The sequence below is a fragment of the Solibacillus sp. iso_87 genome, from assembly GCF_056173085.1.
The window spans coordinates 1590927-1706269 of record NZ_CM149656.1; the positions used below are offsets into that span (position 1 = coordinate 1590927).

The window sequence follows — 115343 nt, forward strand, 5'->3', positions numbered from 1 at the left end:
TGCCAGCTGTTCCACAATAAAACCGGCAAGTGCTACACCATAGTTTGAATAGGCAACGACACTTCCAGGTTCGTGCACCTGATAAGGCTCAGTAATGTGAAGCATTTCTTCCAAAGGTTTTATTTCATTTGCTGACATATAAAATAAATCTGTAAATTTTTCTTCCCACCCAGCGTTATGGTGCATCAGATTCAACATTGTGATAGGGGCATCATACCGTATTTTCGTCAGAAATCCTTCCGGTAAATACAAGCGAATATCTTCATCTAATTTTAATTTCCCTTGTTCTACCAGCTGCATCACACTAGTCCAAACGAGAAGCTTTGTAACGGAACCCCATTCAAATACAGTATCCGTTGTGATATTCACCTGATTTTCAACATCAGCAAAGCCATACGCCGTATTGAAGAAAATTTCTCCGTCCTTCACAATTAGTACATTGGCTCCTGCAGTTGTCGTCCCAATGTATTTAGAAGCATATTCATCTACTCTTTCCTTGAGCTCGGCATAAGCAATCCCTGCCGGTGTAGACATGCTTTCTTTTGCAGAAGCAACTGGTACACAACATAGCACCATTACTGCTAACAATAAAATTATTTTTTTTATTACTTTTCGCCTCCTCTATAACATCAATACATATGAAACAATTAAAATATTCCATTATTAAAGTATTTATATATTTATTTAAGCGAAGCTATCTCTATACAAAATGTAATTTTTCTAATATTCTTAATATAAATAGATGATGGGGTGAAGTTATTGAAAGCAATACGAATCAATCAATTTGGAACGTCTGAAAATTTAGTAGTGGAGCAAGCAGAGGTACAAACTCCAGCTGAAAATGAAGTACTGATAAACCTTCATGCAGCGGGTGTGAATCCTAGCGATGTTTATACTTCTACTGGTACATATGCGATTAAACCGAACCTGCCATATACGCCTGGCTTGGACGGGGCGGGAATTGTCGAACAAGTTGGAGAACAAGTGACAAACGTAAAAGCAGGGGACCGAGTATTTATCGCGAGCTTGCCGAATGGTAAGTCGACTGGTACATTAGCACAACAGATTGTTTGTGAAAGCCGCTTTGTTCATCCGATTCCGGAGCATATTTCGTTTGAGCAGGGAGCCGCATTAGGGATTCCAGCATTGACAGCGTACAGAGCATTGGTAGGAAGAGCAAAAGTGAAATCAGGTCAGACGGTTTTCGTTCACGGAGCTAGTGGCGCAGTAGGTTTACAAGCTGTTCAAATTGCAAAAGCTTTAGGAGCAAAAGTAATAGGAACGGCAAGCCGTAATTCTGGGAAACAACTTGTAAAAGAAGCAGGCGCAGATGTCGTGCTTGATCATATTAAAGAAGAAACAATTGAAACTGTACTTGATGCCAATGAGGGCAGAGGTCCGGATGTCATTATCGAATTTTTGGCAAACGAAAATCTGCAGACCGATTTGCAGATGCTTGCCAAGCACGGTGTCATCGTTATCGTCGGAAACCGTGGTGAAATTGAAATTAATCCTCGGCTTGTAATGCAAAAAGAATGTGATGTACGTGGGATGGTACTGTTTAATGTATCGGAAGAAGTTCACCAGGAACTGATATATGGTGTGGCAAAGCTGCTGGAAACAGAACAGCTAAAACCTGTTGTAGGTTACAGTTATCCATTAGAACAGGCTGGCATGGCATTTGATGCAGTGATTAATGGGGAGCATAACGGGAAAGTAGTTATAAAAACTCAATAATACATTTTTGGGACTAGTATATTTGCTAGTCCTTTTTATCTGACAATTCCGTAAATAAAGTGGATACTTGTGATATTATTTTGTTGGTTTGCAATTATTTAACAAATAGTTAACAAAAATTGTTATAATAGTTGTATAGAAACGAAAGGAATAGGTAGCAAGTAAATGGGATTTAAAGAGGAATTTAAGCGGGAAATGCGCAATGCCAAAAATGAGGTGGCAAAAGAAGTAGAAAAACAATGGGTCCTGGATTTTGAGGGTCATCAAATAGAGGTAATGAATGGCATGATGGAGGAAGTATTGAAGGTCGATGGACAAATTATTGCACAAAATGTCAGAAAATCGATATGGTCGCATGTTATTCCCTTTTCAACACTGAAAGGAACATTCCAGTCAAACAGTGGTAAGACACATAAAGTGTACGTGAAACTAGGCGGCTTTGTTAAACTGAATGTAACGGTGAAAGTGGATGGAAAACAGCTGATGTATGAGACGTTGCACCTGCATTTTTTACCTTGGACAAATAAAGACTACATTGTTCCTTTTCTTGAAGAACAATTTAAGCAGCATCAGCAGCTTATAACAAAAAATTTACCGGATGATGAGTTTTTATACGATGAAAATCATCCGAAATTTGCACCAGGATTTGCTGATCGGCTATATCAGGAACCGGTAACGCCATTTTATACGAAAAAGCTCATAAAGTTATTTTTAGAGCAGGTTGCAAATCCTAACGATCATACACGGAAAGCAACATACGAAAAAATAAAAGATGAAAACGTCATCAGCTATTTTCACGAATTTGTAGAGCTGTTTGCAGAAGCTGAAAAAGATGAAGGTCGATTGAAAAATGAGGCAATTTGGTTGCTGGAACATGCGGCTCATCGCGAAGTTGTGAAATTCGCGCTTCTCGTGTTAGGTACGATGGAATGTGAAGAGTATAAAGAACGGTTGAAAGTGATTGCATTGCATGAAGAATTCACCGGAGCGGCTCTGTTTGCGTTAACAAATGGCACAACAAACAGTAATGAGTTGGCATGGCATATTGCGCAAAATGTTTCGGATTGGGGTAAACTCGAAGCACTCAATTTCCTGGATGCCTCAAATGAAGAGATCCGGCAGTGGATCTTGCTGGAAGGACTAAAAAATACGGTTCCGGGAAATGCATCCGCGTTAATGTGTGCTGAAAAAGGGAAGCTCGATATTGAACTGCATGAAAAATTTATTTCCGGGAAAATATTTGACGGTGCAGGAGCAATAATATTAGCTCTTTTATATGAAGGTGCCAATCAAACAATGGATGATTATGAATATGCGGGTCAAGTGGTCATGCGTTATACACACCATGCGAAAACACATTGTCAGACATTCAATCAGTTTTACATTTTGACGCAAATTCATGAGTATTTGCAGGAGGATGAAGAAATATGGGAAGAGCGTTTTTCTTCCAACTGGAAACCGCATGAAAAGCGCACGACGGAAGAGAATATTGAAGAAATTGTCCAAAATCCAAGCTGGCTGCAGCAAGCATTGGAAAAACTGCAAAATGACCAGGAGAATGAGGCCGAGGCATTAGCAGTGGCACAATTTTATAATGCAGATATTACGGACATCGTATTCGAGAAGTTAAAGAACAATCCCGACAACGTACAATATTATTATGCATTATTTGCAGCGAAAGACCCGCAAATTATCGAACGGCTTATAGGGATTACGGATTCGTTTGGAGATTTCAATGAATTGACGAATGATCAAGTGATTGTTGTTGTCTCTCTTATTGAAGAATTGGATCAGTATAATGGTCTTGGTATCGATTTCCTAGGAAAAGCACTAAAAACTTCTGACGAGCATCTGCAGTACATTGCGATATTAATATTACATTCGTACGATAAATCGCATTGGCAAGGTACGGAAATCGAACAGCTTGTTGTACGTTTTGCGAAACAAGCTAAAGATGCAGATGTGATGGATATAGCTAAGCAATTGCTAGAAAATAATAAATAGGCAACGCTGTTTAAATTCGAAGTGCTAGTAAAGGCTTCGGATTTTTTGTATTTTAGAAGGTAAAATTCAAATGTTTATAGGCAGACACAAAGGGAATATTTTTAATAAGTCGATTTATAAAGGAGTTTGATTATGCTAAATCATACAAAACAATACATCAATGGAGAATGGGTTGATTCTACTGGAACAGATACAATTGAAGTAATTAACCCTGCGACAGAGGAAGTAGTAGGTAAGATTAGCAGTGGAACTAAAGAAGATGTGAATCGAGCAGTCAAGGCGGCAAAGGAGGCATTCCCTTCCTTTTCAAAAATGTCAGTGGACGAGCGAATAAAGCTTTTGGAAGCTATAGCTGAAGAATATGAAAATCGTAAAGACGATTTAGTGAAAATAATGACCGCTGAATTAGGGGCGCCTATTACGAAATCAGAGGAAATCCATTATAAGATGGGGCTAACGCACTTTAAAGAGGCGGCAGAACAATTGAAAACATTCAAGTTTACTGAAGAAAGGGAGAATTCATATATTCAAAAAGAACCGATTGGTGTAGCAGGACTCATTACACCATGGAATTTCCCGACAAATCAGATTTCCACAAAGCTTGCCAGTGCATTGGCAGCCGGTTGTACAATGGTAGTAAAACCAGCATCCCAAACACCATTTGCAGCAGTCATTCTGGCGGAAATTTTGGATAAAGCGGGTGTTCCAAAAGGTGTATTTAATCTTGTCAACGGTTCGGGTTCAACAGTAGGTGAAGCAATCAGTACTCATCCGGATGTAGACATTATTTCCTTTACCGGTTCTGGGGAAGTTGGCAGCGGGTTAATGAAAAATGCTGCTGAAGATATTAAAAATATTTCATTGGAACTTGGCGGAAAATCGCCTTTCGTTATTTTAAAAGATGCGGACGTAAAAGAAGCAGCTAAAGCGGCATTAGGACAAATTGCTATGAATACAGGGCAAGTATGTTCAGCTGCAACACGCATGATTGTACCGGAAGAAATACATGATGAATTTATAGAAGCAATGAAAGAATTCGTCGCGGAATTTCCGGTAGGTGATCCACAGGATGAAAATACATTTATGGGTCCGCAAGTTTCCAAAGACCAATGGGAGACTGTTCAATCCTACATTAAAAAAGGTGAGGAAGAAGGTGCAACCATTGTGATCGGTGGCGCTGGCAGACCAGATGGAATCGATAAAGGTTTCTTCTCCCAAATTACGGTATTCACAAATGTGAAAAACGATATGACAATTGCACAGGAGGAAATCTTTGGTCCGGTTATGTCGGTCATCACTTATAAAGATTTAGACGAAGCAATTGATATTGCCAACGATACGATTTATGGACTTGCTGGTTATGTATTCGGAAATGATAAAGAAGAGCTGAAGAAAGTCGCTTTATCAATCCGAGCTGGCCAAATCCGTATTAACAATAGTGAAACGGATCGTTCGGCACCATTTGGCGGCTTTAAACATTCTGGTATTGGCCGCGAATGGGGCGATTATGGTATCGAGGAATTTCTTGAGCCAAAAGCGATTATGGGAATGCCACTTTAATTGGAAAGCAGTCCAAGTAGCAGTTACTTGGACTGCTTTTTTATGGAAACGAAAACCCCCTGCTATGCGGGGGGTTCTAAAAAGCTTTTAGCTATGGACAAAAAAAATACTCCAGTCGTACAATAAAATCAGGTCTGGTCAACCGATTACGTACGAAAGGAGCTCCAATATTGGATAATAAAAGTTTAGCACATACAACATGGAATTGTAAGTATCACATTGTGTTTGCGCCAAAATACAGAAGAAGAATAATCTACGGAAAAATAAAAGCGGACATCGGTAAAATATTACGTCAACTGTGTGAAAGAAAAGGCGTAGAAATCATTGAAGCTACAGCTTGTCCTGATCATATACATATGTTAGTGAGTATTCCACCGAAGCTTAGTGTATCTGCGTTTGTAGGGTATCTCAAAGGGAAAAGCAGTTTAATGATATTCGATCGACATGCAAATTTGAAATATAAATATGGAAACCGAAAATTTTGGTGTCGAGGATATTATGTGGATACAGTAGGGCGAAACCGAAAAGTCATTCAGGAATATATAAAAAATCAATTGCAGGAAGATATCCTAGAGGATCAAATGACGATGAAAGAATTCATTGACCCATTCACAGGGGAAGAATTAAATCGAAGAAAAAAATAAGTACACCGCTTTAGCGGTAGTCGGAAAAGTAGTGCGGTTGGCAGACCTTTCAGAGCGTCTTTAGACGTGGGCCAGTACCCCAGCGTTTCACGCGCAGAGAAAACCACCAGTTCAACTGGTGGTTTTTATTTTGAGTTTGGGGGTTGTGGAGGAATTTCATTAGAACAGTTAAGGTGTATATTAGAAGAAGTGCGCTAGTTATTTGAAGATCTGAGTGGGATATTAGAAGAGTTGACCCTCTTATTAGAATAAACAAGAAATATTTTATTAGAACAAATAAAAATATATTAGCAAATTTCCGGATTTATTAGAAAACCGGGAACCGAGGTCCTCGCCAAAACGCAAAATATTGCAAGTTATCCACAAGTAATTAAAAATTTTAAGAATTATTGCGCGGGAAATTTTTGAATTATCTGATATTAATTGAAAGGTTAACGGTATGTTGCAACGCTGCTTCCTTCTATATAAAAAAGCATCGAGATTATTTCTCAATGCCTTAGCTAAATAATATACTCTTCTTTTGCGGCTAATCGGTTCTTCATTTTATAAGCCTTATCTAATTCACCTAACATACCTGCTGTTGAACTTTCCGTAAGATTCCAGTCATTTAGGTTTTCATAATCTTGTAAAGCATTGTTTGCCAATTCCATCGTGCCGCTTCCCGGTTCAATGCCATTGATTGTGTAATTTGATTTTTCTTCAATTGTAGCACTACTATCTTCCTGATTATTACAACCTGCTAAAAAAATACGTTAAATATTACATAATTTTAATAAAAATTACGGAAAAAACTTCATCATTACAAAATTGCCAACTGAATGTCTGCATTGTTACGTTTTTGAAAAACAGGGTATATAAATAAAGTATTTTATCAAAATAAAGAAATACGATAATTCATGGGAAAAGGAATGAGTTCTATGCTACATATCGAAAACTTACGCAAGGTATACCGTGGCGGGAAAGTTGCCGTTGATAACTTAACTCTTGATATTAAAAAAGGGGAGTTTATCGCATTTATTGGTACGAGTGGCAGTGGTAAAACGACAGCCCTTCGTATGCTGAATCGCATGGTAGAGCCTACTAGCGGAACGATTTCAATAGACGAGAAAGAGATTACGAAGATGAATCCGGTCACTCTTAGGAGAAGTATCGGCTATGTCATTCAGCAAATTGGTTTAATGCCGCATATGACAATCCGTGAAAATATAACGCTTGTACCACGGCTGCTTCAGTGGTCGAAAGAAAAGCGTGACGAAATGGCAAAGTACCTTATATCGTTGGTCAACTTACCTGAAACCTATCTGGATTATTATCCATCCCAGCTTTCGGGCGGGCAGCAACAGCGAATCGGTGTAATTCGTGCTCTTGCAGCTGAGCAGGACATAATTTTGATGGACGAGCCGTTCGGTGCACTTGACCCGATTACACGCGATACGTTACAGGACTTAATTAAAGAGCTCCAAAAAACATTGGATAAAACAATAATCTTTGTTACACATGATATGGATGAAGCGATTAAGCTTGCCGATCGCATCGCTATCATGCATGAAGGAAAGCTGGTGCAATTTGATACTCCTGACAATATACTAGCAAATCCGGCCAATGACTTTGTAAAAGAATTTATCGGTTCCCATCGTTTAGTCCAGCAAAAACCAAATGTGAAAACGGTAAATGAAGTGATGATTAAACCTGTTTCAATTACCGTTGAACGCAGCTTGGATGAGGCGATTCGCTTAATGGTTAAATCACGCGTAGATACGTTGTTTGTTACAGATGGCCAAAATCGATTACTCGGTTTTTTAACAGTCGAAAGTTTAACAGGGAATGCGCGCACGAAAAAAAGTGTATCAGAAGTTTATAATCGGGATGTTATTTTCATGAAGACGGGTTCCAAACTTCAGGATACAGTGCGTCGGATATTAAATCTGAATCTGAATAATATTCCGGTTGTTGATGATCAGCAACATCTCATTGGTCTCATTACTCGCGCGAACATCGTAGATATTGTATACGATACGATTTGGGGAGAAGAGGAACAGGAGCTGATGGATGCATGATAAGCTTTTTTACGGAAAATAGTGCCGATATTTTACTTAAAACATGGGAGCACTTCTACATATCTTTTAGCGCTCTATTATTAGGAGTGGCCATTGCCGTTCCTCTAGGCATAATGTTATCGAAAACGAAGAAAATTGCAAAAATCGTACTAACGGTTACAAGTGTCCTGCAAACGGTACCGTCACTTGCTCTATTAGCAATTATGATTCCTTTTTTAGGTGTAGGTAAAGTGCCGGCAATTGTTGCTTTATGTATCTATTCTTTATTGCCAATATTGAATAATACGTTTATTGGGATGCATTCAGTTAATCAAAATATTAAAGCGGCGGGTACAGCAATGGGCATGACACCGATGCAATCGATGCGAATGGTTGAATTACCGCTTGCGATGCCGATTATTATGTCGGGCATCCGCTTATCTGCAGTATATGTTATTTCCTGGGCGACACTAGCATCATATATTGGTGCTGGCGGACTGGGGGATTTTATTTTTAATGGACTAAATTTATATAAAACAGAGCTCATAGTAGGAGGGGCATTATTAGTAACTGCTTTAGCCCTGCTTGTGGACTTCCTGTTAAGTCGTTTTGAACGCTTCATGATTCCGAAAGGGCTTCGTATGCAAGGAGGTCGAACATCTTGAAAAAGTTTTTACTGCTTTTACTGTCTGTTATTGTTTTAAGCGCTTGTGGCAAGGAAGATGATAAATTACGCGTAGGATCGGTAGTTTCCACAGAAGGTCAAATTACTGCTTACATTGTGAAAGGGATGCTGGAACATTACACTGATGAAGAAGTAGAGTTGATCAAAAATCTAGGCTCTGCTGTTGTGCTTCATCAGGCAATGCTAAACGGTGATGCGAACATTTCGGCAGTGCGTTATACCGGAACAGATTTAACGGGGGCACTCGGACAAGAACCTGTCAGTGATCCGGAACAAGCATTGAAGATGGTACAGAAAATATTTCAAAAAGAATATCAAATGACGTTTTTCGATTCATATGGATTCAATAATACGTATGCTTTTATGGTAACGAAGGAAACAGCTGAGAAATACGGGCTGACTAAAATCAGCGACTTAAAAAAAGTAGCTCGGGACTTGCAGTTGGGTGTTGATACGTCATGGATGAACCGAGATGGCGATGGGTATAAAGCATTTAGTGAAGCGTATGGCTTTAAATTTGGACGCGTCTTCCCGATGCAAATTGGGCTAGTATATGATGCGGTTGCTCAAAACGAAGTAGATGTCGTGCTTGGCTATACGACTGATGGACGTATCGCTTCCTATGATTTAACAGTTTTAGAGGATGATCTGCATTTTTTCCCAGCGTATGATGCATCACCATTTGCAGATACGAAATTATTGGAGAAAAAGCCTGAAGTAAGAAAGGCTCTGCAACGACTAGTTGGCAAAATTTCCACAGAAGAAATGCAGCGCCTAAATTTCCTGGCTGACAATAACTTAATTGAACCGGCAGTTGTTGCTGAGGAATTTCTTAAGGAACACGATTATTTTTCAGGAGATGATAAACCATGACAGATATGACACAGCTATCGATAGTGGAACAATTTTTCTTTTATATGAGAGAAAATGGTTCTTATGTATTTTCACTATTTCTCGCACATTTTCAGTTGTCTGTGTATGGTGTATTGCTTGCATCAATAATAGGTATTCCAATAGGGATTTGGATTTCGAAATTTCCGAAGGCTTCAGGACCGGTCATTACACTCGCTAATATTATTCAAACGATTCCGGCGCTTGCATTAATGGCAATCATTATGCTTGTGCTAGGTCTTGGAAAAACGACGGTTATTGTGACTGTGTTCTTTTATTCCCTTTTGCCTATTGTTAAAAATACGTTTGTCGGTATAAGGAATATTGATCGAAGCTTAACTGATGCAGGGCGCGGTATGGGGATGACAAAAATTCAAATCTTATATATGGTGGAGCTGCCACTGAGCCTCTCCGTTATTATAACAGGTATTCGTATTGCCCTTGTCGTGGCAATCGGCATTGTCGCAATCGGTGCGTTTATCGGGGCAGGCGGACTTGGTGATATTATCATTCGAGGAACAAATGCTACGAGCGGAACAGCTATTATTATAGCGGGCGCACTTCCAACCGCTATAATGGCAATTTTGGCAGATGTTTTACTGTTATGGCTCGAGAAACGACTTGATCCAACGAAACGAAAAAAAATAAGAGTTGCTGCTTAAAAATAATAGAAAGTTTAAAAACACCTATTTTTCAAAATAGGTGTTTTTATTCTTTTAGGAATAATTTGAAATAACCGCCTCAATAACTGGTAATGTTTTTAAAAAGAGTAAAAAGGGAGGAAATATTTTTTTATGTTATTGATAAAACGTTTAGATATATGGTTGATAGGAATTGGAGATTTGTAATTGCTAGTTAAAATTTAACATTTATGAAACTTATTGTAAGTGTAATTCGTAATATGTAAGTGTAAACAGATGTTTTACGAAAAAGAGATAGGGGGATGAAGAGTGGTAACTATTAAAAAGGCGGGTGCCATGTTAACTGCAACAGCGCTATCTGTTGGGTTATTGGCACCAATTGCTAGTGCTTCAACAATTGGAAATGAACGTATGGAGACATTGCCGATTCAAGTCGCACAAACGAATACAACGGTAACAAAAGCTGATTTAATGAAGCGTTTCCGAGAATTATTTCCAAATGAGTTCCTAAATGTATCTGAAAAAGATTTTCGTACGGGGGCAGGTTTCTCACATCCTACAGATACTACGGTACGGTATGAACTTTATTTCTCAAAGAATATCGACGACCAATATGAACATGGAAACTTTATTTTTGTTGGAGATACGTTAGAGTTAGAACAATTCCACTATCAACCAGTAAATACAAAGGATGTATTGTTCCCGGCAAAGTATTCAAAAGAAGAAGCGCAAAAAGCAGCGGATAAATTTATGGAAAAGTTCAGTAAAGGTGAGGGGTATGAGCTTGTGCCAAACGCACACGATTATTACTCTCCATCTATTTTAACGCAGCCAGTTGAATACTCATTTATTTATGAGAAGAAAAATTCAGGTATTCCAATTTCAGATCAAACTATTAATATCCGAGTGTTAGGAGATGGTACAGTATCATCATTTTATAGAACAACCTCTCCAAAAAATAATTTTACGTATGATGATCCGTCCAAAAAACAAGATGAATCTTCCATTGCTAAACGCTTGCAAGATGCTTTAAAAGCACAGTTGTCATACACAATTGTACCGGATTATTCAACAGGGGATCATAAAGCTAAGCTTGTTTATGAACCAAATAGCCAGGTTATTTCGGGAATCCATGCGCAAACAGGGGAATGGTTAACTTTGGATGGGCTCTCTTCAACATTAGCCGCTAAATCAATTACACCGATTGTTTCTGAGCCATTAGCGGCAAAACAGCCGAACATGACGGCAGATCAGGCGCGAGCATTGGCTGAGAAATTGCTTGCCACAGATATAAAAGGTGTTCAATTGGAGATTGGGGCAGTTGAAGAAACAACAACGGAGACTGGTAAAGAAGTCTTCAACATTCAATATATGTATAACTATCGTACTGGTGGAACTGGAACTGTGCTAACAATTGATAAAGCAACAGGGGAATTCATTCATTACAGCGATATTAAAAGTAATCTCGAAGTAGACAATGATGACAGTAAAGAAGAAGCGAAATTAACACAAAAACAGGCATTGGATAAAGCAATCGCTCTTGTGAAAGAATGGATACCTTCATCTGCACACAAGTATGCATTGCCTGTAAATGAGGGCTACCACGAAACTTACAATAATAGTTATAACTTTACGTTCCCACGCATCGTGAACGGCTTATCGGTAGTAGGTGACAATATCTCAGTAAGTGTAGATGCCAAAACAGGTGCTTTAGTGAACTTATTTATGAGCGATTATGGTGAGTTGGAGTGGCCGGCAGCAACTGATATTTTATCTGAACAGGAAGCAACAAAAATGTTGAAAGATGAGATGAAACTGAAGCTGCAATATGTGAATCATCCAAAAGTGGGGAATGAGCAGCATTATAGTCTAGCATACCAGCCAGTCTTCAAAGATGGGGCGTCCGCGGGCATTGATGCCAAAACAGGTGAATGGTTAGATACTTATGGAATGGCCAAATCGGACAAGCCGAAAATCGAGCATCCAAAAGCTGCCGAAGAACTAAATTATTTAATTCATGCGGGTATTTTAGAAGTAAATGAAAAATTTAACCCAGATGCTCCTATTACTAAAGAGGAAGCTTTAAAAGTATTGCTAAAATCAGTAACGTACATGTATTACAGCTCTAGTTACAATGAGCTTGAAACGGCGGACGAATCATTTACTGATATTACGCCAGACGATGCGTCATACGCATTTGTCACACGTGCATTACAAATGGGAATGCTTGATGCATCTACTAAAACATTTAATCCTAAGACAGCTCTTACAAATCAGGAGCTGGCAAAATGGGTCATTGGTACATTGAAACTAAATAAACCTGCTCAACTGAGTGATATATATGAATTGAAATACAGTGATGCCGCACTAGTAGATAAGGAATTACGTGGTCACGTGGCATTAGCATATGCAATGGGATTACTTGAAGCTGAAAATAATCAGCTGAAGCCAACTAGTGAAGTTACGTATGCACAATTAGCTCAAGTAACAATTCGTTTAGCTCATAAAATGAACGAATATCAGATTAATAACTATTAATAGCAGGTTTGTTTTTTTTACATTGATTTAATGAAATATCCCTTGCCTTTAAACGGCAAGGGTTTTCATATTTTAATATAGTTGCACGATTCTTCCGTTGCGAAAATGGGATTACTTATACATAAAAGCATTATATACAAATTAGAAGTCATAAAATATCGAACAGTAAGAAATTTTATTTTGAAAAAAGTTGAAGCTGAACAAGAGATCTATTCTTTTGAAAAATAGATTAATCACAATTGTTTTACGAAAGGGGAAGTACTATGTTTCCAAATTTAGAAACCGAACGACTCATTTTAAGAGAAATTCTACCTTCTGATGTAGAAGCGATCTATTCAATTTTTTCAAACAAAGAGGTAACAAAATATTATGGATTGAACACATTTAAAAGAATGGAGCAGGCAGAAAAATTAATACAGGCATTTACTAGTAATTTTCAAGCTGAAAAAGGAATACGCTGGGGAATTGAAAGGAAGGATGTTCCGGGGGTAATCGGAACAATTGGCTTTAACTCATGGTCAAAAGCGCATCGACGTGCAGAAGTGGGGTATGAAATTCATTCGGAATTTTGGCGTAATGGCTATGCATCGGAAGCAGTAGCTAAAATCGTTGAATATGGATTTCAAGAGGTGGAGTTAACAAGAATCGGTGCCATCGTTTTTGTTGAAAATGAGGGTTCCAGTCAATTATTGATGAATCAAGGATTTGAAAAGGAAGGCATTTTAAGGAAGTATATGTACCAAAATAACGAGGCTTTCGATGTAATTATGTTAGCAAAGTTCAATCGGCAAAATGGTGGAGATGAATAATGGATATTAATCGAAATGAAATTTACTTTAGAAAGTTGAAATTAGAAGACTTCAATGCTGTAGTTGATTGGAGTAGGGATGAGCAATTTTGTGAAGCAAATGGATGGCAGAAAAATAGAGATCATATGGAATTATTTAAATGGTGGGAACGTTGTGTAGCAAATCAACAAAAAGAAATGATTCGACTTGGAATCGAATATAAAAATAGACTTATCGGTTATGCCGATTTAGGCGAAATAAAAAATAATAGTGCTGAAATTGGTATTGCTATTGGAAACAGTGTTCTTTGGAATGTTGGTATTGGTACACAAATGATAAAAAAATTAATGAACTATGCAAATGAACAATTCGGGATCACTACATTTTACGGAGAGACACACGAAACAAATCATCGTTCCAGAAAAATGCTGAAGAAGGTTGGATTCACAGAAGAAAGCCGTATAGGTACTGAATTATACATAGGCAAAGAAGTTAAGTTAGTACAATATAAGTTATTTTTGAAAGAATAGATGGGTTCTTTTTTATAAAATGAAATCATGTACCGGAAGAACGTTGTATATACAGAAAATAAAATAGAATGATAAATTAATCTCTACATACATATAAACGAAACAAAAAGAGGTACGAATCAAAATGCATTCGTACCTCTTTTTATAAAATATCTATTTATTGTTTTCCTTCTTATTCGCTTTTGAACCCCAATATGTAGCAAGAATCGGTCCGGAAATATTGTGCCAGAAACTGAATATCGCACTCGGAACGGCTGATACTGGGTCGAAGTGGGCCATCGCTAATTGCGCTCCTAAACCTGAATTCTGCATTCCGACTTCAATCGATACTGCTTTTTGATCATCGTATTTCAGTTTAAATAGTTTTGCTACTAAAAATCCTAGTAAGTATCCTAAACCATTATGTAAAATAACAATGGCAAAAATGATTAATCCTGTTTCTAAAATTTTATCGCGGCTTCCGCTTACTACAGCAGCAACGATCATCACGATTGCTACAACTGATACTGTAGGAAGAATATCAACACTTTTTTCTACAAGTGGTCTAAATAAGAACTGTGCAAGAATCCCTAAAATAATCGGAATTAACACAACTTTAATTACTGACATAAACATGGCCATAAATGAAACCGGTAACCATTCACTTGCTAATAAATAGATTAGAGCAGGTGTTACAAACGGTGCCAATAATGTTGTACAAGATGTAATCGTAACCGATAATGCAGTATTTCCTTTTGCGAGGAATGTCATCACGTTTGATGACGTACCCCCTGGACAACAACCTACTAATATAACCCCAACCGCAATTTCAGGTGGTAAATTGAAAACTTTGGCTAACACAAATGCCAGTAACGGCATAATAACAAATTGGGAAACGATCCCGATAATAACACCTTTCGGATGTTGAAGAATTAATTTAAAATCATCTAATTTTAATGTCATCCCCATACCAAACATGACAATTCCTAATAATATGGTAATGTAACTGCCAATCCATGTAAAATATTCAGGTATCCAAATCGCTAAACCAGCTGCAACGAGTACCCAAATCGCAAATGTATTTCCTGCAAACTTACCAATCTTCTGTAAAACTCCCATGATGATGTAACCTCAGCTTTCTATTGAATTCATGTTATTGTAATTTATTAAATTTCTAATTGCAATAATTTTCAGAATTTTAAGCAATTTCTTTATTATTCTAGTTAATATAGTTGAAAAGATTTGGGTAAATGGGGAAAAGCAAACGTTACAAAAAATGGGCTGTGCAGTAAAATACTGCACAACCCATTAACTAACATTCTTATCTATTGTTTAATTTTGCTACTTCCTCACGTACAATTGGAGCAACTTTCGTACCTAATAGTTCGATGGCATGCAGCACTTGGTCATGCGGCATGGAACCGACTGGCATGTGTAAGAAAAATCTTGAAATGCCGACATGTTCGTAAAGATAGATAATTTTCTTTGCTACCGTATCAACATCGCCTACATAGAGTGCACCTTCCAAGCTGCGGGCATCATCGAATGCTTCACGTGTATACGGAGCCCATCCACGTTCGCGGCCAAGTTTTGTCATCGCCGCTGCTGTTGACGGGAAAAACTGCTCTACTGCAAGATCTGTCGTATCCGCAATAAATCCGTGTGAATGGGAAGCAACACGCAGCTTCGAGATATCATGGCCCGCTTTTTTCGCCACATCGTAATATAGTTGTACGATGCGCGCAAAATACAGGGGACTTCCACCGATAATCGCCAAAGTTAACGGCAAGCCCAATGTAGCAGCACGGATTGCAGATTGTGGTGTACCGCCGCTTGCCACCCAAATCGGTAATTTCTCCTGCACTGGGCGCGGGTAGATACCGCGTCCCGGAATGGATGGACGGAAATGACCAGCTGATGTCACAATCTCATTTTCCTGAAGATTCAATAATAAATCGAGTTTTTCTTCAAAAAGCGCATCATAATCGTTCAAGTTGTTGCCGAACAGCGGAAACGATTCGATAAATGAACCCCGGCCAGCCATAATTTCGGCACGGCCGTTCGATAGTCCGTCAAGTGTCGCGAATTGTTGAAAGACACGTACCGGATCGTCTGATGAGAGCACCGTTACAGCGCTCGTCAGACGAATTTGTTTTGTTTGCATAGCAGCTGCAGCGAGTACGACAGAAGGAACTGATGCTGCATAATCTTCGCGGTGATGTTCTCCGACACCATACACATCGAGTCCTACCGAATCCGCCAGCTTAATTTCTTCGACGATTTGTCGCAGTCGTTCGGCATGACATACTGTTTCACCTGTTAAAGCATCCGGTGTAGTTTCTGCAAATGTTGAAATACCTATTTCCATGTGATGACCTCCAAATATTTAATGGCTCGTTTCCTTTTCTTACTACCATTACCATATGAATTATTTTAGTGCACATCGGTTGGGAATGAAAGAATTGTATCTTTATTAAAGAACTGTGAAATCACACTTCAATTAATGCTTTATCTTTTATTTCTATAATTCTTGTAGCCACTTGCTTTACAAAATAATCATCATGAGAAACAAATAGAATAGTGCCATCATATGCTCGGATAAACTTTACCAATGCCTCTTTTGTAGCGATATCAAGGAAGTTGGTCGGCTCATCAAGCAGGAGAATATTATATTGACCTAAAAACAGCTGACTTAAAAGCAATCGAATCCGTTCGCCACCGCTTAAAACAGTGATCCGCTTTTGTAGATCATTCTGTTCAAACTGCATTTGATGCAAAACAGTGCGAATAAATGCATCGCTGTATTCGCTTCGTGTTTTTATAAAATTCCAAACGGTATCATCCGGTAAGTTTTGATAAGCGAGCTGTGAAAAATGGCCAATTTTAACTTTCGGTGAAAGATCCATATTAGGATGGCTTTCGATAATTGCCTGCAGCAAAGTTGATTTTCCGCTGCCGTTCGGACCTGTTATAGCTATTTTATCCTGGAGGCGAACTTGTAGTTGACATTGATCCAACAGTATCTTTTCTCCAATTGCTAAAGTAAGATCTTGCATCATAATCGGCACTTTATTATGAAGTTCCAGTGCTTTCGATTGTTTAAAATGAAGTGGCACATCTTCTTTTACTTTCTCGACAACAGGTAGCTGTTCAATCCGTTTTTCCATTGCTTTAGCCGAGCGATAAACCGATTTTTGGCTCGTTCCTTTCGATTTTGTTTCAAACATACGATTCGCTTTGGCCTTCGTTTCTTTTTTCGACATCTTTTTCGCCTCGGTAATTTTTTCGGCCTTTTTCATTTTTTCAGCAACAGCCTTCTCCAGGTGTGCCTTTTCGCGAACATATTTTTCATGGGCAGCAGCTTGCTCCTGTTTTTCCCGTTCTTTTTGCGCTGCATAATCGGAATAATTCCCGCTATAGACCGTAACATGCCCATCATTGACTTCCCAGATTGACGTAACAATGCTATCCAGCAAGTTTCGATCATGACTGACTATGACGACTGCTCCGTAATAATTGCGGAGTTGCTCCTGCAAAAATCGGATGCCGTCCTGATCTAAATGCGTTGTCGGTTCATCGAAAAGCAACGCCTCATAATAATGGCTGAATGCCTGTGATAACTTCAACCGTGTTTGTTCACCACCGCTATGTGGATTGACTGCCTTCAATTTATGGGCAAGCGCGATATCAATATTGTCTTGTATAACGGCAGGGGATGTTTGCTCAAAATAAAAATAATCGACATGTGCATTTACATTCCCTTGTTGTGGAATGAGCTGACCGGTTAATAATTTTAATAAAGTACTTTTACCGGCACCATTTTTGCCGACAATCCCAATGCGGTCAAATTGATAAATGGCCAGCTGCGGGATTGTAAGTACATTCTTATCTAAAAATTGTACGTGTATATTTTTCAGTTCAAAGCTTAAGTTTTCCATTACTGCTACCTCCGAAATATAAAATTTCGTACCGATAGCTTATCGATACGAGCGGTATGTGTAATCCGCTCATATTAAAAGAATAGTAGCATCTGCATAGTTTTAGCCCTCCATATTGTAAATGAGTCTAAAACGCAATAAAAAAGCAGACATATGTATGCCTGCTGCGAAAAAATATAGAAATCTCCCGTTTAAAGAGGAATCCCTATGATTTCATCGTTTACAAGCATGACAAAAAAGCCCATCACTAACGGGTTTGCTTTTTTATTGCCAGCTTAGCGTAAACGAATTGAAAACATAGAAAAATCCCTCCTTCTCATAAATTAATGCCATCATATTAGATTTCCGGAAATAAATCAATACTGGAATTCACTAGGAAAAGTATAAATGTGATTGAATATTTATAAATATTCAAATATAATTATATTTATAAAACGGACGTAAGAAGGAATTTTTCTTGGAAGACGTGGTCGAATGAGTTTATATTTTGCGTATGTCATGATTGGCCTTGCCATTGCAATGCCGGTTGGTGCCATTACAGTCGAAATGGCGAAACAGGGTTTAAAAAATGGGTTTCTGCACGGTTGGGCGGTAGGTCTTGGCGGAATGACAATTGATCTAGCTTTAATCATTGCGTTGTATTTTGGGGTGGCTAAATTTTTATCGCTGGCGTATATTCAGCTACCGCTTTGGTTAATAGGAGCCGCTTTTTTATTTGTTTTGGCTTTCGATTCAATTAAAAATGCTGATAAAGATATAGCGTTAGCTGGAGAGAAGGCGAATAAATCCTTTTTATCAACATATCGGAATGGTTTATTAGTTGCTGTTTCACCGGGGAATCTCGTTTTCTGGATTTCTGTATTTGGAGCAGTTTTGGCCGACTCTTATGCAGGGAAAGGGGCCAATCAATTTTTGATTGTTGCACTAGGCATTTTATCGGGTATTTTACTGCATGATATTGGTCTTTTAACGATTGTTTCACTTACAAGGAAAGTCATGAACCGAGCGATGATTAAATGGACTTCCATTATTGCAGGCTTATTATTATTCGGATTTGGCTGTTACTTTATCTATGAATTTATTCATGATTTAAAAGCATTGATTTAACTATTAGAACAGGTGATTCCAGAGTACATATGGTTTCGCCTGTTTGTTTTATATTTGACGTATTAGGAAGAGGCCATGCTGACTGACATATCGCTTTTTGCATAGACATACACTGCTATAAAATTAAAAGTTTTGCGGATGAGGCAACATTTGTGAGGAGAGGACGTTCTATTCTAAAGAAGAACATACATATTAACGACATGTTTTCACAATTCTATTGTGAATCGGTTAAAGTTTTTGTATGCTAAGTGAATGTAGAAGTGGACTTTGGAGTTAAAATCGTGTTTTGTCGATTTTAACTTTGGATATTGCAAATGATTGGAGTTGTTTTTGTTGTTAGATACAATCATTCTATCAATGATTGAGTTTTTTAAAGGGTTTGGCTATTTCGGTGTGTTACTTGCACTTTGCTTTGAGTTTATTCCAGCAGAAGTCATATTACCGATGGCCGGGTTTTGGATTGCTCAAGGGGAATACAGCTATTGGTTAATGGTGCTTGCCGGAACAGTAGGCGGAACAATCGGACCGTTGACTTTATATGCGGTAGGGCGTTATGGTGGTCGTCCAATCGTCCTGAAATACGGAAAATTCTTCTTGATTACTGAAAAGCAAGTGAATGCATCGGACAAGTTTTTCGCAAAATATGGTGCGGGTGTCGCATTCTTCGGACGCTTCATGCCAATCGTCCGTACCGCAATTTCGGTACCATGCGGGATGACTAAAATGAATGTATGGAAATTTACAATCTATACATTTTTAGCAATGTTTCCAATTACCGCACTTTATGTTTATTTAGGCATTAAGCTAGGGGAAAACTGGGAGCAGGCAGGGGATCTGTTTAAACAGTACTTGCAGCCGTTTGTCATCATCATCATTATTCTGGCAGTAATTTATGCGATTTATAAATACCGTATTAAGTTATTAGAGCGTAAAATGAATTTCCCTAATAAAAAATAAATTCAAAGGGCAGCCGTGTTTAACAGGCTGCCCTTTTTAATTTGCTCTATATTATTTAATAATTATATTATTTTTTATTTCTTTTTCCAGCATTTTCACTAGTTCTGCTTGTTCTAAATGTTGAAGTAGCGTTAACCCCTTCTCAATAAAACCTTCATTCGATCCGTTTAAATTATTTAGACAGACGCCTTTTCTCACATAACAAATCGACAGGTTGATAAAAAGCTGCTCTGATTTACATTTACCGATTGCATCATTCAACAGATGGAGTGCGGTTTCAAAGTCTTTTCCTTTTATATTAATAAGCGACAGATTGATCAGAAAGTTTATTTTCATCTTATTAATATTTTGAAATCCATTGTACTTGTCGATATGGCGAAAAGCAAATTCTTTTATTTCGGTTGCAGTAGAAATCGGAAAAACAAATAAAATTGCATTAAGCAAATAAATATCAGCTAAGTACAATGTATTACGTTGCGAGAGATCCTTCCATAAGGGAGATAACGTTTCAGAAGCCAGTATAAAATCACTGGATCTTGCCAAAACGAGCATGCCCTCCATTACAGTTCGAATATTCATGATTAAATTGTCATTCGGATTTTGCTGTAAATAAGCAGTACATTCTTCAATCATTTGGAGCAAGGCATTTTCGGAATTATATGTTTGATTGTAAAACTTCTTCATAATCCTTTGCCGGTCATGCATTTTATAATTGTTGCTTATGTATTCAAATTCCTCATAGGACATTTCAAGCCGCCCCAAAAATTCCTTCAAAATCGAGAATTTAATTTCTCTGTTTTCTCCTTTTTCAAACTTAGAGTAGTTGCCCTGTGAGCATATTTTTTCACTGACATATTGTTGCGAATAGCCTTTACCAACCCTGATTTCTTTTATAACTTGTCCGTAATTATTCATTTCATCACCTAAATTATTCTTTTAGGCATATTATACACTTTTAGTAGGATTGTTTGTAAAATTAATACAAAGGAGGGGACGAAATGGTAGGTTTATTAATCACAACTTTAGAACTGTGGATTATTGGAACTGGTGGAGGATAAGTTAAGGAATTAGAAGATTCATATATAGCAATCAGGTTTTTTATTCTCGCTGACCAGTTTACCGGTTTTAATCAGCTATATGATTTCCTTGAAAAACGGCTTTCAAATGTATAACCCGATCCACTTGATTGTTTCATATGAACAGCTATTACTGAATTCGAATCGTTTTGTCCCTTATTTAATTATTATGTTACTCCTAGTAGTGATAGGTACCGGCATTACTTATGCTGTCATTAATATGAAAAGTGTCAGTTTTGGAGTTCCTGAATATACAGCAACCAAAAAAGAGTATCGACCAAACAGGAGATTTAAATTATTACAAATAGAGCATGTGAAAAAGATGCGGAAAGGCCATATTCTTTTTACCGTTCTTCTGCTATTCGGTATAATTGGCGGTACGGTCATTGTAGTGAATGAGCAGTTCCGAACATTTCCTGACAAAGCACTGAAAATAATTGAGAGTTCCCAAAATACGATTATCCAAGATCAAACACACTGGAAGCTGGTCGCAGAGGAATTTGAAATGGAGCAGGAATTGCAACGACGGATGGCTGAGGAAACAGGTGAAGAGCTGGAAATGCTTGATCAAAATCCTTATCACTAAGTGATTAAACAATTAGAAATGCGATTTGAGGCGTTGGAACATCTGTAGGCTGATATTAACTCTCCAACATTTGCCGAGACATTTCGGGGTGTGATGAACTCATTTGAGCCAGGTTCTTATAGAGAAAGCGATAATACACTTTGGACATTGACCGACATGGCATCGGAAGAGCAGGAAATTATTCTGGATGACAAAAGGATAGACCCGTGGCCGCTTGGACATAAGTGGGTTTCTGATTTTGATGATCCGAGTCAGGCTTTAGATCAAGAGCATTATGAACGTTTAAAGCTGTTCCAGAAACAAAATATCAAATACGGAGACAGCAGTTCGTTTGCAATGTACAGGTTCTTGGAATGGAACATGATGTTGTTCGTCCTGTTTTTATTTGTATTTTTGTTATGGACAACGATGGCCGACGAATATAGGCCGAATCCATCGATGATCTTTTTAGCAACAAAACCGATTCGATTTTCCTCTATTTAATTACCTGTAGTTTGTTGCTCATTACGGGTACTATTGTTTTTCTGATTGCTACATTTATTGGTGGTGTAGGTGACAGGGATTATCCGATATTGATTTATGCAACAGAACGGCTGGAGGAACACTTTTTCTTTTCAACGGCGAACAATGCCTATTTTTATTTTGAAAGTTTGACAACGCTGCTTATCAAAAGTGGAGTGCTGGTATTCATGCAGCTATTCTTTTTAAATAGCTTGTTCAGCTTTGTCGGGAAATTGATGAAAAATCATTATGCAGCGATTATCGTTACAACCATACTCGTCATGGCCGGGTACTTTGCAGGGAACCATTATATTGAACTAACAAGTAGTATGTATAATCCGTTTGTATATTTTGATACATGGAATATTGTAGATGGCTGGAAATCGATTGAGGCAAACAACGGAAAAGTGAATTCCCTGACGGGTATGGCCATTTTACTAATCAGTGGTAGTCTATTGTTCTGTATGGGACTTTTATTTAAAAGGAGGGTGACATCATAATGGTATTGCAGGTGAACGAACTTGAAATGAAATACAAAAGTCAACGGGTACTGGATAATATTACATTTTCAATCGGTACCGGTGAAATAATCGGAATCGTTGGACCAAATGGGGCAGGTAAAGCGTCATTAATGCGCTCGGTATTAGGATTGGAAGAGATTAATAAGGGCACTGTTCACATAAACAATATTTCCAACACCAACCCTAAATTTTTTAAATATATTTCCTTTTTGCCAAGTGATAATTACTTGTATATGCATTTAACCGGATATGATCATCTATTGTTTGTGGCGAACGTTTACCATATACCGCAACAAGAAATAGAAGACGTCATAGAGTTGATCGGCATCCGCTCGTATGTGCATCAGCCCGTCAAATCTTATTCTTACGGGATGCGTCAGCATTTGCTGATTGCGTTAAGTATATTGACGAAGCCGCTCATTATTTTAATGGATGAACCTTTTAATGGACTGGATCCGACAAGCATTATTGAATTAAAACAATTGATTCAAGTACTGCATGCAAAAGGAATAAGCATCGTCATTTCAACGCACAACCTGGATTTACTGAAGGATTTAACGGATACGATCTGGTTTATTAAAGAGGGAAAGCTTTATACAGATCCGTTGCATTCAAATAAGGAAGTACAATACGAAATTAAGTATTCGCATCATAGTGATTTTCCTCAAGTAATGAAAAAGAGTCATCTTCCTTATGAAATTAAAGATATTCTGCTCATTTCAGATGCTGCATTTGCAATTGAAATCTATCTTCAATGGTTAATAAAAAACGGTGTGCGAATCCACTCAGTGAATCCGATTAACCGGAACTTGGAAGGACTGTATCGTGATTTTTATGATCTATAATAGACATAAGGGTAGCAAATAACTAAAAAATGACATTTTATCTTAGGAATATAGCATTTTTTTGCTACGCGTAAAAATTGATTTCCATTCCGGGACGCTTTCCGCGGGCATGGACTGAGCCTGTAGTCTCAGGCGTCGTGCTGTTCCCGCTGGAGTCGCCCTTCATTCCAATCAATTTTATAAAATATGCGTTTATTAAAAAGGGTTTTCTTCTTATCCATTGATACTTCTATTTCTGTTACAAGCTCTTTTATAGTAGAAATAACTAAACTAAACAGTAAGAGATCCTCTAAATCCTCGCGCACCGTAGTACGAGTCAGCACCGTTATGGTACATGAAAATTGTCTCGTAACGACGGTCACAGAAAATCGCTCCGCCAAGTTTACGTATATCTGGAGGTGTCAAAACCCAGCTTGATGTTTTTAAATCGAATTTTCCAAGTTGCTGCAAAGAGCGGTATTCGACTTCCGTTAAAATTTCAATTCCCATTGACGCGGCCATATTCATAGCACTGTCTTCCGGTTTATTTTTCTTACGCGCATCCAATGCTTCCTGGTCATAACAAATACTTCTGCGTCCTTTAGGGCTTTCTAATGAGCAGTCCATAAATGTGTATGTGTCTGTTTCATGGTTATATGCAACGACATCAGGTTCACCTTCTGTACGTTCCATTTCATTAAGTGACCACAGTTTTACCGGATTTGCTTCAAGCTTTGTCTGCACATTTTCCCAATCGATATTCGGATGACGTTCCATATGCTGAAAAAAGCGTGCTTTCAGTGTTGAAAGAAGTTGTTCTTGCTGTACGTTTGTTAATACTTTTTTAGCTGCCATAATAGTGAACACCTCGTTAAGTAGTTGATGCCTTTAATGATACTGTAGTTTTGAGAATAATGTCTAGTAATGGTTAATGTTCATACTAAATAAATCTACTTCCGAGGATAGATAATATAATATTTATTTTTGCAAGGTAGTGAATTGTTTCATATGCATAGACAAATGAATTAATATGGTATATACTAATGTTAATAAGAAATGTTACAAGACAACAATAAATTCACCTATTACAAAATGTATTCGTGTTTTATTTAGTACTTTTTGTAATATGTGAATTTTTTTCTTTATGAGGAATTGTGATCTTATTAAATTTAATTAAATGGAGGTCATTTAAATGACACAAGGTACAGTAAAATGGTTTAACGCAGAAAAAGGTTTTGGATTTATCGAAGTTGAAGGCGGAAACGACGTATTCGCTCACTTCTCAGCAATCCAAGGCGAAGGTTTCAAATCTTTAGACGAAGGTCAAAAAGTTGAATTTGAAATCGAAGACGGCCAACGTGGCCCACAAGCTACAAACATCGTAAAACTTTAATTTTAAAGCTGTAACGATAAACTGCATCCCAAAAATATGGGGTGCAGTTTTTTTGTGGCTAAAATTAAAAAGTAAAAGGGTCCTGATAGTCATTATGTATAAAGAGCTGTATACGGAAAGTGAATAATGAGTCCGGGGAATAATCAATTGAAAAAGATGCTTAGCCCAATTAGGCAAAGCATCTTTTTGATTGAAACAATATTTATAAAATTAAACCAAACTTAGTTTAAAAGGGCATCACGTACCTTATCACGATAATCAGCATCATTCATAAGCTTTATTTCGAATGAATTCCGATTGTTCCTTAACAGGAAATGTTCATGAAATTTTAAATCATTAAGTAAGAGGACAATTTCGTATTGATCTCCCTTAAGGTTTTCAACATACATCGCATTGTTTAAGACGAACAGCGTAGAGCCGCCCTTTGAGCCAATATGTGAATATTTCTTATAATTTTCTTCATTTAATTGCATTGGCCACTCCATAAAATCCCGGATTGTTTCAGCAGCATTTGGTGGCAGCTCGTCATTGGAAATAAGGGCGAGCAGTTTCCCGTAATCATTTGCAGAAGCTCCAATTAACCGATCTGACCAAACTCTTTGTATGGCAGGGGATGAGTCAAATGTTGCCTCGCTTGCATTAATTTCGCCTGTTTTCATTTGAACGCTTATCGATTGAGCTAACTTACGATAGTCTTCCATTGATAACTTTTGGAGTGCCTTGATTAATTCTTTTTCGGACATCCCATCTTTTTGTATAGAATCAGGGATGAAGAGCGCACTGACAATTGGATAAACGTCTGCATGCTGTGTTAGTCCTAACGCTGTTTTACGCTTATTTATCGCATTAACACCGAGCAGATTAATTAAATAGTCTGTATTGGCATTTGAGCTATACGTAATCATCCCTTTAGCAACATCATGCAAAGTGACTTCATTATTTTGGATGCCCCCATCTTGTTTCATAGCTTCTAACCATGCTTCATGAGCGCCCCCATCAGTATTTTTCAAATTAAACGGTTCAAGTCGTCCAATGGTATTGTTTGATCTTTTTGGATTTTATTTCCTTCAACCTGCATGGCATATTCAAGTGCAATAAGGATATTAACAGTACTTGCTAATGGCCGTATAACAGTTGTCTGATAAGTAATGACAGGTTCGAAGTTTTCAGCAAGATATAAAGAGGAGGATTCCGGATTTTCTTTCAAATGTTGAATAATATAATTTGGATTGTCTCTGAGTAGAGCATATGCTGCAATACCTGTAAAGTAATGACCCCATAAATAGTTAATCTCTTTTTTGTATATGTTTTACGGTCAAATAAAATCATAGCCAGAAAACCGAACAGTAAAGCAATGAGAAAATTTATATTGAAACCTAAAACTGCAATAATAATTCCGGATATAATTCCAACCGTCATAATGGCTTTCTGAACTTCTTCACGTGAAAAATCAATATTGGAATTTCGTATGTATGTAATCATCTTGAAAAGCCACAATGAAAAGAAAACGCTACAAAATTGTAGCGCTTCCTTTTCGTTAATTATTGTTGATTGTTTGAATTTCCGCGTAATTGTTGCTCTGCCATTTGAACTAGGCGTTTCGTAATTTCGCCACCTACAGAGCCGTTAGCACGTGCTGAAGCGTCTGGTCCTAATTGAACACCAAACTCTTGTGCAATTTCGTACTTCATTTGGTCAACTGCTTGTTGTGCACCAGGTACACGTAATTTGTTTGAGCTGTTGTTGTTTGCCATTGTTATCGCCTCCTTATGACATTAGAATGCACAGGGAAGAAGGTTTCATACTATAACAGGAATAGGTAATTTACAGTTCAATTGGTAACGTTTTTATAAAATGGTGAAGTTTTAATAATAACTGACTATCACCGATTAACACAAAATCACACAGGACAGAACAGCACAGCAACTAAAACAAATTAAAATTGTCGGATTGTAACATATGGGATAAAGTGGTTTAATTGGTATATCTAGTATAGATTTATCATCGTACATAATTGTTGCGGAAAGGAATGACATTATTGAATTCAATCATCGAAAACAATAAAAAAAGCTGGGATATTGTAGCGAAGCATTTTGCTGGAGGAGATGCGTTGCCAAGCTATGGACCTTTAGCGCAAACAGAAGAGGAACTGAATTTGATCGGAGAAGTTACCGGGAAAACGGTGCTGGAAGTTGGATTTGGAAGCGGTCATTCTCTTTTATATATGAATAACAATGGTGCAAAGGAGCTTTGGGGTGTTGATTTTTCGAGTGCCCAAAAGGACCTGGCGCAGAAAACGTTAAACGATATCGTGGCAAACTTATTTACGGCTCCAATGGAGGTAGAAATCGGTTTGCCGAAAAATTATTTTGATTTAGTGTATTCCATTTATGCGATTGGCTGGTCCAGTGATCTTCCGGCAACTTTTAAGTTAATTCACAGCTACTTAAAAGAAGGCGGCGAGTTCATTTTCAGCTGGGAACACCCTTTCTATAATCAAATTAAATGTCGCGACCACCAGTTTATTTTAACGGATTCCTACCAGCGTGAAGGTTATATTGAAACAACTTCATTTAAAGGGGAAGATGCGCCAATGCAGATACCGAAATATAAAATGGCGACATTTATAAACGCACTTTTAAAAGCAGACTTTGAACTTGTAGAAATTATTGAGAGTGAAATTCCGATACATGCAAAAGGTGAAGAAATTCCGTATTCCGAAAAATATTATTCTCTTCATAAAGCAAGTCACTTTCCAACGACCTTTATCGTGAAGGCTCGAAAAAGTACTTTATAGGAGGCAAGAAAAATGATCCTAAAGTTAACAAACGAGGAACTTGAAATTACAATGGCACTTGTACATAAAAAGCCGGCGGAAAATTTATTTATCATCGGTGATATTGAAGCATATGGGATGGAATCTGATATCCAGGATTTATGGGGGCAATTTGAAGGTGATCAGTTAAAAGCAATATTACTGCGCTATGATCAGAACTATATCCCGTATAGTGAAGGGAACTATGATGTCGATGGGTTTGCCAAAATAATTAACGAAAACCGAGGTCGGATAGAAATATCGGGATTACAGCATTTAGTCGCTCCATTAAAAGAACGGATTAATCGCGGCATTCGACGGGACAGTGAAACGTATTATGCAAAATGTACAAAATTGACGGTTCCAACGGCTGAATTGGATTTTTCAAATGTGACGTATTTACAGCCAAGTGAGTACGGAGAAAATATTGAAATGCTCCAATCGATTCCGGAATTTTCAACGGGTACATTTAGTATTGAAGGAAGAGAGCGCGCGGAAAAATTTAAAACAGGGCGTACATATATTATTCGTGACGAACAAGGTGCGATGGTCTCTTCAGCATCAACAACAGCGGAAAATTCTCAGTCAGCGATGATTGTAGGTGTCGGAACGAGACCGGGTCATGGGAAAAAGGGATATGCGACACATTGCATGTTAAAGCTTTGCCAAGACCTGCTCGATGAAGGGAAATCAATTTGCCTGTTCTATGATAATCCGGCTGCCGGCCGCATTTATAAGCGGATTGGGTTTGAAGATATCGGTTTTTGGACAATGGTTCGTTATGAAGAAGAAAAATAGGGGGGGAACATTGTGAGAAGATTATTAGCAGAACAACCGATTCAAATAAACGCCTATGATATAGATGCGATGGGCATTGTTAGTAATATTGTGTATGTACGGTGGTTTGAGGATTTACGTATGACATTTTTAAATGAACATTATTCATTAGCGGAAATGATGGCAGTGCAAATCTCCCCAATCTTGATGAAAACAGAGATTGAATACAAAGCTCCTTTAACAATTTTCGATAAACCGATCGGACGGTGCTGGATGGTGAAAATCGGGCAATCAAGTTGGGAAATGGAGTTGGAAATTACAACGGAGAGGCATACACATTGTACTGGAAAACAATCAGGATGCTTTTTCGATTTAAAAAAGAAAAAAGTTGCAAAAATTCCTGAGCCATTAAAAAAACTTTTTGAAATGGGTCAATAAAAAAGGAGCAATTCAATTGATGATGAAAGAACATTTAGAAGGGTTAGTAAATAAATCGATTAACCTAAATTTAATTGATCTCAACGAATTAATCGAATTTATGCTAAAAAATATCGGAAATACGGATGCCTATTTACGTGATAACCTAATTTATCGGGGATTTTGCGAATTAATTCTGAATGAACAATTTACTGACAAACAATTAATTGCCATATTAAAAACATGCTTGGATGACGAGCATCTTTATTTAAATATTACACACAATGATCCTTCAGATGATGTATTTACACGATCGTTTTCGGCACTTGTTATCACCCTTATTTTAGGTAAAGATCGTGAAAAAAGAAGTTTGCCTGAAGAACTCATCGTTGAGGCTATTCACCGAAGTATTCAATATTTATTTCTTGAGAAGGATTACCGGGGATTCAACAATACGAAAGGCTGGGCACATGCGGTTGCACATGGAAGTGACTTATTGGCAGAAGCAATTAGACATCCGTTAATAATGGACTCCCAATTATTATATAGTGCATTACAAAGTTTAAAAAGCTGCCTTCATACTGAATACGCTTTAATTGATGAGGAAGAAGAACGCATACTACCGGTCATTGATGCATTACTCGATAAGGGAATGACGGATGAGCAATTGTTAGCATGGATAAAAGAATTGCATTACATAGAAGTAGTAGATTGGTATAAGAAATACCGTTATGAGTGGAATGTGAAGCAATTTGAGAAATCATTATTAAGACATTTATTAAAATCAACCAAATGTACACAAACAGCCAATTGGATTGTTTTTGAAAGTCCAATTGTAGTTTAACATGGAGCTGAAAAATTGAAACGTATTTTTTTAATGATACTGCCATTCGTTTTATACATAGCAGGCTTACTCGCGTATTATTTCGGTAAGATTAACGGTTATCAATTTATTATTTTTATTATAGTCGGCTTAGGTATTTCAATTTTCGGGTTTTTTCTTTACCGAAACGACAAGAAGTTGAAAGCTGCTTTTTTAGTGATATTTTATATACTAGCTCTATTAACTATATTTGAAAGCCGATTGATCGATTATGAAAAGTATACTTATTTTCTTATGTCATATAACGAGCCTTTTGAAATAGTGGAAGATTCAGGTGTCAATGTACTGGCAGTGGAAGTTGTTGAGGTCCCATATATAACAGATTTGGGCTATTTAATTCATACTGTCGAATTTTCAACAAATAAAGAAGTTTTGGATACGGAAGTTGTCACGAATAAAACCCGGTACCGTTCGAAAAATGAAGAATTACTAAGTTATGTACGCCCTGCGGAGAAACATTTTGAGACGATGAAGGAAAATGTCATTGCCCACTTGCCTGAGAAATCAACAGCTATCGATCAATTTTTAAAGAGAGACGATATAGAAGGTGACAGTGCAGGACTTGCCACTGTGTTAAGCGGTCTTATCGAAAACGGTGAATTCCACAATAACATACCGATTGCCGTAACAGGAACGATTGATAGCAAAGGAAATGTGAAGGAAATTGGTTCGATAAAAGCGAAAACCTTAATTGCTGAACAAAGCGGCCTTTCACATATTCTTATACCTATGGAAAATGAAGAAGAGGCGAAGGAAGTAAAAATAAATGAGCAACTTAATATCAACATTATTGCTGTCACATCTATAAAAGATGCCGTAGCCTATGTAAAAAAGCTAAATGAACCCGTGACAGGAAAATAATAAAGTGAACAATTGAAATTAAACAACCTTTGATTAGTTGGATAGTAAATTTATGTACAAAACACCTAATACACGATTAATAAACGTTTCATTTATGCTCAAAAGCTTATGAAGATAATAATTACCCTATCATTTTTTAGTAGACTATGTTATTTTTATAATAATTAAATAATTTGCAATTTAGATAAGTGCTTACAGAATTTTGTAAGGTAAAAGGGAAATTAGTGAAAGACTAATGCAGCCCCCGCTACTGTAATAGCTGATGAAATCACAATGAATCACTGTCGTAAAGATGGGAAGATGTGAAAGTAAAAGGAAGCTTAAGCCAGGAAACCTGCTTATTTAAACGATACTTACTTTTCGGAGGGAGAAGTATAGGCGAAACAAGTAATTGTTTTTGTGTTTTTCTATACTTTTTTAGTATTAATTTCACATGCCCGTACCTCTTTCTAACGAGAGGTGCGGGCTTTTTTTATTTCTTAGTGGATAAGCAATGCTAGTTTTTAATGAAATCCACTTAAGAAAAATTATCATCACGTCCTATTTGGTGCGAGATGTATTTTTCTAATAGGGAGGGTATTTACATGCAAAAAGGAAAGATCTTTGTTGTAGGGTTCGGACCTGGAGATCGGGAACATATAACAAAACGTGCAGTCGATGCACTGCAGCAAAGTGATCACATTATGGGCTACAAAACGTATGTTGAACTGATTGAGCACTTAGTGACGGCGAAAACCATTGTCAGTACTGGCATGACTGAAGAAGTTTCACGCGCACAGGAAGCTGTAAAACAGGCTGAAGCCGGCCATGTAGTTGCTGTTATTTCCAGTGGTGATGCAGGTGTTTACGGAATGGCGGGCCTCGTATATGAAGTATTAATCGAAAAGGGCTGGACTGCAAAAGAGGGGATTGAAATAGAAGTCGTTCCGGGTATATCAGCGATTAACTCCTGTGCAAGTTTACTTGGCGCCCCGGTTATGCATGATTCGTGCACAATTAGTTTAAGTGACCATTTAACACCATGGACGGTCATCGAAAAACGGATTGAGGCAGCTGCAATGGCAGACTTTGTGGTTGCGTTCTACAACCCGAAATCTGGCAGACGCACGAGACAAATTGTTGAAGCACAGCGTATTTTGCTTAAGTATCGTTCTCCGGATACACCTGTTGGACTAGTAAAAGCTGCCTACCGGGATACGCAGGATATTGTGTTAACTACACTAGAAGAGATGCTGGAACACGATATCGGAATGTTGACTACGGTAGTCGTAGGGAATTCCTCAACATTTTACTATGACAATAAAATCATTACACCTCGTGGTTATCAGCGAAAATATACGCTAGGAGAAGAAAAACAACTATTAAAACCGCACCAACGTTTGAAAAAAGAAGCGGAACCTTGGGCGTTGGATCAGGAAACTGGTGAAGCAAAGACCGGGTATGAAAAAATTGAAGCGATCGAGAAAAAAATAGTTGAACCAGCAGCCATTAAAACAACCGCATTACAGCTTGCAAATGAAGCATTAGCGCTCGTACATAAAGAAACGTTGGCTGTAAAAGTTGAAGAAAATCCTTTTTTAGTGCAGCAAGAAGTGGAATCCATATTTGAGTTTGCTGTATCACCAGGTGTTGCCAATAAAATGATTACACCTGTACAAATGATTACATTGGCGGAGGTTGTAGGAGAACGGGGTACGATGGAGTATACGCCTGATCACCGTCTCGTGTTGAAGGTACCAACTGATTCACCTCAAAGAATCGTAGAAACGGTAGAAAAAACGGGTTTACTTGTTCAACCTGTCGGCGACGTAGTAATCGTCAAGGCGTGTGATTTCTGTTACGGCGAAAAAGCGGAATCCATTCCTTATGCTGAACAGATCATGGAAACGCTCGGAGGCATTAAAATGCCGAAAGAGCTGCACGTCGGTTTTAATGGATGCGGTATGGCATGTTATCGAGCGGTTTTTGATGATATCGGCATTGTTTACCGCAAGAAAAAGTTCGATTTGTTTATCGGCTCTAAACCAGTTGGACGAACAGCTCATGCTGCACAACCTGTCCTGGAGGGAATCGATCCGGAAAAATTGATTCCTTTACTAACGGATATCATTGCGGACTATAAAGAAAATGCACATCCTAATGAGCGTTTCTTTAAGTATTTTAAACGTGTGAAGAAAATACTGAATTTCAATTATGTTGATATGTCATGCAAAATTAAAGTGGAAGAAGCCCCGTGTGGAGACTAGGTGAAACGATGATTTTATTTTTAGCAGGAACAAGTGATGCAAGAGAGCTGGCGGTTCGATTAATACAAGCTGGCTATGACCTGGTGGCGACTGTTGTTACGGATTCTGCTGCTGCGAGTCTAAAAGATGCGAATGTTCCTAATCATGTCGGCCGCTTAACAGAACAGCAAATGAAGGAACTGATCGAAGAACGAAACGTAACAATGGTGGTAGATGCAAGTCATCCGTATGCAGAAGAGGCTTCTAAAACAGCGATGGCTGCTGCAAATATAACGGGTATACCCTATATTCGATATGAACGTCCCCAACAAAGCTATGTACATCCGCTCGTTACGGAAGTGGAAACATATAAAGAAGCGGCAATTGTTGCATCCGCACATTCAGGAACAATTATGTTGACGACAGGCAGTAAAACGCTCGCCGTTTTTACGGAGCAATTATTAAATAACGAAAATATTCGTCTTGTCTGCCGGATGCTGCCGAATAAAGAGAATATGGATAAATGCGATGCACTTGGTGTTAAGCAGCGCGATATTATCGCAATTCAAGGACCGTTTTCTAAAGAATTGAATAAAGCGCTTTACGAACAGTTCAGCACAACTCTTATTATTACAAAGGAAAGCGGGAAAGTCGGTTCGGTAGACGAAAAGATGGATGCGGCTCTGGAAATTGGTATTCCCGTCATCTTAATTAAAAGACCAAAAATACAATATGAAAACTTATGCACTTCATTTGAGGAAGTGTTTGAAAAATTAGGAGGAAAATAACAATGGCAAATATGAATTTTAATACAGACTTCGTACCACTAACAGTAGACCCGGACAAAATTTATGACTATAGTTTTGCGATGATTAAAGAAGAAATGGGCGAACATCCATTTACAGATGAACAATGGCTTGTTGTTCGCCGCGTTATCCATGCTTCGGCAGACTTCGAACTGGGCCGCAGCATGATTTTTACGGATGATGCGATTGAAGCGGGCATTCAGTCAATTTTAGCCGGGCGTCATGTTGTTGCGGATGTTCAGATGATTGAAAGTGGATCAGGCCGAAAACGATTCCAAAAACATGGTGGGGATTTACATTGTTATATCGCAGATGAAGATGTATCAATCGAAGCGAAAAAACTGGGAACAACTCGTGCCATTATTTCGATGCAGAAGGCGACGCAACTACAAGAAGGCGGGATTTATGCGATCGGGAATGCACCGACAGCATTACTTGAATTAATTCGCCTGATTAAAGAAGGTCTTGCAAAGCCGGATTTAATCATCGGAATGCCTGTTGGGTTCGTTTCGGCAGCAGAATCTAAAGCGGAATTAGCGATTTTAGAAGGAATTCCGTTTATTACGAATGCAGGAAGAAAAGGTGGCAGTACTGTAACCGTCGCAGCGTTAAATGCCATCTCAATCATGGCAGATGAACGAGCAAAAGAAGCGAAATAAAAAAGATCCGTCGGAAATGCGTCACGGTTATACAACTGGAGCTTGTGCAACTGCGATGACAAAGGCTGCCTTGTACGCACTTGTGACCGGAGAAGTTCCTGAACATGTAACGATCCATTTACCTGTAGGAAAGGATGCCACATTTACGGTGGCATCTTTTACAGTAAAGGACAATGAAGTGATGTGTGAAACGATTAAAGATGCCGGGGATGATCCGGATGCAACACATAAAGCACGCATTCAAAGCACTGTTCGTTTTGTAGAAAAAAGCGGTGTCCATCTAGATGGCGGGATTGGTGTTGGTCGTGTGACAAAAGCAGGATTACCCGTGCCTGTCGGAGAAGCGGCCATTAACCCTGTTCCGAGAAAAATGCTTCATGGTGTAGTCGAAGAAGCGATCCAACTTTTTCAAATTGACAAAGGAATCGAAGTGATCATTTCCGTTCCGGACGGTGAGGAAATAGCGAAGAAGACATTAAATGCAAGGCTTGGAATATTGGGCGGAATTTCCATATTAGGTACGCGCGGAACGGTCGTGCCCTTTTCAAGTTCGGCATATATGGCGAGTATCGTTCAGGCGATCAGTGTCGCCAAAGAAGCAGGCTGTGACCATCTTGTCATCACAACCGGCGGACGCAGTGAAAAATACGCGATGAAACAATATCCGCATTTACCGGAAGAGGCGTTTATTGAGATGGGCGATTTCGTCGGTTTTACGTTAAAGCATATTGCCCGTAAAGAGATTCCTCAAGTATCGCTTGTCGGAATGATGGGGAAATTTTCGAAAGTCGCACAAGGTGTCATGATGGTGCATTCAAAAAGTGCGCCAATCAGTTTCCCGTTTTTGGCAGATATCGCAAAAAAAGCAGGAGCTGATATAGAAATAATCGAGCAAATTTTGCAGGCGAACACGGCATCGCAAGTAGGGGAAATCATGCAGGGGAATGACCAGTTTTTTGAAGCGCTATGCAAAAACTGCTGCTACTTTGCCCTGGATCATACGAAAGCGAAATTACGTGTCTCCACAACGCTGTACGCAATGAACGGAGACATGTTAGGAAAGGCTGAGAATATTGAACAATTGGATGAAAATGATTGGTATCGGGGATAATGGACCAGCAAGTTTACTCCCCCAATATATCGCTTGGATCCATTCAAGTGAAGTACTTGTTGGCGGGGAACGTCATCTTGACTTTTTCCCGGATTACACTGGCGAAAAAATCATGATAAAAGGCGGACTCTCACGACTCGTGGAAAAGCTGCAGGCAGAAAATAGAAATGTCGTCTTTTTAGTATCGGGTGACCCGCTGTTTTACGGATTAGGGGGAGTTTTGGCTAAAAAGCTCCCATTAGAAATCTACCCATATGCAAGCTCTGTTCAATTAGCATTCACAAAAATGCAGGAAAGCTGGCAGGATGCTTATTTAACGAGTGTTCATGGTCGGTCAATGAAAGGGCTAGCCCAAAGAATCGATGGCCGAAAAAAAATAGCAATATTGACCGATGAAGAAAATTCACCGAATGCACTTGCCCGCTATTTAAAAGCGTATGGCATGACCGAATACGATGCATTTGTAGCAGAAAACTTGGAAGGTCCAACTGAACGATGTCGTCATCTTTCTTTGGATGAAATGGAGAATGCCGAATTTTCACCATTGAATGTTGTTATTTTAAAGCAGCGTGAAAATGTTGAGCGCGCGTCAATCGGTATTGAAGATGACAAATTTATTCAGCGGAAACCGGATAAGGGTCTTATCACAAAAAAGGAAATTCGAGTGCTTTGTTTACAAGCACTGCAATTAAAAGAAACAAGCAATGCATGGGACATTGGGACATGCACGGGATCAGTTGCTATTGAAATGTCGAAAATAGCCCGGGAAGGTCAAGTATTTGCGATTGAAAAAAATGAAGCAGATTTGGAAAACTGTCTTCAAAATCAGCATATTCATCGTACGGATTTTACAGCGATACTAGGAAAAGCACCAGAAAGGTTGGAGGAATTTCCTGACCCTGATGCCATTTTTATCGGCGGAAACGGCGGCAATATGGAGCAGTTATTGCAACTATGTGTCGAAAGATTAAAGCCAAATGGCCGCATTGTTATGAACATCGCGACGATTGAAAACTTGGCAGAAGCTATGGGGCATTTTAAAAAGTTCAACTGTGATGTTACTGTACTGCAGGCACAAATCTCAAAAAGTAAGCCAATTTTAAATTTAACGCGTTTTGAACCGTTAAATCCCATTTTTATCGTAACAGCACAGAAAGGGTTGGAAATATGACAATCGGTACATTAATCGGATTAGGTGTTGGACCAGGAGATCCTGAACTTATCACAGTAAAAGCTTTTCGAATGTTAAAAGAATGCCCGGTAATTGCCTATCCTCAAAAATTACGCGGTAGTAAATCGTATGCTCAACGAATAATCGATGTGTACGTTAATCCGGCAGAAAAGGAAATGCTGGGACTTGTATTTCCGATGACGAAGGACGAGCAAACGTTGCAGGAAGCATGGTCTAAATCCGCAGAGAAAATCTATGCACATTTGAAAGAAGGCCGAGATGTCGCTTTTGTAACGGAAGGCGACCCGATGCTTTTTAGTACATATATACACTTGATGAAATTAATGAAGGATATGCATCCCGAAGTTGAAATGAAATCTATTGCAGGGATATCTTCATTTAATGGAACTGCCAATCGTTTAGGAATCCCATTGGCAGACGGCGATGACCATGTAGCAATGATTCCGGCGACTTCGGATATGGCAGAGATGCGTCGTGTTATTGAGACCCATGACGGGATAGTGTTCATTAAAGTAGCGAAAGTATTAGATGACATGCTGGATTTACTTGAAGAAATGAACTTACTAGAAAAAACGTATGTTGTGACAAAAGTAACTTCGGATGAAGAAATTATTTGGAAAACGAATGAATTGCGTGGAGCTGAGCTCAATTATTTATCATGTATGGTGGTGCGAAAATAATGAAGAAAATTTGGATTATTGGTGCAGGTCCAGGCGACCCCGATTTAATTACAGTGAAAGGCCTTAAACTGCTTCAACAGGCTGATGTTGTCATGTATACAGACTCTTTAGTTAGTGAAACTCTAGTTGCCAAAGCCCGTGCGGATGCAGAAGTGATCCGTACAGCAGGCATGCATTTACAAGAGATGGTTGATTGCATCGTCGAACGCGTCAATGAAGGGAAAATGGTTGTGCGTTTACATACGGGTGACCCGGCAATGTACGGGGCAACAATGGAACAAGTTGCATTATTAAAGAATCATAATATTGGCTATGACGTTGTTCCAGGTGTAAGTTCCGTATTTGCTGCCGCTGCAGCCGTAGGAGCAGAATTAACGGTTCCGGACTTAACGCAAACTTTGATCTTAACACGAGCAGAAGGACGTACACCGGTACCTGAGCGTGAAAAACTGCAAGCCTTGGCAAGCCATCATTGCACAATTGCAATGTTTTTAAGTGCCACATTAACGAAAAAGATTACAAAAGAACTACAGGCTGCGGGCTGGTCTGACGATACACCGGTTGCAGTTATTCAACGAGCATCATGGCCAGATCAAAAAATCGTTCGCACGACAATTGCTGAGCTGGATGAAGCGATGCGGACAAATGGCATTCGCAAACATGCGATGATTTTAGCCGGCTGGGCACTTGATCCGAACATTCATGAAAAAGATTACCGTTCAAAATTGTATGATGCTACGTTTACACATGGTTTCCGTAAAGGTGTGAAAGTCGATGATTAATTTACGCGAAGGGGAAATACCGGAAGTTCGTGTGACAAAACCTTATGCACTTGTAGCCATTACAAAGCACGGTGTGGCGAATGCGCGAAAGTATGCGGAGAAGTTTCCATATGTCGATGTATATTATATGAAGAAATTTGAGCAGGGCGATGAGGCTGAAAAAAATATTCAATTATTTGAAGGGACGGTGCGCCTGCTGCTGCCTGCATTATTTAAAGCATATAAGTCGATGATATTGATTATTTCCCTTGGTGCAGTCGTTCGGATGATTGCCCCGATTTTAGTAGATAAAAAGAAAGATCCGGGTGTTCTCGTTGTTGACGATAAAGGACAATATGTCGTGAGTGTTCTATCCGGACATATTGGTGGTGCGAATGCCCTGACAAACGAATTTGCACAAGCGATCAATGCGACTCCGATTGTAACTACAGCATCCGATGTTCAAAAAACAATCGCGGTTGATTTATTTGGTGCACGGTACGGCTGGGTTTGGGACAGTGAAGAAAAATTAACGCCTGTCAGTGCTTCAGTAGTGAATGAGGAACAGGTTGCAATTGTTCAGGAAACCGGTGAAAAAAATTGGTGGCTGCATGAAACACCGATGCCTGAAACTTTGAAAATTTACCGGACAACAGAGGAAGCAATCGCTGCAAAACCACATGCCACATTGCTCATTACCGATCGTATTATCGATAAAGAGGAAGAAGTATTACTTGAAAACGGTGTAATTTACCGACCAAAGTCAATTGTTTTGGGAATGGGCTGTAATCGCGGAACATCTGCAGAAGAAATTGAACAACTAATTGATGAAACGCTTGCAGAACTAAAGCTGAGCAAAAAAAGCGTCAAAGCAATCGCCACAATCGATTTGAAAAAAGATGAGCAAGGTTTCCTGGAAGTAACGGCTAGAAACAACTGGCAGTTTATAACATATACACCGGCAGAGCTAAATGAAATGCCGCTGCAAAATCCATCTGAAACGGTCTTTAAATTTACAGGGGCTTACGGTGTCAGTGAACCCGCAGCATTACGGTGCGCCAATGCGACAGATTGGCTTTTGGAAAAAAAGAAAAGCGGCAATGCAACCATTTCCGTTTCCCGGATTACATTTGGTGAGGAGGTAACCGGATGAATCGATTCGTATTAGCCGGAACAGGAAGTGGCGTTGGAAAAACGACATTTACGATTGGTATTATGCGCGCACTGATGAAGCGCGGCTTAACTGTTCAAGGATTTAAATGTGGTCCGGATTATATCGACCCGACGTATCATACAGCCGTTACAAAACGGTCTTCACGCAATATTGACAGTTTCATGATGTCAGAAGATGTGGTCCGCACAATTGTCGCAAGAAACAGCATTGATTCAGATGTTTCGATTATTGAAGGAGTAATGGGTTTCTATGATGGAAAGTCCCCATTATCGAATGAAGGATCGGCAGCACATATAAGTGCTATTACGAGTAGTCCGGTAATTTTAATTGTTAACGCAGCTAGTATGGCTCGAAGTGTAGCTGCCATTGTAAAAGGATTTCAGCAGTTGGATGTCAATGCCCATATTGTGGGGATTATTGCCAATCAGTTGGGCAGTAAAAGTCACTTTGAAATTATTAAAACAGCGATTGAATATGAATGCAAAGTTCCTGTTCTAGGCTACTTGCAAAAAGGTGCGGTACCAGCATTGCCGAGCCGTCATTTAGGTTTAGTACCGGCAATTGAACGAGGAGAGCTCGATTCATATTTCGATGAGCTTGCAGATGCTATCGAAGCAACTGTTGATCTGGATTTATTATTACAAGTCACAAAAACGGCAGAATTGGAGCAGACTTCAAGGATTTTTGAATCACAAGATAACACGGAAGAGATTCATTTAGCTGTTGCGAAAGATGCAGCATTTAACTTCTATTATGAAGAAAATTTTGAATTACTTAAAGCGAACGGTGCAAAACTGCATTTCTTCTCACCACTTGAAAATGAACCGGTTCCTGAACAAGCACAAGGTTTATATATTGGCGGAGGGTTCCCAGAAGAATTTGCAGAGAAGCTTGTACAGAATGAACTGGCAAAAAATTCGATAAAACAAGCAATTGATAAGGGAATTCCAACCCTTGCAGAATGTGGCGGCTTCATGTATTTAACTGAAGAAATTTTCAACCGTGAAGGAAATGGCTACAAAATGCTAGGTGTCATTCCGGGAATCGTTCGTATGCAAGATAAGCTGGCGGCGTTAGGCTACAGAGAAATTACCGGTGTGGAGGGCAACTTTTTAATTGGTGAACAGGAACTTGCTAAAGGTCATGAATTCCATTATTCCATATACGAAGGAAATCATGAAACACCTGCTTATTTTACAAAAGGTCGCTTTGGAGCGAAACAGGAAGGTTATTCACAAGGAAATCTAGTCGCTGGATATACACATTTTCATTTCGCATCCAATCCACAACTCGTGAAAAATTGGCTTGCAGCTTGTTTGGAGGTAAGAATATGAATTATTTACCGTTAATGGTCAATATAGATTTTAAAAAAGTGGTGATCGTTGGTGGAGGCCATGTAGCCTGTCAAAAAGTGGAAGCATTATTACCTACGAATGCCCAGATTACCGTTGTCAGTCCGACAGTAACGGATAAGATAAAAACATATTTAGATGAAGGCAGAGCAGTCTGGATACAAAAACTTTTTGAACCTGCTGATTTAGACGGTGCAGCCCTCATTTTTGCTGCAACCAATGACGAAGCGGTAAATGATGCTGTGGAAGAAGCGACACAGCATTGGCAGTTATTAAATCGGGCGGATGCATTGGGACGTATGGATTTTATGAACCCTGCTGTTGTACGTCGTGGAGATTTTGTCGTAACGGTGTCGACAACCGGTGCAAGTCCGTCGCTTACTAGAAAAATAAAGGCTGACTTAGAGGAACAATACGATGAAAGTTATGCAGAGTACGTTGCATTTTTAAAGGAAGCTCGTATCCTTATTCTTGGAAATTATGAAGGAGCTGCTAAAAAAGCAGCGCTTGCTCAATTATTGGAACCTGAAATACTCGTTTGGATTCAGCAAAAGAATGAGGAAAAATGTGCACAGTTTTTACGTCAGATTGTATCAGGAGAATTCAATTGAGTGGATTTGTTTATATAGTCGGTGCTGGACCGGGTGATCCGAAATTACTGACAATTCGTGCTTTAGAGTGCATTCAGATAGCTGATGTCATTTTATATGACAGATTAGTAAACCCCGAAATTTTAAAACACGCAACACCTCATTGCGAACTGATCTATTGTGGCAAAGAACCGGGAAAACATGGCCTGATACAAGATGAAATTCATCGTGTGCTCGTTGAAAAAGCACAGCAGAACAAGCAGGTTGTCCGTCTAAAAGGCGGAGACCCATTCGTCTTTGGACGAGGCGCAGAAGAAGCGGCTATTCTTCGTTACGAAAAAATAGAATTCGAAATCGTCCCGGGCATTACAGCGGGAATAGCGGCACCAGCATATGCAGGCATACCCGTTACACATCGCGATTATGCAACAAGCTTTGCCATTGTAACAGGGCATGGACGCGAAGAAAAGGGGCAGGATTTTTTAAGCTGGGCAAGTCTCGCGCAAATCGATACGATTGCGTTTTATATGAGTATTGGCAATATTGATCATATTACGAAAAGCTTAATCAAACACGGAAAGAAACCGACAACCCCGGTTGCAGTAATTGAATGGGGGACAACAAGCAATCAGCGTACGATTACAGGTCAATTAGAGACGATTTCCGAACAGATTCAGCAGCAAAAGATGGTCAACCCTTCGATGATTTTAGTCGGGGATGTCGTAGGAATTCGAGAAGAAATTGCATGGTTTAGTGAAAGGATTGAGACAACATGTTAGAAGCATTAAAAAATCGACGAGCGGTTCGTCAATTTTTACCAAAGGAAGTAGAGCGGGAGAAAATTGAACAATTATTGCAGGCGGCAACTTATGCACCGAATGACCGCATGCGCGAGCCTTGGCAATTTTATATTTTGCAGGGGGCTAGTTTAAAGCGTTTTGAACAAGTAGCATTCGATTATTTACAGCAGCGCTTCCCGACAAAACCAAACTTAGTGGAAAGCTCCATGCAGGCAGTAACAAAAACACCGCTCATCATTGTCGTAACATCTGCCGTAGTGGAAGGAGATGAAGGGGCGACACTGGACAATAAATTCGCTGTTAGCAGCGCGATCATGTCGATGTGGCTAATGGCTGAAGATCTCGGTTTAGGTATGGTGTGGCGGACACGTGGAGTCGGTCTTGTACATGACACAGCTTTGCATGAATTTATCGGGGCGACGGATTTTGAACATCTCGTTGGTACGTTATGTATTGGCTATCCGGAGGAACCGGTTACAACTGAGAAAAAACGTACACCGTTTTCAGAAAAAACAACTTGGCTTTAGGGGGCAATATTATGGCGAGAAAAGGAATGCTGCTCGTATATACAGGTGATGGAAAAGGCAAAACAACCGCTTCATTAGGTGTAACCTTACGTGCAATTGGCCGTGGGATGACTGTGAAATATTTTCAGTTTATTAAATCACCGGAACGTACATATGGAGAACAAATTGCACTTCGTAAATTAGGTGTTGAAACCGTTCAGCTTGGCATTGGTTTTACGTGGACAAAAACACCGGAAGAACATAGAGAAGCGTTAAAAAAGGCTTGGCAAATTGTAAAAAAGGAATTGCAGGATGAAACGACGGATTTACTTGTTTTGGATGAATTAAATAATGCACTGGCGATTTCAAAATTTCCAATAGATGATGTTTTGCCTTTAGAGGATGTACTTGAAGCAATTCGTAATCGACCGGCCACAATGCATTTAATCGTTACCGGTCGTTCTGCACATCCTGAGCTTATGGAAATGGCTGATCTTGTATCAACCGTTGATGCGACAAAACATTATTACAGCGAGCAGGACGTCACAGCGATGAAGGGGCTGGAGTTTTAGTGCAGGCAATCATGATTCAGGGCACCGCATCCGATGTAGGGAAAAGTGTACTATGTACTGCACTTTGCCGTATTTTAGTCAATGACGGCTATAAGGTTGCTCCTTTTAAATCACAGAATATGGCGCTCAATTCGTACATTACAAAAGATGGCGGAGAGATCGGACGTGCACAAGGGGTTCAGGCGGAAGCGGCAAAAATTGATGCAACAACGGATATGAACCCGATTTTACTGAAGCCTAAAGGGGAAATGGTATCGGAAGTCATTTTGCACGGCAAACATTTCGCCAATATGGATGCGGTAAGCTATCGGGAGAATTTTGTAGAGTCGGTAATGCCTGAAGTTCGTACATCACTTGAGCGTTTATCGGAGAACTATGATGTTCTTGTTTTGGAAGGTGCGGGAAGTCCGGCTGAAATTAACTTGAAAAGCCGTGATATTGCCAATATGCGAATGGCCCATGAAACAGATGCGTCCGTTATTTTAGTGGCGGATATTGAGCGCGGTGGTGTTTTTGCTTCACTTGTCGGAACACTGATGTTATTGGATGATGCGGAGAAAGACCGTGTCAAAGGAATCATTATTAACAAATTTCGCGGCATGAAAGAACTGCTGACAAATGGAATCGAGTGGCTGGAAGAGTATACAGGGATTCCTGTACTGGGCGTTATTCCGTATTTCGATGTTCAAATTGAAGCAGAAGATTCAATGGCTCTATCCAGTCTGCGCTTAAAGAAGCCACAGCAACACGAATTTGCAATTGATGTTGCCGTCATCCGGTTACCGCATATATCAAATTTTACTGACATAGATCCATTGTTTGAAGAACCTGGTGTAGGCGTGCGCTTTGTTACCAACCTAAGTGATTTAAAAAATCCGGATGTCGTAATTTTACCAGGGACTAAAAACACGGTGGAAGATTTTTTATGGCTTCAGCAAACCGGGTTGATGCAAGGTATTTTACAATTAGCGAATCTAAATGTCCGAATTATCGGTATTTGTGGAGGTTACCAGATGCTTGGTGAAACTATCCGTGATGAGCAGGCGGTGGAAAGCACTGGTGGAACGTATTTAACTTTAGGTCTGCTGCCGGTTGAGACAACGTTTATTAATAGTAAGCAAACGGTTCAAGTTTCTGGAAGGAGCTGTACAGGTCATGAGATTGAAGGCTATGAAATTCATTTAGGGCGCAGTGTAGCGACTAAACCGTTGAAACCTTTCATCCAATTTTATGATGGCCGGACAGATGGTGTGTATACGGATCAAGTATTTGGCACATATGTACACGGGATTTTCCAAAATCGTCTGTTCACACGTGATTATTTTAATACAGTCCGTATACAAAAAGGGATGGAACCAATCTCAGGAGAGGTCTTATCCGATTTTGAACGTCGCGAACTAGCCTATGAAATGCTGGATCGCCATGTACGTGAGCATTTGGATATGGAGAAGATTTATTCGTTTATTTCGGAAACTACTGTTGATAAGAGGTGAAATTGATGGCTGTTTTACATGGGCCACTGGCAATTGATTTTGAGCAGCTCTGGAAGGAAGGGATGCTGGACTGGCATGGGAATATGCCTGAACGGATGAAAAATGATGCGTTGGAAGAAGCTTTTTGGGCACAGTCGATGCAAAAAAAATCCTATAAACAGACGGATGCACATGCCGTTCCTATCTATGAAAAGATTCGTCAATACATACCACAGGGTGCAAGCTGTCTGGAAATGGGACCCGGTTGGGGGAATTATACATTTCCTTTAAGAGAAGATGTCGGAAAACTGACATTGGTTGATGGCTCAAAAAGTGTTTTAAATTACTTGCAGCAGTATTTCATAGAAGACGATGCAGTAAACTTTGTCCATGCGAAATGGGAAGAAGCAGATGTTGAACAGCATGATATTGTAATCGGAGTCAATTGTTATTACCGAATATATGAGATGAATCATGCATTGCTGAAAATGAATGATCGTGCAAAGAAAAGAGCAATCATCGGTTTAACGACAGGACCGATTCAACCTCATTATGATGTTTTAGCGAAAGAATATCTTTATAAAATTAAATATCCTAGACGTGATTATATTGAAATTTTAAATATGCTGTATCAGCTCGGTATTTACGCTGATTGTGAGATGCTGCCATTAGAGCGCGTTTATTACTATGACAATTATGATGCACTCTATGAAGCACAAAGTAAAAAGATATTATCGGATCCTTTTGATTTTGAGGAAGTAAAAGAGGTACTTGACCGATTCGTTACAGAAGAGGAAGGCAAGATTGTTTACCGTCATAAATTTTATGCAGCGATCATTAGTTGGGAGCCGGTAAACTTTTATGAATAAAAAGAAATTTTGGCTATGGATGCCTATTTTAATTATTGTGCTAGCAATATCGATTATTGGCGCAATCATGGTAGGTTCTGTAGGAATTACACCCCAGTTAATTATTGAGGTTTTACTTTATAAAACCGGAATTTTAAATGAAACAAATGCTACAAATGCGCAGCAAGTAATCATTTGGGAAATTCGGGTACCGCGCGTATTATTGGCATTTTTAGTTGGGGCTTCATTAGCAATATCGGGTGCCGCAATACAGGCTCTCGTAAAGAATTCCATTGCAGATCCATACATACTTGGGGTATCCTCCGGTGCATCTGTCGGGGCAACTTCGGTAATTTTATTCGGTGCATTTAGCTTTTTCGGAGTGTTAGCTTTATCGCTTGCCGCTTTTTTGGGTGCGATATTTGCCGTAGTGATTGTCTTTATGCTTGCACGGGTGAACGGGAAAACTTCGATGATTCGATTGTTGCTTTCTGGAATTGCGGTTTCCATGGTGTTGGGAGCAATGACCAACTTTATGCTAATGATTTCCAAAGAACAAGGCGGTGTTCAGGCCGTCATGTTTTGGATGCTTGGCAGTTTAGGCGGTGCAAAGTGGTCAAATCTCGGAATCCCTTATGTTACTTTTTGTATCGTTTTCACATTATTACTACTAAGCTATCGTCAACTGAACGCACTGCTGCTAGGTGAAGAAACAGCATCGACATTAGGGATTAATATTGAACGATTCAGGTTGTTCATTATTATCATTGTATCGTTATTAACGGGCGTCGTAGTAGCAGTAAGCGGGAGTATCGGATTTGTCGGTCTCATTGTCCCGCATATTGTGCGTATGATTGTCGGGTCCAATTATAAAGTAGTTTTACCGCTAAGTGCGCTGCTTGGAGCCATTATTATTATATGGGCTGATATAGGTGCACGTATTGCCATTGCACCGGAAGAAATGCCGATTGGAATTATTACCGCATTATTCGGCAGTCCGTTCTTTATTTGGATGCTTCGTCGCGAGCGTTATGCATTTGGGGAAGGAGAATGAGATGATCCAGCTAAAGCATGTTGAATATTCGGTGGATGATAAGGAGATTTTGAAAAATATTTCTTTAAAAATCATAGAGGGAAATTTTATAGGGATTATTGGTCCAAATGGTAGCGGGAAATCAACGATGCTTAAAATTTTATACCGTCATCTTAAACAATCATCGGGAAAAGTAACTTTACATGAACAGGAAGTCTGGGATATTTCCCCGAAAAAACTGGCTAGACAAATGGCTGTCGTTAGTCAGGAGTCCACTGTGTTATTTGATTTTACGGTAAGAGATTTAGTGATGATGGGGCGCACTCCTTATAAAGGCTGGCTCAGTTCTGATAACTCAGAAGATATGTCGATCGCGGACAGAAGCATGAAATTAGCCAATGTCACCCATTTAGCCAATCGTACATTAAGCAATTTATCTGGTGGCGAAAAAAAACGGGTAATGCTCGCACGTGCTTTGGCACAGCAGGCAAGTATTCTAATATTGGATGAACCGACAAACCATTTGGATATTGAACACCAGCTCCATTTGATGGATTTAGTCAAAGATTTACCGATTACGATTGTTGCGGCGTTACATGATTTAAATTTAGCAGCAGCCTATTGTGATGAGCTAATCGTTATGAAAGACGGAACATTACATATTCAGGGTTCACCTGAAAGTGTCTTAACAACAGAGATGTTAAAAGAAGTATTTAACATACGTGCAGGAGTTTCAACAAATCCATTCACAGAAAAAATGCATTTATTTTTTTATACTAATACAGCTATGTATACAAGAGGGGAACAATAATGAAATTACGAAATAATCTTTGGGCACCAATTGCCCTGGCATCAGCACTAATGTTAGGGGCATGTTCGGATGATGAGCAAAATATCAAACAGGCAACAGCAGATTCGGGTGAGATGTCACAGGCAATAACAATCGAAAACGATGGGGTATCCATTACATATGATGAAGCGCCCAAGAAAGCGATTTCTATTAATCAGCATGTAACAGAAGTGATGCTTGCACTTGGATTGGAGGATTCGATGGTAGGTACAGCTTACTTAGATGACCAGATTTATGCTCCATTACAAGAAGCATATGACCAAGTTCCAGTACTGGCTGAACAATATCCTTCGAAAGAACAGGTTATCTCGACAGAAGCCGACTTTATTTACGGCGGTTGGGCAAGTGCATTTAATGAAAAAAACTTAATGTCACGCGAAGAATTAGAGCAATTGGGAATCGGCAGTTACTTGCAGTCTTCCTCTGTAAAAGTTGCTCCGGAGTTAGAAGATATTTACACGGATATTCGTAATATCGCAAAGATCTTCCGCGTTGAAGAGCGCGGTGAAACGCTGATAGAAGAAATGAATGCAGATATTGAAAAGATTAAAGAAAAAGTTCCTGCGGTAGACAAACCAATTGATGTTCTAGTATTTGATAGTGGGGATAAAGATGTATTTACAGCAACACAGAACTTTATGAACACTTTAATTAAAATGGCGGGAGCAAATAATATTTTCGGGGATATCGAAAAAAACTGGGCAACGGTTTCAAAAGAAGATGCCGTTGAGCGTAATCCGGAGGCCATTATTGTTATCGATTACGGATCTACAACAGCAGAGGAAAAAATTAATTTCCTGAAACATGATCCGGCCTTGAGCCAGACACCGGCAGTACAAAATGAGCGTTTTGTTGTCCTGCCATTATCGGCTGCATCAGAAGGTGTTCGAGTGGCAGAAGCGCTTGAAATTATCGTAAAAGGACTTTACCCTGATTCATTCTAACTTTTCAAAATCAAAGGGATTCAATCAGTCGCAACAAAAGCGCAATTGATGAATGGGAGTGGTGTATATATGCAAGAATATGCGAAGAAAAATTTCGAGAAGGCGTTACAGCTGCCGATGCCGAACAAAACTTATGCAAAATTAAAAGCAATGGATGACTATATAGCATTAATTGTACGACCAGGGTTAATTAACAAACATTTAACAAGTGATCAGCTGATAGTGTTAGCGAATCTTGAAAAACTTGGCGCTGTAAAATATTCTGCCGGCCATAGTTTTATCGTTACTGTCCATCGTTCAAATGTTGTGCAGGCAATGGAAAAATTAACTGAAGTGAGTTTGTATGTGGCATCCCAAACACCAAGTGCTTTATTTAAATGTTGTGACTTTTGTGATGGGGATTTGTTAGACGGTTTACCACTTGCAAAGGACTTACTAGAACAAGTTGAACAAATGCCATTAAAAAATAGGGTACGCATCGGCTTTAATGCATGTACTAAAGCATGTTATAACGCTGTCCAGGATGACTTGGCGCTCATTTTTCATAATGGCAAAGTTGATGTATACGGAGGCGCGTTTCCTATGGGAAGGCGTGCCAGTTCCGGGCATCTATTGTTAAAAAAAGTACCGGAGGACCAAGTAATCGATCTTGTGAAAAATATATTAGGGAAGTACAATGCGTCATCAATCGATAAGTTTGCCGCGTTCATACACAAAAATAAAACTTACTTTGATCAACTACAAGAAGGAGGATTTTATGACGACTTGGAATTTAGGTCAAATGCAGCGTCATCTGTTAATTTGTAACGGGGCTACTTGTATGGGTGCCGGTGCAGAAGAAGTAACACAGCAAATCCGGGATGAAATTCGTAAAAATCGTTTAGATGAAATGATTCATACATCACGAACTCGATGTAATGGGCGATGTAAAGATAAATGTGTTGTCATTGATTATCCGAAAGGGACATGGTATTCCGTTCAAAACGAGGAAACCTCGCGTGCCATTGTCCAGGATACCGCTGAAGAATCATCCATTATTTATTCGGTGGAACACGGGGAAAGAATTCGTCATGAAAATCGAATTAAAGGGATTGATAAATATAAAAAAGGACGAGGACCAATGAAAAAAGCAGTATTATTTGTTGGACATGGCAGCAGATTAGAGGCGGGAAATGAGGAAGTACGCCAGTTTGTTGAGCAGATGAAAACGTACATTGATCCAGCACTTCTGGTTGAGACTTGTTTTTTAGAGTTTGCTGTCCCGAATATTGAAGATGGAATTCAGCTATGTATTGAAAAGGGTGCGGATGAAGTTCACGTTATTCCGATTATTTTACTGCATGCAGGACATTCAAAATTGCATATTCCAGCCGAAATAGAACATGCTAGGGAGCATTTTCCGGATGTTCGATTTACATATGGTCAAACAATTGGGATTCACGAAGAAATTTTTGAAATTCTTAAGTCTCGATTATCTGAAGTTGGTTTCAATTCTGATGAAAAACATGAAGATACAGCTATCTTACTCATTGCACGTGGGGGGAGTGATCCATATGCGAACGGCGATTTCTATAAAATTACCCGTTTATTGTGGGAAAAATTAGATGTTCCTATTATAGAAAGTGCGTTTATGGGTGTGACAACTCCATCTGTAGAACAAGGGATTGAACGTTGTATAAGACTTGGAGCAAAAAAAATAGTGATGCTTCCATACTTTTTGTTTACAGGAGTGTTGATGGAAAGAATGGCTAAAATGGTCGAGCAGTTTACAGAACAGTATGAAGACGTCGATTTTCTACTTGCAAATTATTTTGGCTATCATCCGAATTTGAAGAAAGTATTGTTGGAGCGCATGGAACAGGCCCTGGACGGTACTTCAACAGGTATGATCGATTTGGAGAATTTCCGCAAATATGCAGAAGAACATGGATATGAACACCACCACCATCATCATTAATGTTAAAATTTATCCAGAGCATCGAATATGCTCTGGAATTTTCATTTCATATCAAACGAAAATAAAGGAGCGAGGGGCACGATGTATCTTATTATTTGTGTAATCGCAGTGCTCATCGATTGCATTGTTGGGGATCCGAAAAAATGGACACATCCCGTCATTTATATTGGTAACATGATTTCGTTTTTTGAGAGGAAATGGAATAACGGCATTGACAGTAGAAGACGGTTCAATGGCTTTCTAACAGTTTTTCTCACGGTAAGTATTACAACGGGCTCGGTTTTTTTTATTGTCTTTCTTGCAGTGAAAGTACATCTACTTCTTTGGTTTGTAGTCGAAATCTTTTTGATTAGTTTAGCCCTAGCCCAGAAATCATTAAAAGACGCGGCGATGCTCGTTTACGATTCCTTGGAAGCGAACGATTTACCCGAAGCCAGGAAATATTTAAGCTGGATCGTAGGCCGTGATACGAATCATTTGGATGAACCTGAAATTGTAAGAGGTGTCATTGAAACAGTCTCGGAAAATACGAGTGACGGCGTGACGGCTCCGCTTATGTATGCGTTATGTTTCGGGGCAACCGGTGCATGGTGCTATAAAGCGATTAATACACTTGACTCGATGATCGGCTATAAAAATGAACGCTATACAGATTTCGGATATGCTGCAGCAAAATTGGATGATGTTGCGAATTATGTGCCTAGCAGAATTACCGGGTGGTTCCTTATAATATTTACAAAAAGTGATACGGTACAACTATTTAAACACCGCTATAAAAACTGGCTAAAAGATGCTAAAAAACATCCGAGCCCGAATAGCGGGTATTTGGAGGCTGCTACAGCCGTTCAGTTAGGAATCCGTTTAGGCGGGTTTAATCGTTATGGTGGGGTGGAATCATTTCGTGCTTATATGGGTGAACCGGAAAATACTATGCAGAAAATACATATAAAAAAATCGATACAGCACATGTATGTTTGTACATGGTGTGTTGTGATAACAGGAGGAATGTTGTATGGAATTGCCCGCACATGGAGCTAATGCAGCCTCGTTATATAAAGCGATGAACTTACATATGCCGGACAAAGTCATCGATGTTAGCGAAAATGTCAATCATCTCGGGTATCCGAAGCTAGTAGAGCAACAGTGGGTGAATTTGATGGATAAAATAGTGGGGTATCCGCATGAACAAGCGGAACCGTTTCGCTCGCAAGCTGCCGATGTACACGAAGTGGCAGCACAACACGTTGTCGTTACGAACGGTGCAGCAGAAGGGTTAATGGCTTTGGCGCAGCTTTTTAAAGGATATGAAGTAGCTCTGTTACAGCCTTCCTTTTCGGAGTATGCCCGAACATTAAAACAGCAGAATTGTATCATTCATTCGATCTTAGCTGAAGATATTGAAACTTATCGATTTAATGAAGAAATATTGGAGAAACAGCTGAAAGATGTCCATGCCTGCTATATTTGTAATCCGAATAATCCTACAGGCGTATTATTGAAAAAACATTGGATTGAACAGTTAATTAAAAAATACTCTCACTGTAATTTTGTTGTCGATGAAGCGTTTATGGATTGGACCGATGAATCGGAGAGCGTTGTTTCATTGGTAAACACCCATTCCAATTTATTTGTAGTACGATCCATGACAAAAATGTATGCACTGGCAGGTGTTCGTCTCGGTTATGTTATCGGGCATCAGGCAGAAAAACTCCGTCATTACTTGCCGCATTGGAATGTGAGTGCGATCGCAAATGAAATCGGCAGTCTCTGTCTACAGGACAAGCATTTTGTAATGAAATCTCGTGATAAGAGCAGTAAATTACGGACTCAGATGATGGTGGACTTAAAATCAATCGGTTGTAAAGTATCAAACAGTGCAGCAAATTTTTTGCTGTTCCAATTACCAAAACAATATACTCCCGATGATTTTTTTACATATTTATTAGAGCAAGGTATCGTATTACGCCATACAAAAAACTATGCCGGTCTGGACGGCGCCTGGTTTCGAATCGCTGTCAAAAGTGAAGAAATCTGGGCAATTTGCAAGGATGAAATAACGAAATATGTTAAAAATCATTAACTACTACCGTCATGGAGAAACTGTCTGGAATAAAGAAGGGCGGCTGCAAGGATGGCTTGATTCGGAATTAACGTCAAAAGGAATTGAACAGGCAATGTCCGTTAACTGGAATCCCGAAATCGTATTCTCCAGTGACCTGAAGCGTGCAGTGCAAACAGCCCGCCTCATGTTTCCTGACCATACCATTCATAAAGACGATAGATTGCGTGAAATCAACTTAGGGCATTGGCAAGGCAGCTACATTAAGGACCTTCAACTGGATGAACAGTATTGTTGCTATTTGAATACACCGCATCTATTTATGAATACGACACAGGAATCCTTTGAAGTCGTAACGAACCGAATGATCGCATTTCACGAGTATATTTTACAGTTACCGTATGAGAGAATCACTGTCGTTTCTCATGGTGTTGCCATTGCCTGTTTGATTTCTGCGCTCCATAAACAGCCTTACCAAAAGCTATGGAGTTATATGTTGAATGGTGCTGCTTGTTTTTCGATAGAAGGGAATAATGAACAATTACATAAAGATATTTTTGTAAAGTAAAAATGGGGGAAATCAATGATTTACGATGTTTGTGTAATGGGTGGTGGTCCTGCCGGGATGTTCAGTGCATTTTATAGTGCATCTAGAAAGATGAACACTATATTAATTGAAGGTAATCATGAACCTTGAGGGCGACTTAATCTATATTTAAACTATGAAATATACGATATTCCTGGTCAATTTGGTGTTTTAGCGCGTGAATATAAACAAGCGCTGATCGAACAGTTAAAAGTAAGTAAAGCTAATGTGTTACTTAAAGAAATTGTTGAGGAAATTGAAAATATTGTCGAGTTGTTTTATGTAACGACAACAAAGCAAACTATACTAGCTAAAACTATCATTGCGGCAACCGGCAATGGATTTAGTGAGGTAAAAAGAATCGAACAACACATCTCGGAAAAAATACAGTATGACCCGCCAGCTTTCCAACAATATGATGGTCCAATTGCAGTAATCGGACATACACCGATGGCAGCAGATTGGGCAATTCAGTTAATAGGTTATGGAAATGCGGTTACATTATATACCAGCCAAGAGCTGAATTTACAGCCTATTTTAATGGACGGGCTTGCCAACAATAACATTCCGATTTATGAATTCTCGGATTTTAATGATCAGGCATATGAGGCTGTTTTTTGCCATATTGGTTCAAAAAAACATACCATTGAATTCAAAGGACGTATAGCGCAAAGAGATAATGGGTTAACGAATTGTCGCGGATATTTTGTAGCAGGGGATGCCCGCTATGAGCAAGGGAAATTGAAGCTTATACACGGGGCAACACATGACGCAATGCAAGCAGTGAATGCAGCTTTTCAATATTTACATGAAGGGGCGACTTACCAGCCGATAGTTTCAACACATGACCCGATATTTAAAGAATGGCTAAAATGAACATATTAAATAGGAAGAAACGCTATACCAGAATTTGGTATAGCGTTTCTTTTAGAATTTAAACGTATCATCAGTAATAGGGGCCCGCATATTAATTAATAGAATTTTCAATCATATTAATTTACAATTTAGGTGAGAATCTCTTGATATAAAAAATATGAATAAAGGTTGGTGAATGATTTTTGAGAACAGTTACTGAGGAGAAATCTATTGCTAAGTTATTTCCAGCACTCCTTGTTGTATGGGATTTTTCTAAAAATGCAACCATTATCTCTCCTACTGAAGTTTCTAAAGGCAGTAATTTAAAGGTATGGTGGATTTGTCCAGAAAATCACTCTTACGAAAAATCCATTAAAAATAAAAGTGTATCGAAGGGGTGTCCATATTGTTCTGATAAAAAAGCAAATAGAGAAAAGATCTTAACTTTCTTAGGTTCCAAAGTCAAAGGTTGTTAAACCAATGTAAGTAATCTCCCAATTTCAAGAGAAAGAAAAAAGCGAGGGAAAGAAAATGAAAAAAGGAATATATGCTTTGGTGATTAATGGGAAATATTATATTGGAAAAGACCATTTAATTGAAAAAGAGAAAAGAATTAAAGATCATATTAATTTATTATTAAAAGGAGAGCATTATAATCGTTATCTACAAAAGGCATTCGATAAGTATGGGGATATTCAGACATATATCATCGCTACATATGAGAATATTTCAAAGGAAGGTCTCTCAGTAGAAGAACGCAGCTTTATTCAAAAATATGATTCTTATAAAAATGGTTATAATCTAACCTTAGGTGGAGAAGGTGGACATGGTTTAATTATTACCGAAGAACGAAAGAGAGAAATGTCTCAACGAATTACAGGGGAGAAAAATCCAATGGCAAAACTAACTAATGAACAATTTTTTGAATTAGTAGATTTGTTTGTCATTGGAAAGAGCAATAAATTTATCGGAGAATTATATGATTTGCATGATAGATATGTTTCACTTATTCGTCATAAACATAGATTTAAAACTTTATGGGCTCTAGTGGAAAATTACATCCCTACCAAATCAAATGATGTTGCTGAGTTGTTAGGTAATGTCACAGAAGAAGAGTTTTTAATGATAGTAGAAGAAATGTTAGAGGGCAAAACTAATGCTGAAATTGAAGAAATCCATACACTGCCTTCTGGCACAGCAAGTCGAATACGTAATCGGAAGTTATATAATAATTGGTGGGAGAAACACTTTTCTGAACGTGAGTGTATAGATGATAAGATAAAAGTGGCTCATCAGCGAGAAGTAAAAAAGAAATTAGTTGAAAATGGAAAGAGAATGAAGGGAAAAGGAATTTCAGAATCGACTCGTAATACAATGAGGAAGAACAATGGAAAAAGCAAAGGTATAATTATAGATGATGTGTTTTATCATTCAATAATGGAAGCTGAACGGCAGCTACGTATAAATCGTAAAGTTATTGCTAAAAGGCTAAAAGATAAGGCATACCCTAATTATACAGAGGTTCAGATAAAGAAAACTCCTAAAAGGGAGTTTTCACATAATTCGAGGAAGAGTAAACGAATTTGCGTTGATGGGATTGAATACACTTCAATAATGGAAGCGAGTCGTCAGCTAGGTATCTCGAATAGAACTATATCAGAAAGAGTTAAGAGTGAGTCCTTTTCGAATTATAAGTTCATTGAAGTTGGAGAAAATCCATTATCTAAAAAGGCAAGAAAGGTAATTATTGACGGTATTGAATATCAGAGTGTTAATTTTGCTTCAACAATATTAAGTATAGATAAAAATATACTAGTGAGAAGATTAGTTAGCGAAGCGTATCCTACTTATAAATATATCGGAAATGTCTGAATTAGATTTCTGATTTTAAAAGAGATTATGGAATTACAAATTGCTTAGGGCGCATTTATAAGCAAAATGGATTGATGGGCGCCCCTTTGCTTTTTCTTGCAGGCCCTCTATCCCTTCTTTCAGAAATTTTTGGTTCCATTTAGCGATTATACGTGGATTGTTCATCTTAAATTGAATCGCTGTCTCTTGATAGGAAGCACCTGTTTGTTTCATAAAGTGTAATACATCTACTTTAAATTGAACAGAATAGACTTCCTTACTTCTTTTACGTTTAATACCATTATCCCCATATGCTTTGTAGGCAACTACCCATGTTCTAATCGCTGTATTAGATGGAATGGAATATTTTTTAGCTAATCGTTTAAGACCTATTTTTCCTGTTAAATACTCTTTCACAACCTTTAACTTAAATTCATCGCTATATTTTGCCATAGGAAAACACCCCGAAAGTTAGTTTTTTACTCTAACTTTTGGGGTGCAGCACCACATCTAACAATTGGAGGTGCAGTTTTTCTATGGCAAAATTTACTGCGGGAGAAAATTACAAGCGGCGTTACGTTACTTAGATGGTAAAGAAAGTTCTTATCAAATTGTCATGTCAATGGGAACGAATTATCAAGCCATTTTAAAATGGGTCAAACAATATGAAACAAAGGAAATTGTCATGATAACGCAGTGATGGAGAATTTCTTTGGGATACTAAAATCTGAATTCCTTTACTTAAAGGAATTCGAGAGTATCGAGCATTTTAAAATAGAACTAGAAAAATACATAGAATATTACAATACGAAACGAATCAAGGCAAAATTAAAACTGAGTCCGGTGCAATACCGAACTCAGTTCACCCAAGCTGCCTAGGTTAAATTACCGTGTCTAACTTTTAGGGGTCACTTCAAAACCATAGCGTTTAAATTTTAAAATTTAAATGTATCATCAGTAATCGGGGCCACTTTAGCAACCGCATAAGTTGCTCCTTTTTGACTGAAGAAATCATAAGTGGATCCTGTATTGGAAATTCCGTTCATGACAATCGGGTTGACTTCCTCGTCAGGGAACATCGTATCGAGCCCCAAATTCATGAGCGCTTTATTTGCATTATAGCGCACATATTTTTTCACTTCAGGGGAAAGTCCCGTTTCTGCGTATAAATCATCGGTATACTTCATTTCATTTTGATATAAATCGAGTAAATATTCATAGCCCCACAAAGTTAGCTCCTGCTGTTTTTCTGCTGGGAACGTTTTGAAAATGTTCTGGGCGAAAAAGCCGACTGCTACTCCGTGGATTGATTCGTCCATTTTGTTTCAAGTAAGTTCGTCATTCTTACTTCTGCTATATGCAGCTTATAATTTCTTATAAGATCAGATCATATCATATATAGCTTTTGCTATATCTCTCCGCTTCGGATACCATTATTGACTTGTACCCTACTCTACTCGCTTCCATGTAAAACCATGTGCTTTCGATGATCGTTGCACCTTATTGATATATTTTTACCTTTTAACTATCAATCTTGGCTCAGGATTGTCCTCGACTTAACGTTAGGATGTTCCCTGAATTCAAAGAGTTTTACTTGCGCCACGATTTAACGCAAAATTAAACTAATCACTTCCGCACTATTTCTTAAAACACCTTGTCCTCCTAAATAAAGCGGGTAGAAGAAGCCGGAATAGAATAAAAAGCTTTCCAGCATAACTGAAGCGAACATTGCTTTCCATAAGCTTTCCGGGTCATCTTCTTTTATAGCGGTGTATACTTCGCCAATGCGGTTTGCTTTATATTGTAGAAACTCATTTTTTTGGACCCATTCGAAAACTTCGTCGATTTCAGTGTTTGTACATAGTGTTGTAAAAATATATGAATAAGACTTTGCATGGATTGCTTCAAACGATCCGAATACGGTTAACACCGCTTTCTCCTGGAAATCGGGTGTATACTTGGCAATTTCATTCATGCCGATGTTCGTTTGTACCGTATCAAGCAATGTCAGGCCGCCGAACACTTTTTTGTATGTGTCCTGATGTTCGAATTCCTTCCATTGTTTGATGTCTTTACTGACTGCAATTTCTTCGGGGAACCATATTTGTTTCCATTGCTGGTCCCAAAAAATACGAGCCAGCTCACTCGTCGGGGTATTCCAGTTGACCGCTTTATACGTTAAATCTGACATGCGACACACTCCTCAATTGTTAGTAATCGTTGGCGTACGTAATAAACGGTTTTAATGCCTTTCGTCCACGCATATATATAAGCTTTTGCCAATTGTTCTGTGTTCCACTGATCGGTTACGTATAGTGTCATGGAAATCCCCTGGTCGACATGCTTTTGCGCGGCTGCGTAAAGGTCGATCAGCTCATACGGGTTTACTTCATAGGCTTCGGTATAAAGTTCCTGGTTATCATTTGTTAAAAACGGCATCGGATAAATTGTACGGCTGTCCGCATAGTCACGAACTTCCACGCGTTCTGTTACAGGGGCGATGGAAGCGGTACAGCTGCGGATGTAGGAAATACTGCCAGTAGGAGCGATTGCAAGTCTATATGAGTGGAATAGTCCATGCTCCAATACGTCAGCCTTCAACTGCTGCCACATATTTCGAGTAATAATCGGTGTACCCCCAAGTGCTTTAATCACTTCAGGTGTAAGTTCTTTTTCTTCTTTATTTATATAAGCTTCAAAGTAAACACCACTCGCATAATCACTTTCCTCAAACCGATAAAACGTTTCGTTCTTTTGCTTAGCAATTTCCATTGATGCTTTTAATGAGTAATAGTTCAGTGCTTCCATAAATGCATCAATAAATTCAATCGAATCTTTGGAACCATAACGTATTCCACTTTGTACAAGGTGACCATGCAAGTTCATAACGCCCAAACCGACAGAGTGCATCACTTTGTTGGCTTTGGACACAGAAGGGACGTTGACGATATCGGTCATCGTAGAAACATTCGTCAATAGACGTATTGCTGTATCGACAAGCTGTCCGAAATCCTGAACTTTCGTCGCTTCGTGAATGTCAATCGATCCTAAATTGCAAGAAACATCAAGGCCATATACATTAGGCTCGTTTTGGTCGGTAACAACACTTGTTTGCTGGTATTGGAGAATTTCAGTGCATAGATTCGACATCTTCACACGCCCGATTTCTTTTAATGGATGCTCGTTATTAACATTATCATCGAATATTTCAAACGGGTAGCCTGATTCAAACTGCGCTTTTTTAATTTCCGTATACAATTTACGGGCATTTAATCGTTTCAGTTTACGGATGTTCGGATTATCCAATAACTCGTAGTACATTTCTGTAATCGAAATTTCTGACATGCGTTTCCCGTATTCTTTATAAATATCATAAGAACTGAACAGGACGATATCTTTATCTCGGCGCATTAATTCAAAGAAAATATCTGGAAGAATAATCCCTGTAGATAGTGTAGCTAAACGGATTTTGTCGTCGGCATTTGGTTTCTTGGAAGAGATGAACGCCTCAATATCACCGTGGAAAACATTCAGGTAGACGACTCCTGAACCATTTCGTTGACCAAGCTGATTCGAATACGAGAATGAATTTTCCAGCAGTTTCGCAACGGGCATAACCCCGCTCGCACGGTTTAATATCCCTTTAATCGGATCACCTAAAGGACGAAGATCGGTCAAGTTTACCCCGACACCGCCGCCTAAACGGGAAAGTTCCAGACAATAACCGATGTTTTCCGCGATCGAATTCATCGTATCGTCCATCGTCAATTTAAAGCATGAGACAAGCTCACCACGCGCTTTTTTCCCGCTGTTTAAAGCAGTAGGTGTTGCCGGCTGGTAGGCAGTCATGACCGCTTCAATGGCCTTTTCCGCCAACGTTTCATCACCTTGTGCTAAATAAAGGGCGATGATGACAATTCGATCCTCGTACTTTTCAAGAATCTCTTTTCCATCTCGGCTTTTCATCGCATAGCTTTCGTAAAACTTCGAAGCACTCATGAATGAAGGGAACCGGAACTTGTAGGAATAGGCTTTTTTGTACATACGTTTAATAAAGTCCATTGTGTACAAATTAAAAAACTCTTTTTCGTAATAGCCTTCATCAACTAAATAGCGCACTTTTTCCTCTATATCAATAAAGTAGCGTAAACGGACATTGACGTCTTCCAGAAAATAGCGGCGTGTTGCTTCTTTGTCTTTCGCCAAATCCAGTTCACCGGTTGCACGGTAACGGTTTAAAATATCGTTATTTAATTTTAAATACTGTTTCATATCGATGCCTCTTTCCAAATGGAGTAGTAGTAATCTGTAATCGACTCGTAATTAGCCGGAGTTCCTCGCATTTCCACTTTTTCAATTAACGGAATTCCGTATTGTGCAGCTAAAAGGTCACCAGCACGGCCGAAAAAACCATGACCGAAATTCCGGTTTCCGCTTACGATGATTCCTTTGCATAAATCAAAGTGCGCAGTCATGAACTGGTCGACGATAGGGGGGACAGAGCCTAATCCATCCGTATACGTAAATAAAAGATACGGTTCATCGATTTTCATCACTTCGGCCAGTTCCTTTGCGGGTAAGCCGAGTTTTTGCACGATGTATCGTACATTACCAGTTCGTGAAGCATAAATGATCATGCAGTCATTTCAGAAATGCGATCGATAATAGATGTCGGCTCTGCAATAAACTCACCGTTTATTTCAAATAACGGCACAGATAGAAAACCTGCATCGATTACTTTTTGTTTAGCTGTTTCGTCCTGGTCAATATTAATGACCTCTACTTCCAAGTTGGCCGCATCAAGTTCTGATTTTACCCATAGGCATTTTGGGCAAATTGTTTTCGTATAAAGTTTCATAATAGAATCCCTCGCTATATAAATATTACTAGTAATCGTGTCGTACATGTATGCGGGCGAGATTTGTGACAAATAAAAAAGCTATCCCGGAAAACAGGATAGCTTGAAATGGAAACGAGTTAAAGAGCGCCTCCATTTCCTATTCCCCGAAGAAATGTACGTAGTTTTAACGCGGCAGGTCTCCTGGCTTTGCCTCATCCGTCAGACATACCTTCCCATGCATTGCACAGTGGTCTATTCGTCTTCAGTCAGCATTTACAGTTACGGGGACAGCGTTGGATTCACACCAAACTTCCCTTTTAAACTACATTTAGTAGTACCGTGATAAAAAAACACAATATATAGTTGAATTGAGTATAAGCTTTAACAACATAAAAGTAAAGAGCCTAAAGAAAGATAACATAAATCCAATAAGAATTCTAGAAAACTCCCTATTGAAAATAAAGAAAAAATATGGTTTTGTTATAACTGCATGTAAATAGATTTTATAAATGAGAAAGTTGGTTGAATATGTCAATTCAATTGAAAATTAAGAAAGCCCACCCGGATGCTGTATTGCCGAAACAAGCGCGAGAAGGGGATGCAGGGATGGATTTAAGTGCGGTTGAAGAGAAAGTTTTACTGCCTGGTGAATACGGATTAATTAAAACTGGCATTCAGATTGAACTGCAGGAAGGAACCGAAGCGCAAGTACGTCCCCGAAGTGGATTGGCATTGAAACACGGGATTACGGTGTTAAATAGTCCAGGTACGATTGATGCAGGCTACCGCGGTGAAATCGGTGTGATTTTAATCAATCACGGGAAAGAACCGTTTACGATTGAAAAGCAAATGCGTATCGCTCAGCTAGTCGTCCAATATGTCCCGCAAGTGTTCATTGAAGAAACAAACGAACTGTCGGATACGGAGCGCGGTGATAAGGGCTTTGGTTCGAGCGGAGTGAAATAATGAAAAAAGCCTGGTTTCGAATGAACTCAGGCTTTTTAATCTTCCTTTTCCCATTTTATGTAATTATATGACGTTTGAAAAACAAATACGATCACGAGCAATAGCGTAACAAATATAAAGTTAGCGGAAAACCCTTCAAAATAATAAATGATTGCTAACGGAAGAATTCATATCGGTATGGAATAAATCGTACGTAAAAATTTACGGCGGTATGAAAGGGCATGATAGGCAAATTTAAATCCTTTTATCCACTTTCGTTTTTTTCCTGTAATACATAGAAAATAGGTTGGAAAAAAGTTTCAGAATTATTGCATTTTTGTTTTATCAAAATAGTAGTAAGTAGAAATTATCTTGAGGTTTTCTAATAGTTACTAAGCGTACATATGAATAAGTGGAAACGTTTTTCCATTTAAAAGGGGATCAATTTATTTTAGTCGAATTGATAACAATGGGAAATCGAACAAGTTGGATGTGAAAAAAGGGAGGCATTGTATGCGAAGCGTGCAAAGTGTATTGTTTGAGAAGTTTTTAATACTTCGCGGAACAAAGAAGAAATTTATGGATTTACGACTGCTAGATGATTATATTGCAATGAAACATAACGAGAAACCATATGAACTGGATGCTAAATTTAGAGAGCAGCACCAAATACAAAAAGACGAACTGAATAGCATGCACTATTATACAATCAATGAACAGCAAACACCGGAAAAGGTCATCTACTATTTCCACGGCGGTGCGTATATTAATGATCCACTGATTTTTCATTGGCGTTATTTAGTGAAGCTTGCACAGGAGTCAAATTTCACGATTATTGTGCCGATTTATCCGAAGCTACCAAAACATACACATAAAGAATGCTTTAATGCCATTCACGATTTATATGATTATCTCGTTTTAAAATATGATGCTCCTTTTTTTTTATGGGGGATTCTGCTGGTGGAGGCTTGTCATTGGCGCTGGCGCAGGATGTTAAAAGATGTTCCAAAAAACAGCCGCAGCATATTGTTCTACATTCCGCATGGCTCGATGTACGGGGTGAAGATCCGCGCTACAGAGAACTTGAAAAACTTGACCCGATGCTAGGAGTGATAGGCGCACAGGAACTTGGCAGGTTATGGGCGGACGGATTGGAGTTAACCGACTACAAAATAAGTCCTGTGCATGGAGAACTGAAAGACATCGGACAAATTACCGCTTTTATCGGGACAGGTGAACTGCTGCTAGTCGATGCAAGTATGCTTCTCGATAAAGCAAAAGAACAGGGTGTAGCAATCCATTACTATGAATACCCAAAAATGAACCATGTTTTCCCGGTATTTCCGATTCCGGAAGCAAAGAAAGCAATGAAACAACTGCTTAAGATTATAAAAAATTAGAACTAATTATTAAGGAGCTTTTACAGTAATGAAATGTATATTATCCGACACTTTTAAATATAGGACAAAATAAATAAGCCAAATTAACAATAGCTGGTAAGGAGGGAAGTGAGCAAATATCAAGTCCATATTTTTCCCTTGACTGTTTACAAAGGTAATTTCACATATCCCACAAGCAGTTTTCCGGTATCGCCTGTTTACAGATGACAAACAAAAACAGGTGTGTTGAAAGGTGAAAAAATTTCTACACACCTGCATTACTTCAGTAAATTTGGCATCCGTTTAATTAATAAAGGTCTTTGCGTGAGAGTTAAGGACCCCACAAAGCCGAGACAGCTTGGATTTCGAGGCACAAGCTATGTTAAAAACCTCTAGAAACAAAGATGAACATTACTGGATTAATTATTGGACTGTGTACCCGCCATCTAAAACGATCGCCTGACCAGTCATTCCTTTTGCTCCCTCGCTTGAGATAAATAGAGCCAAATCAGAGATTTCTTTTACATCAAGTAATCTTTTTTGAGGAACGAGTGGATAAATCACTTCTTCCAATACGTTTTCGAGAGGTATATTACGTGTTGCTGCTAAGTCTTGCAATTGATTTCGAACAAGTGGTGTATCTACATAGCCTGGACAAATAGCGTTAACCGTTATGCCATCTGATGCAGTTTCAAGTGCCGCAACTTTTGTTAGACCAATAACACCATGTTTGGCTGAATTATAGGCTGCTTTCCCTGCAAATCCAACAAGCCCGTTAATTGAAGCCATATTAATAATACGGCCAAATTTTTGTTTTCTCATATGCGGTAACACATGCTTAGTTAATACAAATGGAGCAGTTAACATTATTTTTATTAACAATTCGAAACGCTCTGTCGGAAAATCTTCAATCATTGCAACATGCTGCATACCAGCATTGTTTATAAGTATATCGATTCGATCAAATTTCTGTACCGTTTCATCAATTGCTGATATAATTTCTTCTTCTTTTGTTACATCACATTTAAGTCCGATTGCCCGTTCTCCAAGGGTGCTTGCTGACTCTTTCACTTTTTCTTCATTTATATCTGATAGCACAACAGTAGCACCTTTTGTATAAAACTCTTTCGCAATCTCAAATCCTATACCTTGTGCCGCACCTGTAATGAATACCACTTTATTTAGTACCACCAAAAACGCCTCCTTGATAAGGAGCCAAATGATCTGGCTCCGTTTAAATTTGATTTCCAAAACACTACTTAAAACTCTCGGTGTATTGAACAGCCCATCTAGTAACTACCGATCTATCATACTAACCCAAAGAATGTATAAAGTGCGATGATTACAAATACGGCTAGGGTTTTAATGATTGTAATTGCAAAAATATCACGATAAGACTGTTTATGTGTGAGTCCTGTTACCGCCAGCAGGGTAATAACCGCTCCGTTATGCGGAAGGGTATCCATGCCTCCTGAAGCCATTGCCACTACACGGTGCATTACCTCTGGTGGAATATTCGCAGCCATAATCGCTTGATTATACTTATCAGCCATTGCTCCCAACGCAATCCCCATACCACCTGATGCGGAACCAGTCATACCTGCAAGAGTAGTGGTTGTAACCGCACCATTGACAAGTGGATTTGTAAATGTTGTAGATATTCCGTCACTGATTTTTGCAAATCCTGGAAGAGCCGCGATGACTCCGCCAAATCCATATTCAGCGCCGGTATTCATAGTAGCCAGCAGCGATCCTCCAATGGCTGTATTAACACCTTCTTTAAATCCATTAAATACCCTTTTAAAATCATAGGCAATCGATGATACTATCCCCACAATCAACGCCATAATAATTGCCCAAATAGGAGCAGATGTTGCTACATCTACTTTATAGGCACTCAAGCCAATTGCTTCAAAGTCAAAGCCATTTGGATACCATTTCGGTATACTTGTAACAAATATTTTATTGGTAACCCCAACCAAAATAAGCGGGACAAAAGCTAGGATTTGTCTTGACAGCGATTGTTTGGCTGTTAAATCGGGAAGAGCAGGCTCATCCTTCACTTCTGCACTTTGAATCGTAACTGCCGTTTCCGAATCAAATCCAAAATAACCTTCTCCAGCTAATTCGGCTTTTTTCCTTCTAGATTCCAAGTATAGTAACCCAGCCGATAAAACAATAATTGCCCCTATGATACCTAGAACCGGTGCAGCATAGATATCCGTTTTAAAGAAGGCAATTGGTATAACGTTTTGTATTTGCGGTGTCCCGGGAAGTGCATCCATTGTAAAGGTAAATGCACCAAGAGCAATCGTACCCGGAATTAAACGTTTAGGAATATTTGCCTGTCTAAACATTTGTGCAGCAAATGGATAAATCGCAAATACAGCTACAAATAAACTCACTCCACTGTATGTTAAGATGGCGCCAAGCAATACTATCGTGAGCATTGCCCGTTTCGCACCAAGCCAGCCGACAATTGTTTTGGCAATTGACTCGGCAATCCCTGACATTTCTACAACTTTTCCGAAAATAGCTCCCAATAGGAAAACAGCAAAATATGATTTAATAAATCCGACCATCTTTTCCATGAATATACCTGAGAAAAATGGTAAAACATTGCTTGGTGCAATTAATACAACCGCTAAAAGCGCACAGATTGGTGCAAATAATATGACTGAATAACCGCGGTAGGCAGCAAACATTAATAATCCTAGCGCCAATAGAATAACCAACAAATCCATATAAATCCCCCTCGTACAATAGTAGTAAGAGTTCTATCCTTTGGACAATAGCCATATGAAAGAAACTCTTATTTATGGTGTATTACATCATTTATCTGGCAGGAAAACAGTTAAATAGAAACGCTCTCTTTTACATTCTCAATAATTAAATTTGCTTCAGTCGTTTGGATTACATCCTCAACAGAATATCCTTCAAATACTTCTTTAAGTTCTAAACCGCGTGATGTTACTTCAATTAGGGCTCTTTCCGTAATAATTTTATGGACTACGCCTCTGCCAGTTAAAGGTAAAGAACATTCTTTTTTAATTTTTGGAGAACCGTCTTTCGAGACATGATCCATTATGACAATTATTTTTTTCGCACCATGGACTAAATCCATCGCACCACCCATACCTTTAATCATCTTTCCGGGGATCATCCAGTTGGCTAAATCGCCTTTTTCGGAGACTTCCATTCCACCCAAAATGGCAACATCAATATGTCCGCCGCGGATCATTGCGAATGATTCTGCACTTGTGAAAAAAGAGGAGCCAGGTATTGTTGTAATTGTCTCTTTTCCGGCATTGATTAAATCTGGATCAACCTCCTCTTTTGTAGGATAAGGTCCGATTCCAAGCAAACCATTTTCAGATTGCAAGATGACGGTTTTTTCTGGAGAAATATAATTTGCGACTAATGTAGGCATCCCAATTCCTAAATTGACGTAGTTACCGTGCTCAATTTCTTTTTCAGCCCGAATGGCTATTCGTTCCCTATTAGATAAAGTCATTTAGAATACTCCTTTCTTAATTAACGTACTGTTAATCTTTCTATTTTCTTTTCTTGTTTTGCCTGAAGCACACCCTTGACATAGATACTCGGCGTTTGAATCATATTGGGATCCAATTCACCCGTTGCCACAATTTCCTCAACTTCTGCGATCGTAACTTTTCCAGCTGCAGCCATTATAGGATTGAAATTTTGAGCGGTTTTGTTATAAATCAGATTGCCTAAATGGTCAGCTTTAGCAGCGCGAATTATAGAAAAATCAGCATTTAGCGCTGTCTCTAAAACATAATCCTTTCCATTGAAATTACGAATTTCTTTTCCTTCCGAGGTGATTGTCCCTACTCCAGCTGGTGTATAAAAGGCTGGAATACCAGCACCTCCTGCACGGATTCGTTCAGCAAGCGTACCTTGGGGAGTTAGCTCCACTTCGATTTCACCGGAAAGGACTTGACGTTCAAACTCTTTGTTTTCACCTACATAAGACGCAATGATTTTTTTAATTTGCTTCTTCCGCAATAAAAGTCCTAATCCCCAATCATCTATACCGCAATTATTCGAAATTACCGTTAAATCGCTTACTCCTTTTTCTTCAAGTGCAAGGATGAACTGCTCAGGGATACCAACCAATCCGAAGCCACCAACCATGAGAATTGCACCATCTTGAATTTGACTTACTGCTTCTTCTGCAGAAGAGAAAATGCGTTTCATATTTTTACCTCCAATAGAAAAATATTTTTTGAGAAAATATTGCCCTAAAAGCATATTCAATAGTATTAAAGCAGAATATTTTAACGGATACAAGATTGTGTGACAGAACTGTGACGGGATTTGAGGCAGTTTTATTCCGAAAAATCGGACTCAATTACCGGAGGAAATTAAAAAGATTAGATTAATGTGAAATTAAAAAATCCGATATTTCGGAATTTAATCCAAAATATCGGAATTTAGGTCATAAGTTGTGTTTTTTTATTTTTTCATAAAGTGTTGATCGGCTTATGCCCAACTTCTCGGCTATCCGAATTTTGTCCTTCTCATTTTCAAGATATTCTTGTAAAATCTGCTCTTCCACTTGAAAAAGAATTTCTTCCAAAGTTCCATTAATTCGAGTATAATCCGGTTTTTGACGTCGAATATAAATAGGTAATGCATCTTCAGTAATTTGCTCTCCATTTGATAATTGAATAATTGCTTGTAGCACATTTTGGAGTTCTCGAACATTCCCTGGCCAATTATATTGTTGAAGCAACAACCAAGTTTTTCGGCTAAGTTTAAAATCTTGGCGACTCACTTCGGAACTGAATTTGTGCATGAAAGTTTGTATTAATTCCGGAAGATCCTCAATACGATCGCGAAGTGGGGGAATTTGCAATGTAATGGCCTGAATAAGGTAAAATAAATCTTCACGAAATTGCTTTTCTCTTACAAGCCCAGCAAGTGACATATTTGAGCCTACTATTATGCGAACATCAACGGGAATTACTTCATCAGTGCCGGCTGGTTGGACTTTTTCATCCTGAATGACTTTTAAAAGTTTTGCCTGTAATGTTGTTGGGAGTTCGCTTATCTCTTCAATAAAAAGAGTTCCGCCCTGTGCTCGCTGAATTCCTCCTGTTTTAATTCGCTGTTCGGCCGAATCCCACTTTCCAAACAATTCTCCTTCCAGCAACTCTTTTGGTATAGTGGAACAATTAATCTTCACGAAAGGATAATCAACCTGATCCGATAATCTATGAATACTCTGGGCAAACATTTCTTTACCTGTACCTGTTTCACCTTCGATTAAAACAGGCAGTTTTGTCGGAGCAATCATGATGATCGTCTCTTTAATTTTCCGCATAGAGTTGGAGGTTCCTTTAATGTCTGATAAGCTATAAAATGATTCCCGGTATTGTTTCATATTTGTTTCAATTTGGTCTAAAGTCTTTCGAACATGAGAACTTAGTTTTTTCCAGTCATTTAAATCCCGGAAGGTTACACTCCCGAAAGCTCCAATAATTTCCCCATCAATTACAATCGGAACACGATTGGCAAGCATATAGGTACCTTTAATATATTGAGGGGCTGCAATATCAGGTGTCCCTTTTTCTATTACAAGATGCATCTCACTATTTTCAATGACATCTGCTACATGTTTTCCGATCGCTTCTTCACGTTTTACTTCGAGAAAATTACAATAACCTTCGTTAAGGTAAATAATTTTGGCATTTCTGTCTACGACAACAAACCATGGAAAGGCTGTCTCCAAAATTTGCTTAATTGCAGGACCTGGTAAATTTTTTATCCAATCTTCCATTTATTGTTACCTCATATCTTCTAATATTTGTACATATTAGTTTATACTGTAAAAGAGTAAGAGGCTATAGATAAATTATTGGTAGTTAGGCTTATAATGAAGTGCAAGGAGATTTAAGTCATGAAACTATATGTAATTCGTCATTGTGAAGCAGAGGGCCAAGCACCAGACGCATGTTTAACCATGGCTGGGAAGGAAGCGAGTGAGCGTTTAGCAAATTTTTTAACTTACTTAAATATAGAAACAGCCATTTCAAGTCCATTTACAAGAGCATTACATACAATAGAACCATTTGTCCGAAAAAACAATATTTCCTTCAAAATTGATCATCGATTAAGTGAGCGGTTATTAAGTAGCGGAGAACTTCCGGATTGGCTGGAAAAATTGAAAGAAACGTATGTGGATAAGGATTTAAAATTTACTGGCGGGGAATCAAGTAATGAAGCGACACATCGTATTACTGAAGTGGTAGAAGAATTAAAACAAAATACTCATATGTCAGTGGTAATCGTTACACACGGCAATATAATGTCATTACTACTCAATCATTTTCAACCGCATTTTGGATTTGACGAATGGAAACAGCTGTCGAATCCGGATGTCTTTGAAATAGAGTTTAGCAATGAACAAACAGTTGTAAACCGTATATGGCGGTAGGTAGCGTAAAATAGGTTATAGAAAAGCAGGTGCAATATGAAAAATTACTTTATTATTAGTGATATCCACGGCCAGTATAAAGCATTTGAAAAGTTACTAACATATTGGAATCAAGAGGATTGCCTTGTAATCCTCGGAGATTTGATTGACCGGGGTCCACGGTCTTATGAGGTCGTGCAAAAAGTAATGGACTTAAAGTTGCAATATGGGGAACAGGTTATATTTTGTAAAGGGAATCATGAAATGATGCTGTTGGATTTTCTCGAAAATCCTGGGCAAAAACACGCCTTTTATTACAAATACGGTGGTCGGGAAACAATGGCTTCATTTTTAAAGTATTTACCGGTTGAAGTAAATGAACTTGACCCGATTGAACAAGCGCAGGTCGTTAAAGAGAAGTTTACGGCGGAATTGGATTTTTTAAATAACGGCAAATTATATGAAATCGCAGGGAATCTGTTGTTGACGCATGCAGGATTTGATTCGAGTTTTGCGACAGTTGGTGAAACGGAGGATGAAAATTTCTTATGGATTCGCCAGCATTATAAAAATGAAAATAAAACACCGTATATCAATGTTTTTGGTCATACACCATTACAACATATTCATGGTTGCAATGATATTTGGATTAGTAAAGATCAAAAATATATTGGAATAGACGGCGGTTGTTATTTTACAGGTCAATTGAATGGCATCGTTCTGTCGGAAGAGGGCCAAATTATTCACATATATGCCGTTACATCAGACAAAACCGAAAACTATGATAATTGACAGATGTCGTTTAGACTGCGCATAAAGTTATAATTATATAATATTCTTTCGTGGATGTATGTTTTCCCCTGATTTTTTGGTATACTACAATTAACGATATGTAAAAGAGGTTATCCCGTTCGATTTTGTGCGGGATAGCCTCTTTCGTGTTTAAAGAAGTTTTTCAGGGAGGAAACATTTTGGAGCAATATACAAATTTACGAGCGGGCGAAAAAGGTGCCTATTTATCGATTATTGCCTACATAATTTTAAGCGCGCTGAAGTTAGCAGCAGGCTATTTAGGAGATTCAGAAGCGTTAAAGGCAGATGGATTAAACAATACAACGGATATTATTGCTTCAGTAGCCGTTTTGATCGGGCTCAGAATTTCCCAGCGTCCGCCTGATGATGACCATCGATACGGGCATTTTCGTGCAGAAACGATCGCATCACTTGTTGCATCATTTATTATGATTTATGTCGGGATCGAAGTACTTATATCGGCAGGTGAAAAAATCGCCAATCCGATCGATCAGGATCCTTCCATTTTAACAATTATTGTTGCCGTGTTTAGTGCAGCAGTCATGTTTGCAGTATATAAATATAATTTAAATCTTTCAAAAAGAATTAACAGTTCTGCTGTTAAAGCGGCAGCCTATGACAACCGCTCTGATGCCTTTGTCAGTATCGGGACAGCAATCGGTATTACCGCAGCGATATTAGGTTTTCCAATTGTCGATACGATTACCGCCTTTATTATCGGTTTAATCATTATTAAAACAGCGATCGAAATCTTTAAAGAAGCGGTGTTCTCGTTAACGGACGGATTTGATACGGAATTGATCAGTTCGATTGAACAACGTGTTTCGAAAATTCCGCGTGTCCGTGATGTTACCGATGTACGTGGCAGACAGCACGGCAGCTTAATTCTTGTCGATATTACGGTGAGTGTAAATCCTAATCTAAATGTACGTGATTCACATGCCATTACGGAGAAAATTGAAAATGAAGTGAAGCAGTTGAATCCTTATGCGACTACACTTGTTCATATTGAACCGTATGACCCGAAAGAGCTGATTATTTGTGAAGATGATTTCCATTTCTAATGGATCAACGATATACAAGCCGTTCTCCTTTTACTCGAAGTAATAGGAGAATGGCTTTTTTCTATGAATGAATCAAAATCATCCATCTTCTGTTAAAATGTAAATACTTGCGAGCTAAATACCTACTGGAGGTTATTATATGAAAAGAGTAGTTGCAGTCATTGCCGTTTTAATCATTGTATCAATCCCAATCTTTGAGTGGCTGTTAACGAACCCCTCCAATTCATTGGAACTCATGCAAACTTTAAGGAATTCTGAAAATCCGGAATCGCTATTTATGGAGGAAAAAAATTTCGATGCCGAGATTGTTGAATACATACAGGAAGAATTTAGTCCTAATATGATGCAGCAGTTTACAATATTGGAGTTTGATGAGAAAAGTTTCTTGATTCAAACAACACCTGGTACTACAAAATTGGAGATTATTAATATAGAAGAACTGCCAGAGGAAATGAGAAATTATTTTATTTCACAAGAATAACCTACATTGATTCAAAATTTATGGAAAAGAAAGAGGAATACTATTGCATACTACATTCGGGATAGTCGCTCATGTCGATTCTGGCAAAACAACATTTTGCGAACAATTGCTTTATCATACAAATGCGATTAAAAAGCGGGGGCGGGTCGATCACCAAGATGCTTTTTTAGATAATCATGCCATTGAACGCCAGCGCGGGATTACAATTTTTGCGGAGCAGGGGAGGATCGACTATAACGGGCAAGTGTTTACGCTAATCGATACACCAGGTCATATTGATTTCGCACCGGAAATGGAGCGTGCGATTCATGTTATGGATGCAGCCATTGTTATTGTCAGTGCAGTTGATGGAATCGAAGGGCATACGGAAACAGTTTGGCATTTGTTGCGGGAGCACCATGTTCCAACATTTATCTTCATTAATAAAGTTGATCGTGAAGGAGCAAATGTTAATGCAGTGATGGCTGCGATTAAAAAAGACTTATCCCCAAATGCATTACTGTTCAATAATGGATTTGATACAACTGTAAAAGAGTGGCTTGCAGAACGAGACGAGCAGCTGATGGAAAAATACTTCGCAGACGAATTAACGGAGAATGAATGTACTGTAAAGCTGAAGCAGATGATTCAACAGGAACAAGCATTTGTTTGTATGTCGGGCTCTGCTTTAAAAGATGAAGGGGTACTGGATTTTTTCGAAACGATTGCACAACTGACTGAAACAACATTCGATGTGAACGGACCATTTGAAGGTAAGGTCTATAAAATTCGTCATGACAACAAGCAACGACTCACATTTATGAAAGCATTATCGGGTGTTTTAAAGGTGCGCGATGAATTTACATTCGGTGAAACGACAGAAAAAATAACGGAAATCCGGCTATACAATGGCAGCAGTTTTACGACGATTCAACAAGTGCAGGCGGGTGATATATTTGCGGTGAAGGGACTGGCGACGCCGATTATCGGTGATATGATTGGAGCTACAGAAGCAAATCCTGCACAATTTGAAATGATTCCGACATTGCAGGCGAAAGTGATATATGAAGGTTCGTTACATATTAAAGAACTTCACCGGATTTTTCGAGAAATTGAAGCGGAGGAGCCGAGTTTACGTGTCGTATGGAATGAGAAATTCCAGGAAATCTCGGTTCATGTTATGGGGACGATTCAGCTGGAAGTATTAACCGAACTGGTGAAGGACCGCTTTGGAATTGGCGTGCACTTCGGCAAGCCGCAAATTCTATATAAAGAATCGATAGCTGAACATACAGTCGGCTATGGCCATTTTGAACCGTTAAAGCATTATGCAGAAGTGCATCTGAAAATGGAACCAAACACACGCGGAGCAGGCAACACATTCTCGAACCAGTGTCGTGCCGATGACTTATCTGTCGGGCATCAGCGATTAATAGAAAAGCATCTATTTGAACGGGATCATCACGGATTACTTACAGGTTTTCCGGTAACTGATATTCATTTTACGCTATTAACAGGACGTGCACATAATAAGCATACAGACGGCGGGGATTTCCGAGAAGCTTCGTTTAGAGCATTGCGGCAAGGGCTTGAACAAGTGGAAAATGTACTTTTGGAGCCTTATTACCGATTTAAGATGAAAGCGTCAAACGATCATATTGGCCGGATGATGTCGGATATCCAACAGGCAAGCGGAACATTTGAAGCACCAATTTTAACAGAAGATAACGTGACATTACACGGACGTGCACCTGTAGCAACTTTTATGGATTATGCCACTCAATTTGCCGCTTATACAAATGGAAAAGGGGCGTTAACACTGCAATTTGATGGTTATGATGTATGCCATGACAGCGACGAAATCATAGAACAAATTGGCTACAATAAAAACGCCGATCCGGAATATACTTCTTCCAGCATTTTTTGTGCAAAAGGGAAGGGTTACAGTGTACCTTGGCATGAAGCGAAAGACGCGATGCATTGTGAATTAAAGGAAATCGAATAAAGAAGGAAAGAAGGATTTTGCAGGAGAATAAAAGAAGTAAGCTTAAAGTGTTTGGAAAAAAGGAGGCTCTTCTAATGGCATATATTTTACAGGTAGATTTCAAAATAGATGGTCCATTCGGCGAAGAAATGGCTGCTGGGTTTAAAGGATTGGCAGAAAGTATTAACGAAGAAGAAGGCATGCTTTGGAAAATTTGGACAGAGGATGCGGAAGCTGGTGAAGCGGGTGGTATTTACTTATTTGAAACAAAGGAAACTGCTGCAGCTTACTTGGATATGCACTCAAAGCGTCTCAATGGCTTCGGTATCACAGCAATCAACAGCAAAATTTATGCAGTGAATGAGTCGTTAACCAACATTAACAAAGGTCCGGTTAATGTGTAAATAGAGGTACAAAATAGACAACAGTAAAATGAAGAGACACAATAGTGGTGTCTCTCTTTTCATATTCTAATTAACCAAACTAACCTCCGCGCTAACTAGCGTTTATAAATTTAGGTGTAATTGATAATTAAGCACTTAAAGTTATCATACGATGGTTTGGGGATGTTTGAACCTTAACATATAATATAATATAATATATCCTTAAAGTGAAGGGGGAAAGGTTAGCGTTTTATGGAAACATTAGTTCCTTTATCATTAATAGGTATTCCAGTTTTCTCGATTGTACTTTGTGTCAATATTATCAATTTGCTGAAAATTATTATCCATAATCCAGAACAATCTGTGAAAAAACATACTTTTTTAATTAGTATCAGCGTTGCTTATATACTATTTTCATTTTTGTGTATATTAATCGTCATTGCCGATTCAGTTTGGGGAGTATCTCTATAAATGTCCCTAAATCTCACTTTGAAATTAAAAACTCTTAGTACCAATAAAGTACATTTATAGTATTATTACGATATCTAATAATGTTATATGGGGTGAAAGGGTTGAAAAAATATATTTACATAAGTATTTTATTTGGAGCGTTTGCTTTATCAGGTTGTACTGATGAAGGAACTGATAGTAAAGAAATGGCAGAAGAAGTTTCACCGTCTTTTTTAAATTTAACGTACGAGCAAAAAGAGGATTATTATCAAAAATATGTAGCAGTCATAGAAGACATTAATGTAGAACATGACACAGACCTCAAGTTAGAGCCTATCACTACATTTTCGGATAACTATTGGGTTGAAATAGAAACATTTAAAAAGCGAGCAAAAGAGCGAGCTGATCTATCAGTTGTTGTTTCAAAAAATAAAGAACGTTATCATCCAGCTTCAGTTCCAAAGACAGTGACGTTAGAAATCGGTCCGAATAAAGAGCGCATTAATTTTGAAGGATCTTTTGATACACAATTAAACGAAAATACCTCAAAAGGACGACAATTATTTTCTGTATTTAATGGTATTTCTTCAGAAGCAGAAAATTCTGATGGAAGTTGGACTCAAATAGGATACACAAATTCATTAATGGAGAATGGGTCACTATATGTTATCAATGTTTCAGGAAAATACTCACTAAACGGTATAGTTTCAACACATAACATATCTTTAGAATTTGACTGTAATAAAAATGGTGGAATTAGTTAGGGTTTTTAATAACGGATTTAAACATCTAATGGGGTGCTTTAGTTTAGAATAACTCTGATTAATACTAAATAAGACAAAAAACTCTTCATGCAAGAGTTTTTTGTCTTTTTAACGTTTACGCTCATTTAATTTTTCTTTTTGCTTTAACCAAAAATCAGGAGGTATATAAGAAATTAATGAATAATCAATTTCATCCCCTGATTGAGTTGTTAATTGAACAAGTAAAGGTTCTTCTTTATTAAATGGATTTATTGCCCTTGTTTTAATTGTGATCGTCTGAACACCAGTTCTTTTTGGATGACCGACAACAACGACCTGATTTCCTAGTGTATAAACATCTGTAATTTCGGTCTGAAATGCGACGATATAAAGATCCAGATCATTTTTATTTTGAAACATTGGAATAGATAGTCCAATGTTGTGTTCAAAATCATACCAACCAGAGAGTCCAACATCATAATTAGTAAATAACCGGTGTAGAGCATAATGAATCCTACTAGGAATATAACTCCATCTTCCGGTCGTGCTATACCAGTGTTCCTCAAAAGCAGGTCTTTTATATTCTGGTTTATTTACTATTACATCAAAAGGAATCTTAGCTCCATTTTCAATAACTTTCGTAATTTGGACTATATTAGATGGGAAGGGTTGCTCTTTCCAAGGAGGGTCAGAAATATTTTCGGGTTTGGAAGGTTCAAGTTTCTGAAGCCGAGTTTCCACTTCTTTTAATTGTGTTTTAAGTTCTTCAATTTTTTTCTCTAAACTTTTAGTTTTATCTGGTTCTTCTGCATAATAAAGCGGAGCAATACTTATATTAAAAATCACTACACAAATAATAAATAAAATAATTCTTTTGGAAGTTAACATAGAAGCACCTCAAAATTATTTTGCTCTATTGATGCGGAAATATGTTCTTTTAAATTTTTTCTACAATTACGGGTGCTTAAGTACAACAAGGATTTTAAAAGTCCGCATATACGTTCCCAAATGATCTGCAGCTAAGACTAATACAAAGTCTGGGCTGCTTTTTACTTTAATTAGGTTACCAAACGCTGCAGGGTACTTTAGGTAAGAACTTTTTTATTCTTTTAAAAAAACAAGGGCATACCTTAAAAAGGGAGGTGTTGTTATAAAAAAGGGGGAAATTAGTTTAATCAGCTTGGTCTCACTATTGTTGGTAGTAGTATCCTTATTTTTATATATACATGTTTCTGGTAATGAAAAAGAAAGTATGATTAGTCGTTCCTATTTATCCGATGAGGAAAGACATGAATTAAAGAGTTTGGTGTGGCAGAGAAGAAGTAACTTAAATAGCCAAAATTATGGGTTAGTTTTAGACCATGCTGTTTTGCCTAACGGAAACATTGAAGTAATCGTGAAATTAGGAAATAACAAGATTGATAAAAAGACCAAAGATGATATACAACAAATAGCAATTGACGTTATTAAACAAAATGATTTTGATTCTGATATATTTCAATTTAACATTACAAGTTTTTATAACTCCGAAAAAGAAGGGAATCATATTTCACAAAGGCTAAGTTACAATGATTTAATGGGAGATATTATGCTAAGTTTAAATGAATTAGGCTATGATGTTGCCGTACAGGGGGAAGTATCTTCAGACAAAAACGTTATAATATCATTAGCATTACCTCACGATAAGTTCGATGAAAACACCAAAAAAGAAGTAAAACAGTTTGCGACTGACGTTATTAAAAAATATAATTTTGAAACTGAAATATTCGAATTTAACATAACAAGTTACTATAATTCTTAAGTACAACAAGACCAAATAACATACAGAGTAGCCAAATGAAGATGCTTGTTCAACTAACGGGTATACTAATGCAACAAATCATTTTGAAATAACCCCACATGTCGGCTTGGAGAAGTTTAAAAGGAGTCTAGTCTTATTCCCTTATGCAGAAATAATACATGATACAAGCGAGACTGATTTGGAGGTATATCTATGAAACATTCTTTAATTTTATTTATTTCAATTTGTTTAATGCACTTCTGTATATTAATAAACGTAACTTTGTTAAATGGTGAATGGAATGGAATCACTCTGTGGTTATGTACAGGTATCTTTATTTTTTCATGTGCAATTTTTGCTTCAAGTCGAATAGAAGCATCGAAGAACACCTAATTTTATCTAAGATAGTTCCCAAACATCGCTTTGGGCACTTTTATTCAACTTACGAAGTAGGTTAGATGCACATTATTATGAGTTAAATTGGCTGGCTTGTCACAATTTGAACAGCGATAACATATTTAAAAATGTTATCATGTTTTCAGCTTTTTGCTGGTAGAATCCCATGCTCATCAAGTTAACAATGTAAATTGCTAGATTTGAACGTTTCTTGTGGGGTAACTAGTCAATGTACGAAAAATAGGCATACCGAATAAGCCCCGAAAAAAGGATTTTTTTCGTTAGGCTGCTTGTCTATGCTTTACAGTCGTTTCATACACAATCCCTAGAATATCAAAGACGGTCATCTTCTTATTTTGAAATGATAGGATTCATCAAAACGCCACCCTTTCTCGTAAACTAATAATTTTACAGAAAGAATAGCGTTGTTTCCGTTTTGGGGATATTAATTTGCTTAGCTTGATGGGTATGTGGCGGTACCCCTCAAGCGTAACAATATTAAAAAAGAGGAAATTTGAGCGGTTCTAATGTACAGATGTGTTTAAATCATTTTCTAATTGATTTATTTAATGCATAACATCCAATAACAATAATTATTAAGCCAATAATTTTATAAATAAAACTTTTTAAATTTTCGTCATAAATAGTAATATTTATGAAAAAGGAACCAATGATTATAATTAAAATGCTTAAAATTGATTTGACTATCTTCATATATTTGAGCCCCTCGAATTTATTTTATTACTACACCAATTATACTCTTATCACACATCCATTTACATACCTTATAAACGTACTTTAAGAATCCATATTTACACTAATATTAGTCAAATGCTTTATCTGAAACTCTACGAAGTAGTCGAACTAAAATTCTCCACCACCTCACGCTTGATGCGATTGACCTAAGCCTAATGGGTATCAGAGGATCTACAAAAGCAAACGACATCGGAGTGTTTTTTGTTTCACATAAAATTCATAAAATCTTTCCTTTTGCCGATTATAGCTATGCCAAATTTCAAATCCTCTCTTGTGGGGTGAAGCAATAATAATTAAGATACGTGAAATTTCATTTTAAGTCTATCGAATGTATTTTCCTATTACGGGGTCTCACCAGATTTTCGCATTTATGACGGGACCCCATTACTATCTTTTTTTGATTCACTTTCGAATGGGCCAAATAATGTGGATTTGTTTATTAAAATACCCCCCCAAGTAAACCGCTAAGTTCAATTTATTACCTCAATTTGAATATTATGGTATACTATTTGTGCAACAAAAATAATAGAAAAGGTGGTAAAAAAATGAGAAATATTTTTATTAGTGTACTTTCCCTGTTATTAGTTTTTTCTTTACTTTCGCCTTCTTTAACACACGCACAAGAGATATCACCAATTACAGAGACTTTTAATATTACTCTAGAGGATAATATTGAATATCCAATGACAATGACTACGGAAGGTAATATAAGAACTGTTGTTGTTGAAGGGCCTACAACTACTGAAGCTAAGTATAATACTGAAACAAAAGAGTTGTACCTAGATGGTGAACAAATGCCAGTTGAAACAGTTAGATCACTTGAAAATCTAACAGAAGCATTGGAAAGGGAGATAATTACCCCATATGATAATACCGTAGGGGAAGATACCTCATGGAGGTTTGAATATTCAGATAAAGGTTCCATTAATGTGTTTGGTTTGGCAGTAGCGTCAGTTGCAGCAGCTATTGCCGCAATTTTCACTAAGGGTATTATGATACCCCTTGTTGCTACAGTAGCAGGTATACTTGCAGCGTCAGTATCGTCAGAAAGAGGGTCTGTTTATTATACATTGAATGCTTATTCTAGACCTGACCCTTCATGGCCAGTCTTATTTACAGAAAAAAGAGTAGTAGGGAAATTTTATTCGTATTCTAACTTTACGGGTTTAATTACTTCAAAAGAATTCTACTATTAATCTTGATTTGCATGTGTTGAGTCCCTTAAAGGATACAAACCACCTTAAAAGTATCATCACTTTATAAGATTGAAAAAATGTGCTTTAACAAACGGAGGATTAGTGCAACAAGAATTTATAACGTATACAAATCAAATCTAATAAACGTTCCCAAACGTAAGTTTGGGAATACACGAAAAAAGCAGAAACGTTGTTAAATGAACGTTCCTGCTTTTTCTATAGGTATGTCTTTATACATTGTTTTATACACTTCTATTAAAAGCCAATATTGACAACAGTTTGAACGTACAGGGTTTTGCAAAGTCATCAGTTTTTTTTGCATAAAATCATGCATATACTTTTCGCTGTACAACCCTTTTTGCGTTCCATAATCAGGTCAGCATTTATTTCACAAAAATATGTGCATCGCAATAACAAAGACCTTTGCAGCTTGGGCAATCAACCTTATAGGGCTCGAAATAGCGCGGCATATAATTAAAAGGTTCAAAGCCTTGTGCAACAAATTGTCGCTCTGCTGCCCAGCGCTTTGTATCGGATTGTACCCATCCAACCGTAACAATCGATTTGGCAACCGGCTGTGCGGCATTGAGGTAAGCACGTACTAGTTTTGTTCCTATTCCTTTTTTCCGCTCGTTTGGATGGACGACAAAATGACTTGTAAAATAACTGATGCCTGATGCGATCAGTTCCTTTAGCGATTGCAGCTTTTCATGAAAGTAGGGGAACTCCTTGTTGAAATCCTTTATTTCATAACCCGCAATATAACCTACAACTTCATCAAGCTCATTAACGGCTACATAACGAATGCCTCCAGCCTGATCAACGGTATCGGCCGTTTCTGGTTCAAATGGTAAAAAAACATTGAGCAGTGTCGCAATCTGCACTGCATATTTCTTGTCATAAGGGTAAATATTCATTGGTGGACCTGCCTTCTCATGTTCGAATTTTAATATTTTAACATAATAGAGAGCATTATGTTATTACAAAAAGTGTTTCGACAGGTTAGACTGTTTTGAAACAAAAAAATCCCTTAAAACTAAGGGATTTTAAGAGAGAAAATTTATTCTTCTAAAATAAGTCGGGCTGCATTCTCACCTGAAATAACAGCTCCTTCCATCGTTGCGAAAAATGGCTGACGAGTATAATCACCAGCCAGTACGAGTCCTTTAATTGGTGTTTGTTGGTCAGGGCGTAAATGATCATAATTCGGTTCTAAGCTGTGAAAATCTTCAGGATGGCTGATTACGCGGTAATTAGTTAAACCTGTTTCCAGATCCAGCCCTAATTCTTTGCCGTCTTTCTGCACCTGTTCCAAAATTTGTTTATGGTCCATGTTGAGGAACTTTTCAGGTGGTGTCAATATAATCGACATTCTGCCCGGTACGTGTTTAAACGTAGTTCTGGACTGCTCGGCAAAGCTGGCAAGTGAAGTGAGCGGACCAAATGTTGTACGATCGACGGGAAGCACGGGCTGTTCAAATTCCATTTGAATAGTGACAGCAGGCATTGTCGGTAAACGGAAAATATTTTCGAAGAACGGATTGTTTTGAAAATGGCTCTCCAATATTTTTTTGGTCCCACCGAGATTTGCAGCAATAACGACATGTTTTGCCATTAATTCCTGGCCGTCTTCCAATAGCACTCCTGTAACAGTATCTTGATGCATGACCAAGTTTTGCACAGGTGAATTTGTCCGGATAACGCCGTTGTTTTTAGTAATATGATGCGCTAGCGGATTAGCCAAAACCTCAGTCATCCCACCAAGGTACGAACCGATTCTCAACTTATAAAACCGGCTCACTCCCGGAAGGAAAAGACCGAAAAATACTTTTGCAGAGTATCTTTCAGGGGGGAGGAAAAATACGCCTGTACTCAAAGGTATGAGAAGATTATGCAATGCCTCTTCACTAATGTTGTGCTTTTTCGCAAATTCCCTTAAGCTGTACTGGTCCAATTCTTCTGGGTTTTGAGTATATTGTAAAAATCCATCTGTGAAAAAGGGAACTAGTGCAAGTTTATCCCCAGGTGGCAGAATATCATTATTGCCGATAATCCCTTTTAACGTTTCTATCGGACCGAAAACCGGTGAAATTCCAAATGATTTGTTTTCTTTGCTCCCTTTTATGCGGATATCGATTTGTTCTTCCCACTGGACAATGTCATCAACATCGATACCAGCTTTTTTCAGCACTTTTGGTAAAGCTTTGTAATAACCGATATGTCGATGCAAACCGGACTCGACTAACATTCCATCCTCATCCCATGAAGATGTCCTCCCCCCAATTACATGATTCATTTCCAAAACAATAACAGATTTTCCTTTTTCACTTAGTTCAAGGGCAGCCGTTAAACCAGCCAGACCCGAACCTACAACAATGACATCAAACTTTTCCAATATTCCCCCTCCTAAAAAGTGAAGTAAAGTATTGTTCTTATTCCCGAACAAAATCGTGTCAAACAATAATTAATCAGCTTGGAAAGAAATGTTGAATTCCATACATATGCTCTTTTTTTTTATTTTTTAATCAAATATGAGGTAGTGAACTTTCATTAATTGGGTATTTTTGATAATTGTAAATACAGAACATTTGTTCTATAATATTGGGGAGAGGGGTGTAATGGATGAGGGAACAATTATTAAAAGCGATGCAACACAATCAAATTTTGGATATTATGTACATCGCCAAAGATCAGTCAATAACAAAGCGTCGAATAAAGCTAATTAAAATTTCCGGAGAACATGTGCAAGCTTATTGTTTTTCCCGTCATGCAAAACGAAATTTTATTGTAGATAATATTTTAGCTGTACATCCGGTAAATAAAAAAGCGAGAGGGTTAGAAGCATAGAATATATATAACATTATCGAATATATAAAAGTATTATCATTTATTTAATAATTTTGTGGAATTTTCTGACTATTTCTGTTATATTAAAGATAGGGAGGTGAATAAATGATGCAAGCTTTAAAAAGAATGGGGGCAACAAACTTTTTTGAAAATATTGTGAAGAGTAAACCTAGATTAAACAAATTAAAATGTATGTATATTATAAGAAAGGAAATTTCGGATCATGGTAAAACAAAATAAATAAAGCCCTCCACTTTTAATTGTGGAGGGTTATTTTTTTTAGCACAGAATTAAATATTCGGTGCAGCTATTTCTGTGATGTTATTCTTTAGAAATTTTTGTTTTGCCATTAGATAAAAACCAACCAGCGATTGCGATTGCGATTAACACTCCATAAAATATTAGTTTCCACTCAAGGGAGTGGGCAAACTCATAAGAAATGACACCTACATCCGGGTGACTTAAAGTTAATACTGCAAGTTTGACACCAACCCATCCGACTATTACAAAAGCTGCAATTTCTAGTCCAGGTTTAGATTCAAGTAGTTTCACAAAGAAGTTTGCAGCAAACCTCATAATAATTAATCCGATTAATCCCCCTGCAAATATGACAAGGAACTTTCCGCCGTCCATGCCGCCAATCTGAGGTAAATCCGTATTAGGTAGCGTCATTGCAAGAGCTACTGCTGCTAAGATTGAATCAACCGCGAAGGCTATATCCGCCAATTCGACCTTTATAACTGTACCCCAAAAACCAGATTTTTTCTGTTCTTTTTCCTTTTTTGGTCCTTTATTTTTAAAGTATAGCTTTCTTACAATGTGATTGATCGCTATAAATAATAGATATAGAGCACCAATAGCCTGAACCTGCCATACATCTACAAGAAACGTTATGATAAATAAAGAAGCGAAACGGAAAATGAAGGCACCTGCTAGACCATAAAATAGAGCCTTTCGCCGTTCTTTTTCAGGTAAATGTTTAACCATAATTGCTAAAACGAGGGCATTATCTGCAGCAAGCAATCCTTCTAAGCCAATTAACAATAATAATACCCAACCATATTCTAGTAACAAAGAGATATCCAATTATATTCCCCCTAACTGCAATAAAAAATGATAAATATATTACCATTTACGGTGAGTATACCCCGTTTTAATTTTGATAAAGCCTTCATAGGGTATACAAAATCAGTAAATTAGAAAAACGTTCATAGTATTTTCTTTCGATAAAATGGTTTTCTTACGGGAAATAGTAGTGTTAGAAAAAGTAATTTAAACAAAACAGGCACATAGTCCATTGGTAATCAATGAACTATGTACAATGAATAAATCGATATTAACTTAAATTCAATTAGAAGCGAAACAATATGTAATCCTTCATTTAATTAAGCGGCAATATCCGAATACCTATTAAGTAATTCATCCAGCTCCTGACTGCAATGGACAACTTCCGGATGAGTGAATCCTAAATCTTTTGCTTTTTTGTACATAATTTTTCTTTTTGTCTCAATTCGTAGTTTTAGTAGCTTTTTTAATAGTAAAAATTTCATCGATAAATTTCCCTTCAGTAGTAGTTGGTAGGTATAAACTTTTGTTAAAATAAAATGACAACTGTTTCATCCTATCTTATTTCGGAGGAGATATATGTCGAAACATGCTAAAAAAGCATAATTCAATAATTTGTAAAATATAAAAATTTTATACATAAATAAAGCGCTTTATATTTGACTAAACTTAAAATGTATGAAAATTCATTGGGGTCTTGTGAGTGGAAAGACCATTTGAAAGTAGTAGAAATCCAATTTTTGTACAACTCGTAATTTCATTGATATAATGAGCGATGTGAATACATATAAACAGAAAGAGGTTATGAAAAATGACAAATGCTTACGATGAATATATGCGTCAAGTAACACAGCCAATGCGTACAGAACTTGAGAGCGCAGGCTTTACACAATTAACAACGGCAGATAGCGTACACGAATTTATGGCTGAAACAAAAGGAACAGCTTTAGTTGTAATCAATTCTGTTTGTGGTTGTGCTGCAGGTCTAGCACGTCCAGCTGCTCGTGAAGCAGTAGCAGATGTAAAACCGGATCAACTTGTAACAGTATTTGCTGGTCAAGACCCGGAAGCGACTGCAGCAATGCGCGGATACTTTGATGAAGTACCACCAAGCTCACCATCAATGGCGATTTTAAAAGAAGGTCAATTAGCTTACTTCATTCCACGTGATCAAATCGAAGGTCATCCAATGGAACAAATTCGTGATCATTTATCAGATGTGTTAAAACAAGTATGTGCCGAGTAACGATTATCACAACTGCAGGCAGACCTGACGAGCAATCGCTTCAGTTAGCTGAATTTGCAAGTAAGGAGCTGCAGGCAAAAATTGTACCTCGCCAAAAACGTTCGGTTCGTAAGCTTTCCGAAGTATACGATGCCAATGTCATTGTTGCGGGAAAAAATCGTTTTGAATACTATGCGAAAGGTGCTGAGGCGCCTTTCTTTTTTCATCCAAATTCTGCCGCATTTCGTCTGAAACGTGTCGCTCGTGGTGAAGACGAACCATTGCTTACTGCTTGTGTATTTCAAGAAGGGGATACGTTTTTGGATTGTACCCTTGGGAACGGTGCTGACAGCTTAATGGCTGCCTATGTTGTAGGTGAAAAAGGTAAAGTGATCGGTGTAGAAGCGGATAAAAATGTGTCGTTTATTGTAAAAACAGGGATGCAAACATATGATACGACTGAACTTCCTTTAACTGCGTGCATGCGAAATATCGAAGTGGTTCATTCCACTGCCCTGGAATATTTAAAGAAGCAAGAAAATGACAGCTATGACGTCGTCTACATGGATCCGATGTTCGAGGAAGTCATTGAGGAATCGACTAATTTTGAAGCGCTGCGCTATGCCGGAAAGCACCTGACATTAACTGATGAATGGGTGGCTGAAGCAAAACGTGTGGCGAAAAAGCGCGTCGTGTTAAAGGCACACTATAAATCGGACTGGTTTGAAAAGTACCAGTTTCAGCGTGATGTACGATTAACAGCCAAGTTTCATTATGGTGTGTTTGAAAAATAAAAACGTTGAGGTTCTTTTAGAGAACTACAACGTTTTTTCTTAATGCTTTACATACCCCTTATAGGTATGGTAATCTGAAATCAAGTAAGGGGGATTGATCGAATGCATGAAAACGATAGTCTAATGGAAACTCATGAAGAAAGCTGTCGTAAAAGTCATCATCCTGAACCGATAAAAAAAGATTTAACGACGAGATTGAATCGAGTCGAAGGGCAAATTCGCGGAATTAAAGGAATGATTGAGAAAGACGTATATTGTGATGATATCATTACACAATTATCGGCAACACAATCGGCTTTAAATAGTGTCGCGAAAATATTGCTTGAGGGTCATTTAAAGGGCTGTGTTGTGGATCGTCTAAATGAAGGCGATACAGAAGTTTTGGATGAACTTGTAGTAACTATTCAAAAAATGATGAAAAAATAAGGAGTGTTCAACTATGGTAAATGTAACGTTAAATGTTAATGGTATGTCTTGCGGTCATTGTGTAAAATCTGTAGAAACTAGTGTTGGCGCATTAGCTGGTGTACAGGAAGTAAAAGTGGATCTTGCTGAGAAAAAGGTATCTGTAGCGTATAACGAAGATGCCGTTACTGTTGAGCAGATCAAAGAAACTATTGATGAACAAGGTTATGACGTTGTTTAGCGATTTAGGTTTACGAATGTTTTAGGTTCTCTAATGTAGAGAACCTCTCTTTTTACAAAATTTCATACCCCCTTGAGGTATAAAGAGGTGAGAATATGACGAAAGAACTGACATTGCAAGTAACAGGTATGACATGTGCGGCTTGTTCGGCAAGGATTGAAAAAGGGCTGAATCGTATGGATGGGGTCGAATCGGCGAATGTCAATCTAGCAGTTGAAAAAGCAGCGATTCAATATGATGAAACGGTTATTAAAGCTCGGGATATCGAGCAAAAGATTCAGGCACTCGGCTATGATGTCGTTAAAGACAAAGCAGACTTCACAATCGATGGAATGACGTGTGCAGCGTGTTCGGCAAGAATCGAAAAGGTGCTCGGAAAAATGGACGGGATTGCTTCTGCAAATGTGAACTTGGCGTTGGAAAAAGCGACTGTAGAATTTAACCCGTCACAAGTTTCGGTGTCCGATATTATTGCGCGAATCGAAAAGATCGGTTATGGCGCACAGCCTGTCGTTGAATGCAATCCGGTTGATCATCGGGAAAAGGCAATTCAACGGCAAACAGTTAAATTCTTCTCGGCAGCCATTTTATCATTGCCGCTGTTATGGACGATGGTTGCCCATTTTTCATTTACTAGCTTTTTATATGTACCTGACATCCTTATGAATCCTTGGGTACAGCTAGCATTAGCAACACCTGTTCAATTTATTATTGGCTGGCAATTCTACGTGGGAGCATATAAATCATTGCGCAGTGGTGCTGCAAATATGGATGTACTCGTAGTGATGGGAACAAGTGCGGCCTATTTTTATAGTATTTATCAAACGTTAGCACATCCTAGCGGTCATATGCCGCACCTGTATTTTGAAACGAGCGCGGTGCTTATTACGTTAATTTTATTAGGCAAACTGTTTGAAGCACGTGCAAAAGGTAAATCATCTCAGGCAATCAAGCAGTTGATGGGGATGCAGGCGAAATCAGCACTAGTAATTCGTGATGGCGTCGAGCAATCAGTACCGCTTGAAGAAGTACGCATCAATGATATTGTCCGAGTGAAGCCAGGTGAAAAAATTCCTGTCGATGGGGAAGTCGTTTCGGGAACTTCAGCTGTGGATGAGTCGATGCTGACAGGCGAAAGTTTACCGGTGGAAAAAAGCATCGGAGATTTCGTTTATGGAGCAACACTGAATAAAAACGGTGCACTGGAAATGAAGGCATTAAAGGTAGGCAGTGAAACAGCATTGTCACAAATCATTAAAATCGTCGAGTCGGCTCAAGGTTCTAAAGCACCGATTCAGCGTCTTGCCGATAAAATTTCCAATATTTTTGTACCGATTGTTGTAGGGATTGCCGTTGTGACATTCATATTATGGTGGCTGATCGGCGGAGAATTTATCCAGGCATTTGAGGCGACAATTGCAGTTCTTGTTATCGCATGTCCATGTGCGCTCGGTTTGGCGACACCGACTTCGATTATGGCCGGTTCAGGACGTGCCGCACAGCTCGGCATATTATTTAAAGGCGGCGAACATCTTGAACAGACAGGTTTTGTCGATACGATTGTAGTTGATAAAACAGGGACCGTTACAAACGGGAAGCCAATGCTAACAGATGTTGTACTGTTCAATAATTTTGATGAAAATGATGTGCTTCGCATTGTTGCATCAGCAGAAAAACAATCCGAGCATCCATTGGCAGAAGCAATTGTTGAAGGTGGGTTAGAGCGCGGGATTGAGCTTTCGGCTGTTTCTAGCTTCCAGGCACTTCCTGGGCTTGGCATTGAAGCGCAAGTGGATAATACAGAAGTTGCTGTCGGTACGAGAATGCTTATGCGAAATCAGCAAATTAGTATCGATGAAGCAGTTGAACAGCAACTGATTTCATTGGAACAACAAGGGAAGACTGCGATGCTTGTTGCGATAAACAAAGAATTTGCAGCAATTATCGCTGTTGCAGATACGGTAAAAGAAACATCTGCTGAAGCAGTAAAACGTCTGCATGCGCTTGGTCTGAAAGTCATTATGCTTACAGGAGACAATGAACGTACTGCCAAAGCGATTGCAGCGGAAGTGGGCATTGATGAAATAATTGCAGAAGTGCTGCCGGAACAAAAGGCACAGCAAATCGAAAACTTGAAGCAACAGGGACGGAATGTTGCGATGGTTGGTGACGGCATCAATGATGCACCGGCCCTTGCTGTAGCTAATATCGGGATGGCGATCGGTACGGGAACGGATGTGGCGATGGAAGCGGCGGACATTACATTAATCCGCGGGGATCTGAACAGTATTGCCGATGCGATTTTAATGAGCCGTAAAACGATGACAAATATTAAACAAAACCTGTTTTGGGCATTTGCCTATAATGTCATCGGCATTCCGATTGCCGCACTCGGTTTCCTCGCTCCGTGGGTAGCAGGTGCTGCAATGGCTTTCAGTTCCGTTTCGGTTGTGTTAAATGCATTAAGACTGCAGCGTGTGAAATTGTAAATCATCGGATATCCTGGATAAAGAATGCTGATAAGTTTGACGGAAAATACGCAAGAATGATAATCAGTATCGAAGTTTAAATTCGATAAGAATATTCCACCATAGAAATACAGCATTTGTTTTAAAAATTATTGTAGTGGAAACGTACAATGGAAGTGTTAAATGCGTTTGAAAATAATAGCACTCTAATTTCTTAAAATGATTGGAGCCAATAATATGAAGGAAGATTCAAAGTTATATGATGTCACGATTATCGGTGGAGGTCCTGTGGGAATGTTTACGGCATTCTACGGAGGCATGCGCCAGCTTGAAGTTAAGTTAATTGAAAGTCTGCCACAATTAGGTGGGCAGCTTGCAGCACTTTATCCGGAAAAATATATTTATGATATCGCAGGATTTCCAAAAATCCGTGCACAGGAACTTGTAAATAATCTGAAAGAACAAATGTCAGCCTTTGAGCAGGAAATCGTAACTGGTCAAAGCGTTGAAGCCATTGATAAGTTGGAAGACGGAACATTTAAGCTGACAACTAACAAAAAAATACATTATTCAAAAACAATCATCATTACAGCAGGTCTTGGTGCATTCCAGCCAAGACAGTTGGAAGTTGAAGGAGCCGATTATTACGAGGGCAAAAACCTTCATTATTTCATTAACAATATAAGTGAATTCAAAGGGAAGAATGTTGTCATTTTCGGTGGCGGAGATTCAGCTATTGACTGGTCGCTTATGCTTGAGCCAATTGCTAAGAAAGTTACACTTGTGCATAGACGAGATCAGTTCCGAGCGCATGAACACAGTGTTGAAAATCTGTTTAATTCGAGTGTTGAAATAAAAACACCTTATATGCCTGATGAGTTGTTTGGCGATGAAAATGGCATTAAACAAATTGTCATCCGCAATGCAGAAGGAGAAAAGGAAACACTTGAAGTTGATGACATCATCGTAAACTATGGGTTTAAATCCTCTTTAGGACCAATTAAAGAATGGGGTTTAGAAATTGAGAAAAACTCCATTGTCGTAAATCCTAAAATGGAAACCAATATCGAAGGAATCTATGCTGTTGGTGACGTAACAACATACGATGGAAAAGTGAAATTGATTGCAACGGGATTCGGTGAAGCGCCAGTTGCCATTAGTGCAGCACGGTTGTATATTGACCCAGCTGCAAAAAAACATGTACCGCACAGTACGGATCTATTTAAAGGGAAATAGCTGTATGGGCTTTCTACGATCAATTAAATAAAGTTATTATTACGAATACCATTTTCTTGGGGAAATGGTATTTTTTTATTTTCAATCCTCGTTGCTCTTTTTTGCTTCATGTAATTCACTGCATTTTTTATACAAGTGACCTTTGAAATATGGCCAGTCACCGAAAAACGGAAGACGTGATCGCATCCCGAAATTATAGTAAGGGTAAGAAGAGCAGGGAGGAACGGAAAATGGAAATTGTGAATGTGAGTAATCTGCAAAAAACATATGGAAGTAATGAGGTTCTACGTGGAATTAATTTCGTGGCGGAGTCTGGTGAAATTATTGGTGTCATCGGAAAAAATGGTGCTGGCAAATCGACATTTTTAGAAATATTAATGACTTTAAAATCTTATGACAGGGGGAATGTCATTTTATTCGGGAAAGAGCTCAGATCGTTGTCCAATCAGGAACTTGAACATACGAGAAAAGATATTTCTGCTGTTTTGCAGCCTACTCAGTTTTACAAAACGTTGAAGGTTATTGAGCTATTAAAGTTATTTAAAGCCTACTACAAATCGACAGTAGACATTGAGCAAATTATTAACGACTTCAAACTGGGACCATATCGCAAAAAATATTTTGATAAATTGTCCGGCGGGTGGAAGCAAATTGTCAGCTTAGCCATTGCTTTTTTATCAGAACCGAAAATGCTTATTTTGGATGAACCTACAACAGGCCTAGATCCGCATATGCGCAATATGCTTTGGCAGTATATTTCTGATTACAATCAACGTACTGGAGGAACGATCATATTGACGACACATAACATGGATGAGGTCGAATTATATTGCGATAAAGTAATGCTGTTAAATGGTGGAGTCGGTGAAGTATTTGAAACCACAAAAGGGATTTTGGCTTCTGGTTATAAATCGATCCATGAATTTTATCTAAACTCAGTAGTTGTATAAGGAGGAAATGAAATTGTTAAAAACACAATTGAAGTATGACTTGATTATGTTTTCGAGGGAATTGTTTTATCTTTTGTTCACGATTGTCGTACCGCCAGCAACCTATTTGTTTATGGGCGAATTGTTTGGAAGCTTCACTTATGCAGGAAATTTAAGCTATGTCGAAACATACACACCTTCTTTTATTCTGCTGATTACGTTCGGTGTCATCTTCTTTGCTTTTGGCTTTGATCAGGTGATGAATCGAACAACAGGAGTTGAAAAGCGCATTAGCCTGTCACCGGTACCGAAAAAGTTGCTATTACTTTCAAGCATTATGAAATCGATCATTATTACGAGCTTCGGTTTTTTCTTAGTTTCGATAATCGGGGTAATTGCCTATGATCTATCTTTTACCGTATGGAACTTTATCATGTCATTTAGTTTTTTCATGCTTCTCAATGCTATATTACTCATCATATCTTCCGCTATTTATTCTCTATTTACATCGATGAATGGCGCCTTAGTATTTTCTATTATTATCTTTCAAGTAGGCATGATTACAGGAGGGTTTGCGATGCCGGTTGACCGGATGCCGGAATTTGTACAAATCATTGCCAATTTCAATCCGCTATATCATATGAATCAGCTCTTTATTGCTGTGTGGAATGATCAACTTCAGATGAACAATAGTTCGCTACTTTCCATAGGGGTTATTATCGTTTTTTTTGTAGGATCGCTTATCGTTCTTTATGTTGGAAATAAAATAAAAAATAGGGGCTATAACATGGTACTATGGAAAAAAGTACAAAACTAGGGGTGTCAACGTGAAAGTCACATTGGACATAGATAGCGAGTATGAAGAAACGAAAGTAACAATCCACTGTAGTGAAATGGACGATTCCATAAAAGAAATACTTGATTTTTTAAAAGGGAAGAAAACGCAATTTATTGTTGGAAGAGACGGAGAGATGCAGCATATTTTAAAGCCGGATGAGATTCATTATTTTCATACAGGCAATGAAGGCGTTGTAGCCGTCAATTCAGAAGGTTCCTTTATATTGAGAGAAAAATTATATGAGTTAGAGGAAATACTGCCGACAACTAAATTCATCAGACTTTCAAAATCGGTCATTGCCAATCTCCATGAACTGAGCCGTTTTGAAGCTTCCTTTAATGGTACGCTTTGTGTTCACTTTAAATCCGGAGCGAAGGAATATGTTTCACGAACTTATGTGAATGCGATTAAGGAAGCTTTGAAAATGAACAGGAGGAAAAAATAGATGAAGGGATTTTTGAACAGAAGTATATTAGGTATTTTTTTCGGTTCTTTTTTGACACTGATCACAATATTTATGACGGTTTTCGGTGAAAAAGAAGTCCTGGATTCCGGTGTTCTAGTGAAAAATGCACTTGGAATAATAATCTGCGGATGGTTCTTCTCTGTCACACCATTGCTGTTTGAATTGGAGAACTTTTCATTAAAGAAGAAAACAGTTTTGCATTTCCTATGCGTAGTCGTATTGTATTTCATCGTTGCGTTCGTTATTGGTTGGATACCTTTCACGATCAAAGGATTTATCGGTATGCTTGGAATCTTCATCGTGTTCTATACATTTATTTGGCTAGGATTTTACTTATATTTCAGACAGCAAGCTGCAAAATTAAATGAGGATTTGAATAAATTATAAAAGTAAAAGCATTAAGTCCTACCTATTACTTTCTGAAAATTTCCTTTTTCGTTATGATATAGTCAGTAGGAAAAATAATGAGAGATACAAAGGGAGTGCCTAAATTATGGAATATATTACACTTAATAATGGATTAAAAATGCCGATTGTTGGTACTGGTACTAATACGTATGGTAAAGAAAACAATGACTATAACGGTGAATTAACAAATGATATCCCTGAACTTGTATCGGCACTTGAGCTGGGATATCGATCAATAGATGCAGCTATTAGTTATCGAAACGAAGCGCTTGTCGGGGGGATTTTAGCAGAAAGCACAGTGCCTCGAGAGGAATTGTTCATTACGACAAAAGTTCCTGCTAGAGAAGGATATGTTTCTTCAAAGGAATCGACGCGAGCAGCAATCGATAATAGCCTAAAAAACTTTAAAACCGACTATCTGGATCTGCTTTTGATTCATGCTCCGATTGAAGACAAAGAGCAGCTAAAAAACACTTGGGAAGTATTTGAAGAATACTATGAGGCGGGTAAACTTAAAGCAATCGGCGTTTCGAACTTTAAGAAAAATCATCTGAATGAATTGAAAGAATTCGCGAAAGTGAAACCGGCCGTTAATCAAATACAAATTAATTTAAAAGAAAAGAACAAAGAACTCCTGGATACATTGCAAGAAGAGGGCATTACACCTGTAGCGTGGGGGCCGATGAAAACGGAAGAACACCAAGAAGAAGTGTTGGATGAGATCGGTAAAGCGTATGGAAAATCTGGTGCTCAAGTTTTATTGAAATACCAAATCGGGCGCGGTGTAGTCGTTATCCCGAAATCACATAACCGTAAAAACCAGGCAGCTAATCTGGATCTTTTCAGTTTCGAACTAACTGAAGCGGATGTAGAAAAAATTGAAAACCTTTAGTTAATCACTATGTTTTTAAATCATTTAACCAGGCGTCTCCTATTTTGGAGACGCTTGCTCTGTATTTGCCTTTGTTAAAAAGCCACTTATCAAAATAAAAGCACCAATGATAAACATTGCAATAAACAGTATGACCATCACACCCATTCCTGCAAAGCCCTCTTCGGCAAAAATAGAGGGGTTCTATGCTAGACAAAGTTTTTAGTTGGCCTATGAGAGTGGCATATTTCGTTGTGTGGAACATAGGATTTTATTGATTATTGCATTAGAAGTAGACAATTCTTGGATTATCCTTAATCCATTACATCTTGGTTTTACTTTCAATATTGTTTTTGGCATTACATATCAGAAAAAGTCTAAAAGATCGGATAAGATGAATAGTTCATATTCAGATATTAAACAGCCTCCATTTTGAATGAAATGGAGGTTATTAAAGTAGATGGCAATGTATTGGCATTTTATAGTAGGATAGCGGAAAATCCTTTTGGGTAAATTACCTTAAAAAAAGGAGTAACATCATTGAAGAAGCTAACCTTCATTGCTTTTATAATAACGATTAGTCTTTCAGTTTTAATGGGAAATTCTGTGAATTCAAAGGCCGCGGATTCAGATAATGAGTATATATATCCTTCAAATAAAGAAAGGGTTTTTAGTGAAACTGTAGATGAATTTTATATAGCGATAAGAGAGCTGAATTATCCGGTTCATCAGGAATATTATCAGAAGTATATGCAATTGCCAAAGCAAGAGCGAAGGCATCGGCATTTGGATACTAATCTTTTTAAAGACATGCCTGATGCATCTGTCAGTTTTAGAAAAAAGGTATTGTTTAGTGAGGTAGGAGAATTTAACTACTTAATTTTTCATGGAAACAGTATTCGCCCGTATCCGAATATAGATATTAACTACCATAAAGCTGTTAGTCCTGATAGGCAAGTTTATTTCTTTTATTCCTTTAAAGACAACGCAAAAGAATTCAGGGGCAGATATGCAATTTATGATGTTGAAACAAAGGCGATATTAGCAGCAGGAAATACTTATATGCCTAAGTCTTCACCTAAATCAGGACCGGTAGTATTAAATAATTTCACTAAAAGGGAACCATTACAAGTTAATTTTGATGTGGATAAACAAAGAGAATTATCAATAAAGCAAGCGATAGAATTAGCTTTACCGCAAGCTTTGAAATGGAATACAGAAGCGCAATTGTTACATGCAGTAAATATAGATTTAGATAAGCCTGCAAAGTCGATTGGAAGTAGCGGTAAAAGAAAATATTGGAATATTGCATTTGGAGTGCCGGATAGTAATAAATTTTTTTTAGTAACCATTTATGAGGGAAAGATAAAATCTGAAAAAGATTTAACAGTGAATGGTTCTTCTCCTTATCCCCAAAAGGAATTTATCAAATTGGAGGATATTAAGCATGATTCCCCAGAAATGCTGAAAAGAGCACTGGAAATGAACATTATATATCCTGGGAAAGATTGGGCGAAAGGTTATAATTTTATGCTTATTAAAGACAAAGTAAGAAATATTAATCTAATGTTAGTAATAGGTTGGAATCGTGAGCAGACAGAAATGAAAGCGGTGGGTTTTAATGTTTCCACAGGGGAATATATAGGATTCAAGGTTAACGGTTTAGTTAATAATATAGTTAATTTTAAACTATCATAACAATACGCGTATGTTAACAGGTGATTTATTTCAATGAAATGTTAACTGTAAATTTGTGGTAATATGATATATATATTTTTTTACAAGAACTATACGAAAAAGCACCGCGTTCAAAATAATATTTATAGATTACCAATTATTTGGTAGATAGAAAGGAAGTCATCCATTGTCAAAAGGGCTTATTCATCATATTGAACTATATGTTTCTGATTTAAAAAGTTCCATCAATTTTTGGGGTTGGTTTTTAGGGGAATTGGGATATGAATCTTTTCAATCGTGGGAAAGCGGACATAGTTGGAAACTCGGAGATACATATATCGTTTTCGTGCAAGCTGAAGAACGGTTTTTGGATGTGCCTTACCATAGATGTCGAGTTGGTCTAAACCATTTGGCCTTCCATGCAAGCTCCCGTCAACAAGTAGATGAAATGACAAGAAAGTTAGAAAGTAAAGGTGTTAATATCCTTTATACTGATAAACATCCCTATGCAGGAGGGGAAGATTATTACGGTGTATTTTTTGAAGATCCAGATAGAATTAAGGTTGAATTGGTAGCACCATGATCTTTCCTGCTTTAATGTTTTTTAACTTCTTTAAAATTAAAAACGGAACGCCTGTTGAATTGTAGGTGTTCCGTTTTCGTATATTCAACACAAAAGAATCTATTCCTTCCGCATAATAAAGCTCAAATGTCTGCCTGTTGAGCGGTCTTGGCGATGGGAGAATCCATCATCGTCCATAAATGTGCACATACGGTCAATCGTAATATTTTCTTCAGGCACACCTGCAAGCATGCACTGCTTTTTTACGGTTAACTGGTTGTCGATATGAAATTTGCCCGTTTCTTCATTCCAGTACATAAATTCGTCCGCATAGCCGAGTGCTTTGAATTTTTCCTGTACATCGGCATCCACTTCAAATTTTTCCTGACTGATTGCAGGCCCGATTATTACTTTCAAATCTCTTAAATCGCAATTTTCTTCTTGTTGTAAATGCTTCAGCAGCTTCAATGTAATTTCTTTTATCGTCCCTTGCCACCCGGAGTGTATAGCCCCAATGACATTTGTTTTTTCATTATAAAATAAGACCGGTACACAATCTGCGGTAAAGCTTGAGATCACGACATTCGGTTCATACGTATACAGTGCGTCTGTTTCGGGAACGGCAGTTGCGTTGTCGGTAGCTCCTTTGCCGATTTCGGACTTTTCCACACGGAAGAAGTTTGCGCTATGTGTTTGATTGGCGCATACAAACCCGGATAAATCAGTTTGCAGCAGTGAGGAAAGCTGTTGGCGGTTTTCGATAATATCAGCTTCGTTTTTGCAAACATGGAGTGCCATATTATTGTTCTCGGCAAATGCTGAATCTTTCAATGTTATGCCTAGTACGCGTTTTTCATTATTTTCATAAAATTTTATCTTCATTTTATCACCCCCTGTACTATACCCGTAAAAGCAAATTTTGTATAGGCAAATGGTGTTTGGTATAATAATGAAAAATAGGGGGTATGTGATGAAGAGTTGGCAAATCATTTTAACGGGTTTTTTACCTTATGTCATGGCGGTCATTGTCTTTATCGCGTTTTCATTGCCTTCTTTGAATCAAATGATTCCATTCGGAACGGCCGCGGCCATTATTATTTATGTTTTGCCGATTTATTTCTTTGTCGTAATTCCCTGGTATTATGTGCTGTACATTATGCGTAAAAATTACAGCAAACGGGCACTTTACTTAACAAGCTTTATTTTTTGTATTCTGCAGCCAATCGTATTCGGATACTTTATGAAAGCACCGGTCGGCAGCGCGTACTTTTTATTTTTTGTATCACCACCGTTTATAGTTGGCATAATGGTTAGTACATTATGTATTAGCTTGTTCTACAAAGAAGATTTACAGCAAACGACAAATGGAAGGGGAGAGCCGATTGGAATTGACGATTGAATGGCAATACATTACTAAGTCAAAGCAGGAAATCACATGGCGAAGTGAGGCAATTCCTGCAGCGCATGCTTATACGCTCGTACTGGATATGGAAAATACGGGTCGCACAAAAAATATTGTGATGACCGATGAACATGACAGTACATGGACATTAAAAGAGCTGAAAAAATATTTGAAATCTCTTGAAACAGAACCTACCGAAGTGGAAGTGTATTTCGATGGCGGTTTTAATAGAGAGGAAAAGCTGGCCGGTTTAGGGATTGTCGTCTATTATAAACAGAATGGGAAAAACTATCGCTTGCGGACGAACCAACTGGCGGAGTATTTAACATCTAACAATGAAGCGGAATATGCGGCATTAAATCTTGCGGTTGAACAGCTAGAGGAAATGGGTGTCCATCATCAAAAAATAAAGATTTACGGCGATTCTCAAGTCGTGATTAATGAAATGAACGGCGAATGGGCAGTAACCGATAGTGTACTCACAACATGGGCGGATAAAATCGATGCAAAGCTCCAAAAGCTTGGTATTCGACCGGAGTATCAATATATTGACCGCAAACTAAATGGTGAAGCGGATCAGCTTGCTAACCAGGCACTTCAGGAAACCGAAATATACGCGGATATTGATATACGAAAAAGTAAGAAAAGATAGATGAAGGGGGATCTTTATGATTCGTTCTGTTGGCACAGGGAGTTCAAGTTTAAATGATCAGACACGTCCCCGAAATTTACAGCAACAAACTACAGCCTTCCCGAAAATCGGAGAAGAACAAGGAGTCGCACGAGAGCAGGAAAAGCTGCGAACGGATGAGGCCGAAAGAGGACCAATAATGGTTGGGGTCAAACCGAAAGCACAGCTGAAATCCATTTTTGATGAACCAAATGGTGTCGTGAAGCTTAATGCGGATGGTGACAAGTTGGAAGTCAGCAAGCGTGCGATTTCACTCGCCAAAGAAGTACTCTATATTTAAAGAAAAATGCTCCGCCGAGAATATCTCGGCGGAGCTTTCGTTTTAAATTATTGTCGTTTTTCAAAAGCGCGTTCACCAGCAATACCTGGTTGTGTTAATTCGAATGGATTTAAAATAATATCCAACTGCTCAAGCGTGAAATAGTTATACATTAAGCAAAGTTCGCGTACAGATTTGCCGCTATGCAGAGCTTCACGTGCAATTTGACTTGAACGTTCATATCCTAAATGTGGTGCCAGTGCTGTAATAACTCCGATTGAACGCTCTACAAAATCATGCAGACGCGCTTCATTTGCTTCAATGTGATCCAGGCAGTATTTTGTAAATACTGTGAAGCCGTTTGTCATAATTTCGATTGACTGAAGCAGATTAAATACTAGAACTGGTTCCATTACGTTCAGCTCAAATTGTCCGGCTTCAGAAGCAAGTGAGATTGTTACATCGTTACCGATTACTTGGAATGCGATTTGGTTAATGACTTCAGGCATAACCGGATTTACTTTACCAGGCATAATAGAAGAACCTGGTTGACGCTCCGGTAAGCGAATTTCTGCAAATCCGGCTTTTGGACCTGATGCCATTAAGCGTAAGTCATTACAGATTTTTGACATATTCATCATGGCGATTTTTAACATTGATGATACTTCTGCATACGTATCGGTGTTTTGTGTACCGTCGATTAAATTGTCTACTTTTATGAACGGGAATCCACTGTAAGTCGCGATGTTTTCTACTGCCAATTTCATATATTCAGGGTCCGCATTAAGGCCTGTCCCGATAGCAGTTGCTCCGATATTGATTTGCAGCATCGTTTGCTGCGCTTTTTTTATTCGAGCAATGTCACGAGAAACAACGGCAGCGTATGCACCGAATTCCTGGCCTAAACGAACTGGTACAGCATCTTGTAAATGCGTACGACCCATTTTAACGATTGAATCGAATTCTACTGATTTTCTGATAAAACTATCACGCATCATTTCCATCGCCATAATTAGATTATTTAGCGTAGAAACTGTTGCAATATGGATAGCAGATGGGAATGCATCATTTGTTGACTGCGCCATATTGACATGGCTGTTAGGACTAATGATTGAATAAGTACCTTTTTCTTCCCCTAAAATTTCCAGTGCACGGTTTGCGATTACTTCATTGGCATTCATGTTCATTGAAGTGCCTGCTCCGCCCTGAATTGGATCTACAACGAACTGGTCATGTAATAGTCCTGAAATAATGTCATCGGATGCTTGTGCAATTGCATTAGCAATTACTGGATCCAATTTGCCGATAGCGGCATTTGCAAGTGCCGAACTTTTCTTTACGATGGCAAATGCACGAATTAATTCAGGGTGCATTGTCATTTTAGTAATCGGGAAATTTTCTAATGCACGAGTTGTTTGAACGCCGTAATAAACGTCCTTTGGAATTTCTAATGTGCCTAAAAAGTCTTTTTCAATACGTGTACTCATTTGTACAAACCCTCCAAGAGAATGGTGTAATAGTTGGATAAACAACTATATTATACGCCATATTATAATAAAAGCTTACTTGCTGAATTATTAGTTTATTTAATGTTCTCACTTAATATTAAATTAACCCATATTAACAAATATAACGAGGAAAATTTCGTAACTTTTATATTATTTACACGACTAATTAGATAAGGGATGAGGTGATTCAATGAAGAGATGGTTAAGTTACACGCTGGTCGTGGGAATGATTTTGCTCCTTGCAGCATGTAATACGAAAGAAAACGAAACATCATCCGATTCAACTGAACCTGAGCAGGAAGAAAATGACGAAAATAAAGTGGAATATGAATTATTGTTGCATTTAGATTCGATACCTCCTGAGGTCGGTACAAGTATTTCAATCGTGCAGGATGAAAAGCTTTATACTACTTGGGCCGATACTTTTGGTTTCGAATCGGTTCCATCAGTCGATTTTGAAACAGAGGAAGTACTGTTTGTCACAGGATATTCGGACGGCTGTGGAAGAGAAATTGAAAAAATCGAAAAAGATGGGGATACTTTAGTCATTACCTTAAACTATCCTGAAGATATTCGCAGTGAGAAAGACATCGCCTGCACAGAAATTGCTTTGGATAATACGTATGTTGTTAAAATGAAAAAGACAGACACAACGAAAGGTAAGCTGATCGATATCAATCGAACAACATATGAAGAAGATTCAACGGTTCAGGAAAAACTGCAGTAAACGGATACATTAATACGAGGGGCTACCAATTCCTCTATATAAATATTACACTGAAAATATTGAATTTTCGGTGTAATATTTTTTTGGTCAAGAATTTTCTGCAAGAAGAAAACATTATGTTGGGAATAAGGATAAATTGCTATTTATATAATAAATGGCTCTGATTGTCCATTGTAAGACGGGCAAAAAATTGGTAGTATGAATTATCGTACAATAATAGTATTGAACGCGAACTATAGGAAACTGGAAGATGCCAAGGACCTATAGGCAACTAATTGCATACATATCAAGCGTAGATCGTCGTGGATAAAACTACTGACGGGAGCAGTTTCTGGAGAGAGCGCGATAATCCGCGTCGCCGAAGGGTTCACAATCTCAGGCAAAAGGACAGAAGAGTAATGAGAGACGCTTTTCTTTAACATAAGTTGTATGAAACATCCATTGTTTAATGAAAAGCCCTCGATAGATGTCACAGATTTTTTGAAATCTGGACGCGATTTTACAGAGGTGAAATCGATTATTCTTAGACACAGGGACTGACATATTATCAGTCCCTGTTTTAATTCCAGAAAAATTTACTTGATGGACCGCGATGAAATACTTATTATTTTGCGCTGTGAAAACAGACAAAATACTTATCCTTTGGAGGAATCGTTTTGGAACAACAAGAATTAAAGCGCGACCTGAAAAATCGCCACGTTCAGTTAATAGCGATTGGAGGAACAATCGGAACGGGGTTGTTTTTAGGGTCAGGTAAAGCGATCTCACTTGCAGGACCTTCTATTATCTTTGCATACTTGATCGTTGGAATCGCACTATTTTTCGTCATGCGTGCACTTGGCGAATTACTTTTATCAAAAGGCGGCTATGCATCATTTACCGAATTCGCCACTGAATACTTAGGGGATTGGGCAGGCTATATTACCGGCTGGACTTACTGGTTCTGCTGGATTATGACGGCAATGGCGGACATTATCGCGGTCGGTATGTATACGCAGTACTGGTTCGACATCCCGCAATGGGTACCGGCTATCGCATGTTTAGTAGTTTTACTTATTTTGAATTTATTGACTGTCAAACTGTTCGGAGAGCTCGAGTTTTGGTTTGCGTTAATTAAAATCATCACAATTGTTGCATTGATTGCGATAGGCATTGTATTGTTGATCATTGGCTTTGAAACAGATACAGGCAAAGTGGCTGTATCGAATTTATGGGAGCATGGCGGATTATTCCCGAATGGTACATTTGGATTTTTAATGGCATTCCAAATGGTTGTCTTTGCATTCGTAGGAGTTGAATTAGTAGGGGTAGCTGCTGCTGAAACGGCAAACCCGCAAAAAAATATCCCATCTGCTATTAATAAAATTCCTGTTCGTATACTGCTGTTTTATGTAGGGGCATTATTCGTAATTTTAACAATTAACCCTTGGGATACTTTAAGCGCAGCAAGCTCGCCATTCGTTCAGGTTTTCGCATTGGTAGGTATTCCGATTGCAGCAGGTTTAATTAACTTTGTTGTGCTGACATCAGCTGCTTCTGCAGGAAATAGCGGGATGTTCTCAACGAGCCGCATGCTGTTCAGTTTAAGTAATAATAAACAAGCACCGAAAGCTTACGGTAAATTAAACAAAAATGCGGTGCCGCAAAATGGTTTGTTATTTTCTGCGGTCGTAGTTTCGATTGGTGCATTGCTTAGCTACTTCATGCCGGACGATGCATTCAGTATCGTGACAACAATTAGTGCGATTTGTTTTATTTGGGTTTGGAGCATTATTCTGATTTCGCATATCAAATACAAAAAGCGTCATCCGGATCTACATAAAACTTCAATTTTCAAAGCACCTTTAACACCATTCATCAACTATTTAATATTGGCATTCTTCTTGTTTTTACTAATCATTATGGCTATTTCCGAGTCTACGAGAACCTCACTGTTGTTAACACCGTTATGGTTTATACTGCTGTTTGTTCTTTATAAGGTTCGGAAAATATAATTAGGCAAATCCATCATTTATAAAAAACGGAAAACACGCAAATTCAAGGAACCCGTGAATTTGCGTGTTTTTCATATCGTAAATTTTATGTTTTTATTTAACTCCAGTACTGCAGAGCTAGTTGCTGTCCTTGCTGAATTTTTGCCCATTGTTCAGCTTCTGTAAGCTCATTGCCGCCATCGCAGGAAGCGAAACCACATTGGTGTGAAATGAACAAACGATCTTTGTCGATAATTTTAGACGCTTCATCAAGCATTTTAATAATGCGATCTTCATTGTCTAAAGTATTCGTTTTAGAAGATAACAACCCTAATACAATTTCTGCATTCGGTTTATCTTTGAAGACAGCGAGTGCTTCAATAGAACCTGCGCGGTCATCATCCCACTCTAAGAAGAAGCGGTCATAATTCAGTTGCTTTAAGAAGAGGTTAGCGATTTTAACGTAAGAACCACCACCCATATTACGTGAGTCGTAGTTGCCGCGGCAATTATGTGTCCACATTTTTAAACCTAAACGATGGCCCACTTCAATAATTTGATTATTTATCTCAATAAATTCAGTTGCTAACGCTTGAACTTCTTCCTGATTAATTTGTTCGCCCGTAAATGGTGAATTCGGGTTGTCGTCAGCAAAAAGTTGCCATAAGCAATCATCAAATTGTAATATTTCTCCGCCAACTGCTGCATATTCTTCCACAAACTCTATATACGCTTTTGCTAACGCTTGTTTTAATTCATCTTTTGTTTTATAAAATGCATCTGGTCCGAAATTATTCGAAAAAGATAACTCACCTAAAATATGAGAAGGTGACGGGATACATAGTTTTGTCTGGTGATCGCCGGCACTTTTCTTCAGTTTTTTAAAGATTTCGATAAAGTGATGGTTTTTCCCGCTTAGTTCATCCGTAATGCGTAAACCGATGTCTTTGCGTGTTTCGTAGTGAGAATTGCCATCGAAGTCTTTAAAGAAATAACCATGATCTGCGATATAGCGATCGAAACCTTCAATACCCCAGGCAAAATCTAAATGCCATAATGATTTCGAATGCTCGCCATCTGTCACAACCGTAATGTTATGTTCGATTTCTTTTTTTACTATGTCTTGAATTGAAGCAAGCTCAACTTGTTCATAGCCTTCAAAATCTTTATAAAAAGGATATGTAATATCATCACGTTGTTCAATTTGTTTTTTATAATTTAATAATTCATTTTGTCTTAATAGACTGCCTACTATTTGAAATTTTTCACACATGTTCATTTCCTCCTTGGTCCTTCAACTTTTTAAGTTGGATTTATCATACCATTGTGGAGGGTGATATTTGAAACACGTAAAAAATATCAATCGGTATAGTTAAAAACTATAGCGGGAAGATACTTTTAATTCATCTTTGATCGTTTCTTTTAAATAATTGATATAGATTTCAGCGAGTTTAGTAGTATTCACATGTTTATGGACGATATATCCTACTGTCATTGTTTCATCGACTTCCAGAGGCAGGGAGCAAATATTTTTATTCAATTCCTGACTAATGACTCCTGTTGAAATGGTATAGCCATTAAGCCCGATCAATAAATTGAATAGTGTGGCACGGTCACTAACCTTAATATTTTTAGGGCGTGAAATGGTACTTAATATTTCCTCTGAAAAGTAAAAGGAATTAAATTCGCCCTGTTCAAAAGATAAGTACGGGTAGGCATGTAAATCCTTCAACGTAACAGATTTTTGCTGTGCGAGCGGATGTCCTATATGGATAAATACATGTGGTTTCGCTTCAAATAATGGATAGAACTCTAAATTGGCTTCCCTTAAAAATTTTCGGATGACCTTTTCGTTAAAATTGTTTAAATATAAAACTCCGACTTCACTTTTTAAATTTTTTACGTTTTCTATAATCTCATACGTTCTCGTCTCACGAAGCGTAAATTCATATTCATCGCGGTCATAATTTTCAAAGAGGCGTACAAATGCACTCACGACAAAGGCATAATGTTGTGAAGAAACGGAAAAATGCTGTTGGGATGGCTGAACGTTTGCATACCGTTTTTCCAGAAGTTCCGCTTGCTCGACAACTTGCCGCGCATAGCCCAAAAATTCAGTTCCTTCAGCAGTAATAGATATCCCTTTACTAGTACGTAAAAAAATTGTAATGCCTAACTCTTGTTCAAGCTCTTTTAATGCGTTCGAAAGGCTAGGCTGGCTAATGAATAAGTTTTGGGCTGCTTTACTGATTGACTGGTTTTTTGCTACTTCAATTACATATCTAAGTTGTTGTAATGTCATAATAAATTCCTTTCTTTCTTCTAGAAGTAGTGTAGCAAATAGTACATTGGATCTGCAAAAAGAATCCAATAAACAAAAAGCTACCATTATTGGAAATCACGGTAGCCTTTGAAGAGGGAATCTCAACTATTATTATGTTAGCTTCTCTTTTGTAAACAGTGTTTTGTTGTTTAACAGATGGAAATAGACGGTACATGCGATGACAACACCAATCATTGCGAAGATGCTTGTTGTCAGTTGAAGCGTGTAGATTTCCGCCAAAAATCCGATAAGCAAAGTTAAAGTGATTTGCATCACACTTTCGATCAGTCCAAGTGAACTGCCGAACCGTCCCATCAATTCAGTCGGGATTGTTTGCTGGTAAAATGTCGCGTAGCCCGCATTGCTGAATGCCATAAATAATCCGAGCAAAATAAAGGCAGCGACCGCAATCATTAAATTAGGTGAAAAGTAAAATATAAAGTAGGAAAGTAACGTACATGTAAATCCGAGGCCGATGTACGAAACGAGTGACAGCTTTTTCACGAGTCGGACAGCCAAATAGCCACCGACAATGGCACCGATTCCTGTGATTCCTACAATGATGCCGTATACCGAATCCGTCACTTTATGAAAGTCTTTTAAAAACGACATTTCCTGGGAATCAAGTGAAAAACAAATCATCAGTGCTATTGAATATAAGAAGAAAAATTTCCGCAGCGTTTTCCGTTGCGAGATAAATTTCCAAACAGTAATAAAATCATCTCGGATAACAGCAAGTGTTAGCACAGTGGATTTAGCAGACGACTTGATCTCTGGATTTGGCAGTAAATACATCATGAATGCGCTAAACAAAAGCAAAAATCCATTCACCCACATTGCAGTAGCGGTACTGCTCATGGCGATAATGGCACCACTTAAAGCAGGGCCGATCATAAAGCTCCCTGACCCGAGCATGCTGTTGATGGCATTAAAACGCAGACGATCATTTGGCAAAACAAGTTTTGTAATCATAAATGTGCTGCTCGGATTGGCAAAACAGACCGCGATATTAGCCAAAAAGATCAAACAGTAAATGAGCCAAATTTCCGAAAGCAATGGCATCAAACAAACGATACATGCGCGGAATACATCACAAACAATCAAGATGGTTCTTTTATTGGCCCTGTCTACGATGGAGCCTGCAAAAAAACTGCACAAAATGCGTGCAATCGGTCCAATGATATAGATGCCCGCAACAGCTGCCGGTGACTCGGTCAAATGCCAGACCGATAGATTGAGCGCGATCAAGTAAATCCAACTGCCCAATTTGGATGCGCCAAACCCGAACCACAAATAAAAATACTCTTTTCTTAACTCCAAATCATCACCCCTTAGCTGCTCATTCGCTGCCGTATTTTTTCACTTGCATATAGTGCCTGCTTAAAGCAGTGGCTCGCCTGTTTATAGGTGTGGAGCTGCTCGTAAAACTGTGCCCATAATGGAGCATAGAACAGAATCAGTGAATAATACTGCTGTTCATTAAAATGCGGAAAAGCTTCATCTTCCAGCAATTTTAATCCGCGGATCGTATATTCAGTTTCAACCGCATACTCTAGTAGTCTGCGCTGATAAATATGGTGAGGTACAGTAAATTGCTGTTCTTCATAGCATTTTAACAGTATTTTCAATTGTTTGAAATCCTTTTGCGCAAAGCATGTTCGCATCCAGTTAATTGCTGAATGCAGGTCTTCATCGTGGTTATTCGCCGATTTATAATGTTTGGACGCTTCCGTATAGTTTTCCTGGCATTCGTAACAATACGCGATATTGTTATGCAGTGAGCTCCATTGCATCGGAGTTTGGATTGAAGGTACATTCGCAAGCAAATTGAGCCCTGCTTCAAACTCCTTGAGAGCTTCCTGGAATCGATGTGAATCATTGAAAATCACACCCTTCATGGAATAAAGTTTCAACTGAAACAACGGTTTATACTGATGGGTAAAAAACTGCTGTGCAAGTTCAATATGTTCGAGTGCCTTTTGTAACTTGTAGCTTCGGTGATTTGCAAAAGCGATATGATAATGATAGTTGGCCAATTCAAATGGATGGGCATTGGATAGAAATTGCGCCAATTGATTTTCATCTTCTTTAATGGACAACTGTTCAAACTCCTGAAAAGAAAGATGGCCGAAAGCGGTAATCGCTACGAATAGCTGAGTGATCCGGTCTTTTTTCCAGCTGACGAACGGCTCGATTTCATTAAGTATTGTTCTCGCTCTATCATCATCTTTTAACGAGTAAAGGAAACGAGCATACACAAGCTTAGCCAGCAGCTGCTGTTCAAATGGTTGCTCTTCGTTTTGCATAGCGGTTAATTGTTCAATTTCACCAGCAATAAGCTCGGTATTCGACAATAATTTTTCGTATAACTGCTCCAAAAAAGTGGTTTGAGTTTTCAGTTGTTGTTCGAGTTTATTAAAATCGATGCCCAAGTTTTCAAACAGCTGCTCATACATCGAATGTTCTGCGACAACGATTCCGTTTTCAATCCGGCTTAAATATGAAGGAGTACAAATACCGAATGCAACGTCATCCTGTTTTTGCTTCTTTTTTTGACGATAATATTTTAATAGCTTTCCCAAAGCTTGTTCATTGATTTCCATAACAAACACCTCATAATCAGTTTACCAAAATACTAAGCAGGAATATTGCGAATTTTCTTTAGAAAGTGCACAATTAACGTTACGAAAATGATAAACTTACACAAATCATTGAAGGTTTACATATTTTAATTGCATATTCGGAAATAGCTCTATATGATAAGAAAATAAAAAAGGGTTTATTGTTTTAAATGGGAGCTTAGATTGGAGAGATAGTAATGTTTTTTTATGAAGTAGATAATGAAATTCAATTAAAATTAATTACACAAAATGATGCAGAAGAAATCTTTGCTTTCATTGACCGTTCTCGTGATTATTTACGTGAATGGCTTGGGTGGGTTGATAATACAAAAACTGTTGAAGATACACGCGATTTTGCCGCAATGAATCTGGAAAAATTTGCAAAACGTGAAGGTCTTGATACAGCGATTTTTTATAAAGGGCAATTTGTCGGAAAAGTATCGATTAATACGATTAACTGGTCTCTGAAAAAATGCGAGATCGGCTATTTTTTAGATGAAGAATATCAAGGGGAAGGCATTATGACACGCGCTGTGAAAGGCATTATTGATATCGCCTTCAATGAATATAAGCTTGGGAAAGTCGAAATCCATGCTGCTGTTAATAATACGAAAAGCCGTCATATTGCGGAGCGCCTTGGTTTTATGCATGAAGGGACAATACGTCAGGCGGAATGGCTGTACAATCATTATGTCGATCATGCGGTCTATGGTCTTTTAAAAGATGAATGGGTTGGAGAATATTAATAACTGGTTTCGCCTCATCAGAGTAAACTGATGAGGTTTTTTATCGATAAAATTATAATTTAATGAAACTTTTTCCATACTCATCCAGTATAGTAACTAGAGTCTATTACATGTGAAGACATTCATGCCATTACATATAGCAACCAGGTACGCAAAAATGCTTGTAATAGAAGAAATAGCAGAAAGCAGGTGTGGACAATTGTCACAGCCAATTGTGGAAATTAAAAATTTGAACAAAACGATTAAAGGCAAACACATTATTAAAGACCTGAATTTAGACTTTTATCCAGGTCAAATCACGGGATTCTTAGGGCCAAATGGGGCTGGTAAAACGACGACGATCCGTATGATGACGGGGTTAATGTATCCGTCAAAAGGAGAAGTAATCATCGATGGAAAAAAACTGTCGACAAATTATGAAGAGGCAATCAGTAATATCGGTGTAATCGTTGAAAACCCAGAAATGTATAAATATATGTCAGGGTATAAAAACTTGCAGCACTTTGCCCGTATGCATAAAGGAGTAACGAAACAGCGTATTGATGAAGTTGTTGCTCAAGTCGGTCTGCAAAATCGTATACATGAAAAAGTTAAAACGTATTCGTTAGGCATGCGTCAACGCCTTGGACTGGCACAGGCGATGCTGCATCGTCCAAAGTTTTTAATTTTGGATGAGCCGACAAATGGTCTAGACCCTGCCGGTATTCGTGAATTCCGTATGTATTTACGCAAAATTGCCGTAGAAGATAATGTAGCAATCGTTGTATCGAGTCACCTTTTATCTGAAATCGAGTTAATGGTAGACCGCATCGCGATTATTCAAAATGGTGAGCTGATTGATATTCGTGAACTGCAACATGTCGCGGCAGCACAATATTACATTGAAGTCGGTCAACCGGATCAGCTTCAGGCGATGTTCGAAGAGCCGTTAACTAAAGAGAATGGCGGCTATGTAGTAAATCTGACAAAAGAAGAAGTGCCTGCACTTATTCGTAAATTAGTTGAATCGGGCATTGATCTTTATACGATCCAGCCGATTCAAAAACGTCTTGAAGATCAATTTATCGAGATGACAGGTGGAGGTGCAATCGATGCAATTCGTTAAAAATGAATGGATAAAAATGTGGTCGCAAAAAAATGCATGGATCATGTGCGGACTATTAATTGTGTTAATCGTATTTGTTGCAGGAATGAACAAATATTATGATGTGGATTCAAGTACAAAGGAAGCACGCTTAGCAGCAAATGAAGAATTATTGGCACAACCGAAAGAAATGCTTGCTTCAGAAGATTTAATGCCGGAAGACGAGCAATATTACAAGGAAGAAATTGCGATGATCGAATATCGTATCGCCAATGATTTACCACCATCAAATGCAATGACATTTACGGAACATATGGATTTATCATTGTCATTGACAATTATGGTGACGGGTATTTTTACTGTTGTTATTGCGGCAGGTATTGTATCTTCTGAATTTGGTACTGGTACGATTAAAATGCTGCTTACACGACCTGTTGCAAGATGGAAAATTTTACTTTCTAAACTCGTTGCGTCGATTCTATATGGCGTTGTTCTATTTGCAGCTGGAATCGTTGTCGCATTAATTGTCGGTATGGCATTATTCGGTACGGACAGTGCAATTGCGTTATCGATTGTAGATGGGCAAGTCGTACAGGAAACGGTAGAGAATTCATTTATCGAAAAGACACTTTACTCGCTCGGTTCTACAATTATGACAATTATATTTGCATTCATGATCGGTACAATTTTTGGTTCAAGTACGTTAGCGGTAAGTTTATCGCTGTTCATCTTGTTGATGGGTTCAACGGCAACAATGTTTATCGCCCAATATGATTTTGCGAAATACATTTGGTTTGCGAATGATTTATCTTATTATGCACCGGGAAGTATGCCGATGATTGAAGGATTAACGTTTACGTTCTCGTTAGTTGTCAATATTGTGTATGCGATTGTCTTCCTGGCGATTACGTTCGGTTACTTTATGAAACGTGATGTAACGGCTTAACACGGAAAAATTTTTTGAAACAATTAAATATAGCGAAAAAATATATTTTATGAAATTCCTCATTCCTTTATCGATAAAGATTTAGGAAATGGGGAATTTTTTTGTTTCTGTTGTTTTGTGTAAGGTATGTTGGAAGTAAATATCGGGAATTTTATGTCGCTATTTAATAGAAGCGGCATTTTTGGCGAAGATAACGATAAAAGTTCCGGCTATTTTTGCACGTATAAATTTAAATTGATGAATTCCTGGAATTTTCCCCTTATTTATTGGATTCAGCGTTCCCCCATCACATTAATAATGTAGTAAAATAGTATTCATAAAAATCTGCTCAGTAATGGAGGTGGGGAAAATGGCGGCAAGAATTATTTTTCATTTAGATATGAACAGTTTTTATGCATCTGTGGAACAGGCTCATGATCCGAGTTTAAAAGGAAAACCGATTGCTGTTGCCGGTAATGCAAAGGAACGCCGCGGCATTATTGTAACAAGCTCTTATGAAGCCCGTGCAAAAGGGATTTATACGACGATGAATGTTGGGGAAGCAAAGCGAAAATGTCCGGAACTGCTGTTACTGCCTCCTGATTTCCCAAAATACCGGGCAGCTAGTGCGGCAATCTTCTCCATATTACGAAGCTATACTGATTTAGTGGAACCAGTATCAATTGATGAAGGCTATTTGGATGTAACGGAACGCTCCAAATCACAGCATCCGCTCCAGCTAGCCGAGGAAATTCAGCAGCGTATTTTACATGAGCTTGATTTACCATGCTCGATTGGCATTGCCCCTAATAAGTTCCTCGCCAAAACTGCTTCCAACATGAAAAAACCGCTTGGAATTACGATTCTGAGAATTCGAGAGCTGCCGGAGCTTTTATGGCCCCAGGAAGTCGTGACAATGCACGGGGTTGGGGAGAAAACAGCGAAGAAGTTAAATACGATCAATATTTTTACAATCGGTGATTTGGCGCAAGCGGATGAACGGCTGTTAATAAGGAGTTTAGGGAAAAACGGGGCTAGACTTATCAAACGTGCAAACGGCATTGATTCGCGGCCTGTTGATCCTAACGCTATATTTGATACGAAAAGCGTCGGGAATTCGACGACACTTCCAAGGGATGAGACCGAATATTATATTTTGAAAGAAACGTTTGAAAAGCTGAGCAGAAGTGTATCCGAACGTCTGAAAGTAAAATATTTGGCGGGGACAACGGTGACGATTCAAATACGCAATTTCGACTGGCAAAATGCTTCGCGCAGTAAAACATTGCGGAACGCTGTTAATCAGGCAGATGAAATATTTGAAATCGCGTGGAAACTGTTTACCGAAAACTGGGATGAAACTCCTGTCCGACTGATCGGTATTACCGTTTCCAATGTTGTCGATCAATCCGAATTGACTCAGCAGCTCAGTCTGTTTAATTTTGAACAGCATATTAAAGATGAACCGATTTTGGAACTTGTCGATACAATTGAGAAAAAGTTCGGAAAAGGAGCCATTAAACGCGGTGTCCGGGTAAAATCAAAAAGCTACGCCTCGAAAACAAGTTTCAGCAAGGACTTTCTGGAGGATCATACGAATTAATCGCAAGTTGTATTAAAGAGGAATCTCTAATACAGCTTGCGATTTTTAATTTTCACCAAACTCGTATATTGTATTGTGAGAATAATTTTCATTTAGTTAGGTGACTACGAAAGACCCATGCTATAATAGGATTGATATTATGCTTCAGGAGGACACTATGCGTATACATCCTATCCGATTTTTACGAATAATGGGCTTACTCGACGGGATTTCGCTCATTACATTATTACTTATTTCCATGCCGCTTAAGTATTTAGCGGATTTACCGCAATTTGTGACGGTAAATGGCAGCATACATGGCGGTATTTTTATAGCTTATTTTCTCGCAATTGTCATCGTGCACCTGCGCATTCAATGGCATATAGGCTGGTCATTGTTAAGCGTGCTGGTCGCATTTATTCCATTTGGCAATTTTCTATTCGACCATCAACTGAAAAAAATGCAGCCATCATTACATACAAAGCCATTTCCGAAACATTGGCTCGTTTATGCCATCATTTTCTTCTCGTTTTTCGATCTGTTTGTCCAGCTGCCGATTATGAGTACATATGCATTGTCGGTCGGCGCGACAACATTTATCGCGGGGATTGTCGTTGGCCTTTATTCATTTATGAATACATTCGGCAATATCTTTTCCGGAATTTTCACTGATAAAATTGGGGCATTTCGTATATTAGTATTCGGCTTGTTGACGTCTGCAATCTCGCTATTATGCTACCAACTTGTCGATAATGCGACGGCCCTTTTAATCGTCCGCTGTATTCACGGGTTTAGTAGCGGATTTATTACTCCGGCGGCCTTTACATTGCTTGCGAATATGCGTGCATCCAACGAACAGGGAAGCGGCAGCGCGGTTACAGGTTCGTTTGTCGGTATTGCGGCGATTTTCGGTCCGGCTTCAAGCGGTATTCTGGCAAGCAAAATTTCAGTGCCGAATGTACTTGGAATCGTTGCACTGTCCGGCATTGTCTTATTGGTCGGCCTGTTCCTGTTTTTACGCAAATCACCGTTACCAAAACGGAGAAAACAGCAGGCAACCGAAAAGTTCAATTGGAACAGCGGTATTTTAAAAGCATATGGCGGCGCATTTTTCCTTATGTTTTCACAAGGTGTTCTCGCGTATTTATTGCCGATTTACGTTCAAGGTTTAGGGTATGGTTCGCGAGTATCCGGTACATTACTAAGTGTATTCGGAATTGTAGCTGTCCTGATTTTTATATTACCGACGAACAAGATTTTCGATTATTTGAATCCGCAAGTGACATTGTTCTTCGGAGTGCTATTACTCGGACTTGCTCAGATCGGCATCGGTCTGACAACGGAAATGTCATGGCTATATGCAATACTGGCACTTTACGGGATTGGATTTGCGTTTTTATTCCCTTCTATTAATTCCATATTAATTGAAGCAACGACTGAACAGACTCGCGGGAAAGCGTACGGCTATTTTTATGCGTTTTTCTCTATTGGAGTAGTCGCAGGGTCTTCACTATTAGGTGCACTTGATTTAGTAGGAACATCCGGCTTTATATTTACAGGAACATTATTGTTTAGTTTCTGTATCGTTGTTCTTTATACATTTATGAAATCTGGTGCGTCTTTCGTGAAGGTACAGCATAAGGAAAAAATGCATCATTCATAAATACACAGTTTTCCTTTTTGAAAGAAATTTCTTTCTAATGCGCTTTAAACAATAGTCATGTATACTGGACTAGGTGATTTTTTAATGGGCGAATATGGAATCGAAAGGAATTATAATCATGGTACAATTACATTTAGAAGTATTAGAACGTTGCAGTAAAGAAACAGAAGATACAATTACAGCGGAAAGTAATGCATTTGCATCAACACCGATCCACTATTTAAAGGACAATCAAGGTGAATTTATTTATGTAGAATGTGCACAATTCAACGATATTCGCATCGATGCGGTAGCACTTGAATTTGATGATGCATTTAATCTGTATACGGCATTATTCGGCTTAAAACTGCAAAAGAAACATGGTGAAGTAATTCGTCAATATTTGAAAGACAATGTGAAATCTGCATTAGGAAGCAGCAGTGCAGCGTTCTCCGGTCAAGAAGGGCTTTGGGAACTGAACATTGCGTTCGACTGCATTGAAGGTTTCCATGAGAAGATGACGATTACAGAAGTTTGTGAAATGCTTTATCAATTTGTTGCGCAATTATTATCGACAGTCGAGAAATAAATGACGCAAAAATACTTATATAGCTTTACTTGGCAGCGAGATGAATATGAACTTTCACGTTTGGAAATGCGCACATTTTTTAACTTTCAAGTGGAGGGAAATGTTTTAATTAGTCAAGAAATAATAGAGCCGAGTCGTAGTCCGTATATGCGTTCAAGGTTAGCCGTTTTCCATGAAGCGAGTTCAATAGAGCAGCTGGTAGAAATGGCGGCACAGCTGGAGCTTGGACAAAAGACGTTCAAAATTCACTGTTTAAATAATAGTGATGATGCGATTAAGCCAAAACTTAACCGAGCGATTCGAAACGACTATATGATTCGCCTTAGCTCAGCAATCAATGCCGAACCGGAACTTGTAAAGCCGGACGTAGTATTGGGTCTTTTTATTCACGAGGAGCGTTATTATTTAGGCGAGCTTACATACGGTGAAGCGGTTTGGCTGAAGCATATGCAAAAGCCTGAAATGTACTCTACGGCACTGAGTACACGGGATGCCCGTGCGATTGTCAATATTGCGGTACCGTTTCCGGACGAATTAAAAGTTATCGATCCTTGCTGTGGCATCGGTACGGTACTTGTGGAAGCGATGAGTATGGGCATTGCAATTGAAGGGCGCGACATTAATAAACGTGTTGTGTGGGGTTCCCGGATTAATCTTCGTCACTTCGGCTATGAACCGAACGTGGAGATCGGTCCGATTGAAGAGGCAAGTGAAGGCTATGATGTGGCAATTATTGATATGCCGTACAATTTATTTACGCATATTACGGGTGAGCTGCAGCAAAGCATCATTACAAATGCCCGTCGGATCGCAAAACGGGTTATCATTGTGACAATCGAATCGATGGACGATAAAATTCATGAAGCCGGTTTAACAATTATCGATAGAGCCATATTGAAAAAAGGAAAATTCGAACGCCAAGTTTTAATATGTGAATAGAAGAAACGTTTCGATTCAGTGTAGAACTGGATTGGAACGTTTTTTGTTTGACACTGCATTTTATACATGATATATTTATCTCGAATTAAAGATAAATGAATTCGTGATAACAGAGAGGAGGGTACTTTATGAGTAAATATGACAAACAATTAAAAGCATTTACTGTTTTGCATCGGGCTCAAACTTCCGTTCAAGAAGCAACGAAAAAAGATATCCAGCAGCATAATTTGAATTTAACGGAATTTGCCGTAATGGAATTGCTTTATCATAAAGGAGATCAGCCTATCCAAATCATCGGTAAAAAAGTATTGATCGCAAGCAGCAGCATTACGTATGTCGTCGATAAACTGGAGAAGAAAAATCTCGTTGCACGTGTTGCCTGTCCGACAGATCGCCGTGTTACATTTGTTTCATTAACGGATGAAGGAAAACGGATGATTGAATCGATTTTCCCATCACATGAAGAAAAGATTGCATCGATTTTTGATGTGTTATCGGATGAAGAGCTGCAAAACTTAACAGACTATTTAAAGCGTGTGGGACACCATGCGAACAAATTATAAATTGATTACAAGCATCGGGTTCGGTGCATTTTTCTTAAACTAATATCTCGATATCGAGAAAATGGAGGCTATACAGATGAACCATATTAAAGGAATTCACCACGTAACAGCGATTACAAGCAGTGCAGAAAAAAACTATGAATTTTTCACATATGTATTAGGAATGCGTCTAGTGAAAAAAACAGTCAACCAGGATGATATTCAAACATACCACCTGTTTTTCGCGGATGATAAAGGGTCTGCAGGAACAGATATGACATTCTTTGATTTTCCGAGAATCCCGAAAGGACGTCACGGGACGGATGAAATCTACAAAACAGCTTTCCGTGTACCAAATGATGCGGCACTGGATTATTGGGAAAAACGTTTTGACCGTCTGAAAATACAGCATGAAGGCATCAAACCATTGTTCGGCAAGCAAACATTATCATTCATCGATTTCGATGACCAGCAATATATGCTCATTTCAGATGAAAACAATGAAGGGATCGCATCAGGGACACCATGGCAAAATGGTCCGATTCCATTAGAGTT

120 protein-coding genes, 3 pseudogenes and 3 riboswitches (2 of these 126 cut by a window edge) are annotated in these 115343 nt (G+C 38.4%); of the genes and pseudogenes, 91 read left to right on the forward strand and 32 right to left on the reverse strand.

Annotated features, from left to right (window positions below; translation table 11 throughout):
• A protein-coding gene (locus tag AC0VXV_RS07795) for a serine hydrolase domain-containing protein (protein ID WP_475531035.1) crosses the window boundary here: on the reverse strand, positions 1 to 576 show its 5' end (the start). Its footprint begins 1242 nt before the window's first position; 576 of the gene's 1818 nt are visible here — the first part of the coding sequence; it begins with the start codon at positions 574 to 576; its stop codon lies beyond the left edge, outside the window.
• A 174-nt stretch (positions 577 to 750) separates the two neighbouring features.
• Here AC0VXV_RS07795 and AC0VXV_RS07800 point away from each other — a divergent pair, with 174 nt between their 5' ends.
• The 4 genes from AC0VXV_RS07800 (at position 751) to tnpA (ending at position 5945) form a co-directional block, all read left to right on the forward strand.
• Complete coding sequence (locus AC0VXV_RS07800; RefSeq protein WP_475531036.1) at positions 751 to 1737, forward strand: NADPH:quinone reductase; 987 nt, start codon at positions 751 to 753, stop codon at positions 1735 to 1737.
• A gap of 165 nt (positions 1738 to 1902) precedes the next feature.
• Complete coding sequence (locus AC0VXV_RS07805) at positions 1903 to 3741, forward strand: hypothetical protein (RefSeq protein ID WP_475531037.1); 1839 nt, start codon at positions 1903 to 1905, stop codon at positions 3739 to 3741.
• Positions 3742 to 3873: 132 nt separating this feature from the next.
• A complete protein-coding gene (locus AC0VXV_RS07810) occupies positions 3874 to 5301 on the forward strand; it encodes an aldehyde dehydrogenase family protein (protein WP_475531038.1) in 1428 nt (475 codons plus the stop codon).
• Positions 5302 to 5471: 170 nt separating this feature from the next.
• A complete protein-coding gene (gene tnpA / locus AC0VXV_RS07815; RefSeq protein WP_475529517.1) occupies positions 5472 to 5945 on the forward strand; it encodes an IS200/IS605 family transposase in 474 nt (157 codons plus the stop codon).
• Between the two features lie 500 nt (positions 5946 to 6445).
• Here the strand turns inward: tnpA and AC0VXV_RS07820 are convergent, their stop codons facing one another.
• The gene (locus tag AC0VXV_RS07820) at positions 6446 to 6694 is read right to left on the reverse strand and encodes a glycine betaine ABC transporter substrate-binding protein (protein ID WP_475531417.1); all 249 of its coding nucleotides are present in this window, start codon (positions 6692 to 6694) and stop codon (positions 6446 to 6448) included.
• A 168-nt stretch (positions 6695 to 6862) separates the two neighbouring features.
• On the opposite strand from AC0VXV_RS07820, the gene AC0VXV_RS07825 reads away from it, so the two are divergent.
• From AC0VXV_RS07825 to AC0VXV_RS07855, 7 genes are all read left to right on the forward strand, one after another.
• Complete coding sequence (locus AC0VXV_RS07825) at positions 6863 to 8002, forward strand: betaine/proline/choline family ABC transporter ATP-binding protein (protein ID WP_475531418.1); 1140 nt, start codon at positions 6863 to 6865, stop codon at positions 8000 to 8002.
• Positions 7999 to 8646 (forward strand): ABC transporter permease, encoded by a 648-nt coding sequence (locus AC0VXV_RS07830; RefSeq protein ID WP_475531039.1) that lies wholly within the window; start codon positions 7999 to 8001, stop codon positions 8644 to 8646. The genes AC0VXV_RS07825 and AC0VXV_RS07830 overlap by 4 nt, the downstream gene beginning before the upstream one ends.
• Complete coding sequence (locus AC0VXV_RS07835) at positions 8643 to 9539, forward strand: osmoprotectant ABC transporter substrate-binding protein (protein WP_475531040.1); 897 nt, start codon at positions 8643 to 8645, stop codon at positions 9537 to 9539. The genes AC0VXV_RS07830 and AC0VXV_RS07835 overlap by 4 nt, the downstream gene beginning before the upstream one ends.
• A complete protein-coding gene (locus tag AC0VXV_RS07840) occupies positions 9536 to 10219 on the forward strand; it encodes an ABC transporter permease (RefSeq protein ID WP_475531041.1) in 684 nt (227 codons plus the stop codon). The genes AC0VXV_RS07835 and AC0VXV_RS07840 overlap by 4 nt, the downstream gene beginning before the upstream one ends.
• Before the next feature lie 288 nt (positions 10220 to 10507).
• Positions 10508 to 12736 carry an S-layer homology domain-containing protein gene (locus AC0VXV_RS07845; protein ID WP_475531042.1) on the forward strand — a complete coding sequence of 743 codons (2229 nt, stop codon included), beginning with the start codon at positions 10508 to 10510 and terminating at the stop codon, positions 12734 to 12736.
• A 263-nt stretch (positions 12737 to 12999) separates the two neighbouring features.
• Complete coding sequence (locus tag AC0VXV_RS07850) at positions 13000 to 13545, forward strand: GNAT family N-acetyltransferase (protein ID WP_475531043.1); 546 nt, start codon at positions 13000 to 13002, stop codon at positions 13543 to 13545.
• Complete coding sequence (locus tag AC0VXV_RS07855) at positions 13545 to 14054, forward strand: GNAT family N-acetyltransferase (RefSeq protein WP_475531044.1); 510 nt, start codon at positions 13545 to 13547, stop codon at positions 14052 to 14054. Before AC0VXV_RS07850 ends, AC0VXV_RS07855 begins: the two co-directional genes overlap by 1 nt.
• Before the next feature lie 153 nt (positions 14055 to 14207).
• Here AC0VXV_RS07855 and AC0VXV_RS07860 read toward each other — a convergent pair whose 3' ends face one another.
• From AC0VXV_RS07860 to abc-f, 3 genes are all read right to left on the reverse strand, one after another.
• Positions 14208 to 15152, reverse strand: coding sequence for a bile acid:sodium symporter family protein (locus AC0VXV_RS07860; protein ID WP_475531045.1), 945 nt, complete (start codon positions 15150 to 15152; stop codon positions 14208 to 14210).
• A 202-nt stretch (positions 15153 to 15354) separates the two neighbouring features.
• Positions 15355 to 16401, reverse strand: a complete 1047-nt coding sequence (locus tag AC0VXV_RS07865) for an LLM class flavin-dependent oxidoreductase (RefSeq protein ID WP_475531046.1) — start codon at positions 16399 to 16401, stop codon at positions 15355 to 15357.
• A 121-nt stretch (positions 16402 to 16522) separates the two neighbouring features.
• Entirely contained in the window at positions 16523 to 17971 is a 1449-nt protein-coding gene (gene abc-f, locus AC0VXV_RS07870; protein ID WP_475531047.1) for a ribosomal protection-like ABC-F family protein, read from the reverse strand.
• 474 nt (positions 17972 to 18445) lie between these two features.
• Here abc-f and AC0VXV_RS07875 point away from each other — a divergent pair, with 474 nt between their 5' ends.
• Both AC0VXV_RS07875 and AC0VXV_RS07880 read left to right on the forward strand, forming a co-directional pair.
• A complete protein-coding gene (locus AC0VXV_RS07875) occupies positions 18446 to 19078 on the forward strand; it encodes a LysE family transporter (protein WP_475531048.1) in 633 nt (210 codons plus the stop codon).
• 357 nt (positions 19079 to 19435) lie between these two features.
• On the forward strand, positions 19436 to 20035 hold the full coding sequence (locus AC0VXV_RS07880) for a DedA family protein (protein WP_350478452.1): 600 nt from the start codon (positions 19436 to 19438) through the stop codon (positions 20033 to 20035).
• A gap of 51 nt (positions 20036 to 20086) precedes the next feature.
• Here AC0VXV_RS07880 and AC0VXV_RS07885 read toward each other — a convergent pair whose 3' ends face one another.
• Positions 20087 to 20950, reverse strand: coding sequence for a helix-turn-helix domain-containing protein (locus AC0VXV_RS07885; RefSeq protein WP_475531049.1), 864 nt, complete (start codon positions 20948 to 20950; stop codon positions 20087 to 20089).
• A 249-nt stretch (positions 20951 to 21199) separates the two neighbouring features.
• On the opposite strand from AC0VXV_RS07885, the gene AC0VXV_RS07890 reads away from it, so the two are divergent.
• The 4 genes from AC0VXV_RS07890 to AC0VXV_RS07905 all read left to right on the forward strand — a co-directional run bounded on the left by AC0VXV_RS07890 (position 21200) and on the right by AC0VXV_RS07905 (position 23564).
• A complete protein-coding gene (locus AC0VXV_RS07890) occupies positions 21200 to 21697 on the forward strand; it encodes a hypothetical protein (protein ID WP_475531050.1) in 498 nt (165 codons plus the stop codon).
• 93 nt (positions 21698 to 21790) lie between these two features.
• Positions 21791 to 22180: a hypothetical protein gene (locus AC0VXV_RS07895; protein ID WP_475531051.1), complete on the forward strand. Its 390-nt coding sequence runs from the start codon at positions 21791 to 21793 to the stop codon at positions 22178 to 22180.
• 89 nt (positions 22181 to 22269) lie between these two features.
• Positions 22270 to 22698 carry a hypothetical protein gene (locus AC0VXV_RS07900; protein WP_475531052.1) on the forward strand — a complete coding sequence of 143 codons (429 nt, stop codon included), beginning with the start codon at positions 22270 to 22272 and terminating at the stop codon, positions 22696 to 22698.
• Positions 22698 to 23564, forward strand: coding sequence for an ABC transporter ATP-binding protein (locus AC0VXV_RS07905; RefSeq protein WP_475531053.1), 867 nt, complete (start codon positions 22698 to 22700; stop codon positions 23562 to 23564). The genes AC0VXV_RS07900 and AC0VXV_RS07905 overlap by 1 nt, the downstream gene beginning before the upstream one ends.
• A gap of 270 nt (positions 23565 to 23834) precedes the next feature.
• Here AC0VXV_RS07905 and AC0VXV_RS07910 read toward each other — a convergent pair whose 3' ends face one another.
• Positions 23835 to 24398, reverse strand: coding sequence for a DUF4256 domain-containing protein (locus tag AC0VXV_RS07910; protein WP_475531054.1), 564 nt, complete (start codon positions 24396 to 24398; stop codon positions 23835 to 23837).
• Between the two features lie 337 nt (positions 24399 to 24735).
• Here AC0VXV_RS07910 and AC0VXV_RS07915 point away from each other — a divergent pair, with 337 nt between their 5' ends.
• Complete coding sequence (locus AC0VXV_RS07915) at positions 24736 to 24936, forward strand: cold-shock protein (protein WP_008406560.1); 201 nt, start codon at positions 24736 to 24738, stop codon at positions 24934 to 24936.
• A 221-nt stretch (positions 24937 to 25157) separates the two neighbouring features.
• Here the strand turns inward: AC0VXV_RS07915 and AC0VXV_RS07920 are convergent, their stop codons facing one another.
• The 3 genes from AC0VXV_RS07920 to AC0VXV_RS07930 all read right to left on the reverse strand — a co-directional run bounded on the left by AC0VXV_RS07920 (position 25158) and on the right by AC0VXV_RS07930 (position 26690).
• Complete coding sequence (locus tag AC0VXV_RS07920; RefSeq protein ID WP_475531055.1) at positions 25158 to 25901, reverse strand: serine hydrolase; 744 nt, start codon at positions 25899 to 25901, stop codon at positions 25158 to 25160.
• A gap of 238 nt (positions 25902 to 26139) precedes the next feature.
• Positions 26140 to 26418, reverse strand: coding sequence for a hypothetical protein (locus AC0VXV_RS07925; protein WP_475531056.1), 279 nt, complete (start codon positions 26416 to 26418; stop codon positions 26140 to 26142).
• A gap of 59 nt (positions 26419 to 26477) precedes the next feature.
• Entirely contained in the window at positions 26478 to 26690 is a 213-nt protein-coding gene (locus tag AC0VXV_RS07930) for an alpha/beta-type small acid-soluble spore protein (RefSeq protein WP_008406565.1), read from the reverse strand.
• Positions 26691 to 26965: 275 nt separating this feature from the next.
• On the opposite strand from AC0VXV_RS07930, the gene AC0VXV_RS07935 reads away from it, so the two are divergent.
• The 31 genes from AC0VXV_RS07935 to AC0VXV_RS08085 all read left to right on the forward strand — a co-directional run bounded on the left by AC0VXV_RS07935 (position 26966) and on the right by AC0VXV_RS08085 (position 55593).
• Positions 26966 to 27733, forward strand: a complete 768-nt coding sequence (locus tag AC0VXV_RS07935; protein WP_475531057.1) for a class I SAM-dependent methyltransferase — start codon at positions 26966 to 26968, stop codon at positions 27731 to 27733.
• Between the two features lie 12 nt (positions 27734 to 27745).
• Complete coding sequence (locus AC0VXV_RS07940) at positions 27746 to 28549, forward strand: GNAT family N-acetyltransferase (RefSeq protein ID WP_475531058.1); 804 nt, start codon at positions 27746 to 27748, stop codon at positions 28547 to 28549.
• 12 nt (positions 28550 to 28561) lie between these two features.
• The gene (locus tag AC0VXV_RS07945) at positions 28562 to 28966 is read left to right on the forward strand and encodes an acyl-CoA thioesterase (protein ID WP_475531059.1); all 405 of its coding nucleotides are present in this window, start codon (positions 28562 to 28564) and stop codon (positions 28964 to 28966) included.
• A 19-nt stretch (positions 28967 to 28985) separates the two neighbouring features.
• Positions 28986 to 29789 carry a DUF2785 domain-containing protein gene (locus AC0VXV_RS07950; RefSeq protein ID WP_475531419.1) on the forward strand — a complete coding sequence of 268 codons (804 nt, stop codon included), beginning with the start codon at positions 28986 to 28988 and terminating at the stop codon, positions 29787 to 29789.
• Between the two features lie 15 nt (positions 29790 to 29804).
• Entirely contained in the window at positions 29805 to 30689 is an 885-nt protein-coding gene (locus AC0VXV_RS07955) for a S16 family serine protease (RefSeq protein WP_475531060.1), read from the forward strand.
• A gap of 169 nt (positions 30690 to 30858) precedes the next feature.
• Positions 30859 to 31045, forward strand: a riboswitch (cobalamin riboswitch).
• A 228-nt stretch (positions 31046 to 31273) separates the two neighbouring features.
• Positions 31274 to 32935 (forward strand): precorrin-3B C(17)-methyltransferase, encoded by a 1662-nt coding sequence (gene cobJ / locus AC0VXV_RS07960; RefSeq protein ID WP_475531061.1) that lies wholly within the window; start codon positions 31274 to 31276, stop codon positions 32933 to 32935.
• 8 nt (positions 32936 to 32943) lie between these two features.
• Positions 32944 to 33702, forward strand: coding sequence for a precorrin-6A reductase (cobK, locus tag AC0VXV_RS07965; RefSeq protein ID WP_475531420.1), 759 nt, complete (start codon positions 32944 to 32946; stop codon positions 33700 to 33702).
• Positions 33703 to 33713: 11 nt separating this feature from the next.
• Complete coding sequence (locus AC0VXV_RS07970; RefSeq protein ID WP_475531421.1) at positions 33714 to 34379, forward strand: precorrin-8X methylmutase; 666 nt, start codon at positions 33714 to 33716, stop codon at positions 34377 to 34379.
• Complete coding sequence (locus AC0VXV_RS07975) at positions 34354 to 35490, forward strand: cobalt-precorrin-5B (C(1))-methyltransferase (RefSeq protein ID WP_475531422.1); 1137 nt, start codon at positions 34354 to 34356, stop codon at positions 35488 to 35490. The genes AC0VXV_RS07970 and AC0VXV_RS07975 overlap by 26 nt, the downstream gene beginning before the upstream one ends.
• Entirely contained in the window at positions 35465 to 36661 is a 1197-nt protein-coding gene (gene cbiE / locus AC0VXV_RS07980; RefSeq protein ID WP_475531423.1) for a precorrin-6y C5,15-methyltransferase (decarboxylating) subunit CbiE, read from the forward strand. The genes AC0VXV_RS07975 and cbiE overlap by 26 nt, the downstream gene beginning before the upstream one ends.
• Positions 36658 to 37362 carry a precorrin-2 C(20)-methyltransferase gene (cobI, locus tag AC0VXV_RS07985; protein WP_475531062.1) on the forward strand — a complete coding sequence of 235 codons (705 nt, stop codon included), beginning with the start codon at positions 36658 to 36660 and terminating at the stop codon, positions 37360 to 37362. The genes cbiE and cobI overlap by 4 nt, the downstream gene beginning before the upstream one ends.
• Complete coding sequence (gene cobM / locus AC0VXV_RS07990) at positions 37362 to 38144, forward strand: precorrin-4 C(11)-methyltransferase (protein ID WP_475531063.1); 783 nt, start codon at positions 37362 to 37364, stop codon at positions 38142 to 38144. The genes cobI and cobM overlap by 1 nt, the downstream gene beginning before the upstream one ends.
• Positions 38137 to 39276, forward strand: coding sequence for a cobalt-precorrin 5A hydrolase (locus tag AC0VXV_RS07995; RefSeq protein ID WP_475531064.1), 1140 nt, complete (start codon positions 38137 to 38139; stop codon positions 39274 to 39276). Before cobM ends, AC0VXV_RS07995 begins: the two co-directional genes overlap by 8 nt.
• Entirely contained in the window at positions 39273 to 40631 is a 1359-nt protein-coding gene (locus AC0VXV_RS08000; protein WP_475531065.1) for a cobyrinate a,c-diamide synthase, read from the forward strand. Before AC0VXV_RS07995 ends, AC0VXV_RS08000 begins: the two co-directional genes overlap by 4 nt.
• Positions 40628 to 41260: a precorrin-2 dehydrogenase/sirohydrochlorin ferrochelatase family protein gene (locus AC0VXV_RS08005; protein ID WP_475531066.1), complete on the forward strand. Its 633-nt coding sequence runs from the start codon at positions 40628 to 40630 to the stop codon at positions 41258 to 41260. The genes AC0VXV_RS08000 and AC0VXV_RS08005 overlap by 4 nt, the downstream gene beginning before the upstream one ends.
• Positions 41257 to 42018, forward strand: coding sequence for a uroporphyrinogen-III C-methyltransferase (cobA, locus tag AC0VXV_RS08010; protein WP_475531067.1), 762 nt, complete (start codon positions 41257 to 41259; stop codon positions 42016 to 42018). Before AC0VXV_RS08005 ends, cobA begins: the two co-directional genes overlap by 4 nt.
• On the forward strand, positions 42012 to 42566 hold the full coding sequence (locus AC0VXV_RS08015) for a nitroreductase family protein (protein ID WP_475531068.1): 555 nt from the start codon (positions 42012 to 42014) through the stop codon (positions 42564 to 42566). The genes cobA and AC0VXV_RS08015 overlap by 7 nt, the downstream gene beginning before the upstream one ends.
• A gap of 11 nt (positions 42567 to 42577) precedes the next feature.
• Positions 42578 to 43117 carry a cob(I)yrinic acid a,c-diamide adenosyltransferase gene (locus tag AC0VXV_RS08020; protein ID WP_475531069.1) on the forward strand — a complete coding sequence of 180 codons (540 nt, stop codon included), beginning with the start codon at positions 42578 to 42580 and terminating at the stop codon, positions 43115 to 43117.
• Entirely contained in the window at positions 43117 to 44610 is a 1494-nt protein-coding gene (locus tag AC0VXV_RS08025; protein WP_475531070.1) for a cobyric acid synthase, read from the forward strand. The genes AC0VXV_RS08020 and AC0VXV_RS08025 overlap by 1 nt, the downstream gene beginning before the upstream one ends.
• A 5-nt stretch (positions 44611 to 44615) precedes the next feature.
• A complete protein-coding gene (locus AC0VXV_RS08030) occupies positions 44616 to 45458 on the forward strand; it encodes a class I SAM-dependent methyltransferase (protein ID WP_475531071.1) in 843 nt (280 codons plus the stop codon).
• Positions 45451 to 46491 (forward strand): FecCD family ABC transporter permease, encoded by a 1041-nt coding sequence (locus AC0VXV_RS08035; RefSeq protein WP_475531072.1) that lies wholly within the window; start codon positions 45451 to 45453, stop codon positions 46489 to 46491. Before AC0VXV_RS08030 ends, AC0VXV_RS08035 begins: the two co-directional genes overlap by 8 nt.
• Before the next feature lies 1 nt (position 46492).
• Positions 46493 to 47281 (forward strand): heme ABC transporter ATP-binding protein, encoded by a 789-nt coding sequence (locus AC0VXV_RS08040; protein WP_475531073.1) that lies wholly within the window; start codon positions 46493 to 46495, stop codon positions 47279 to 47281.
• Positions 47281 to 48264, forward strand: coding sequence for an ABC transporter substrate-binding protein (locus AC0VXV_RS08045; protein ID WP_475531074.1), 984 nt, complete (start codon positions 47281 to 47283; stop codon positions 48262 to 48264). The genes AC0VXV_RS08040 and AC0VXV_RS08045 overlap by 1 nt, the downstream gene beginning before the upstream one ends.
• 69 nt (positions 48265 to 48333) lie before the next feature.
• A complete protein-coding gene (locus AC0VXV_RS08050) occupies positions 48334 to 49071 on the forward strand; it encodes a sulfite reductase (protein WP_475531075.1) in 738 nt (245 codons plus the stop codon).
• Positions 49022 to 50221: a CbiX/SirB N-terminal domain-containing protein gene (locus AC0VXV_RS08055; RefSeq protein ID WP_475531076.1), complete on the forward strand. Its 1200-nt coding sequence runs from the start codon at positions 49022 to 49024 to the stop codon at positions 50219 to 50221. Before AC0VXV_RS08050 ends, AC0VXV_RS08055 begins: the two co-directional genes overlap by 50 nt.
• A gap of 81 nt (positions 50222 to 50302) precedes the next feature.
• A complete protein-coding gene (cbiB, locus tag AC0VXV_RS08060; RefSeq protein WP_475531077.1) occupies positions 50303 to 51259 on the forward strand; it encodes an adenosylcobinamide-phosphate synthase CbiB in 957 nt (318 codons plus the stop codon).
• Positions 51234 to 52301, forward strand: a complete 1068-nt coding sequence (locus AC0VXV_RS08065) for a pyridoxal phosphate-dependent aminotransferase (protein ID WP_475531078.1) — start codon at positions 51234 to 51236, stop codon at positions 52299 to 52301. The genes cbiB and AC0VXV_RS08065 overlap by 26 nt, the downstream gene beginning before the upstream one ends.
• Positions 52285 to 52848: a histidine phosphatase family protein gene (locus AC0VXV_RS08070; protein ID WP_475531079.1), complete on the forward strand. Its 564-nt coding sequence runs from the start codon at positions 52285 to 52287 to the stop codon at positions 52846 to 52848. The genes AC0VXV_RS08065 and AC0VXV_RS08070 overlap by 17 nt, the downstream gene beginning before the upstream one ends.
• A gap of 216 nt (positions 52849 to 53064) precedes the next feature.
• A complete protein-coding gene (locus AC0VXV_RS08075; RefSeq protein ID WP_475531424.1) occupies positions 53065 to 53742 on the forward strand; it encodes an NAD(P)-binding domain-containing protein in 678 nt (225 codons plus the stop codon).
• Positions 53743 to 53924: 182 nt separating this feature from the next.
• On the forward strand, positions 53925 to 54197 hold the full coding sequence (locus AC0VXV_RS08080; protein WP_475531080.1) for a zinc-ribbon domain-containing protein: 273 nt from the start codon (positions 53925 to 53927) through the stop codon (positions 54195 to 54197).
• A gap of 55 nt (positions 54198 to 54252) precedes the next feature.
• On the forward strand, positions 54253 to 55593 hold the full coding sequence (locus AC0VXV_RS08085) for a GIY-YIG nuclease family protein (protein WP_475531081.1): 1341 nt from the start codon (positions 54253 to 54255) through the stop codon (positions 55591 to 55593).
• A 33-nt stretch (positions 55594 to 55626) separates the two neighbouring features.
• Here the strand turns inward: AC0VXV_RS08085 and AC0VXV_RS08090 are convergent, their stop codons facing one another.
• Positions 55627 to 56025 carry a transposase gene (locus AC0VXV_RS08090; RefSeq protein ID WP_475531082.1) on the reverse strand — a complete coding sequence of 133 codons (399 nt, stop codon included), beginning with the start codon at positions 56023 to 56025 and terminating at the stop codon, positions 55627 to 55629.
• 219 nt (positions 56026 to 56244) lie between these two features.
• On the opposite strand from AC0VXV_RS08090, the pseudogene AC0VXV_RS08095 reads away from it, so the two are divergent.
• A pseudogene (locus AC0VXV_RS08095) lies at positions 56245 to 56451 on the forward strand (IS3 family transposase); the annotation flags it as partial.
• A gap of 56 nt (positions 56452 to 56507) precedes the next feature.
• Here AC0VXV_RS08095 and AC0VXV_RS08100 read toward each other — a convergent pair.
• From AC0VXV_RS08100 to AC0VXV_RS08120, 5 genes and pseudogenes are all read right to left on the reverse strand, one after another.
• A complete protein-coding gene (locus AC0VXV_RS08100; protein ID WP_475531083.1) occupies positions 56508 to 56891 on the reverse strand; it encodes a ribonucleotide-diphosphate reductase subunit beta in 384 nt (127 codons plus the stop codon).
• 290 nt (positions 56892 to 57181) lie between these two features.
• Positions 57182 to 57763 (reverse strand): annotated as a pseudogene (locus tag AC0VXV_RS08105) (ribonucleotide-diphosphate reductase subunit beta); the annotation flags it as partial.
• Positions 57751 to 59844, reverse strand: a complete 2094-nt coding sequence (gene nrdE, locus AC0VXV_RS08110) for a class 1b ribonucleoside-diphosphate reductase subunit alpha (protein WP_475531084.1) — start codon at positions 59842 to 59844, stop codon at positions 57751 to 57753. The pseudogene AC0VXV_RS08105 and the gene nrdE, both read right to left, overlap by 13 nt.
• Positions 59841 to 60209: a class Ib ribonucleoside-diphosphate reductase assembly flavoprotein NrdI gene (gene nrdI, locus AC0VXV_RS08115; RefSeq protein ID WP_475531085.1), complete on the reverse strand. Its 369-nt coding sequence runs from the start codon at positions 60207 to 60209 to the stop codon at positions 59841 to 59843. Before nrdI ends, nrdE begins: the two co-directional genes overlap by 4 nt.
• Complete coding sequence (locus tag AC0VXV_RS08120) at positions 60206 to 60430, reverse strand: glutaredoxin family protein (protein WP_475531086.1); 225 nt, start codon at positions 60428 to 60430, stop codon at positions 60206 to 60208. Before AC0VXV_RS08120 ends, nrdI begins: the two co-directional genes overlap by 4 nt.
• Positions 60431 to 60586: 156 nt before the next feature.
• Positions 60587 to 60769, reverse strand: a riboswitch (cobalamin riboswitch).
• 171 nt (positions 60770 to 60940) lie between these two features.
• Here AC0VXV_RS08120 and dut point away from each other — a divergent pair.
• The 3 genes and pseudogenes from dut to AC0VXV_RS08135 all read left to right on the forward strand — a co-directional run bounded on the left by dut (position 60941) and on the right by AC0VXV_RS08135 (position 62757).
• A complete protein-coding gene (gene dut, locus AC0VXV_RS08125; RefSeq protein WP_475531087.1) occupies positions 60941 to 61378 on the forward strand; it encodes a dUTP diphosphatase in 438 nt (145 codons plus the stop codon).
• A gap of 672 nt (positions 61379 to 62050) precedes the next feature.
• A pseudogene (locus tag AC0VXV_RS08130) lies at positions 62051 to 62263 on the forward strand (alpha/beta hydrolase); the annotation flags it as partial.
• A gap of 38 nt (positions 62264 to 62301) precedes the next feature.
• Positions 62302 to 62757 (forward strand): alpha/beta hydrolase fold domain-containing protein, encoded by a 456-nt coding sequence (locus AC0VXV_RS08135; protein WP_475531088.1) that lies wholly within the window; start codon positions 62302 to 62304, stop codon positions 62755 to 62757.
• Positions 62758 to 63159: 402 nt separating this feature from the next.
• Here AC0VXV_RS08135 and AC0VXV_RS08140 read toward each other — a convergent pair whose 3' ends face one another.
• The 5 genes from AC0VXV_RS08140 to AC0VXV_RS08160 all read right to left on the reverse strand — a co-directional run bounded on the left by AC0VXV_RS08140 (position 63160) and on the right by AC0VXV_RS08160 (position 68542).
• A complete protein-coding gene (locus AC0VXV_RS08140; protein WP_475531089.1) occupies positions 63160 to 63927 on the reverse strand; it encodes a 3-hydroxybutyrate dehydrogenase in 768 nt (255 codons plus the stop codon).
• A gap of 116 nt (positions 63928 to 64043) precedes the next feature.
• The gene (locus AC0VXV_RS08145; RefSeq protein ID WP_475531090.1) at positions 64044 to 65480 is read right to left on the reverse strand and encodes a GntP family permease; all 1437 of its coding nucleotides are present in this window, start codon (positions 65478 to 65480) and stop codon (positions 64044 to 64046) included.
• Between the two features lie 110 nt (positions 65481 to 65590).
• Positions 65591 to 66250 carry a 3-oxoacid CoA-transferase subunit B gene (locus AC0VXV_RS08150; protein WP_475531091.1) on the reverse strand — a complete coding sequence of 220 codons (660 nt, stop codon included), beginning with the start codon at positions 66248 to 66250 and terminating at the stop codon, positions 65591 to 65593.
• A 20-nt stretch (positions 66251 to 66270) separates the two neighbouring features.
• Positions 66271 to 66957: a CoA transferase subunit A gene (locus AC0VXV_RS08155; protein ID WP_475531092.1), complete on the reverse strand. Its 687-nt coding sequence runs from the start codon at positions 66955 to 66957 to the stop codon at positions 66271 to 66273.
• 241 nt (positions 66958 to 67198) lie between these two features.
• Positions 67199 to 68542, reverse strand: a complete 1344-nt coding sequence (locus tag AC0VXV_RS08160) for a sigma-54 interaction domain-containing protein (RefSeq protein ID WP_475531093.1) — start codon at positions 68540 to 68542, stop codon at positions 67199 to 67201.
• 120 nt (positions 68543 to 68662) lie between these two features.
• Here AC0VXV_RS08160 and AC0VXV_RS08165 point away from each other — a divergent pair, with 120 nt between their 5' ends.
• From AC0VXV_RS08165 to AC0VXV_RS08195, 7 genes are all read left to right on the forward strand, one after another.
• On the forward strand, positions 68663 to 69199 hold the full coding sequence (locus AC0VXV_RS08165) for a histidine phosphatase family protein (RefSeq protein ID WP_475531094.1): 537 nt from the start codon (positions 68663 to 68665) through the stop codon (positions 69197 to 69199).
• 36 nt (positions 69200 to 69235) lie between these two features.
• A complete protein-coding gene (locus AC0VXV_RS08170) occupies positions 69236 to 69970 on the forward strand; it encodes a metallophosphoesterase family protein (RefSeq protein ID WP_475531095.1) in 735 nt (244 codons plus the stop codon).
• A gap of 179 nt (positions 69971 to 70149) precedes the next feature.
• Positions 70150 to 71055 carry a cation diffusion facilitator family transporter gene (locus tag AC0VXV_RS08175; RefSeq protein ID WP_475531096.1) on the forward strand — a complete coding sequence of 302 codons (906 nt, stop codon included), beginning with the start codon at positions 70150 to 70152 and terminating at the stop codon, positions 71053 to 71055.
• Positions 71056 to 71194: 139 nt separating this feature from the next.
• Positions 71195 to 71536, forward strand: coding sequence for a hypothetical protein (locus AC0VXV_RS08180; protein ID WP_475531097.1), 342 nt, complete (start codon positions 71195 to 71197; stop codon positions 71534 to 71536).
• Positions 71537 to 71579: 43 nt separating this feature from the next.
• On the forward strand, positions 71580 to 73520 hold the full coding sequence (locus AC0VXV_RS08185; RefSeq protein WP_475531098.1) for a GTP-binding protein: 1941 nt from the start codon (positions 71580 to 71582) through the stop codon (positions 73518 to 73520).
• A gap of 74 nt (positions 73521 to 73594) precedes the next feature.
• Positions 73595 to 73903 (forward strand): monooxygenase, encoded by a 309-nt coding sequence (locus tag AC0VXV_RS08190; protein ID WP_475531099.1) that lies wholly within the window; start codon positions 73595 to 73597, stop codon positions 73901 to 73903.
• A gap of 551 nt (positions 73904 to 74454) precedes the next feature.
• A complete protein-coding gene (locus AC0VXV_RS08195) occupies positions 74455 to 75096 on the forward strand; it encodes a hypothetical protein (protein WP_475531100.1) in 642 nt (213 codons plus the stop codon).
• Positions 75097 to 75204: 108 nt separating this feature from the next.
• Here the strand turns inward: AC0VXV_RS08195 and AC0VXV_RS08200 are convergent, their stop codons facing one another.
• Positions 75205 to 75963, reverse strand: coding sequence for a hypothetical protein (locus tag AC0VXV_RS08200; RefSeq protein ID WP_475531101.1), 759 nt, complete (start codon positions 75961 to 75963; stop codon positions 75205 to 75207).
• A gap of 307 nt (positions 75964 to 76270) precedes the next feature.
• Here AC0VXV_RS08200 and AC0VXV_RS08205 point away from each other — a divergent pair, with 307 nt between their 5' ends.
• Positions 76271 to 76876: a hypothetical protein gene (locus tag AC0VXV_RS08205; RefSeq protein ID WP_475531102.1), complete on the forward strand. Its 606-nt coding sequence runs from the start codon at positions 76271 to 76273 to the stop codon at positions 76874 to 76876.
• Positions 76877 to 78552: 1676 nt separating this feature from the next.
• Positions 78553 to 79203 carry a hypothetical protein gene (locus AC0VXV_RS08210; protein WP_475531103.1) on the forward strand — a complete coding sequence of 217 codons (651 nt, stop codon included), beginning with the start codon at positions 78553 to 78555 and terminating at the stop codon, positions 79201 to 79203.
• 383 nt (positions 79204 to 79586) lie between these two features.
• On the opposite strand, the gene AC0VXV_RS08215 is transcribed toward AC0VXV_RS08210, so the two are convergent.
• Both AC0VXV_RS08215 and AC0VXV_RS08220 read right to left on the reverse strand, forming a co-directional pair.
• The gene (locus tag AC0VXV_RS08215; RefSeq protein ID WP_475531104.1) at positions 79587 to 80120 is read right to left on the reverse strand and encodes a GNAT family N-acetyltransferase; all 534 of its coding nucleotides are present in this window, start codon (positions 80118 to 80120) and stop codon (positions 79587 to 79589) included.
• A gap of 143 nt (positions 80121 to 80263) precedes the next feature.
• Positions 80264 to 81598 carry a hydroxysqualene dehydroxylase gene (locus AC0VXV_RS08220; RefSeq protein WP_475531105.1) on the reverse strand — a complete coding sequence of 445 codons (1335 nt, stop codon included), beginning with the start codon at positions 81596 to 81598 and terminating at the stop codon, positions 80264 to 80266.
• Between the two features lie 227 nt (positions 81599 to 81825).
• On the opposite strand from AC0VXV_RS08220, the gene AC0VXV_RS08225 reads away from it, so the two are divergent.
• Complete coding sequence (locus AC0VXV_RS08225; protein ID WP_475531106.1) at positions 81826 to 82050, forward strand: transcriptional regulator; 225 nt, start codon at positions 81826 to 81828, stop codon at positions 82048 to 82050.
• A 105-nt stretch (positions 82051 to 82155) separates the two neighbouring features.
• Positions 82156 to 82290 (forward strand): hypothetical protein, encoded by a 135-nt coding sequence (locus AC0VXV_RS08230; protein WP_475531107.1) that lies wholly within the window; start codon positions 82156 to 82158, stop codon positions 82288 to 82290.
• An 81-nt stretch (positions 82291 to 82371) separates the two neighbouring features.
• Here AC0VXV_RS08230 and AC0VXV_RS08235 read toward each other — a convergent pair whose 3' ends face one another.
• Positions 82372 to 83136 carry a TerC family protein gene (locus AC0VXV_RS08235; protein WP_475531108.1) on the reverse strand — a complete coding sequence of 255 codons (765 nt, stop codon included), beginning with the start codon at positions 83134 to 83136 and terminating at the stop codon, positions 82372 to 82374.
• A 299-nt stretch (positions 83137 to 83435) separates the two neighbouring features.
• Positions 83436 to 83600, reverse strand: coding sequence for a Spo0E family sporulation regulatory protein-aspartic acid phosphatase (locus AC0VXV_RS08240; protein ID WP_475531109.1), 165 nt, complete (start codon positions 83598 to 83600; stop codon positions 83436 to 83438).
• A gap of 326 nt (positions 83601 to 83926) precedes the next feature.
• On the opposite strand from AC0VXV_RS08240, the gene AC0VXV_RS08245 reads away from it, so the two are divergent.
• The 13 genes from AC0VXV_RS08245 to AC0VXV_RS08305 all read left to right on the forward strand — a co-directional run bounded on the left by AC0VXV_RS08245 (position 83927) and on the right by AC0VXV_RS08305 (position 95256).
• The gene (locus tag AC0VXV_RS08245) at positions 83927 to 84361 is read left to right on the forward strand and encodes a BrxA/BrxB family bacilliredoxin (RefSeq protein WP_475531110.1); all 435 of its coding nucleotides are present in this window, start codon (positions 83927 to 83929) and stop codon (positions 84359 to 84361) included.
• The gene (locus tag AC0VXV_RS08250) at positions 84349 to 85134 is read left to right on the forward strand and encodes a class I SAM-dependent methyltransferase (protein WP_475531111.1); all 786 of its coding nucleotides are present in this window, start codon (positions 84349 to 84351) and stop codon (positions 85132 to 85134) included. Before AC0VXV_RS08245 ends, AC0VXV_RS08250 begins: the two co-directional genes overlap by 13 nt.
• Before the next feature lie 102 nt (positions 85135 to 85236).
• Positions 85237 to 85560 (forward strand): metal-sensitive transcriptional regulator, encoded by a 324-nt coding sequence (locus AC0VXV_RS08255; protein ID WP_350481059.1) that lies wholly within the window; start codon positions 85237 to 85239, stop codon positions 85558 to 85560.
• A 13-nt stretch (positions 85561 to 85573) separates the two neighbouring features.
• Complete coding sequence (gene copZ / locus AC0VXV_RS08260) at positions 85574 to 85780, forward strand: copper chaperone CopZ (protein ID WP_251688345.1); 207 nt, start codon at positions 85574 to 85576, stop codon at positions 85778 to 85780.
• 95 nt (positions 85781 to 85875) lie between these two features.
• The gene (locus tag AC0VXV_RS08265) at positions 85876 to 88269 is read left to right on the forward strand and encodes a heavy metal translocating P-type ATPase (protein WP_475531112.1); all 2394 of its coding nucleotides are present in this window, start codon (positions 85876 to 85878) and stop codon (positions 88267 to 88269) included.
• 216 nt (positions 88270 to 88485) lie between these two features.
• Positions 88486 to 89484: an NAD(P)/FAD-dependent oxidoreductase gene (locus tag AC0VXV_RS08270; protein ID WP_475531113.1), complete on the forward strand. Its 999-nt coding sequence runs from the start codon at positions 88486 to 88488 to the stop codon at positions 89482 to 89484.
• 230 nt (positions 89485 to 89714) lie between these two features.
• Positions 89715 to 90434 (forward strand): ABC transporter ATP-binding protein, encoded by a 720-nt coding sequence (locus AC0VXV_RS08275; protein WP_475531114.1) that lies wholly within the window; start codon positions 89715 to 89717, stop codon positions 90432 to 90434.
• 13 nt (positions 90435 to 90447) lie between these two features.
• Entirely contained in the window at positions 90448 to 91230 is a 783-nt protein-coding gene (locus tag AC0VXV_RS08280; protein ID WP_475531115.1) for an ABC transporter permease, read from the forward strand.
• 10 nt (positions 91231 to 91240) lie between these two features.
• Positions 91241 to 91696 carry a LytTR family DNA-binding domain-containing protein gene (locus tag AC0VXV_RS08285; protein WP_475531116.1) on the forward strand — a complete coding sequence of 152 codons (456 nt, stop codon included), beginning with the start codon at positions 91241 to 91243 and terminating at the stop codon, positions 91694 to 91696.
• The gene (locus AC0VXV_RS08290; RefSeq protein ID WP_475531117.1) at positions 91697 to 92104 is read left to right on the forward strand and encodes a DUF3021 domain-containing protein; all 408 of its coding nucleotides are present in this window, start codon (positions 91697 to 91699) and stop codon (positions 92102 to 92104) included.
• A 106-nt stretch (positions 92105 to 92210) separates the two neighbouring features.
• Positions 92211 to 93017 carry an aldo/keto reductase gene (locus tag AC0VXV_RS08295; protein WP_475531118.1) on the forward strand — a complete coding sequence of 269 codons (807 nt, stop codon included), beginning with the start codon at positions 92211 to 92213 and terminating at the stop codon, positions 93015 to 93017.
• A 519-nt stretch (positions 93018 to 93536) separates the two neighbouring features.
• Positions 93537 to 94694: a hypothetical protein gene (locus AC0VXV_RS08300; protein WP_475531119.1), complete on the forward strand. Its 1158-nt coding sequence runs from the start codon at positions 93537 to 93539 to the stop codon at positions 94692 to 94694.
• A 166-nt stretch (positions 94695 to 94860) separates the two neighbouring features.
• Positions 94861 to 95256, forward strand: coding sequence for a VOC family protein (locus tag AC0VXV_RS08305; RefSeq protein WP_475531120.1), 396 nt, complete (start codon positions 94861 to 94863; stop codon positions 95254 to 95256).
• A 99-nt stretch (positions 95257 to 95355) separates the two neighbouring features.
• On the opposite strand, the gene pgeF is transcribed toward AC0VXV_RS08305, so the two are convergent.
• Entirely contained in the window at positions 95356 to 96117 is a 762-nt protein-coding gene (gene pgeF, locus AC0VXV_RS08310; protein WP_475531121.1) for a peptidoglycan editing factor PgeF, read from the reverse strand.
• Positions 96118 to 96205: 88 nt separating this feature from the next.
• Between pgeF and AC0VXV_RS08315 the strand changes: the two genes are divergently transcribed.
• From AC0VXV_RS08315 to AC0VXV_RS08325, 3 genes are read left to right on the forward strand one after another with little or no spacing between them, the layout of a single operon-like run.
• Positions 96206 to 96634, forward strand: a complete 429-nt coding sequence (locus AC0VXV_RS08315; protein WP_475531122.1) for an ATPase — start codon at positions 96206 to 96208, stop codon at positions 96632 to 96634.
• Positions 96618 to 97289, forward strand: a complete 672-nt coding sequence (locus AC0VXV_RS08320) for a DUF771 domain-containing protein (protein WP_475531123.1) — start codon at positions 96618 to 96620, stop codon at positions 97287 to 97289. Before AC0VXV_RS08315 ends, AC0VXV_RS08320 begins: the two co-directional genes overlap by 17 nt.
• A 16-nt stretch (positions 97290 to 97305) precedes the next feature.
• The gene (locus AC0VXV_RS08325) at positions 97306 to 97608 is read left to right on the forward strand and encodes a DNA primase (protein WP_475531124.1); all 303 of its coding nucleotides are present in this window, start codon (positions 97306 to 97308) and stop codon (positions 97606 to 97608) included.
• Positions 97609 to 97655: 47 nt separating this feature from the next.
• On the opposite strand, the gene aspA is transcribed toward AC0VXV_RS08325, so the two are convergent.
• On the reverse strand, positions 97656 to 99074 hold the full coding sequence (gene aspA, locus AC0VXV_RS08330; RefSeq protein ID WP_475531125.1) for an aspartate ammonia-lyase: 1419 nt from the start codon (positions 99072 to 99074) through the stop codon (positions 97656 to 97658).
• Between the two features lie 211 nt (positions 99075 to 99285).
• Here aspA and AC0VXV_RS08335 point away from each other — a divergent pair, with 211 nt between their 5' ends.
• Together AC0VXV_RS08335 and AC0VXV_RS08340 are read left to right on the forward strand one after the other, a co-directional pair.
• Entirely contained in the window at positions 99286 to 99822 is a 537-nt protein-coding gene (locus tag AC0VXV_RS08335) for a dehydrogenase (RefSeq protein ID WP_475531126.1), read from the forward strand.
• A 321-nt stretch (positions 99823 to 100143) separates the two neighbouring features.
• Positions 100144 to 100223: riboswitch (glycine riboswitch) on the forward strand.
• A 255-nt stretch (positions 100224 to 100478) separates the two neighbouring features.
• A complete protein-coding gene (locus AC0VXV_RS08340) occupies positions 100479 to 101816 on the forward strand; it encodes an amino acid permease (protein ID WP_475531127.1) in 1338 nt (445 codons plus the stop codon).
• A gap of 97 nt (positions 101817 to 101913) precedes the next feature.
• On the opposite strand, the gene AC0VXV_RS08345 is transcribed toward AC0VXV_RS08340, so the two are convergent.
• From AC0VXV_RS08345 to AC0VXV_RS08360, 4 genes are all read right to left on the reverse strand, one after another.
• Positions 101914 to 103068, reverse strand: coding sequence for a cobalamin-independent methionine synthase II family protein (locus AC0VXV_RS08345; RefSeq protein WP_475531128.1), 1155 nt, complete (start codon positions 103066 to 103068; stop codon positions 101914 to 101916).
• A gap of 99 nt (positions 103069 to 103167) precedes the next feature.
• Positions 103168 to 104097, reverse strand: a complete 930-nt coding sequence (locus tag AC0VXV_RS08350; RefSeq protein ID WP_475531129.1) for a LysR family transcriptional regulator — start codon at positions 104095 to 104097, stop codon at positions 103168 to 103170.
• 132 nt (positions 104098 to 104229) lie between these two features.
• Positions 104230 to 105438: an MFS transporter gene (locus AC0VXV_RS08355; RefSeq protein ID WP_475531130.1), complete on the reverse strand. Its 1209-nt coding sequence runs from the start codon at positions 105436 to 105438 to the stop codon at positions 104230 to 104232.
• An 11-nt stretch (positions 105439 to 105449) separates the two neighbouring features.
• On the reverse strand, positions 105450 to 106721 hold the full coding sequence (locus AC0VXV_RS08360) for a helix-turn-helix domain-containing protein (protein WP_475531131.1): 1272 nt from the start codon (positions 106719 to 106721) through the stop codon (positions 105450 to 105452).
• Positions 106722 to 106936: 215 nt separating this feature from the next.
• Between AC0VXV_RS08360 and AC0VXV_RS08365 the strand changes: the two genes are divergently transcribed.
• The 9 genes from AC0VXV_RS08365 to AC0VXV_RS08405 form a co-directional block, all read left to right on the forward strand.
• Complete coding sequence (locus AC0VXV_RS08365; RefSeq protein ID WP_251688304.1) at positions 106937 to 107485, forward strand: GNAT family N-acetyltransferase; 549 nt, start codon at positions 106937 to 106939, stop codon at positions 107483 to 107485.
• A 199-nt stretch (positions 107486 to 107684) separates the two neighbouring features.
• Complete coding sequence (locus AC0VXV_RS08370) at positions 107685 to 108590, forward strand: ABC transporter ATP-binding protein (protein WP_475531132.1); 906 nt, start codon at positions 107685 to 107687, stop codon at positions 108588 to 108590.
• On the forward strand, positions 108577 to 109515 hold the full coding sequence (locus tag AC0VXV_RS08375) for an ABC transporter permease (protein WP_475531133.1): 939 nt from the start codon (positions 108577 to 108579) through the stop codon (positions 109513 to 109515). Before AC0VXV_RS08370 ends, AC0VXV_RS08375 begins: the two co-directional genes overlap by 14 nt.
• 349 nt (positions 109516 to 109864) lie before the next feature.
• A complete protein-coding gene (locus AC0VXV_RS08380) occupies positions 109865 to 111097 on the forward strand; it encodes a DNA polymerase IV (RefSeq protein WP_475531134.1) in 1233 nt (410 codons plus the stop codon).
• Positions 111098 to 111254: 157 nt separating this feature from the next.
• Entirely contained in the window at positions 111255 to 112739 is a 1485-nt protein-coding gene (locus tag AC0VXV_RS08385) for an MFS transporter (RefSeq protein WP_475531135.1), read from the forward strand.
• A gap of 118 nt (positions 112740 to 112857) precedes the next feature.
• On the forward strand, positions 112858 to 113307 hold the full coding sequence (locus tag AC0VXV_RS08390) for a protoporphyrinogen oxidase (protein ID WP_413078139.1): 450 nt from the start codon (positions 112858 to 112860) through the stop codon (positions 113305 to 113307).
• Entirely contained in the window at positions 113308 to 114246 is a 939-nt protein-coding gene (locus tag AC0VXV_RS08395) for a TRM11 family SAM-dependent methyltransferase (protein ID WP_475531136.1), read from the forward strand. It begins immediately after the preceding gene.
• Positions 114247 to 114374: 128 nt separating this feature from the next.
• Positions 114375 to 114809: a MarR family winged helix-turn-helix transcriptional regulator gene (locus tag AC0VXV_RS08400; protein WP_475531137.1), complete on the forward strand. Its 435-nt coding sequence runs from the start codon at positions 114375 to 114377 to the stop codon at positions 114807 to 114809.
• 76 nt (positions 114810 to 114885) lie between these two features.
• Positions 114886 to 115343, forward strand: the start of a protein-coding gene (locus AC0VXV_RS08405; RefSeq protein ID WP_475531138.1) for a ring-cleaving dioxygenase. 526 nt of this gene lie beyond the right edge of the window; 458 of the gene's 984 nt are visible here — the first part of the coding sequence; it begins with the start codon at positions 114886 to 114888; its stop codon lies beyond the right edge, outside the window.

Bases quoted from the DNA above. Each gene is read 5' to 3' on its own strand.
- AC0VXV_RS07805 (WP_475531037.1), top strand. From the start codon at position 1,903: ATGGGATTTAAAGAGGAATTTAAGCGGGAAATGCGCAATGCCAAAAAT.
- AC0VXV_RS07810 (WP_475531038.1), top strand. From the start codon at position 3,874: ATGCTAAATCATACAAAACAATACATCAATGGAGAATGGGTTGATTCT.
- AC0VXV_RS07825 (WP_475531418.1), top strand. From the start codon at position 6,863: ATGCTACATATCGAAAACTTACGCAAGGTATACCGTGGCGGGAAAGTT.
- AC0VXV_RS07830 (WP_475531039.1), top strand. From the start codon at position 7,999: ATGATAAGCTTTTTTACGGAAAATAGTGCCGATATTTTACTTAAAACA.
- AC0VXV_RS07840 (WP_475531041.1), top strand. From the start codon at position 9,536: ATGACAGATATGACACAGCTATCGATAGTGGAACAATTTTTCTTTTAT.
- AC0VXV_RS07850 (WP_475531043.1), top strand. From the start codon at position 13,000: ATGTTTCCAAATTTAGAAACCGAACGACTCATTTTAAGAGAAATTCTA.
- AC0VXV_RS07855 (WP_475531044.1), top strand. From the start codon at position 13,545: ATGGATATTAATCGAAATGAAATTTACTTTAGAAAGTTGAAATTAGAA.
- AC0VXV_RS07860 (WP_475531045.1), bottom strand. From the start codon at position 15,152: ATGGGAGTTTTACAGAAGATTGGTAAGTTTGCAGGAAATACATTTGCG.
- AC0VXV_RS07865 (WP_475531046.1), bottom strand. From the start codon at position 16,401: ATGGAAATAGGTATTTCAACATTTGCAGAAACTACACCGGATGCTTTA.
- abc-f (WP_475531047.1), bottom strand. From the start codon at position 17,971: ATGGAAAACTTAAGCTTTGAACTGAAAAATATACACGTACAATTTTTA.
- AC0VXV_RS07875 (WP_475531048.1), top strand. From the start codon at position 18,446: ATGAGTTTATATTTTGCGTATGTCATGATTGGCCTTGCCATTGCAATG.
- AC0VXV_RS07880 (WP_350478452.1), top strand. From the start codon at position 19,436: ATGATTGAGTTTTTTAAAGGGTTTGGCTATTTCGGTGTGTTACTTGCA.
- AC0VXV_RS07885 (WP_475531049.1), bottom strand. From the start codon at position 20,950: ATGAATAATTACGGACAAGTTATAAAAGAAATCAGGGTTGGTAAAGGC.
- AC0VXV_RS07890 (WP_475531050.1), top strand. From the start codon at position 21,200: ATGTATAACCCGATCCACTTGATTGTTTCATATGAACAGCTATTACTG.
- AC0VXV_RS07895 (WP_475531051.1), top strand. From the start codon at position 21,791: ATGAACTCATTTGAGCCAGGTTCTTATAGAGAAAGCGATAATACACTT.
- AC0VXV_RS07905 (WP_475531053.1), top strand. From the start codon at position 22,698: ATGGTATTGCAGGTGAACGAACTTGAAATGAAATACAAAAGTCAACGG.
- AC0VXV_RS07910 (WP_475531054.1), bottom strand. From the start codon at position 24,398: ATGGCAGCTAAAAAAGTATTAACAAACGTACAGCAAGAACAACTTCTT.
- AC0VXV_RS07915 (WP_008406560.1), top strand. From the start codon at position 24,736: ATGACACAAGGTACAGTAAAATGGTTTAACGCAGAAAAAGGTTTTGGA.
- AC0VXV_RS07920 (WP_475531055.1), bottom strand. From the start codon at position 25,901: ATGAAACAAGATGGGGGCATCCAAAATAATGAAGTCACTTTGCATGAT.
- AC0VXV_RS07925 (WP_475531056.1), bottom strand. From the start codon at position 26,418: ATGATTACATACATACGAAATTCCAATATTGATTTTTCACGTGAAGAA.
- AC0VXV_RS07930 (WP_008406565.1), bottom strand. From the start codon at position 26,690: ATGGCAAACAACAACAGCTCAAACAAATTACGTGTACCTGGTGCACAA.
- AC0VXV_RS07935 (WP_475531057.1), top strand. From the start codon at position 26,966: ATGACATTATTGAATTCAATCATCGAAAACAATAAAAAAAGCTGGGAT.
- AC0VXV_RS07940 (WP_475531058.1), top strand. From the start codon at position 27,746: ATGATCCTAAAGTTAACAAACGAGGAACTTGAAATTACAATGGCACTT.
- AC0VXV_RS07950 (WP_475531419.1), top strand. From the start codon at position 28,986: ATGATGAAAGAACATTTAGAAGGGTTAGTAAATAAATCGATTAACCTA.
- cobJ (WP_475531061.1), top strand. From the start codon at position 31,274: ATGCAAAAAGGAAAGATCTTTGTTGTAGGGTTCGGACCTGGAGATCGG.
- cobK (WP_475531420.1), top strand. From the start codon at position 32,944: ATGATTTTATTTTTAGCAGGAACAAGTGATGCAAGAGAGCTGGCGGTT.
- AC0VXV_RS07970 (WP_475531421.1), top strand. From the start codon at position 33,714: ATGAATTTTAATACAGACTTCGTACCACTAACAGTAGACCCGGACAAA.
- AC0VXV_RS07975 (WP_475531422.1), top strand. From the start codon at position 34,354: ATGAACGAGCAAAAGAAGCGAAATAAAAAAGATCCGTCGGAAATGCGT.
- cbiE (WP_475531423.1), top strand. From the start codon at position 35,465: ATGAAAATGATTGGTATCGGGGATAATGGACCAGCAAGTTTACTCCCC.
- cobI (WP_475531062.1), top strand. From the start codon at position 36,658: ATGACAATCGGTACATTAATCGGATTAGGTGTTGGACCAGGAGATCCT.
- cobM (WP_475531063.1), top strand. From the start codon at position 37,362: ATGAAGAAAATTTGGATTATTGGTGCAGGTCCAGGCGACCCCGATTTA.
- AC0VXV_RS07995 (WP_475531064.1), top strand. From the start codon at position 38,137: ATGATTAATTTACGCGAAGGGGAAATACCGGAAGTTCGTGTGACAAAA.
- AC0VXV_RS08000 (WP_475531065.1), top strand. From the start codon at position 39,273: ATGAATCGATTCGTATTAGCCGGAACAGGAAGTGGCGTTGGAAAAACG.
- AC0VXV_RS08005 (WP_475531066.1), top strand. From the start codon at position 40,628: ATGAATTATTTACCGTTAATGGTCAATATAGATTTTAAAAAAGTGGTG.
- AC0VXV_RS08015 (WP_475531068.1), top strand. From the start codon at position 42,012: ATGTTAGAAGCATTAAAAAATCGACGAGCGGTTCGTCAATTTTTACCA.
- AC0VXV_RS08020 (WP_475531069.1), top strand. From the start codon at position 42,578: ATGGCGAGAAAAGGAATGCTGCTCGTATATACAGGTGATGGAAAAGGC.
- AC0VXV_RS08030 (WP_475531071.1), top strand. From the start codon at position 44,616: ATGGCTGTTTTACATGGGCCACTGGCAATTGATTTTGAGCAGCTCTGG.
- AC0VXV_RS08035 (WP_475531072.1), top strand. From the start codon at position 45,451: ATGAATAAAAAGAAATTTTGGCTATGGATGCCTATTTTAATTATTGTG.
- AC0VXV_RS08040 (WP_475531073.1), top strand. From the start codon at position 46,493: ATGATCCAGCTAAAGCATGTTGAATATTCGGTGGATGATAAGGAGATT.
- AC0VXV_RS08045 (WP_475531074.1), top strand. From the start codon at position 47,281: ATGAAATTACGAAATAATCTTTGGGCACCAATTGCCCTGGCATCAGCA.
- AC0VXV_RS08050 (WP_475531075.1), top strand. From the start codon at position 48,334: ATGCAAGAATATGCGAAGAAAAATTTCGAGAAGGCGTTACAGCTGCCG.
- AC0VXV_RS08055 (WP_475531076.1), top strand. From the start codon at position 49,022: ATGACGACTTGGAATTTAGGTCAAATGCAGCGTCATCTGTTAATTTGT.
- cbiB (WP_475531077.1), top strand. From the start codon at position 50,303: ATGTATCTTATTATTTGTGTAATCGCAGTGCTCATCGATTGCATTGTT.
- AC0VXV_RS08065 (WP_475531078.1), top strand. From the start codon at position 51,234: ATGGAATTGCCCGCACATGGAGCTAATGCAGCCTCGTTATATAAAGCG.
- AC0VXV_RS08070 (WP_475531079.1), top strand. From the start codon at position 52,285: ATGTTAAAAATCATTAACTACTACCGTCATGGAGAAACTGTCTGGAAT.
- AC0VXV_RS08085 (WP_475531081.1), top strand. From the start codon at position 54,253: ATGAAAAAAGGAATATATGCTTTGGTGATTAATGGGAAATATTATATT.
- AC0VXV_RS08090 (WP_475531082.1), bottom strand. From the start codon at position 56,025: ATGGCAAAATATAGCGATGAATTTAAGTTAAAGGTTGTGAAAGAGTAT.
- AC0VXV_RS08100 (WP_475531083.1), bottom strand. From the start codon at position 56,891: ATGGACGAATCAATCCACGGAGTAGCAGTCGGCTTTTTCGCCCAGAAC.
- nrdE (WP_475531084.1), bottom strand. From the start codon at position 59,844: ATGAAACAGTATTTAAAATTAAATAACGATATTTTAAACCGTTACCGT.
- nrdI (WP_475531085.1), bottom strand. From the start codon at position 60,209: ATGATCATTTATGCTTCACGAACTGGTAATGTACGATACATCGTGCAA.
- AC0VXV_RS08120 (WP_475531086.1), bottom strand. From the start codon at position 60,430: ATGAAACTTTATACGAAAACAATTTGCCCAAAATGCCTATGGGTAAAA.
- dut (WP_475531087.1), top strand. From the start codon at position 60,941: ATGTCAATTCAATTGAAAATTAAGAAAGCCCACCCGGATGCTGTATTG.
- AC0VXV_RS08135 (WP_475531088.1), top strand. From the start codon at position 62,302: ATGGGGGATTCTGCTGGTGGAGGCTTGTCATTGGCGCTGGCGCAGGAT.
- AC0VXV_RS08145 (WP_475531090.1), bottom strand. From the start codon at position 65,480: ATGGATTTGTTGGTTATTCTATTGGCGCTAGGATTATTAATGTTTGCT.
- AC0VXV_RS08150 (WP_475531091.1), bottom strand. From the start codon at position 66,250: ATGACTTTATCTAATAGGGAACGAATAGCCATTCGGGCTGAAAAAGAA.
- AC0VXV_RS08155 (WP_475531092.1), bottom strand. From the start codon at position 66,957: ATGAAACGCATTTTCTCTTCTGCAGAAGAAGCAGTAAGTCAAATTCAA.
- AC0VXV_RS08160 (WP_475531093.1), bottom strand. From the start codon at position 68,542: ATGGAAGATTGGATAAAAAATTTACCAGGTCCTGCAATTAAGCAAATT.
- AC0VXV_RS08165 (WP_475531094.1), top strand. From the start codon at position 68,663: ATGAAACTATATGTAATTCGTCATTGTGAAGCAGAGGGCCAAGCACCA.
- AC0VXV_RS08170 (WP_475531095.1), top strand. From the start codon at position 69,236: ATGAAAAATTACTTTATTATTAGTGATATCCACGGCCAGTATAAAGCA.
- AC0VXV_RS08180 (WP_475531097.1), top strand. From the start codon at position 71,195: ATGAAAAGAGTAGTTGCAGTCATTGCCGTTTTAATCATTGTATCAATC.
- AC0VXV_RS08190 (WP_475531099.1), top strand. From the start codon at position 73,595: ATGGCATATATTTTACAGGTAGATTTCAAAATAGATGGTCCATTCGGC.
- AC0VXV_RS08200 (WP_475531101.1), bottom strand. From the start codon at position 75,963: ATGTTAACTTCCAAAAGAATTATTTTATTTATTATTTGTGTAGTGATT.
- AC0VXV_RS08210 (WP_475531103.1), top strand. From the start codon at position 78,553: ATGAGAAATATTTTTATTAGTGTACTTTCCCTGTTATTAGTTTTTTCT.
- AC0VXV_RS08215 (WP_475531104.1), bottom strand. From the start codon at position 80,120: ATGAATATTTACCCTTATGACAAGAAATATGCAGTGCAGATTGCGACA.
- AC0VXV_RS08225 (WP_475531106.1), top strand. From the start codon at position 81,826: ATGAGGGAACAATTATTAAAAGCGATGCAACACAATCAAATTTTGGAT.
- AC0VXV_RS08230 (WP_475531107.1), top strand. From the start codon at position 82,156: ATGATGCAAGCTTTAAAAAGAATGGGGGCAACAAACTTTTTTGAAAAT.
- AC0VXV_RS08240 (WP_475531109.1), bottom strand. From the start codon at position 83,600: ATGAAATTTTTACTATTAAAAAAGCTACTAAAACTACGAATTGAGACA.
- AC0VXV_RS08245 (WP_475531110.1), top strand. From the start codon at position 83,927: ATGACAAATGCTTACGATGAATATATGCGTCAAGTAACACAGCCAATG.
- AC0VXV_RS08250 (WP_475531111.1), top strand. From the start codon at position 84,349: ATGTGCCGAGTAACGATTATCACAACTGCAGGCAGACCTGACGAGCAA.
- AC0VXV_RS08255 (WP_350481059.1), top strand. From the start codon at position 85,237: ATGCATGAAAACGATAGTCTAATGGAAACTCATGAAGAAAGCTGTCGT.
- copZ (WP_251688345.1), top strand. From the start codon at position 85,574: ATGGTAAATGTAACGTTAAATGTTAATGGTATGTCTTGCGGTCATTGT.
- AC0VXV_RS08265 (WP_475531112.1), top strand. From the start codon at position 85,876: ATGACGAAAGAACTGACATTGCAAGTAACAGGTATGACATGTGCGGCT.
- AC0VXV_RS08270 (WP_475531113.1), top strand. From the start codon at position 88,486: ATGAAGGAAGATTCAAAGTTATATGATGTCACGATTATCGGTGGAGGT.
- AC0VXV_RS08275 (WP_475531114.1), top strand. From the start codon at position 89,715: ATGGAAATTGTGAATGTGAGTAATCTGCAAAAAACATATGGAAGTAAT.
- AC0VXV_RS08290 (WP_475531117.1), top strand. From the start codon at position 91,697: ATGAAGGGATTTTTGAACAGAAGTATATTAGGTATTTTTTTCGGTTCT.
- AC0VXV_RS08295 (WP_475531118.1), top strand. From the start codon at position 92,211: ATGGAATATATTACACTTAATAATGGATTAAAAATGCCGATTGTTGGT.
- pgeF (WP_475531121.1), bottom strand. From the start codon at position 96,117: ATGAAGATAAAATTTTATGAAAATAATGAAAAACGCGTACTAGGCATA.
- AC0VXV_RS08315 (WP_475531122.1), top strand. From the start codon at position 96,206: ATGAAGAGTTGGCAAATCATTTTAACGGGTTTTTTACCTTATGTCATG.
- AC0VXV_RS08325 (WP_475531124.1), top strand. From the start codon at position 97,306: ATGATTCGTTCTGTTGGCACAGGGAGTTCAAGTTTAAATGATCAGACA.
- aspA (WP_475531125.1), bottom strand. From the start codon at position 99,074: ATGAGTACACGTATTGAAAAAGACTTTTTAGGCACATTAGAAATTCCA.
- AC0VXV_RS08335 (WP_475531126.1), top strand. From the start codon at position 99,286: ATGAAGAGATGGTTAAGTTACACGCTGGTCGTGGGAATGATTTTGCTC.
- AC0VXV_RS08345 (WP_475531128.1), bottom strand. From the start codon at position 103,068: ATGTGTGAAAAATTTCAAATAGTAGGCAGTCTATTAAGACAAAATGAA.
- AC0VXV_RS08350 (WP_475531129.1), bottom strand. From the start codon at position 104,097: ATGACATTACAACAACTTAGATATGTAATTGAAGTAGCAAAAAACCAG.
- AC0VXV_RS08360 (WP_475531131.1), bottom strand. From the start codon at position 106,721: ATGGAAATCAATGAACAAGCTTTGGGAAAGCTATTAAAATATTATCGT.
- AC0VXV_RS08365 (WP_251688304.1), top strand. From the start codon at position 106,937: ATGTTTTTTTATGAAGTAGATAATGAAATTCAATTAAAATTAATTACA.
- AC0VXV_RS08375 (WP_475531133.1), top strand. From the start codon at position 108,577: ATGCAATTCGTTAAAAATGAATGGATAAAAATGTGGTCGCAAAAAAAT.
- AC0VXV_RS08380 (WP_475531134.1), top strand. From the start codon at position 109,865: ATGGCGGCAAGAATTATTTTTCATTTAGATATGAACAGTTTTTATGCA.
- AC0VXV_RS08385 (WP_475531135.1), top strand. From the start codon at position 111,255: ATGCGTATACATCCTATCCGATTTTTACGAATAATGGGCTTACTCGAC.
- AC0VXV_RS08390 (WP_413078139.1), top strand. From the start codon at position 112,858: ATGGTACAATTACATTTAGAAGTATTAGAACGTTGCAGTAAAGAAACA.
- AC0VXV_RS08395 (WP_475531136.1), top strand. From the start codon at position 113,308: ATGACGCAAAAATACTTATATAGCTTTACTTGGCAGCGAGATGAATAT.
- AC0VXV_RS08400 (WP_475531137.1), top strand. From the start codon at position 114,375: ATGAGTAAATATGACAAACAATTAAAAGCATTTACTGTTTTGCATCGG.